At 68.8% G+C, this 110597-nt stretch carries 108 protein-coding genes, 1 tRNA gene and 1 riboswitch; of the genes, 58 read left to right on the forward strand and 51 right to left on the reverse strand.

What is annotated here, in order from left to right:
- Positions 1–152: 152 nt before the first annotated feature.
- Complete coding sequence (locus LV780_RS17265; protein WP_044249310.1) at positions 153–1466, reverse strand: replication initiation protein; 1314 nt, start codon at positions 1464–1466, stop codon at positions 153–155.
- Positions 1467–2038: 572 nt separating this feature from the next.
- Between LV780_RS17265 and LV780_RS17270 the strand changes: the two genes are divergently transcribed.
- From LV780_RS17270 to LV780_RS17280, 3 genes are all read left to right on the forward strand, one after another.
- Entirely contained in the window at positions 2039–3445 is a 1407-nt protein-coding gene (locus LV780_RS17270; RefSeq protein WP_108221291.1) for an AAA family ATPase, read from the forward strand.
- A complete protein-coding gene (locus LV780_RS17275; RefSeq protein WP_108221290.1) occupies positions 3423–4508 on the forward strand; it encodes a ParB/RepB/Spo0J family partition protein in 1086 nt (361 codons plus the stop codon). The genes LV780_RS17270 and LV780_RS17275 overlap by 23 nt, the downstream gene beginning before the upstream one ends.
- A 313-nt stretch (positions 4509–4821) precedes the next feature.
- Positions 4822–5019, forward strand: a complete 198-nt coding sequence (locus LV780_RS17280; RefSeq protein WP_011910602.1) for a YqaE/Pmp3 family membrane protein — start codon at positions 4822–4824, stop codon at positions 5017–5019.
- 39 nt (positions 5020–5058) lie between these two features.
- Here the strand turns inward: LV780_RS17280 and LV780_RS17285 are convergent, their stop codons facing one another.
- Positions 5059–5919: a MurR/RpiR family transcriptional regulator gene (locus LV780_RS17285; RefSeq protein ID WP_108221289.1), complete on the reverse strand. Its 861-nt coding sequence runs from the start codon at positions 5917–5919 to the stop codon at positions 5059–5061.
- Positions 5920–6063: 144 nt separating this feature from the next.
- Between LV780_RS17285 and LV780_RS17290 the strand changes: the two genes are divergently transcribed.
- The 6 genes from LV780_RS17290 (at position 6064) to LV780_RS17315 (ending at position 12691) form a co-directional block, all read left to right on the forward strand.
- Positions 6064–7038: a TAXI family TRAP transporter solute-binding subunit gene (locus LV780_RS17290; RefSeq protein ID WP_108221288.1), complete on the forward strand. Its 975-nt coding sequence runs from the start codon at positions 6064–6066 to the stop codon at positions 7036–7038.
- A gap of 78 nt (positions 7039–7116) precedes the next feature.
- A complete protein-coding gene (locus LV780_RS17295; protein ID WP_117345097.1) occupies positions 7117–9753 on the forward strand; it encodes a TRAP transporter permease in 2637 nt (878 codons plus the stop codon).
- Between the two features lie 21 nt (positions 9754–9774).
- Positions 9775–10200: a universal stress protein gene (locus LV780_RS17300; protein WP_011910599.1), complete on the forward strand. Its 426-nt coding sequence runs from the start codon at positions 9775–9777 to the stop codon at positions 10198–10200.
- 3 nt (positions 10201–10203) lie between these two features.
- Positions 10204–11532: an aspartate aminotransferase family protein gene (locus tag LV780_RS17305; RefSeq protein ID WP_108221286.1), complete on the forward strand. Its 1329-nt coding sequence runs from the start codon at positions 10204–10206 to the stop codon at positions 11530–11532.
- Positions 11529–12329 carry a 3-keto-5-aminohexanoate cleavage protein gene (locus LV780_RS17310; protein ID WP_108221285.1) on the forward strand — a complete coding sequence of 267 codons (801 nt, stop codon included), beginning with the start codon at positions 11529–11531 and terminating at the stop codon, positions 12327–12329. Before LV780_RS17305 ends, LV780_RS17310 begins: the two co-directional genes overlap by 4 nt.
- Positions 12330–12511: 182 nt before the next feature.
- Positions 12512–12691: a hypothetical protein gene (locus LV780_RS17315; RefSeq protein ID WP_108221284.1), complete on the forward strand. Its 180-nt coding sequence runs from the start codon at positions 12512–12514 to the stop codon at positions 12689–12691.
- 140 nt (positions 12692–12831) lie between these two features.
- Here LV780_RS17315 and LV780_RS17320 read toward each other — a convergent pair whose 3' ends face one another.
- The 3 genes from LV780_RS17320 to LV780_RS17330 all read right to left on the reverse strand — a co-directional run bounded on the left by LV780_RS17320 (position 12832) and on the right by LV780_RS17330 (position 16584).
- Positions 12832–14391, reverse strand: coding sequence for a methyl-accepting chemotaxis protein (locus LV780_RS17320; protein ID WP_108221283.1), 1560 nt, complete (start codon positions 14389–14391; stop codon positions 12832–12834).
- A gap of 166 nt (positions 14392–14557) precedes the next feature.
- Entirely contained in the window at positions 14558–15925 is a 1368-nt protein-coding gene (locus LV780_RS17325) for an ATP-binding protein (RefSeq protein ID WP_108221282.1), read from the reverse strand.
- The gene (locus LV780_RS17330; RefSeq protein ID WP_011910593.1) at positions 15922–16584 is read right to left on the reverse strand and encodes a response regulator; all 663 of its coding nucleotides are present in this window, start codon (positions 16582–16584) and stop codon (positions 15922–15924) included. Before LV780_RS17330 ends, LV780_RS17325 begins: the two co-directional genes overlap by 4 nt.
- A 150-nt stretch (positions 16585–16734) precedes the next feature.
- Between LV780_RS17330 and LV780_RS17335 the strand changes: the two genes are divergently transcribed.
- A complete protein-coding gene (locus LV780_RS17335; protein WP_101339885.1) occupies positions 16735–17307 on the forward strand; it encodes a cytochrome c oxidase subunit 3 in 573 nt (190 codons plus the stop codon).
- Between the two features lie 3 nt (positions 17308–17310).
- Positions 17311–17580, forward strand: a complete 270-nt coding sequence (locus LV780_RS17340; protein ID WP_101339884.1) for a hypothetical protein — start codon at positions 17311–17313, stop codon at positions 17578–17580.
- Between the two features lie 3 nt (positions 17581–17583).
- On the opposite strand, the gene LV780_RS17345 is transcribed toward LV780_RS17340, so the two are convergent.
- Entirely contained in the window at positions 17584–18177 is a 594-nt protein-coding gene (locus tag LV780_RS17345; protein WP_108221281.1) for an eCIS core domain-containing protein, read from the reverse strand.
- A 148-nt stretch (positions 18178–18325) separates the two neighbouring features.
- Here LV780_RS17345 and LV780_RS17350 point away from each other — a divergent pair, with 148 nt between their 5' ends.
- Together LV780_RS17350 and LV780_RS17355 are read left to right on the forward strand one after the other, a co-directional pair.
- Positions 18326–18712: a DUF485 domain-containing protein gene (locus LV780_RS17350; protein WP_011910589.1), complete on the forward strand. Its 387-nt coding sequence runs from the start codon at positions 18326–18328 to the stop codon at positions 18710–18712.
- The gene (locus LV780_RS17355; protein WP_011910588.1) at positions 18709–20373 is read left to right on the forward strand and encodes a cation acetate symporter; all 1665 of its coding nucleotides are present in this window, start codon (positions 18709–18711) and stop codon (positions 20371–20373) included. The genes LV780_RS17350 and LV780_RS17355 overlap by 4 nt, the downstream gene beginning before the upstream one ends.
- Positions 20374–20449: 76 nt before the next feature.
- Here LV780_RS17355 and LV780_RS17360 read toward each other — a convergent pair whose 3' ends face one another.
- From LV780_RS17360 to LV780_RS17390, 7 genes are all read right to left on the reverse strand, one after another.
- Entirely contained in the window at positions 20450–20947 is a 498-nt protein-coding gene (locus LV780_RS17360) for a DUF2076 domain-containing protein (protein ID WP_108221280.1), read from the reverse strand.
- Between the two features lie 24 nt (positions 20948–20971).
- A complete protein-coding gene (locus LV780_RS17365; protein WP_011910586.1) occupies positions 20972–21682 on the reverse strand; it encodes a Bax inhibitor-1/YccA family protein in 711 nt (236 codons plus the stop codon).
- Positions 21683–21715: 33 nt separating this feature from the next.
- Positions 21716–22492 (reverse strand): anti-sigma factor family protein, encoded by a 777-nt coding sequence (locus LV780_RS17370; protein WP_101339882.1) that lies wholly within the window; start codon positions 22490–22492, stop codon positions 21716–21718.
- A complete protein-coding gene (locus LV780_RS17375) occupies positions 22476–23009 on the reverse strand; it encodes a sigma-70 family RNA polymerase sigma factor (protein WP_101339881.1) in 534 nt (177 codons plus the stop codon). The genes LV780_RS17370 and LV780_RS17375 overlap by 17 nt, the downstream gene beginning before the upstream one ends.
- A gap of 64 nt (positions 23010–23073) precedes the next feature.
- Entirely contained in the window at positions 23074–23382 is a 309-nt protein-coding gene (locus LV780_RS17380) for a hypothetical protein (protein ID WP_101339880.1), read from the reverse strand.
- On the reverse strand, positions 23379–25856 hold the full coding sequence (gene ctaD, locus LV780_RS17385; RefSeq protein ID WP_108221279.1) for a cytochrome c oxidase subunit I: 2478 nt from the start codon (positions 25854–25856) through the stop codon (positions 23379–23381). Before ctaD ends, LV780_RS17380 begins: the two co-directional genes overlap by 4 nt.
- Entirely contained in the window at positions 25853–26506 is a 654-nt protein-coding gene (locus LV780_RS17390) for a cytochrome c oxidase subunit II (protein ID WP_407647924.1), read from the reverse strand. The genes ctaD and LV780_RS17390 overlap by 4 nt, the downstream gene beginning before the upstream one ends.
- A gap of 18 nt (positions 26507–26524) precedes the next feature.
- Here LV780_RS17390 and LV780_RS17395 point away from each other — a divergent pair, with 18 nt between their 5' ends.
- A complete protein-coding gene (locus LV780_RS17395) occupies positions 26525–27040 on the forward strand; it encodes a DUF2231 domain-containing protein (protein WP_044249294.1) in 516 nt (171 codons plus the stop codon).
- Here LV780_RS17395 and LV780_RS17400 read toward each other — a convergent pair.
- The 4 genes from LV780_RS17400 to LV780_RS17415 form a co-directional block, all read right to left on the reverse strand.
- Positions 27010–27522, reverse strand: coding sequence for a CopD family protein (locus tag LV780_RS17400; RefSeq protein ID WP_108221277.1), 513 nt, complete (start codon positions 27520–27522; stop codon positions 27010–27012). The two genes, LV780_RS17395 and LV780_RS17400, sit on opposite strands and share 31 nt — an antisense overlap.
- Before the next feature lie 204 nt (positions 27523–27726).
- Positions 27727–29928: a bifunctional diguanylate cyclase/phosphodiesterase gene (locus LV780_RS17405; RefSeq protein WP_108221276.1), complete on the reverse strand. Its 2202-nt coding sequence runs from the start codon at positions 29926–29928 to the stop codon at positions 27727–27729.
- A gap of 224 nt (positions 29929–30152) precedes the next feature.
- Positions 30153–30374, reverse strand: coding sequence for a hypothetical protein (locus tag LV780_RS17410; protein ID WP_101339876.1), 222 nt, complete (start codon positions 30372–30374; stop codon positions 30153–30155).
- A gap of 222 nt (positions 30375–30596) precedes the next feature.
- Complete coding sequence (locus LV780_RS17415; protein ID WP_233864006.1) at positions 30597–30914, reverse strand: hypothetical protein; 318 nt, start codon at positions 30912–30914, stop codon at positions 30597–30599.
- Positions 30915–31090: 176 nt separating this feature from the next.
- On the opposite strand from LV780_RS17415, the gene LV780_RS17420 reads away from it, so the two are divergent.
- The 3 genes from LV780_RS17420 to LV780_RS17430 all read left to right on the forward strand — a co-directional run bounded on the left by LV780_RS17420 (position 31091) and on the right by LV780_RS17430 (position 35325).
- The gene (locus tag LV780_RS17420) at positions 31091–31735 is read left to right on the forward strand and encodes an SRPBCC family protein (protein ID WP_108221274.1); all 645 of its coding nucleotides are present in this window, start codon (positions 31091–31093) and stop codon (positions 31733–31735) included.
- 3 nt (positions 31736–31738) lie between these two features.
- On the forward strand, positions 31739–32923 hold the full coding sequence (locus LV780_RS17425; protein ID WP_108221273.1) for a zinc-dependent alcohol dehydrogenase: 1185 nt from the start codon (positions 31739–31741) through the stop codon (positions 32921–32923).
- Positions 32924–33123: 200 nt separating this feature from the next.
- Positions 33124–35325, forward strand: a complete 2202-nt coding sequence (locus LV780_RS17430; protein WP_108221272.1) for a PAS domain-containing protein — start codon at positions 33124–33126, stop codon at positions 35323–35325.
- A gap of 17 nt (positions 35326–35342) precedes the next feature.
- On the opposite strand, the gene LV780_RS17435 is transcribed toward LV780_RS17430, so the two are convergent.
- Together LV780_RS17435 and LV780_RS17440 are read right to left on the reverse strand one after the other, a co-directional pair.
- Positions 35343–36341, reverse strand: coding sequence for a zinc-binding metallopeptidase family protein (locus LV780_RS17435; protein WP_108221271.1), 999 nt, complete (start codon positions 36339–36341; stop codon positions 35343–35345).
- 134 nt (positions 36342–36475) lie between these two features.
- Positions 36476–37951 (reverse strand): sensor domain-containing diguanylate cyclase, encoded by a 1476-nt coding sequence (locus LV780_RS17440; RefSeq protein ID WP_101339871.1) that lies wholly within the window; start codon positions 37949–37951, stop codon positions 36476–36478.
- A gap of 272 nt (positions 37952–38223) precedes the next feature.
- On the opposite strand from LV780_RS17440, the gene LV780_RS17445 reads away from it, so the two are divergent.
- Positions 38224–39363, forward strand: coding sequence for an AI-2E family transporter (locus tag LV780_RS17445; RefSeq protein ID WP_044249288.1), 1140 nt, complete (start codon positions 38224–38226; stop codon positions 39361–39363).
- A gap of 18 nt (positions 39364–39381) precedes the next feature.
- Here LV780_RS17445 and metH read toward each other — a convergent pair whose 3' ends face one another.
- Both metH and LV780_RS17455 read right to left on the reverse strand, forming a co-directional pair.
- Positions 39382–42084, reverse strand: a complete 2703-nt coding sequence (gene metH, locus LV780_RS17450) for a methionine synthase (RefSeq protein WP_108221270.1) — start codon at positions 42082–42084, stop codon at positions 39382–39384.
- Complete coding sequence (locus LV780_RS17455; protein WP_108221269.1) at positions 42081–43109, reverse strand: homocysteine S-methyltransferase family protein; 1029 nt, start codon at positions 43107–43109, stop codon at positions 42081–42083. Before LV780_RS17455 ends, metH begins: the two co-directional genes overlap by 4 nt.
- 204 nt (positions 43110–43313) lie before the next feature.
- On the opposite strand from LV780_RS17455, the gene mnmH reads away from it, so the two are divergent.
- The 13 genes from mnmH to LV780_RS17520 all read left to right on the forward strand — a co-directional run bounded on the left by mnmH (position 43314) and on the right by LV780_RS17520 (position 57109).
- Positions 43314–44366 carry a tRNA 2-selenouridine(34) synthase MnmH gene (gene mnmH, locus LV780_RS17460; RefSeq protein WP_108221268.1) on the forward strand — a complete coding sequence of 351 codons (1053 nt, stop codon included), beginning with the start codon at positions 43314–43316 and terminating at the stop codon, positions 44364–44366.
- Positions 44367–45476, forward strand: coding sequence for an FAD-dependent oxidoreductase (locus LV780_RS17465; protein ID WP_108221267.1), 1110 nt, complete (start codon positions 44367–44369; stop codon positions 45474–45476).
- A gap of 71 nt (positions 45477–45547) precedes the next feature.
- Positions 45548–46843: an RNA polymerase factor sigma-54 gene (gene rpoN / locus LV780_RS17470; protein WP_108221266.1), complete on the forward strand. Its 1296-nt coding sequence runs from the start codon at positions 45548–45550 to the stop codon at positions 46841–46843.
- 391 nt (positions 46844–47234) lie between these two features.
- Positions 47235–47309 (forward strand) — tRNA-Gly (locus LV780_RS17475).
- A gap of 246 nt (positions 47310–47555) precedes the next feature.
- On the forward strand, positions 47556–48617 hold the full coding sequence (locus tag LV780_RS17480) for a LacI family DNA-binding transcriptional regulator (protein ID WP_011910566.1): 1062 nt from the start codon (positions 47556–47558) through the stop codon (positions 48615–48617).
- A gap of 126 nt (positions 48618–48743) precedes the next feature.
- A complete protein-coding gene (locus tag LV780_RS17485; RefSeq protein ID WP_233864009.1) occupies positions 48744–49670 on the forward strand; it encodes a glucosamine-fructose-6-phosphate aminotransferase in 927 nt (308 codons plus the stop codon).
- 40 nt (positions 49671–49710) lie between these two features.
- Positions 49711–51024 carry an ABC transporter substrate-binding protein gene (locus tag LV780_RS17490; RefSeq protein ID WP_108221265.1) on the forward strand — a complete coding sequence of 438 codons (1314 nt, stop codon included), beginning with the start codon at positions 49711–49713 and terminating at the stop codon, positions 51022–51024.
- Positions 51024–51989: a carbohydrate ABC transporter permease gene (locus LV780_RS17495; RefSeq protein ID WP_101339864.1), complete on the forward strand. Its 966-nt coding sequence runs from the start codon at positions 51024–51026 to the stop codon at positions 51987–51989. The genes LV780_RS17490 and LV780_RS17495 overlap by 1 nt, the downstream gene beginning before the upstream one ends.
- Positions 51986–52831 (forward strand): carbohydrate ABC transporter permease, encoded by an 846-nt coding sequence (locus LV780_RS17500; protein ID WP_108221264.1) that lies wholly within the window; start codon positions 51986–51988, stop codon positions 52829–52831. The genes LV780_RS17495 and LV780_RS17500 overlap by 4 nt, the downstream gene beginning before the upstream one ends.
- On the forward strand, positions 52828–53688 hold the full coding sequence (locus LV780_RS17505) for a sugar phosphate isomerase/epimerase family protein (RefSeq protein ID WP_108221263.1): 861 nt from the start codon (positions 52828–52830) through the stop codon (positions 53686–53688). The genes LV780_RS17500 and LV780_RS17505 overlap by 4 nt, the downstream gene beginning before the upstream one ends.
- A 2-nt stretch (positions 53689–53690) precedes the next feature.
- Positions 53691–54563, forward strand: coding sequence for a PfkB family carbohydrate kinase (locus tag LV780_RS17510; protein WP_233864199.1), 873 nt, complete (start codon positions 53691–53693; stop codon positions 54561–54563).
- Positions 54544–55953: an NAD(P)/FAD-dependent oxidoreductase gene (locus LV780_RS17515; protein WP_108221261.1), complete on the forward strand. Its 1410-nt coding sequence runs from the start codon at positions 54544–54546 to the stop codon at positions 55951–55953. Before LV780_RS17510 ends, LV780_RS17515 begins: the two co-directional genes overlap by 20 nt.
- A gap of 31 nt (positions 55954–55984) precedes the next feature.
- Positions 55985–57109 (forward strand): ABC transporter ATP-binding protein, encoded by a 1125-nt coding sequence (locus LV780_RS17520; protein WP_101339860.1) that lies wholly within the window; start codon positions 55985–55987, stop codon positions 57107–57109.
- On the opposite strand, the gene LV780_RS17525 is transcribed toward LV780_RS17520, so the two are convergent.
- Together LV780_RS17525 and LV780_RS17530 are read right to left on the reverse strand one after the other, a co-directional pair.
- Positions 57090–57812, reverse strand: a complete 723-nt coding sequence (locus tag LV780_RS17525; RefSeq protein WP_108221260.1) for a GntR family transcriptional regulator — start codon at positions 57810–57812, stop codon at positions 57090–57092. The genes LV780_RS17520 and LV780_RS17525 overlap by 20 nt on opposite strands.
- A 21-nt stretch (positions 57813–57833) precedes the next feature.
- Positions 57834–58829 carry an asparaginase gene (locus LV780_RS17530; protein WP_108221259.1) on the reverse strand — a complete coding sequence of 332 codons (996 nt, stop codon included), beginning with the start codon at positions 58827–58829 and terminating at the stop codon, positions 57834–57836.
- Positions 58830–59055: 226 nt separating this feature from the next.
- Here LV780_RS17530 and argH point away from each other — a divergent pair, with 226 nt between their 5' ends.
- From argH to LV780_RS17545, 3 genes are all read left to right on the forward strand, one after another.
- A complete protein-coding gene (argH, locus tag LV780_RS17535) occupies positions 59056–60618 on the forward strand; it encodes an argininosuccinate lyase (protein WP_181318506.1) in 1563 nt (520 codons plus the stop codon).
- 67 nt (positions 60619–60685) lie between these two features.
- On the forward strand, positions 60686–61699 hold the full coding sequence (locus tag LV780_RS17540; RefSeq protein ID WP_108221258.1) for an SIS domain-containing protein: 1014 nt from the start codon (positions 60686–60688) through the stop codon (positions 61697–61699).
- Positions 61700–61855: 156 nt separating this feature from the next.
- On the forward strand, positions 61856–63301 hold the full coding sequence (locus LV780_RS17545) for a tryptophanase (RefSeq protein ID WP_108221257.1): 1446 nt from the start codon (positions 61856–61858) through the stop codon (positions 63299–63301).
- Between the two features lies 1 nt (position 63302).
- On the opposite strand, the gene LV780_RS17550 is transcribed toward LV780_RS17545, so the two are convergent.
- Together LV780_RS17550 and LV780_RS17555 are read right to left on the reverse strand one after the other, a co-directional pair.
- Entirely contained in the window at positions 63303–64097 is a 795-nt protein-coding gene (locus LV780_RS17550) for a GNAT family N-acetyltransferase (RefSeq protein ID WP_108221256.1), read from the reverse strand.
- Positions 64094–64786, reverse strand: a complete 693-nt coding sequence (locus LV780_RS17555) for a GntR family transcriptional regulator (RefSeq protein WP_011910551.1) — start codon at positions 64784–64786, stop codon at positions 64094–64096. Before LV780_RS17555 ends, LV780_RS17550 begins: the two co-directional genes overlap by 4 nt.
- Before the next feature lie 227 nt (positions 64787–65013).
- Between LV780_RS17555 and LV780_RS17560 the strand changes: the two genes are divergently transcribed.
- The 5 genes from LV780_RS17560 to LV780_RS17580 all read left to right on the forward strand — a co-directional run bounded on the left by LV780_RS17560 (position 65014) and on the right by LV780_RS17580 (position 69727).
- Complete coding sequence (locus LV780_RS17560; protein WP_108221255.1) at positions 65014–65991, forward strand: ABC transporter ATP-binding protein; 978 nt, start codon at positions 65014–65016, stop codon at positions 65989–65991.
- A gap of 25 nt (positions 65992–66016) precedes the next feature.
- On the forward strand, positions 66017–67282 hold the full coding sequence (locus LV780_RS17565; RefSeq protein WP_011910549.1) for an ABC transporter substrate-binding protein: 1266 nt from the start codon (positions 66017–66019) through the stop codon (positions 67280–67282).
- A 79-nt stretch (positions 67283–67361) separates the two neighbouring features.
- Complete coding sequence (locus LV780_RS17570; RefSeq protein WP_108221254.1) at positions 67362–68225, forward strand: ABC transporter permease; 864 nt, start codon at positions 67362–67364, stop codon at positions 68223–68225.
- Between the two features lie 2 nt (positions 68226–68227).
- Complete coding sequence (locus LV780_RS17575) at positions 68228–69064, forward strand: ABC transporter permease (RefSeq protein ID WP_108221253.1); 837 nt, start codon at positions 68228–68230, stop codon at positions 69062–69064.
- Positions 69065–69727 carry an aspartate/glutamate racemase family protein gene (locus tag LV780_RS17580; RefSeq protein ID WP_108221252.1) on the forward strand — a complete coding sequence of 221 codons (663 nt, stop codon included), beginning with the start codon at positions 69065–69067 and terminating at the stop codon, positions 69725–69727.
- Positions 69728–69774: 47 nt separating this feature from the next.
- On the opposite strand, the gene LV780_RS17585 is transcribed toward LV780_RS17580, so the two are convergent.
- The 5 genes from LV780_RS17585 to LV780_RS17605 form a co-directional block, all read right to left on the reverse strand.
- Positions 69775–70014: a hypothetical protein gene (locus tag LV780_RS17585; RefSeq protein ID WP_044249281.1), complete on the reverse strand. Its 240-nt coding sequence runs from the start codon at positions 70012–70014 to the stop codon at positions 69775–69777.
- A gap of 153 nt (positions 70015–70167) precedes the next feature.
- Positions 70168–70608, reverse strand: a complete 441-nt coding sequence (locus LV780_RS17590; RefSeq protein WP_108221251.1) for an SRPBCC family protein — start codon at positions 70606–70608, stop codon at positions 70168–70170.
- 10 nt (positions 70609–70618) lie between these two features.
- On the reverse strand, positions 70619–71332 hold the full coding sequence (locus tag LV780_RS17595) for a DUF1428 domain-containing protein (RefSeq protein ID WP_108221250.1): 714 nt from the start codon (positions 71330–71332) through the stop codon (positions 70619–70621).
- On the reverse strand, positions 71329–71826 hold the full coding sequence (locus LV780_RS17600) for a VOC family protein (RefSeq protein ID WP_108221249.1): 498 nt from the start codon (positions 71824–71826) through the stop codon (positions 71329–71331). The genes LV780_RS17595 and LV780_RS17600 overlap by 4 nt, the downstream gene beginning before the upstream one ends.
- Positions 71823–72224: a VOC family protein gene (locus LV780_RS17605; RefSeq protein ID WP_011910542.1), complete on the reverse strand. Its 402-nt coding sequence runs from the start codon at positions 72222–72224 to the stop codon at positions 71823–71825. The genes LV780_RS17600 and LV780_RS17605 overlap by 4 nt, the downstream gene beginning before the upstream one ends.
- Positions 72225–72280: 56 nt before the next feature.
- Here LV780_RS17605 and LV780_RS17610 point away from each other — a divergent pair, with 56 nt between their 5' ends.
- From LV780_RS17610 to LV780_RS17670, 13 genes are all read left to right on the forward strand, one after another.
- Positions 72281–72730, forward strand: coding sequence for a MarR family winged helix-turn-helix transcriptional regulator (locus LV780_RS17610; protein ID WP_108221248.1), 450 nt, complete (start codon positions 72281–72283; stop codon positions 72728–72730).
- Positions 72731–72851: 121 nt separating this feature from the next.
- A complete protein-coding gene (locus tag LV780_RS17615; RefSeq protein ID WP_108221247.1) occupies positions 72852–73484 on the forward strand; it encodes a PRC-barrel domain-containing protein in 633 nt (210 codons plus the stop codon).
- A 385-nt stretch (positions 73485–73869) separates the two neighbouring features.
- The gene (locus LV780_RS17620) at positions 73870–75525 is read left to right on the forward strand and encodes an alpha/beta hydrolase (protein ID WP_108221246.1); all 1656 of its coding nucleotides are present in this window, start codon (positions 73870–73872) and stop codon (positions 75523–75525) included.
- A gap of 306 nt (positions 75526–75831) precedes the next feature.
- Positions 75832–78720: a monovalent cation/H+ antiporter subunit A gene (locus LV780_RS17625; RefSeq protein WP_233864011.1), complete on the forward strand. Its 2889-nt coding sequence runs from the start codon at positions 75832–75834 to the stop codon at positions 78718–78720.
- On the forward strand, positions 78720–79064 hold the full coding sequence (locus LV780_RS17630) for a Na+/H+ antiporter subunit C (protein WP_011910538.1): 345 nt from the start codon (positions 78720–78722) through the stop codon (positions 79062–79064). Before LV780_RS17625 ends, LV780_RS17630 begins: the two co-directional genes overlap by 1 nt.
- The gene (locus LV780_RS17635) at positions 79061–80680 is read left to right on the forward strand and encodes a monovalent cation/H+ antiporter subunit D (RefSeq protein ID WP_011910537.1); all 1620 of its coding nucleotides are present in this window, start codon (positions 79061–79063) and stop codon (positions 80678–80680) included. Before LV780_RS17630 ends, LV780_RS17635 begins: the two co-directional genes overlap by 4 nt.
- Positions 80681–80685: 5 nt before the next feature.
- Positions 80686–81174: a Na+/H+ antiporter subunit E gene (locus LV780_RS17640; protein WP_044249543.1), complete on the forward strand. Its 489-nt coding sequence runs from the start codon at positions 80686–80688 to the stop codon at positions 81172–81174.
- Positions 81171–81452, forward strand: coding sequence for a K+/H+ antiporter subunit F (locus tag LV780_RS17645; RefSeq protein WP_011910535.1), 282 nt, complete (start codon positions 81171–81173; stop codon positions 81450–81452). Before LV780_RS17640 ends, LV780_RS17645 begins: the two co-directional genes overlap by 4 nt.
- On the forward strand, positions 81449–81829 hold the full coding sequence (gene mnhG / locus LV780_RS17650) for a monovalent cation/H(+) antiporter subunit G (protein ID WP_108221244.1): 381 nt from the start codon (positions 81449–81451) through the stop codon (positions 81827–81829). Before LV780_RS17645 ends, mnhG begins: the two co-directional genes overlap by 4 nt.
- Before the next feature lie 202 nt (positions 81830–82031).
- The gene (locus LV780_RS17655) at positions 82032–82601 is read left to right on the forward strand and encodes a DedA family protein (protein WP_108221243.1); all 570 of its coding nucleotides are present in this window, start codon (positions 82032–82034) and stop codon (positions 82599–82601) included.
- Entirely contained in the window at positions 82598–83320 is a 723-nt protein-coding gene (locus tag LV780_RS17660; protein WP_108221242.1) for a glycosyltransferase, read from the forward strand. The genes LV780_RS17655 and LV780_RS17660 overlap by 4 nt, the downstream gene beginning before the upstream one ends.
- Before the next feature lie 28 nt (positions 83321–83348).
- On the forward strand, positions 83349–84599 hold the full coding sequence (locus tag LV780_RS17665) for a DUF3419 family protein (protein ID WP_108221241.1): 1251 nt from the start codon (positions 83349–83351) through the stop codon (positions 84597–84599).
- Entirely contained in the window at positions 84596–85246 is a 651-nt protein-coding gene (locus LV780_RS17670) for a class I SAM-dependent methyltransferase (protein ID WP_108221240.1), read from the forward strand. Before LV780_RS17665 ends, LV780_RS17670 begins: the two co-directional genes overlap by 4 nt.
- A 63-nt stretch (positions 85247–85309) precedes the next feature.
- On the opposite strand, the gene LV780_RS17675 is transcribed toward LV780_RS17670, so the two are convergent.
- The 6 genes from LV780_RS17675 to LV780_RS17700 all read right to left on the reverse strand — a co-directional run bounded on the left by LV780_RS17675 (position 85310) and on the right by LV780_RS17700 (position 88833).
- On the reverse strand, positions 85310–85972 hold the full coding sequence (locus LV780_RS17675) for a phosphoribosyltransferase (protein ID WP_108221239.1): 663 nt from the start codon (positions 85970–85972) through the stop codon (positions 85310–85312).
- A complete protein-coding gene (locus tag LV780_RS17680; RefSeq protein ID WP_233864013.1) occupies positions 85969–86187 on the reverse strand; it encodes a hypothetical protein in 219 nt (72 codons plus the stop codon). The genes LV780_RS17675 and LV780_RS17680 overlap by 4 nt, the downstream gene beginning before the upstream one ends.
- Positions 86188–86273: 86 nt before the next feature.
- The gene (locus LV780_RS17685; protein ID WP_233864015.1) at positions 86274–87035 is read right to left on the reverse strand and encodes a DUF6639 family protein; all 762 of its coding nucleotides are present in this window, start codon (positions 87033–87035) and stop codon (positions 86274–86276) included.
- On the reverse strand, positions 87016–87186 hold the full coding sequence (locus tag LV780_RS17690) for a hypothetical protein (protein WP_181318505.1): 171 nt from the start codon (positions 87184–87186) through the stop codon (positions 87016–87018). The genes LV780_RS17685 and LV780_RS17690 overlap by 20 nt, the downstream gene beginning before the upstream one ends.
- Before the next feature lie 177 nt (positions 87187–87363).
- Positions 87364–87897, reverse strand: coding sequence for an Hsp20/alpha crystallin family protein (locus LV780_RS17695; protein ID WP_108221236.1), 534 nt, complete (start codon positions 87895–87897; stop codon positions 87364–87366).
- Positions 87898–87996: 99 nt separating this feature from the next.
- Entirely contained in the window at positions 87997–88833 is an 837-nt protein-coding gene (locus LV780_RS17700) for a Crp/Fnr family transcriptional regulator (RefSeq protein WP_108221293.1), read from the reverse strand.
- Positions 88834–89029: 196 nt separating this feature from the next.
- Here LV780_RS17700 and LV780_RS17705 point away from each other — a divergent pair, with 196 nt between their 5' ends.
- Positions 89030–89725, forward strand: coding sequence for a Crp/Fnr family transcriptional regulator (locus LV780_RS17705; RefSeq protein ID WP_101339827.1), 696 nt, complete (start codon positions 89030–89032; stop codon positions 89723–89725).
- A gap of 405 nt (positions 89726–90130) precedes the next feature.
- Positions 90131–90592 (forward strand): host attachment protein, encoded by a 462-nt coding sequence (locus LV780_RS17710; protein WP_101339826.1) that lies wholly within the window; start codon positions 90131–90133, stop codon positions 90590–90592.
- 5 nt (positions 90593–90597) lie between these two features.
- Here LV780_RS17710 and LV780_RS17715 read toward each other — a convergent pair whose 3' ends face one another.
- Complete coding sequence (locus LV780_RS17715; RefSeq protein ID WP_146172305.1) at positions 90598–91596, reverse strand: hypothetical protein; 999 nt, start codon at positions 91594–91596, stop codon at positions 90598–90600.
- Positions 91597–91614: 18 nt separating this feature from the next.
- Positions 91615–92040, reverse strand: coding sequence for a DUF2267 domain-containing protein (locus tag LV780_RS17720; protein ID WP_108221234.1), 426 nt, complete (start codon positions 92038–92040; stop codon positions 91615–91617).
- 101 nt (positions 92041–92141) lie between these two features.
- On the opposite strand from LV780_RS17720, the gene LV780_RS17725 reads away from it, so the two are divergent.
- Together LV780_RS17725 and LV780_RS17730 are read left to right on the forward strand one after the other, a co-directional pair.
- On the forward strand, positions 92142–93110 hold the full coding sequence (locus LV780_RS17725) for a ribose-phosphate diphosphokinase (protein ID WP_233864025.1): 969 nt from the start codon (positions 92142–92144) through the stop codon (positions 93108–93110).
- 30 nt (positions 93111–93140) lie between these two features.
- Entirely contained in the window at positions 93141–93560 is a 420-nt protein-coding gene (locus LV780_RS17730) for a CBS domain-containing protein (protein ID WP_011910519.1), read from the forward strand.
- 57 nt (positions 93561–93617) lie between these two features.
- Here LV780_RS17730 and LV780_RS17735 read toward each other — a convergent pair whose 3' ends face one another.
- The 6 genes from LV780_RS17735 to LV780_RS17760 all read right to left on the reverse strand — a co-directional run bounded on the left by LV780_RS17735 (position 93618) and on the right by LV780_RS17760 (position 98052).
- Positions 93618–94265 carry a BON domain-containing protein gene (locus tag LV780_RS17735; protein ID WP_101339822.1) on the reverse strand — a complete coding sequence of 216 codons (648 nt, stop codon included), beginning with the start codon at positions 94263–94265 and terminating at the stop codon, positions 93618–93620.
- A 111-nt stretch (positions 94266–94376) separates the two neighbouring features.
- On the reverse strand, positions 94377–95633 hold the full coding sequence (locus LV780_RS17740; protein WP_108221232.1) for a hypothetical protein: 1257 nt from the start codon (positions 95631–95633) through the stop codon (positions 94377–94379).
- Between the two features lie 12 nt (positions 95634–95645).
- Complete coding sequence (locus tag LV780_RS17745; protein ID WP_108221231.1) at positions 95646–96770, reverse strand: helix-turn-helix transcriptional regulator; 1125 nt, start codon at positions 96768–96770, stop codon at positions 95646–95648.
- 82 nt (positions 96771–96852) lie between these two features.
- Positions 96853–97254, reverse strand: coding sequence for a curli-like amyloid fiber formation chaperone CsgH (gene csgH / locus LV780_RS17750; protein WP_108221230.1), 402 nt, complete (start codon positions 97252–97254; stop codon positions 96853–96855).
- Positions 97251–97625, reverse strand: coding sequence for a curlin repeat-containing protein (locus LV780_RS17755; RefSeq protein ID WP_101339819.1), 375 nt, complete (start codon positions 97623–97625; stop codon positions 97251–97253). Before LV780_RS17755 ends, csgH begins: the two co-directional genes overlap by 4 nt.
- 64 nt (positions 97626–97689) lie before the next feature.
- Entirely contained in the window at positions 97690–98052 is a 363-nt protein-coding gene (locus tag LV780_RS17760; RefSeq protein ID WP_101339818.1) for a hypothetical protein, read from the reverse strand.
- Between the two features lie 350 nt (positions 98053–98402).
- Positions 98403–98580: riboswitch (cobalamin riboswitch) on the forward strand.
- Between the two features lie 45 nt (positions 98581–98625).
- Here LV780_RS17760 and bluB point away from each other — a divergent pair.
- A complete protein-coding gene (bluB, locus tag LV780_RS17765; protein WP_011910512.1) occupies positions 98626–99318 on the forward strand; it encodes a 5,6-dimethylbenzimidazole synthase in 693 nt (230 codons plus the stop codon).
- A gap of 42 nt (positions 99319–99360) precedes the next feature.
- Here bluB and LV780_RS17770 read toward each other — a convergent pair whose 3' ends face one another.
- The 3 genes from LV780_RS17770 to LV780_RS17780 form a co-directional block, all read right to left on the reverse strand.
- The gene (locus LV780_RS17770) at positions 99361–101988 is read right to left on the reverse strand and encodes an HAD-IC family P-type ATPase (protein WP_181318504.1); all 2628 of its coding nucleotides are present in this window, start codon (positions 101986–101988) and stop codon (positions 99361–99363) included.
- A gap of 473 nt (positions 101989–102461) precedes the next feature.
- Positions 102462–102896, reverse strand: coding sequence for a c-type cytochrome (locus tag LV780_RS17775; RefSeq protein WP_108221228.1), 435 nt, complete (start codon positions 102894–102896; stop codon positions 102462–102464).
- 173 nt (positions 102897–103069) lie between these two features.
- Positions 103070–103423 carry a hypothetical protein gene (locus LV780_RS17780; protein WP_180325103.1) on the reverse strand — a complete coding sequence of 118 codons (354 nt, stop codon included), beginning with the start codon at positions 103421–103423 and terminating at the stop codon, positions 103070–103072.
- 412 nt (positions 103424–103835) lie between these two features.
- On the opposite strand from LV780_RS17780, the gene LV780_RS17785 reads away from it, so the two are divergent.
- Positions 103836–105008 (forward strand): acyltransferase family protein, encoded by a 1173-nt coding sequence (locus LV780_RS17785; protein ID WP_108221226.1) that lies wholly within the window; start codon positions 103836–103838, stop codon positions 105006–105008.
- A gap of 49 nt (positions 105009–105057) precedes the next feature.
- Here LV780_RS17785 and LV780_RS17790 read toward each other — a convergent pair whose 3' ends face one another.
- The 4 genes from LV780_RS17790 to LV780_RS17805 all read right to left on the reverse strand — a co-directional run bounded on the left by LV780_RS17790 (position 105058) and on the right by LV780_RS17805 (position 110434).
- Positions 105058–106770, reverse strand: a complete 1713-nt coding sequence (locus tag LV780_RS17790; RefSeq protein WP_108221225.1) for a GMC oxidoreductase — start codon at positions 106768–106770, stop codon at positions 105058–105060.
- A gap of 505 nt (positions 106771–107275) precedes the next feature.
- Positions 107276–107854 carry a DUF1190 domain-containing protein gene (locus LV780_RS17795; RefSeq protein WP_011910506.1) on the reverse strand — a complete coding sequence of 193 codons (579 nt, stop codon included), beginning with the start codon at positions 107852–107854 and terminating at the stop codon, positions 107276–107278.
- Between the two features lie 16 nt (positions 107855–107870).
- Positions 107871–109091, reverse strand: a complete 1221-nt coding sequence (locus tag LV780_RS17800; RefSeq protein WP_108221224.1) for a glutathionylspermidine synthase family protein — start codon at positions 109089–109091, stop codon at positions 107871–107873.
- A gap of 71 nt (positions 109092–109162) precedes the next feature.
- Entirely contained in the window at positions 109163–110434 is a 1272-nt protein-coding gene (locus tag LV780_RS17805) for a PAS domain-containing protein (RefSeq protein WP_108221223.1), read from the reverse strand.
- Between the last annotated feature and the right edge of the window lie 163 nt (positions 110435–110597).

A 110597-nucleotide genomic window follows, 5' to 3' on the forward strand; every position in this document is an offset into this window, starting at 1 on the left:
GGTGAGGCGCTATCTAGGGAACCACAAAAAAACCCGCAAGAGGAAAAGTGCAACGCCCTGCAATTTTCATGTAACATGTTGAGATTAAATAACTTCGGGAACCGTGAAGGCGCTGCCTCCGCCCCCTGCCCCACGGTTCCTCGCGCGCCACCTCAGGCGGCGAGATCGTCGAAGATCCCCGGTTCCAGCTCCTCCCAGAAGGCAAAGATCGCACGCGCGTTGAGGGCGGATCCCCAACCATGCCTGGCAAAATCCTCGCGCTCGAGCTCGCCTTCGAGGCGCCGGAGGAAGAGCCGGCGGTCAGCGTCGCGCTGAGTCGGATTGCGCGACTCGGCCACCGCCCGCACCTTCGCCATCCGCTCGGCCCGTTCCCTCCGTTCGGCAGCGATGGCTGCTTCGCGCAGGGCATCGGCCCGCGCCTGCTCATCCTCGGCCGCCTTCCGGCGCGCGAGTGCCTCGACCGCCTGCGGCGAAGGTTCGGGCGCGGAGGGAACCGCATAGTCATCCCTCAGGGCCGCCGACAGATAGCGGACCGGACTGGCCACCCTGCCCTGCCCCGCCACATAATCGAGCTTTTCAGCCACATGGGCTTCCCCATGTTCCGCGATCCACTGCCTGGCGAGCCGGTCTCCGACGCCCACCTCGATCAGCCGCTGATAGGTGCGCGAGCTGCGCACGGCCTCGCCATCGTCGATCGAGAACATGGCAAGCTGCGGATTCTCCTTGATGAGGAACCGTATGTCGGTGACCGCGCGCGCCATCTTCCGAAACTCGGGCGTGACGATGATGTTCGAGCTCTTGTTCACCTCGGCGACCGCGGGCTTGATGATCTTGGCGTTCAGCTGCTTGAAGTTCTCGTAATAGGCGCTGTCATCCACACCCATCAGCCGGCGGAAGATGTCGATCGGCCACCAGCCCGTCGATCCGGTGCGCACGAAACGGAAGCAGTTCTCATAAAGCGCGAGCGCGTGACCCGAGGTGAACCTGCGCTGGATGTTCAGGTTGATGAGAGCGAACACCTTCGGATCGTGCAGCTTCTCGGCGAGAGCGGGCGAATAGGCATATTCGCAGACGCCTCCGGACAGTTTCGCGTAGGAGAGCAGGGACGAGACACCCCACTCCTGCCGGCCCTTCTGGTCGAGCATGTCCCACTCGGCCACCGTCTCGGCGAGGCTGCGCAGCGACGCCTTCAGCGTCTCCATATCGTTCGAGTTGTAGCCGATCATCAGGCAGAGGGTGCGTGCATCGATCGAATGCTTGGGCCGCGTGATCAGATGATCGTAGGCGTTCAGCAGAAGGACGTTCGACAGCTTGCGCTGGAGAAGCGTGAGCTTTCCCGAAACATGGATCGCCGCCACGTTCTTTTTCACCGACTCGCGGCGCAACGCGCCGGTCAGCGCCTCTCGCGGGATCTCCATGAGGGCGCGATCGGTCGCCCTGCCCCGGCCAGCGGTCTTCTGCGCCATGCCCTGCCTCTTTCTGCTCGGCCTTATCATGCCGGAAAAGGAACCCCGCCTCAAGCCGGTGCGAGGTACCATTGAGCCCTGGCTTCGGCTCCCGCAAACGGGTGCCTTTCGCGAGCCGTAACGCCGGTTAAGGCACCAATTTACGGGATGGGCCGATCTCGATACCTCCGCGCTTGGCTTCCTTTGTGGCCTTCGACCCCCTCAAGCACCGAATCATCGCGAATCTGGACCGCATACGGGTCCGTACGATCCCGGAATCGGAGACCCCGGCGCCCGGGAACGGGTTCCTTTCGTCCTGCATCCGGGTGCCTGACGGCCCGCAAACAGGTACCTCTTGAGCTTCAACCTACTGATAGATAATCTTTTCCCGCCGCCAAAGACTCTCAAGTTCTGAAAGAACAGACAAGCTTTGATGTCCACTTCTGCGTATGGAAAGGAGCCTAAGGCCCGGTTTCGCCCGCGAAACCTCCTCTTCGAGGCCGGCATCCGAAGCAGGTTCCCGCCCCGCCCGTGATGTGCCATAGTTTCGGCAACAGGCAACCAAACATGAGACATCGAGCAGAGAGCCGCACATGAACCGCAAGACGGACCTCCCGTTGCCGCCTTACTTCAACCTCGATCCGGCGAACGCCGCGTCGAAGCTGGGCAAGCCGGTGGACACCACACGATTCGCCAAAGCCGCCGCCTTCTGCGCGCGCGGTCGAGATGATCTCGCACGCAAGGGATACGCGCCTGACGGCAAGAAAAGGCTGCGCAAGTTCTCGACCTGGGAGATCTGCCGATATCTGATTCCCGTCGCATCGTCTCACCTGCGGAGGGTGCTGCGCAACAATCCCGACCTTCCGCAGGGCGAGGGCGAGGGCGGAGCCAAGTGGTTCACGCTGGAAGAGGTCATCGCGCTGCGAAACTTCTTTGCCGAAGAGGGTGCGGCGAAGAAGGAATACCGCCCGTACCGGCCAAAGGGTCTGCCGGCGAAGGTGGTGGCCGTCGCAAACTTCAAGGGAGGGGTCGGCAAGACCTCGACGGCGGCCCATCTCGCCATGTCGGCCGCGCTCGACGGCTACCGGGTGCTCGTGATCGACCTCGACAGCCAAGGCTCGATGACCTCGATCATGGGGGGCAAAGTCGCCGACGAGTGGCAGACGGTCTTCCCGCTTCTGGCCAAGGACTACGCGCTTCATGTTCAGGAGGAGAACGAGGTCCGCGAGGCAAAGGGGGAAGCCCCCCTGCCCCTCGATGAGACGCTGACCGAGGCGCTGAAGATCACCGCCTCCGACGTCGTGCAGAAAACGCACTGGCCCAACATCGACCTGATCGGTGCGCAGCTGAACCTCTACTGGGCCGAGTTCCAGGTGCCTGTCTGGAGGATGATGCTTCGCCGCTGGCCCTTGTGGGACGCACTGACAGGGTTCCTCGATCGCGAGGGTCTGCTGCGGGATTACGATGTCATCCTGCTCGATACGCCTCCTGCACTTGGGTACCTTACGATCAATGCGCTCGCGGCAGCGGACATCCTGCTCGTGCCCCTTGGAGCCTCCTTCCTCGAATTCGATTCCACCGGGCGCTTCTTCGACATGCTCTATTCGACCTTTGCCTCCATCGAGGACGGAGAGAACGCCGCCCGGCGGGCGGCGGGTCTGCCCGAGATGAAGTTCGAGTGGGACGTGGTGCGGGCGCTCATCACCCGGTTCGATGCGAACCAGCAGACCGATCTTGCCAATGTGGTTCAGGCCTACTTCGGCGACTTCATGAACGCCTACCGTCAGGACTTCACCGCGCTGGTGGGCCAGGCGGGCGAGCAGGTAAACGGGATCTACGAGGCGGACTACCGGGATTTCAACCGCGAAACCTATGTGCGGGGCCGCGAGACGTTCGACCGGACCTATGCGGAGTTCAAGGAGATCCTCATCGGATCCTGGTGGCGCGATCAGGCAATGGAGGAGAAGGAGGCGAAGAATGGCGAAGCGCAGACGGCTTGAGGCGCCTTCGGCCGCAGAGCTTCAGGAACTCGAGACAGGTTTCGCCCGCGAAACCCCCGCCAGCACCCGGCCCCCGATCGCGCAGGTCGCCGCCGATGCGGCGGCGCTTGCGGCGCCCCTCCCCGCGGCCGAGCGCGCCGCGGCGGCCAAGGACAGCGCGGACGCCTCCAGGCTGCGCCGCGCCGAGGCCGAGGGACTCCTCCTGCTCGAGATCCCTCTGTCCGAGATTCGTGCGGATGACCTCACACGGGACCGGCTGAAGATCGACGGTGAGGAGATGGACGAGCTTCGGTCGTCCATCCGCACGCATGGCATGCGACTGCCGGTCGAGGTTTTCGAGCGGCCGGAGGGGCAGGGGGAGCGTTACGGCCTTATCTCGGGCTGGCGGCGCCTCTGGGCCATGCGGTCCCTTCATGCCGACACCGGCGACGAGACCTATGGCCGGATTCGCGCCCTCGTCCGCCGGCCAGCCGATGTGTCCGCAGCCTATGTTGCGATGGTCGAAGAGAACGAGATCCGCGCCGATCTCTCACCCTACGAGCGCGGCCGAATTGCGGCGCTGGCGGCCGGGCAGGGCGCGTTCGACTCTGTGGAAGAGGCGGTGGATGTGCTGTTCGGCTCTGCCTCCAAGGCGAAGCGGTCGAAGATCCGCAGTTTCGCACTGGTTCATGAGGAACTCGGCGATCTGCTGGCCTTTGCGCCCACGCTGGGCGAGCGGCCGGGCCTGAGGCTCGCGCATGCGCTGCGCCTGGGCTATGCCGGCGCATTGCGCGAGGCGCTGGCCACGGGGCGCGGGCAGGATCCCGAGACGGAATGGGCGCTCCTTGAGCCGCTGTTGAAGGCCGCCGAGGGCACGGCTCCCGATCCGTCGCGCGGGGGGCGGCCGACCCGTAAACAGGTTCCTTTGGCCGCGGCGGTGCAGGTGGAGCGTCCGGCTGACGGGCGAGGCTTCCTGCTCCGGGTCGAGGGCGAAGAGGTGGACGAAGGCCTTGCGCAGCGCCTTGCGCTGGAACTGAGAAAGATCCTCGCGTCCGGCAAGGTTTCGCCGGCGAAACTTCGGTAGCGTTAACTCACACAGGCCGTTCAGAAGAGCAGTGGACAAGCCAGATGCCAGGTTGCACACTCTGCTGAACGGTCTTCCCGCTCGCGCGACGGCAATCGTGGGACTCCGGAGCGCGACATACAGGGCCACGAAGTCGTTTATGTTCAAGGGGTTGCGATTTTTAACGTCAATTCTCCCGGATTTTGCGCACCACATCGAACGATGAGAAACGGCTATCCGTTTCGCCGCGAAACCGCATGGCCGGCTATGCGTGACAGGCTGGAAACCCGCTTCGGCGTTCCTACATTAGGTGCCCAGACACAAGGACATCAACATGCGCCTCATCCTGGCCATCCTGCTTCCGTGGCTTCAGTTCTTCACGATCGGACGTCCCTTTGCGGGCATCATTTGCCTGATCCTTCAGCTGACCTTGATCGGCTGGCTGCCCGCGGCCATCTGGTCGGTCTATGCGCTCAGCCAGTACAAGACAGATCGCAAGATCGAAGAGGCGACCCGGCAGCGGCGGTCCTGAACCCACGGGCGGGTATCGCCGCGAAACCTGCGCCGCTGATCAGCGGCCGGGAATGTAGCCGCCGAACCTTTCCATCCGTCCCTCGAAGGCAAGCAGGCGGGCCGCGGCATCGGGTGAACGCGCCGCCATTGCCGAGAGAAGCAACTCGACCGCGATGAAGGCAGAGGTCAGCGAGGGCATGATCTGAGGCCCTGACATGGGCAGGCGCACCACCTTCCAGGCGTCCTGTGCCAGCGGCGAGGAATGGCTGTCCGTCAAGGCCAGCACCCGCGCGCCACAGCGGCGCGCCACATGACAGGCGCGCACGACCTCGGCCGAATAATGCTCGTAGCTGATCGCCACCACGATGTCCTCGGAGGTGGCGGCCGAGACCTGATCGAGCAGCGCGCCCGGCGTCACCGGCACCTCGATGAAGTTCGAGAAGGCCCGCGCTCCGACATACGAGAAGTAGTGCGCGATGCCGAAGCAGCTCCGCACGCCGATCGTATGAACGCGCCGCGCGAGCAGGAGGGGATCGACGCAACTCTCAAGCAGCTCCGTCCCCTCGGCCGAGAACAGGGCCTCGACATTGACGAGGTTCGCGGCCAGCGCCTCTTCCCAGATGTCCGCCCCCGAGCGGTGGCGAAGCGCCTGTGCCCGTTCCCCGTAGCGGCTGTTGCGTCGCTGCACCACCTCGCGCACGGCCGCGCGAAAACTGTCGTAGCCGTCGTAGCCCAATTCGCGCGCAAGGCGGGTGACCGTGTTGGGATTGGTGCCCGCCTGCGCCGCAAGGCTGCGGATCGAGTTGAAGGCCACCGCCGCAAGGTTGTCGAGCAGCCAGAGCGCAAAGCCGCGGAGGATGGGCGCGTCGCCCGATGCCACGCGCGCCAGCGCCTGCCGGATCTCGGTCTCCTGCTGCATGCGTCCGCGCCCTGCCTCCCTGTCCGCCCACGGGCGTTGCCAGGCAACCCGCCCGGTAGGACAATTCATTTGCATTGTCCTTCGCCGGGAAATATCACGATTGCATTACCCCATCGAGGCCAAGACCAACAGGAGGAAAACAAGATGAGAACAGGGAAACCTGCTCTGGCCGGTGCCCTTGCGGGGGCGCTCGCCATACTGGCGGCGCCGGCCCTCGCCCAGGAGAATTTCATTTCGATCGGAACGGGCGCGGTGACCGGCGTCTATTATCCGACCGGCGGCGCGATCTGCCGGATGATGTCGCGCACGCGCGCCGAGCACGGGATCCGCTGCGCGGTCGAGAGCACGGGCGGCTCGGTCTATAACGTCAACGCCGTACGCTCGGGCGAGCTCGAGTTCGGCGTGGCGCAGTCCGACGTGCAGTTCAAGGCCCTCGAGGGCGAGGGCACCTTTGCCGAGCAGGGCGCCTATCCCGAACTGCGGTCGGTCTTCTCGCTGCACCCCGAGCCCTTTACCGTGGTGGCCCGCGCCGATGCCGGGATTGCCGACTTCGAGGATCTCAAGGGCAAGCGCGTCAATGTCGGCAACCCCGGTTCGGGGCAGCGCGACACGATGGAAGTGCTGATGGGCGAACTGGGCTGGACGATGGGTGACTTCACCCTGACCTCCGAGCTGCAGGCGGGCGAGCAGAGCCAGGCCCTGTGCGACAACAACATCGACGCGATGGTCTATACCGTGGGTCACCCCTCGGGCTCGATCCAGGAAGCCACGACGGCCTGCGAGGCGGTCCTGGTGAACGTGGCGGGCGAGGCGGTGGACAAGCTCGTGGACGAGCATCCCTACTATCGCAAGGCCACGATCCCCGGCGGGATGTATCGCGGCAATGCCGAGGACGTGCAGACCTTCGGCGTCGGCGCCACGCTCGTCACCTCGGCCAATACGCCGGACGATGTGGTCTATGCGCTGGTCAAGGCGGTCTTCTCGGACATCGAGCAGTTCCGCGGCCTCCATCCGGCCTTTGCCGAGCTTGATCCGGCCGAGATGGTCAGCGACGGTCTCTCTGCCCCCCTCCATCCGGGCGCCGAGAAGTACTTCCGCGAGGCGGGCCTCATCCAATGATCCCGCGGGCCTGAGGGCCCCGGATCACCGGGCCGTCGCATGCCAGGGCTGCGGCGGCCTTTCGCGCAGGAGGGACGCATGACCAACGAGAGCCAGAAGAAGAGTGGCCGCAGCTTCACCGACGAGGAGCTTCAGGATCTCGTCGCGAGCACCGACAGCGGAGGCCGAAATCCCTCGAACCGGATCGTGGCGATCCTCATTGCCACCACCGCATTCCTGTGGTCGCTGTTCCAGCTCTGGATCGCGCAACCGCAACTCTGGTTCGGGCAGTATCTGCCGGTGCTGAACTCGTCCCAGACCCGGCCGGTTCATCTCGCCTTTGCGATGCTGCTGGCCTTCCTCGCCTATCCCGCGCTCAAGTCTTCACCCCGAGACAGGGTGCCCATCCTCGACTGGGTGCTGGCCATCGCGGGGGCGGGCTGCGCCTTCTATGTGTTCCTCTTCTCCCGCGAACTGGCGGCGACGGCGCGGGCGGGTCTGCCCACCCAGACGCAGATCTTCGTGGGCGCCGTCGGGATCGTGCTCTTGCTCGAGGCGTCACGTCGGGCACTCGGGCCCGCCCTGACGATCGTGGGGGCGGTCTTTCTCCTCTACGCCTGGATGGGGCAGGGGTGGCTCATCCCCGACATCATCGCCCACTCCGGCCTGTCCTTCACCTCCATTGTCAATGCGCAATGGCTCGACACGAACGGCGTCTTCGGGATCCCGCTGGGTGTCTCGACGGCCTTCGTCTTCCTCTTCGTGCTCTTCGGCGCGCTGCTCGACAAGGCAGGTGCCGGCAACTACTTCATCCAGCTCGCCTTCGCGGGCCTCGGCGCGCTCCGGGGCGGCCCGGCAAAGGCCGCCGTCGTGGGCTCGGCCATGACCGGCCTCATCTCCGGCTCGTCGATCGCCAATGTGGTGACCACGGGCACCTTCACCATTCCGCTGATGAAGCGCGTGGGCTTCTCGTCCGAGAAGGCGGGCGCGGTCGAGGTCGCCTCGTCGGTCAATGGCCAGATCATGCCGCCGGTCATGGGGGCAGCGGCCTTCCTGATGGTCGAGTTCGTCGGCATCTCCTACGTCGAGGTGATCAAGCACGCCTTCATTCCGGCGGTGATCTCCTACATCGCGCTGGTCTATATCGTGCATCTCGAGGCGCTGAAGCTGGACATGCCGGCCCTCGGTCCGGCGGTCAACCTCGGGCGGATGTTTGCCAAGATCGCCGCCGGCTTCGTGGTGACCGGCCTCGCCTTCACGGGCCTCGTCTGGGCCATCCAGGCCCTGCGCGGCGCAGCGCCCGGCATCTCGGATTGGCTGGTGCTGGCGGTGCTCGGTCTGGCCTATGTGCTCATGGTGCGCACCTCGGCCCGCCGGCCCGATCTGGCTCTCGATGATCCGAACGCGCGCCAGATCCGGCTGCCGAGCGTGGCCGAGGTCTTTCCGACCGGGCTGCACTACCTGCTGCCGATCCTCGTCCTCGTCTGGTTCCTGATGATCGAGATGCAGTCGCCCGGCAAGTCGGCCTTCTACGCCGTGGCCGTCATGCTCTTCATCATCGTGACCCAGCGGCCGCTCAAGGCGCTGTTTCGGGGCGAGGATGCGGGGCAGGCGCTTCGGGCGGGGTTCGGCGACCTGATCGAGGGGATGATCGCCGGGGCGCGCAACATGATCGGCATCGGTGTCGCCACCGCCGCGGCGGGCATCATCGTGGCGACCGTCACCAAGACCCCGATCGGAACCGAGCTGGCCGGCCTCGTCGAGATGCTCTCGGGTGGCCATCTCTTCATCATGCTCCTGCTCGTGGGCCTGTTCTCGCTGGTCCTCGGCATGGGCCTGCCCACGACGGCCAACTACATCGTCGTCTCCTCGCTGATGGCCTCCGTCGTCGTGACGCTGGGCGCGCAGGAGGGGCTCATCGTGCCGCTGATCGCGGCGCACCTGTTCGTGTTCTACTTCGGGATCATGGCCGACGTGACCCCGCCCGTCGGCCTCGCGAGCTTTGCCGCCGCGGCCGTCTCGGGCGGCGATCCGATCAAGACCGGCTTCACCGCCTTCTTCTACTCGATGCGGACGGCGGCGCTGCCGTTCCTCTTCATCTACAATCCCACGCTCATCCTCTACGGGGTCGATCTCGGAACATGGGCCGGACTGCTGCAGGCCGCGGGGATCTTCGTCGTGGCCACGATCGCCATGCTGCTCTTCGCGGCGGCGACGCAGGGCTATTTCCTCGCTCCCTCGCGCCTGTGGGAGAGCGCGGCGCTCCTCCTCGTGGCCTTCACCGTCTTCGTGCCCGGCTTCTGGCTCGACCGGATCATGCCCCGCTTCGAGGAGCGCCCCCCGACCGAACTGGCGCAGGCCTTCGATGCCGCCGAGCCGGGCGAGACGGTGCGTTTCGTGGTCTCCGGCCCCGACTTCACCACCGGCCGACCCACGCGCCTGACGGTGGTCCACACGATCGCGGAAGAGGCACCGGAAACGGGCCGTGCCGAGGCCGCGGGCCTGTTTCTGCTGCCCGAGGACGGCCGGCTCTTCATGGACGAGCCGATGTTCGGCACCGACTACCAGCAGCGGCTGCAGGGCTTCGACTTCTACGGGGCCGAACGGGTCGAGGTGACCACGCTTCAGAGTCCGGCCGACCGGCCGCCGAAGCAGCTCTTCTACATTCCGGCGCTGCTGCTTCTGGGTCTCGTCGTGGCCCTCCAGCGGCGGCGGCAGACCAAGCCCGCGTTCTGAGCGCGCATCGAGGAGAAGATCATGGCACGGACCATCCTGCTGCCCGTCGATCTGGGAAATCCGCCCGCCAACACCGCGGCGCTGGCCGAGGCGCTCAAGCTTCTGGAGCCGGGGGGACGCCTGCATGTCGTCTCGGTTCTGCCCGACTATGGCTACGCGCAGGTGTCGGGCTTCTTCCGGCAGGGCTACGAGCAGGAGGCGCTCAAGGCGCTCGGGAAGGCGCTCGCCGCCTGGGTCGCCGAGGCGGTGCCCGACGAGGTGGATGTCCACCCCCACGTCCTGCACGGAACCGTCTATGACGAGATCCTGCGCGCGGCCGGCAAGCTCGGCGCCGACCTCATCGTGATCGGTGCCCATCGCCCCGAACTCAGCGACTATCTCCTCGGGCCCAATGCCGCGCGCGTGGTGCGGCACGCCCGCCAGTCCGTCTATGTCGTAAGGAACTGACCCATGCCCGGACATGTCTTCGGCCGCTCCACCCGGGGCAGCCTTCCCACGGCCGTGGCCGGCGACGGCTGCTACCTCGTCGATGCCGAGGGGCGGCGCTACCTCGACGGGTCGGGCGGGGCGGCGGTCTCCTGCCTCGGCCATTCCAACGCGCGCGTGCGGGCGGCGCTGCACGACCAGCTTGACCGGATGGCGTTCGCCCATACGGGCTTCTTCACCTCCGAGCCGGCCGAGCGGCTGGCCGACCGTCTTGCCGCCGCCGCGCCCGAGGGGATCGAGCGGGTCTATCTGGTCTCGGGCGGCTCCGAGGCCGTCGAAGCGTCCCTCAAGCTTGCACGGCAGTATTTCACCGAGCTTGGCCAGCCGCAGCGGCACCGGGTCATCGCACGGCGCCAGAGCTACCACGGCAACACGCTGGGCGCACTGGCCGCGGGCGGCAACGAGTGGCGCCGGGCCCAGTTCGCGCCCCTTCTGGTCGAGACCTCGCACATCTCGCCCTGCTACGAATACCGCGGCCGGGCCGAGGGCGAGAGCCCCGAGGCCTACGGTCTGCGCGTGGCCGACGAGCTGGAAGCCGAGATCCGGCGCCTCGGCCCCGAGACCGTCATGGCCTTCGTGGCCGAGCCGGTGGTCGGCGCCACCGCCGGCGCCGTGCCCGCGGTGCCGGGATACCTCCGGCGCATCCGCGAGATCTGCGACCGCCACGGGGTTCTGCTGATCCTCGACGAGGTCATGTGCGGCATGGGCCGCACCGGCCACCTCTTCGCCTGTGCCGAGGACGGCGTTGCGCCCGACATGATCACCATCGCCAAGGGGCTGGGCGCGGGCTACCAGCCGATCGGGGCGCTGCTGGTGCAGGGCCGGATCTATCAGGCCATTGCCGACGGCTCGGGCTTCTTCCAGCACGGCCACACCTACATGGGGCATGCGATGGCGGCGGCGGCGGCCAACGCGGTGCTGGACGAGATTGAGGCGCGCGACCTGCTGTCGGCCGTCCGCCGTCAGGGTGAGCGGCTCGACGCCCTCCTGCACGAGCGGCTCGGCCAGCACCCGCATGTCGGCGACATCCGGGGCCGCGGTCTCTTCCGCGGCGTCGAACTGGTCGCGGACCGCGGCACGAAGGCTCCCTTCGATCCGGCGCTGAAGCTTCATGCCCGGGTCAAGGCCGAGGCCTTCGCCGCAGGCCTCATCTGCTACCCGATGGGAGGCACGATCGACGGGGTGCGGGGCGATCACATTCTCCTCGCACCGCCCTTCATCATTTCGGACGCAGAGATCGAGGAACTGGTCGAGAAGCTCACCTCGGCCATCGACCGGGCGCTTGCGGCATGAGTCTGCCCGAAGGATCGGCCGGGCTGCCGCGCATCATGCTGGCCCCGAACGGGGCGCGGTTGACGAAGGCTGACCATCCGGCGCTGCCCGTCACGATTCCCGAGATCGTGTCCGCCGCCCTCGCCGGTCGGGCTGCAGGGGCGGACGGTCTGCACGCCCATGTGCGCGACGCCGAGGGACGGCATGTTCTGGACGCCGGTCTCTACGCCGAGCTGCTCGCCGAGCTTGACCGGCAGGCCCCCGGCTTTCCGGTGCAGGTGACGACCGAGGCCGTGGGGATCTACAGCCCGGCCGAGCAGCGCGCTCTGGTCGAGCGGCTGCGCCCGCGCCTCGTCTCGATCGCGTTCCGTGAAATCACGGCCGAGCCCGACGCCGATGTGACGCGTCGCTTCTTCGCCTTCTGCGCCGAGGCGAGGTGCCAGGTGCAGCACATCCTCTATGATCTCGAGGACATTGCCCGCCTCGTGGCTGCGGTGGACGAGGGCATCATCCCGCGCGAGGGGCTGGCGGTCCTGCTCGTGTTGGGCCGCTACACTCCGGGACAGGTCTCCGCGCCGGCCGATCTCGATCTGCCGGCCGCGGCCCTGCTTCAGGCCCTCCCGGCGGCCGACTGGGCGGTCTGCGCCTTCGGCCCGCGTGAGACGGAGTGCCTTGTCGCCGCGCACCGGATGGGGGGCAAGATGCGGATCGGCTTCGAGAACAACCTGCTGCAATCGGACGGGCATCCGGCGCCCGACAATGCGGCCCGGGTGGCGGAACTGGTGGCGGCGCTCCGGTCGGACACCGCGCGGAGCTGACGAGCGCGCGGGCCCCGTGCGTGCGCGGCGGCGACGGTCGGCCGCAGGCAACTCTGGTTGCCCCGGCGATGGCGCGGGCCGAAAAGGAAGGGGGAACCGGCTTGAAGCCGGACAATGACAGATCCGCCGCCGGGCAGAATGGTGCATGCAAGGCTGCGGGCAGCGGGAAAGGATAGAACCTCATGCTGATCCTGATGCAACTTCTCATCGCGCTCCTGATCGCGCTGGCGGTCTTCCTCGGGCTGATGGCGGCCACGGCCGCTCCGCCCGTCATCCTCGCGCTGATCGCAGGGTTGGTGGTGGCCATCTACATGGCGCGCCGGGCCGAGACCAAAGCCCTGCGGGTGCGTCGCTCGGAGTGAGTTCTGGATGAACGTGGCCGTTCAGGGCGGGCCGGGCTCCTGAAGGGGTAGAGGTCCCGGCTCCTGCGGCGGTCTTGCGCAGGCGGCCTGCCGTTCCCCGATCCTGATCGGGAGGACGACAGGCCAGCGGTGCTGCCAGTTCAGGCCGCCGCCCTCAGCGGCTGCGGGGCAGGGGCCAGATCGTCCTCCGCGGCCAGAGCCTCGGTGCCGGTGCGGAAATAGTTGACGCTGGTCAACAGGCGGCGCGCCCGTGTGGCGAGTTCGTCGGCATCCTCATCCAGCAGGCGCGACGCGGCCTCGGTCTGCTGCGTCACCCGATCCAGCGCATCGATGGCGAGCGAGACCTGCCGCGCCCCTTCGGACAGTTCGCGCGAGGCCACCGAGATGTCCGTCACGAGATTGGAGGTGCGCTCGATCTCGGGAACCAGTCGGTCGATCATCTCGCCCGCGCCGGCCGCGGCCCGCGCGGTTTCGGCCGAACGCGTCGAGATCTCGGCCGCCGCCTCGGCGCTGCGTTCGGCAAGTCGGCGCACTTCGGCGGCGACGACCGCAAAGCCGCGACCCTGTTCGCCGGCCCGCGCGGCCTCGACGGCGGCGTTGAGGGCAAGAAGATCGGTCTGGCGGGCGATTTCGCCGACGATCCCGATCCGTTCGGCGATCTCCTGCATCGAGCGCACGGCGTCCGCAACCGCCTCGCCGCAGCGGCGGGCGTCGTCGGTGGAACTGCTGGCGATGCGGGCCGTCATGCCCGCATTCTCCTCGGACTGGGTGATGTTGCCCACCATCTGCTCGACCGCGGCCGAGGCTTCGACCGTTGCCGCCGCCTGTTCTTCGGTGCCGGACTTCAGTTGGCCCGAGGCCGAGGCCATCCGGCCGCTTGCGGCGGCCACGTCGCGTGCGGTGCCGCCAACCTCCTCGACCACCTCGCGCAGCTTGAGAAGCATGCTGTTGCTCGCCCCGAGAAGGTCGGCGATCTCGTCGCGGCCCCGGACCTCCTCGCCTTGCGACAGGTCGCCCTGTGCGACCCGCTGTGTCAGGGCCAGCGCCCGGCGGAGCCCGCGGCCGATCGAAAGGGTGATCCAGAGGGCGGCGGCCGAACCCAGAACCCCGGCCAGAGCGGCGATCAGCATCACGAGCGCGAAGGTGCCGCGCACGTCCTTTTCCGATTCGGCCTTCACGCGCTCCAGAACCGCGAGCTTGTGCGCCACCAGTTCCTCCGAGAGAGTCTCGAGCGACCGTTCGAGATCGCTGGCCCCGTTGTCGCGCAGGTAGCTGGCCGCACCCTCGGGGTTTCCGCCGAGCGAGAAGATCATCGCCCGGTTGTTGATGCGCTGGATCTGCTTGCGCAGGTCGTTGTAGCGCACGACGATCTCGCGGCTGGTCTCATCCGCGGCGCTGTCGCGCAATTCGCGCAGGGCGCGGCGCTGGACCATCCGTCCTTCCTGCACGCTCGTCTCGATGCGGAAGGCCGCGTCGGCGTCGCGGTCGAGCAAGTGCGCGCGGATGCTGGCCATGACGCGATACTGGCCGATGCTCAGCCGCTGAGCGAGGACGACCTGATGGACATTCTCGTTGATGACCTGGGTCATCCGGGCGTCGAGTCGCTGGAGATGAAAGAGGGAAATGGCGACCGCCAGGCCGGACATGACGAAGACCACGGCGAAGGCCATGACCAGCTTGCTTCTAATCGTTACCTTCATGCTTCTCGCACCTTCTGCGCAGGGCCGGATCGCGGATGTTTCATCTTGCCGGAATAGACCCTTGTCGCCGTCAGGGGCATCATCCATCAGAGAGATTTACGAGATCTTTCGGACTAGGGCTGATACCCTCGGGTGGGAGGCTGTCTTGCCGGAAGCAAACTGAAGTTCAGGTGCCCGGCGGCCGAGGCGGAAGACTTGCGAAGGTCAGCATGGCCGTCTCACCCTGTGGCCGGCGGGGTTCGAGCGTGAGGGTCGCGCCAAGCCGCGCGGCAGCGGCCTCGACGATCGCAAGGCCGAGGCCGCTGCCCTCGCCCCGCGCCGTCGCCGCCCGAAAGAAACGCTCGGTGATCCGTGCACGGGCTGCGGGGGGGATGCCATGGCCCTCGTCCCGGATCTCGGCCCGCCAGCCCCCGCCGGACAGACGAAACAGGAGATCGACGCGCCCCTCCGCGGCACTGGCCTGAACGGCATTCTCGACGAGGTTGCGCAGCGCCACCACGAGAAGCCCGGGATCGGGTTGCAGCCGCCCTGTCAGCGCCTCCGCGCAGTCGAAGCCGAGCCGCACGCCCCGCGCGACCGCGACAGGCGCCGTCAACTCCAGCACCTCGGCTCCGATGCGGCCGAGGCTTCGCGGGGCGCCCTGCGGGGCCCCCTGATCCACGGCCGTCATGTCGAGGAGTTGCCGCACCAGCCGGTCGGATCGGTCCACCGCGGTGCGGATCTGGGCCAGGGCGTGCGTGCGCGTCGCTTCATCGGGCGCGCGTTGCGCCACTTCGGCCTGCATCTTCAGCCCGGCGAGCGGGGTCTTCAGCTCATGCGCGGCATATGCGGTGAAGTCCTGTTCATGCTGGCGCGCGGTTCTCACGCGCCGGAAGAGCCCGTTGAGCGCCGCGACGATGGGCGCCAGCTCGGGCGGGGCAGGGGCATCGAGCGGTGCGAGATCCTCGGCGGTGCGGCGCGACAGGTCTCCGGCCATCCGCTGAAGCGGGGCCAGACCGCTGCGCAGACTGAGCCAGATGGCGGCGGCCAGCAGGGGCAGCACCACGGCCGCCGGCCACATCAGCCCCAGCAGCATGTCGTTGGCCAAGCGCTCGCGGACCTGCAGGGTGTCGCCCACCATCACGCGGATGCCACGCCCCTCGTCAACATGCGTATAGACGCGCCAGATGATCCCCTCGACCTCCCGCTCGCTGATGCCTTGGGATGCGACGGACAGCGCCTCGCGCGGGGCCTGCGCCGAGGCCGCCACCCGCGTCCCGTCGAGCCCCCAGACCTGGCACGAGAGCTGCCGCGCGTAGCCGTGGCGGTCCTCGCCGGGAAGGGCGGGCGCGGCCATGCCCATCGCCGCATCGAGCGTCGGCCCGTCGCGGACGACCAGACTGCCCACCATCCGGGCGGCCTCGGCCAGCCGGTTGTCGAGCGCCCGGTTCAGTTCGGCACGGGTCGAGACGTGGATCCAGACCGCGGCCGAGAGCCAGACCGCGCCGGTGGCGGTCATGAGGATCAGGAAGAGCCGCCCCCGGAGCGACCTCATCGGGCCTCCGCCAGCCGATAGCCCGCGCCCCGCACCGTCTCGATGAAATCATGGCCGAGCTTCGAGCGCAGCTTGTGGATATGGACCTCGACCGCGTTGCTTTCGATCTCTTCCTGCCAGCCGTAGAGCTGTTCCTCGAGCTGGGCCTTGCTGAGGACCGCGCGCGGTCGGTCCATCAGCGCGCGCAGCACCGAGAATTCCCTCGGCGAAAGGGGGACCGGCCCATCCGCCCGGCTGGCCACGAGGGCCGCGAGATCGAGCGTGACACCGTTCCACGCGGGCCGGGTCTCGGACAGCGCGGCGGGGCGGCGGCCAAGGGCCCGGAGGCGCGCGGCCAGCTCTTCCAGCTCGAACGGCTTTCCGAGGTAGTCGTCGGCCCCGAGGTCGAGCCCGCGCACCCTGTCGTCGAGCCGGTCCCGCGCGGTCAGCACGAGCACCGGAACCGCAAGCCCGGCCGATCGCACCTCGACCAGAAGGTCCAGCCCCGAGCCGTCCGGCAGCATGAGATCCAGCACCATCGCATCGAACCGGCCCGCGAGAAGGGCTGCGCGTGCATCCTCGAGACTGGCGACCGTCTCGGGGCTGAAGCCGGCGATCCTGAGCCCCGCCCGCAGCCCGTCCGAGAGCACCGCGTCATCTTCGACGACGAGTATCCGCATCTGTCTCCGTCCCGTTGGAACGCATCAGGTAGCACGCGGGCGGCGCAGGCAACAGCCGCCCCGTCCGGCCGAGCGCACTTCCTTGCGCCTCCGCAACGAGGATGGCCGCGCGCCATGGCAGGAAGGACGCAGCCGGAACGAGAGGTCGGGATGCAGGATCAGACGCTGGTGGCACCGCCACCCGAGGCCGAGGCGCCGCCCCTTCCGGGCGACCTGATGATGTGGATCCTCATCATCTCCGAGCTGCTCGTCTTCGGCGCGGGGCTTGCGGCCATGATGGCGGTCCGCCTGAGCGATCCGGCAGGCTTCGCCGCGGCGCAGGACCTTCTTCACCGTGGCGCGGCGGGGCTGAACACGCTGGTTCTGGTCACCTCGGGTCTGCTTGCGGCCCTGGCCACGCGGGCGGCGTTCGAGGGCCGTGCCGCGAGGGTCCGCCTGCTGCTGGCCGGCGCGGCCGCTCTGGGGCTGGTGTTCCTGATCGTCAAGGGATCGGAGTTCCGCGATCTGGCCTCTGCCGGCATCTCGACCGAGAGCCATGCCTTCTTCACCTTCTATTATCTTCTGACGGGCTTTCACGCGGCCCATGTGGCGGCCGGGATCCTGCTCTTTGCCGTCGTGGGCTGGCGGTGCTGGCCCGCCGGTGTCGAGATGGCGGCTGCCTTCTGGCACATGGTGGATCTGGTCTGGGTCCTGATCCTGCCCGTCGTCTATCTGCTGAGCTGAGCCATGACCCTGTTTCGCGCCTGGATCCTGCTGCTGGTCCTCTCCGGTCTCTCGGCCGCCTTCGCCGAATATTCGGCCCCCGCTGACACGGGCGCCGCGACGATGGCGGCCGGCGGGGCGGGGATGCTGTGCCTGACATGGCTCAAGGCGCGCACGATCCTTGCCTCCTACCTGCGGCTGGACGAGACGCCCGCGGCGCGGCGGATCTTCGGCCTGATCCTCGGGCTTTACCTGCTGCTGCTGGCCGGGCTCTTCCTCCTGCCGCTGGCCTGAGCCCTACCACGGCGCCCGCGGCGGAGGCCGCGTGGCGCTCTCGGGCAGGATGGGCGCCGGCCGTTTCGCAAGCGCCGCGGCGAAGGCCACGGCATCGGCCTCGACGGCTGCATGATCCCGCAGGTAGCGGCGCGCAAATCCGACCACGCCCCATTCCCGGTACTGGCCCACATGCCGCAGTTCGTGCGCCCACAGCGAGGCATTGGCAAGCGCGTCGCCTTCATCGGCGAAGACCACCACTTCGCCCAGAGTGATGGCCGAGGCGTTGCCATGCAGGACAGCGTTGCGCTGGAGCGAGAACTCGGTCCCGCCGCCCACGCGCCACCGCACCATCTCGAGGTCGATGACCGGAACATGGCCGACAAGCCGGTGCCGGATCGCCTCGGGGATCGGAGCGGTGCCCTCGGCCAGCGCCTGCCGGCGCGACTCCTCGATCGCAGAGGCGAGCATGGCGACCGCTTGCTGCTCGCCGGCCACGGCCAACACGCGAGCAAGGTTCCCCGCACCGGCGAGCGGATCCTGCACGGGACGCTCGGCCTGCGAGGGCAGGGGGAGCAGCGCGAGGATGAGGGCCAGCGAAAGATGGATGGCTCGCAACGGCGGCTCCTCCGAACGGATGTGCGGGACGCGACCCGGCTGCGCCAACTGTCCGGCGCCCCTCCCGCACTGTCAACGCTGCGGCGGCAAGGGCCGGTTCCGCTCGCCGTATTGTGTCTGCCGCATTATGCCGCAGGTGCGGCATCCGATGCTGCAGGAGCAAAAGTTTCGCTTTGAATGTCACTGGCAAACGAATATTGCGCGCCCAGGCACCGAGGAGGAGTTCATGGTTCCGATTCACGAAAAGATCCTGGCCGACCCGCGCTTCACGCAACTGGTCGCCCGCCGCAACCGCTTCGCCATCACCTTGTCGATCATCGTGCTGGCCGTCTATGCATGCTTCGTCGTCGTGGCCGTGTTCCGGCCCGAGCTGTTCGCGATGCCCGTCTTCGGTACCTCGGCCTGGTGCGTCGGGCTGGTCGCCGGCTTCTGCATCCAGGCCTTCGCCTTCGCGATGACCGGCATCTATACCTCCCGCGCCAACGGCCAGTTCGACCGGCTCGCGCGTGAGGCCATCCGCGGGAGCGCCGCATGATCCGTATCTTCTTCCTGTCGGCGGCGGCGCTCGTGGCCATCGCCGGAACCGGCCTCGCCGCGGGCGGTGCCATCGACGGCGACGTGACCAAGAGCTCGGTCAACCTCATCGCCATCTCGATGTTCCTGTTCTTCGTCGCCGCCACCCTCGTCCTCACGGCCTGGGCGGCGCGGCGCACCAAGTCGGCCTCGGACTTCTACACCGCCGGCGGCGGGATCACCGGCTTTCAGAACGGTCTGGCCATCGCGGGCGACTACATGTCGGCCGCGGCCTTCCTCGGCGTATCGGGGATGGTGTTCGGCAAGGGTGTGGACGGCGTCTTCTACACCGTCGGCTGGACGGTCGGCTGGCCGCTGATCCTGTTCATGATCGCCGAGCGGCTGCGCAACCTCGGCCGCTACACCTTCGCCGACGTGGCCTCGTTCCGTCTCGAGCAGACGCGGATCCGCACCCTTTCGGCCTTCGGCGCCCTGACCGTGGTCATCTTCTACCTGATCGCGCAGATGGTGGGGGCGGGCAAGCTGATCCAGCTGCTTTTCGGGCTCGACTATGCCTATGCCGTGATCCTCGTGGGCGTGCTGATGATGCTCTACGTCACCTTCGGGGGCATGCTGGCCACGACCTGGGTGCAGATCATCAAGGCCGTGCTGCTGTTGTCGGGCTGCACGCTGCTGGTGCTCCTGGGCCTCAGCCACTTCGGCTTCGACCCCGAGGTGATGATGCAGGCGGCGGTGGACAACCACGCGGCGCACGAGGCGATCCTCGCGCCCTCCAGCTCGATCTCCGATCCGATCACCGCCATTTCGCTCGCGTTGGCGCTGATGTGCGGCCCGGCCGGTCTGCCCCACATCCTGATGCGGTTCTTCACCGTGCCGGATGCGAAGGAGGCGCGGAAATCGGTCTTCTACGCCACCGGCTTCATCGGCTACTTCTTCATGCTGGCGGTGACGATCGGCTTCCTCGCGATCACGCTGGTCGGGACCAACCCCGACTACCTCGACGCGGCCGGTGCGCTGGTGGGCGGCGGCAACATGGCGGCGATCCATCTGTCGGAAGAGGTGGGGGGCGACGTGTTCCTCGGCTTCATCTCGGCGGTGGCCTTCGCGACGATCCTCGCCGTGGTCTCGGGCCTTGCCCTGTCGGGCGCCTCGGCGGTCAGCCATGACCTCTATGCCCGGGTGATCAAGAAGGGTGCGGCGTCGGACAAGACCGAAATGATGGTCTCGCGGATCGCCACGCTCGTCTTGGGCGTCCTTGCGATCGGCCTCGGCCTCGTGTTCGAGAACCAGAATATCGCCTTCATGGTCAGCCTCGCCTTCGGTCTGGCGGCGTCGGTGAACTTCCCCGTGCTGTTCCTGTCGATCTTCTGGAAGGACATGACCACTCGCGGCGCCTTCATCGGGGGCCTGATGGGTCTGGTTTCGGCCGTGGCCTGCGTGGTGCTGGGGCCGACGGTCTGGGTCAAGGTGCTGGGCTTCGAGACCGCGATCTTCCCGTGGGAGCAATATGCGCTCTTCTCGATGACGGCGGCCTTCTCGGGGATCTGGTTCTTCTCGGTCACCGACCGCTCCGAGCGTGCGCGGATCGACCGCGCGGGCTATCCGGCGCAGTTCGTGCGCTCCGAGACGGGTCTCGGCGCGGCGGGTGCGCTGGCCCACTGATCTCCCCTTGCGAACGCAAGAGGCGCGGCCGGTTTCCCGGCCGCGCCTTTTTCATGCGACGGAAGTGCAGGGGCGATCAGAACTCGCTGTCGTCGAACCCGCCGTCGTCGAACCCCATGTCGTCCTCGGCCGGCGCTTCGGCCGCCTCGGCCTCACCGGCGAACATGCCGCCGATCGCATTGGCCAGCATCATGCCCCCGGCGACGCCCATCGCGGTCTGCGCGGCGCCGGCGAGGAAGCCGCCGCCTCCGGCCTGCGCGGGCGGAGCCACCGGCCGACGCGGTGCGGCGGGCGCCGAAGCCCCGCCGAAGAGCTTGCCGAAGAAGCCGCCCTGCTGGGCACCCCCTCCCTGCCGAACCTGCGACTCGAGTTGCTCGATCCGGGCCTGGGCCTGTTCGAGCGCCTGTTCCTGCACCACGATGGTCTGCGCCATGAAGTAGGGCGCGCCCGGCTGGCGGCCGATCCGCTGCGAGATGAAGGCCTCCGCCTCGGCGTCCCGTGCCGGTGCCGATTGTTCGACGGTGGCGAGCTTGTGGAACAGCCCTTCGATGGCCTGACGGTCGTTATGGTCCATGTGATCCCTCTGTGACTGGCAAGGTTACTCGCGCTCGCCCGTGAGCGAGAGCAGGAGTTGGAAGATGTTGATGAAGTTCAGGTAGAGCGACAGCGCCCCCATGACGGCAAGTTTCTGCGACGTCTCGGAATCGTGGTGCTCGGCGTATTGCAGCTTGATCGACTGGGTGTCCCAGGCGGTCAGGCCGACGAAGACCAGGATGCCGATGATCGAGATCGCGAACTGCAGCGCGGACGAGCCGAGGAAGAGGTTGATGACGCTCGCGATGATGACGCCGATCAGGCCCATCATCAGGAAGCTGCCGAACTGGCTCAGGTCGCGCTTGGTGGTGTAGCCGTAAAGGCTCATGCCGGCGAACATGGCCGCCGCACCGAAGAAGGCGCGCGCGATCGAGGTTCCGGTGAAGACCAGGAAGATCGAGGCGAGCGACAGGCCCATCACGCCGCAGAAGGCCCAGAAGAGCATCTGCGCGGTGCCGGCCGAGATGGCCTCGATGCGGAAGGACAGGAAGAGCACGAAGGCCAGCGGCGCCAGCATCACGACCCATTTCAGCGGGGTCGAGAAGATCGGCACATAGATGGCGGGCGTGGCCGCGACGACCACGGCCACGAGGCCGGTCAGCGCGAGCCCGAGGCCCATGTAGTTGTAGATGCGCAGCATGTGGGCGCGCAGGCCCTCGTCGTAGTAGGCGCTCGGCGCAAAGCCGGCGCTGCGGCCACGGGGGGCAGGATTCATCGGTCGGATCTCCGTCACTGCTGGAAGTTGAGGTCAGTAAAGTGTGCGCGAGAGGCCGTCGGCCGCCTCACGCAGCGCGTCGGGCGGGGCGGCCTCTGCCACGAGGACATGGGCCACCTCGCCGATCTGGAACCAGGCGACATCGCGGCCGCCGGCCTGGGTTGCGTCGGGCAGCGCGACCCGGAAGCTGCCGGGCCGCACCGCAAAGAGCGACAGCCGCCCCAGCCCCGGCGTCTCGAGCGCCATCTCGACGCTCGGGCCCTGAGGCGACGGGAAGATCTGCACGTCCTGCACCTGCCAGTCGGCGGGCAGGCCGGGCAGCAGGATCCCGGTCTTGGCGCGGATCTCGGCCGCGTCGAGGCGCGTCGCCGCGGGCTGCGACAGCATCGACAGACGCAGCCGGCCCGCCTCATGCGCCTCAAGCGCGGTCTGGATGAAGGCGGGCGGCGGCTCGGACGCCACCACATGCGACACGCGCAACGGACCAAGCCCCGCGGCGCCGGCCCCGATCAGGCCGCCCAGCACCAGGACCGCCGCCATCGGCGCCAGCCGCACCAGCAGCCGGTCGAGGCCCAGCCCGCGGGCGAGCTTCCGTGCGGCGGCCCGCGTCTCGGGCGCCTCGTGCGGCAGCGGATCCGCGAAGGCGAGCCGCAGCTCGTCGCGCGCGCGCAGGTCGGCCATCACCCGTGCGGCGGAGCTCGGATCGGCCGCTAGATGAGCCTCCACCGCCACGCGCCGCCAGGGGTCGAGCTGGTCATCGACATAGGCCACCAGGTCGAGCTCGGTCACCGGATCAGGCATCGTCTGCATCGCGTCCTCCCACCACCCGAAGCGGCTGGCGCGCCGCTCCCGTGCCATCCTCGAACTCCCGCAGCGCCGCCCGTGCCCGCGCGATGCGCGACATGAGCGTGCCCTGCGGCACGCCCAGAACGAGCGCTGCCTCGTTGTAGGAAAGCCCCTCGATCGCCACGAGATGCAGGGCGGCGCGTTGTTCTTCCGGCAGCTGCGCAAAGGCCACGCGGATCTGCGCCAGCCGCACCGCGCTTTCCTGCGACGCGGGATGAGACGCGGGTGCCGCCTCCATCACCGCGGCCTCGCGCCGTTCGCGCGCGCGGCGGCTGCGCAGGCCGTCGATGAAGCTGTTGTGCAGGATCGACATGAGCCAGACCCGCAGCCCCTTGCCACGCCGGAAGCTCGCCCGCCGCTCATGCGCGCGCAACAGCGCCTCCTGCACCAGATCCTCGGCTTCCGCCTCGTCGCGCGTGAGCGACCGGGCGTAGCGCCGGAGCGGGGTCAGTTCGGCAAGGATCTCGTCGGTTTCTCGCATCTTGCCCGATATACGGAGCCGGGCCGCTCCTTCATCCCGACATTGCGAGATTTTTTTCGCCCCATCAGCCGGGAGGCAGGCAGGTGGAGGTGACCGCCACCGGCACGAGGCTCCAGAAGGTTGCGAACAGCGCGGCGATGCAGAGGACGAGGCTGGTGTGCCGGACAAAGCCCGGAGGTGCCCCGAAGCGGTGCGAGCGGAGGGCGAGGAAGAGCACCCCCTGCAGTCCCACCGAGACCAGCGCCGCCGCGACCAGCGCCGGCCGCCCCCCGGGCCAGCCGCCCGAGCAGATCAAACCGTGCAGGCCATAGACCGCGCTGAAACAGACGAGCCAGAGCGTGAGGGGCAGGCTGATGCGGAGGATCGCGCTCATGCCAGAACCCCCGGCAGGCAGGCGGCGGCCACACCCACGAGGCCGACGAAGGCCGCCCAGTCGATCCAGAGCCGCAGGATGCGGAGCGGCGCGATCCGCAAGGCCGAGAGACGGCCGCGGCCCTGCATGACCATCACGAACAGCGTCATTCCCAGCGCGAGCAGCGCGTGAAAGCCTGCATAGCCGCCGATTACCCACACCGTTGCATCATAGGCGTGGCGCTGGGGCACGGGCAGCGCGAAGAGAAGCATCAGCGCCGCCGCCGACAGGGCGCCGAGGCCGAGCAACGCTCCCGCCAAGGCGGGTGTCGGAGAGCCTCCGCCCGCGACCGACCGCAGCGCGAGGCGGACCAGAAGCGGCGCGGTCGCCGCTCCGCCAAGCAGAAGTCCGATGAGGAGCATCGAGGGCTGCAGCCACTCGGGCGGCGGCCAGTTCGGCGCCACCGTCCAGAGGAAGGCATAGCCGAACATCAGCGATCCGAAGAGCGTCGCATCGGCCAGAAGCAGGAAGAGCGATCCCCACCATCCCGGCGTGTCCGGCACCTCGCGCGGCAGGCTCTCGCCCCGGCCGACCGGCAGACGGCCCTCGTCGCGGCTGGAGGTGAGGCTCCAGACCCAGCGGCAGCCAAGGGCCGCGACGCCCGCAAGCGCCAGCGGCACCAGCCAGAAGGTCTTCAGCAGCATCCCGAGGAAGAAGAGCCCCGTGGCAAGCGCAAGCTGGAAGGGCAGCGCGCTGTTGCCGGGATAGACGACCAGCGCCGCAGGCGTTCCGCTGGCCACCTCGACCATCAGCGTCTCGCGCCGGCCGCCCCGCGGCTCGCCAAGATAGAACTCGCCTTTCGCGATCCTGACGCCGAGATCGGGATCCTCGTGCAGCGGCTCGCGCGTGGTAACCTGTGGCAGGCTCGCGAAATTGTAGGCCGGTGGCGGCGTGGGCATCGCCCATTCGAGCGTGCCCGCACGCCACGGGTTGCGGCTGCCCCGCACCGCCACAAGCGCGTTCATCGCCACGTCCAGCAGCACGAGGCCAAAGCCGATCGCCATGACGAAGCCGCCGATCGAGGAGATGAGATTGATCACCTCCCACCCCTGACCGGGATCGTAGGTCTCGGTCCGGCGCCGCTGGCCGAGCAGCCCGACCCAGTGGACGGCCAGGAACGTCGCGTGAAAGCCCAGCGTGATCAGCCAGAAGGCGGCGTCACCCACCCGGAAGAACCGCTTCCGCCCCGTCACGTGCGGCATCCAGTAGTAGAGCGCGGCGAGCATCGGGAAGACGAAGCCGCCCACGAGGACGTAGTGCAGGTGGGCCACGATGAAATGCGTGTCATGCACCTGCCAGTCGAACGGCACGACGGCCACCATCACGCCCGTCAGCCCGCCGATGACGAAGGTGGCGAAGAAGGCAAGGATCCACATCATCGGCAGCCGCATCTGAGGCGAGCCCCGCCAGAGCGTCCCTATCCAGGCAAAGATCTGCACCGCCGTCGGCACCGCGACGAGGGTCGAGGCGGCCGAGAACAGCGCGAGCCCCATGTGCGGAATGCCCGTGGTGAACATGTGGTGCACCCAGAGCCCGAAGCTCAGGACGGCGAGCGCGATCGCCGCGGCCACCACCCAGCGGTAGCCCATCAGTTCGGTCCGGGCCATGACGGGCAGGATGGTGGAGATCGCACCGGCCGCGGGCAGGAAGATGATATAGACCTCCGGATGGCCGAAGAGCCAGAAGAGATGCTGCCACAGCAGGCTGTCGCCACCTTCGGCCACCTGGAAGAAGGGCAGGCCGAAGGCGCGCTCAAGCTCGAGCAGGATCGAGCCGAGGATCAGCGGCGGAAAGCCTGTCAGGATCATGGTGGCCGTGACCAGCGCATACCACCCGTAGATCGGCATCCGGTCGAGCGACATGCCCGGCGCGCGGAAGCGCAGCACCGTCACCACGATCTCGACCGCCGCCGCGATGGCCGAGATCTCGACGAAGGTGATCCCCAGCAGCCAGAAGTCCGAGTTGATCCCCGGCGAGCCGAGTGTGGAGGCCAGGGGCGGATACATGAACCAGCCGCTGTCGGGCGCGATCCCGGCCAGCAGCGCGAAGATCAGCATCGAGCCGCCCAGCACATAGCACCAGAAGCCGTAGGCCGACAGGCGCGGATAGGCCAGATCGCGCGAGCCCAGCAGCTTGGGCAAGAGGTAGATCGTCAGCCCCTCGAACAGCGGGATCGCGAACAGGAACATCATGATGGTCCCGTGCATCGTGAAGAGCTGCGCGTAGGTTTCCGCCCCGACAAAGGCCGAGCGGGGGCTGGCAAGCTGCGCCCGGATGAGCATGGCGAGGATGCCGCCGATCAGGAAGAAGACGGCGGAGGCAAACATGAACATCCGCCCCAGATCCGTGTGGTTCACGGTGGTGAACCAGCCGCGCCAGCCGGGCTCCGAGGCCCAGATCCGCGTGAGGATGCGGTGTCGGCGCAGGGCGTTCATGGGGCTCCTTCCTCCAGGAATGTGTCCCAGTCCGCGGCATCGAGCGCGCGGACGGTGAAACGGTGGGTGCGGTAGCCGGGGCCGCTGAACTCGGCGCTGACGCCGGCGTAGTCGCCGGGTCTGCGGGCCTCGATCCGCAGGATGTTCACATGGCCGGGAATGGCGTCCATCTTTCCGGCAAGGCGCGGCACCCAGAAACCGTGGATGACATCGAGGCTCGTGATCTCGACGTCGATCGGCCGGCCGGCGGGGATGTGAAGGATGTCGCGGGTCTCGAGGTCCGGGCGGTCCTCGTAGCCAAAGCGCCACTCCCACTGACGCGCCTCGGCGCGCACCGTCACCCGGTCGGGATGGTCGCGCGGCAGAAGCCGTTCACCGATCACGAGCCCGTAGGCCAGCAGCGCCGCGAGCACCGTCAGCGGGAAGGCAAGGCCCATGCCCTGCAGCCAGACCCGCTCGCTCCCGCCGCCCGGTCGAGGGCGCATGGCCAGGGTCAGCAGCACCACGACCAGCAGGAAGATCGCCGTGGCGCCGGCCAGCATCACCCACCAGAGTGTCGCGATCGCCTCGGCGGCCGGACCTGCCGGATGCACCGCCGAGAGATCCTCGGCGCAACCGGAGAGCAGGAACGGCGTTAGAGTGGGCAACAGCCAGCGCAGGAGGAGCCGATGCCGGAAAAGCAGGTGCAGACGAAGGACGAGACGCTGATCGACCCGATCAGTTCTGCGCCCGCCTTCGAGGAGACCGAAAGCCGGATTGCCATCTGGGGTCATCCGGCCCATGCGATGACCGTTTCGTTCCCGGTCGCGCTCACCTTCTGCGCCTTCGGGGCGGACGTGCTCTACTGGCTCTCGGCCGACATCTTCTGGGCGCGCGCGGCGCTCTGGGCTGCGGGAACCGCCTTCCTCTTCGGCCTCGCGGCCGGTGTCACGGGCACGACCGAGCTTCTGATGGTGCCGGGCATCCGCGCCCGCGCGGCCGCCTGGACGCATTTCGTGATCGCCGTGGCGCTTCTGTCGGTGCTGGGGGCGAACTGGGGCTACCGGCTCCTCGGGTTCGAGGAGGCGGTTCTGCCCTACGGCATCCTGCTCTCGGGCTTCGGCGTGATCATGGTGTCGGCAGCGGGCTGGCATGGCGGCAAGCTCGTGTTCGATTATCGGCTGGGAACGTCGAAGGGAAGCTGAATGCCCAGAGGCTCCTGGAGCCAGTCGGGCAGCGGAATCCCATGGAGGTCGGGCTTGGCGAGCACGAGGGTCAGGATCCCGAGCACGGGCACCAGCAGAAGCAGCAGGGGACCTGTGGCCGGGGGGACGCGGTGCGTTCCCTCGGTCTCGGCCACGATGACGAGCGTGTGGCCGACCCAGGCATGGAACGCCACCAGCAGCGCCACGAAGACGAGCTTGGCGAACATCCACAGATCAAAGACCTCGCGCAGGAAGATCAGCAGGGTGCCGCTGGCGATGGCCAGCACCGCGCCGGGTGTCACCACCAGCGTGTAGCCGTAGTGGGTCGCACGGCGCACGCGCGAATAATCGGCCTGCCCCGTTGCCTTGTCGTGGTGGCTCAGCATCAGCGGCAGGGCGAAGAGCCCTCCGCACCAGATCACGAGCATCGAGATGTGCAGCGCCTTGAGGTGCGGGATGATCGGCCCGAGGAACTCGATCATGTCCGGCAAGCCCGCAGCCTGCACGGCGGCCGCGCCGAACGCGCCTCGATGTTCCGTGCCCTCATCCGTTCCCCTCTCGCGAAGCGTGACCTGCGCGCGGGCGGGGGCACTGGCTCCCGCTTCGCAATCCCGCGTCGCATCACCCGCGCGCGACCTGCGCGCACAGGGGCAACGACGGGAGAGGCCGACGGTTCCTGCTGCGCCTCAGGCGCTTTTCTGCGAAGGGCGGTGGCGGGCGCTCAGGGCCGCGAGTCGCAGGGCATCCATCGGCCGGCCGAGCAGGAAGCCCTGGAACACATGGCACCCCATTCCGAGCAGGGCCTCGCGCTGCGCTGCGTTCTCGACGCCCTCGGCCGTGACCTCGATCCCCATCGCCCGCCCAAGGTCGAGGATCGCGCGCACGATCTGGTCCGTCCCGTCGCCGCTGCCCAGCCGGGCCACGAACGAGCGGTCGATCTTGATCGTGTCGATCTGGTAGTCGCGGACATAGCGCAGGAGCGACTGGCCGGTGGCAAAGTCGTCCAGCGCGATCGACACGCCGGCAGCACGGAGCCGATCGAAGTTCGACAGAGTCTCGCTTCCGGTGTCCAGCGCGCGTTTCTCGGTGACCTCCAGTTCCAGCCGGTGGCCCGGAAGACGGTGGGCCGCAAGCCGCGCCAGCACCTCCTCTGCAAAGCCCGCGCGGCGCAGCTGGATCGGTGAGACATTGACCGAGATCTTCGGCAGGCCGGATGTCGCCGCCAGGACGCAGGCCTGATCGAGCACCCAAAGGCCGATCGGCTCGATCAGGCCGGTGTCTTCGGCAATGCCGATGAAGCTCTCCGGTCCCAGCACGCCGCGGACGGGGTGGGTCCAGCGCACCAGCGCCTCGGCTGCCACCATGCCGCCCTCGGCATCGAAGATGGGCTGGTAGAGCACCTGGAACTGGCCACCTTCGGCAACGGCCCGCCGCAGGTCGCGCTCGATCTCGTGGCGGAGACGGAACATGTCGTTCATTTCGGGCGTGGCGATGCAGAAGCGCCCGCGCCCGTCCGCCTTGGCGCGGTAGAGCGCGGCGTCGGCGCTTTGCATCAGCGCCTCCATTTCGCCGTCGAAGCGCGCCGCACAGGCCGCGCCGATGCTGGCGCTGATCTGAACCTGGCCTGTCTTGAGGTCGCAGGGCGCCGAGAGCAGGTGGATGAGGCCGCTGCAATAGCGCGCGAGCGTTTCCTCGCTGCCCATGCCGATCAGGATCACGCCGAACTCGTCACCTCCGAGCCGCGCCACCGTGTCGGTCTCGCGCACATGCGAGCAGAGCCGTCCCGCCATCTGCCGGATCAGCTCGTCGCCTGCCGGATGGCCCAACGTGTCGTTGATGGCCTTGAATCGGTCAAGGTCGAGGCAAAGCAGCGCGACGGGCGGCCCGCCGCGCTTCTCGGCCTTCAGCGCCTGATCGAGCCGATCCTCGAAGAGCGTGCGGTTCGGTATCCCGGCCAGCGGGTCATGCATCGCCAGATAGCGGGCCTCCTCCTCGCTCTGGTGCAGGCGGCGCGACGCGGACCAGAGGCGCCGCAGGAGCCAGGCCAGAAGCCCGGCTCCGAAGGCGGCGAAGAGCGTGACGACCGGCAGCATCTCGTCCACGAGCCGATGGCCGGGGCGATCGGCGCGCCAGACGAACCAGGCAATGGCGTCACCCGCCGCGTCCCTGACGGGAACGGAGAGCCTGTCCTCGGGGCCGGGGGACACCGAAAAGGCGGCGCCGTCGAACTCGAAGGTCGAGGAAAACCGCTCGGCCATGTCGGCGTCGGCGAACTGGATGGCCAGATGCAAATACTCCGTCCCCGCCCGCTGCGTGAGGTCGGGCTTGTCGGGCACGATGGGCACGATGCCGGCGAGGGCCGGTTTGCCGTTCAGCAGCAGGAAGCGCGACAGCGAAAGATCGGCGATATCCGGGGTGGAGTCCGCTTCATCCCGCGTGGCCCGCTGCATCTCGGAGCGCAGGTCCTGCGCGAGTTCGGCGAGGGGTGGGGGAAGGGCGGCCGCGGGCCCCGGCCGCACCGTCATGCCCTCGCGCGCGAGATGGATCGGATGATTGCCGGTATCGACCACATAACTTTCGTCGTGCCCGTACTGCTGGTGCATCCAGGCGCCGAGATTGTTCTCCATCCAGTCGTGATCGACGGCCTTGACGCGATCGACCGCTTCGTTCCAGACGGTCGATACCTGTTGTTCGGAGACGATCCGCCGGGCCTCCTCCTCGATGGCGCGGTTCGCAAAGCGCAGCTGGCGGGCTTCGGCATCGGCATCGACAGCGCGGACGGCGGTGAAGCTGAGGAACAGGACCGAGATCGTGGCGATCAGGCAGGAGATCAGGATTGCGGCGACGAGTTGCGCCGAGAGCGACACGGACGATCGGGGCCTGTCCATCCTCATCTCCTCACGGCGGCCCGAGCCGCCGCCTGCCCACCGACCCACGGCCCCCGCGGTTCACGCTTCGCGAATGGCATCCTCTGACCGGAGGAGCGTTCCCGTCATGTCCTTTCGGAACACCAGGCCCTGCATCCGTGATTCCCCGCGTGATCTCAAGTTTATCTCGCCGATACATCCGAAAGATTGTCGGGATGTGGCGGCCGGCCGGAGCCGGCCGGCCTTCAGATCAGCGCCCCGAGGCCGAAGATGGCGCCGAGGCCGAGGATGAGCAGGATCCAGTGGAGGAAGACTTCGCTCCGCTCGCTTCGGGAGGTGGCCGTTTCGGCCTTGGCGTCTCGGCGCTCGGCGCGTCGCCGCAGGCTGCGCCTGCCGCCCTGAAGGAGCAGCGCGAGCGCGCCGGCGGCCGGCAGCAGCCCGCCGAGGATTGCAGGGTCTGTGGTCATGGGTTCGTCCTGAAAAGGGCTCGCCGGCACCATGCGGTGCCCGTCGGCCCGTTGAGCGGTGAGGGTGATCGGCGACCGCGCCCCGGCAGCCGTGTCCCCGGTCGGGGCAGGCTGCCGACGGCATGTCCGACGGCGGGGAAGACGACCGTGTCACCCCGCAGGGGCGGACGGCGCGTTCCGAGAGATGCCGGTGTGCCGGCCCGACGAGGGCCGCGGGTCACATCAGTGGGCGAAGGCCGGCACCGGAGGCGCCCGCGCGAGGAAGAAGACCTCGGCCGGGCGGGGCCGCGGTGCCTCATCGCGCGCCACCCGCAGGAGGCGATGCCCGCCAGGAGGCGCGAGATCCTGCCGATCGCCGTGCAACGCCATGGGATTGGCGGCCAGCGGCGGACGCTCGCCGCGGCTGGCGGGCGCCAGTGCGGGCTCGAGACCGCGAGGCGCGAGGATTGCGTCGGGATGATGTGCGAGCAGGCCCCCCGGCAGATGATGCCGCTCCGCCGCGGGCAGCATCACCAGCAGCAGGGTGGCAAGGACGGACATTAGGCGCATCACGAAGGCGCGCCGGATGCCGCTGACGGGGACGGGGGCCGATTGCATCGCGGCACTTTGCCCGTCGAGGCGGCCAAGGCAAGGATTCCTTCGAGGGCGGGCCTCTGGAACCTATCCGCCGCGGCCCGGTTGCGCAGGCCAACCCCTGTCAGCAACCGGAGATCTCCATGCCGCTCTACCGATCCGAACGGACCGGCCCCGAGCCCGGAACGCTCGCGCTCCTCGCCGGGGCGGGAGTTGCCGCCGGCGTGACCGCCTGGGCCATCGCCAGGTCCCGGGAGAACCCTGTCGCCTACCGGCCGAACGACGACGCTCCCGACCGCTCCGCCCGATCCTCGTTCCAGGACGGACCGGCGCCCGCCGGCCGGACCGTGACCATCAACCGGCCGCGCTCCGAACTCTTCGCCTTCTGGCGCGACTTCTCGAACCTTCCCCGGTTCATGGAGTCGATCGAGCATGTGACGGCCGTGGGGGATGTCAGCCGCTGGACCATCGCCATGCCCCTCGGCCGGACCGCGACGCTCGAGACCCGGATCATCGAGGAGGTGCCGGACCGACTGATCGCCTGGCGCTCGACAGAGGCGTCGGACATCCGGGCGGAGGGGGCCGTGACGTTCCGCGACGCCCCCGCAGGGCGTGGTACCGAAGTCGAGGCCGTGGTGGCCTACATTCCAACCGGAGGCGAGGTCGGCCGGATGGTCTCGCGGCTCTTCCGCCTCGCCCCCGCCCTGCAGGGGCGGCGCGAACTCCGCCGCTTCAAGATGCTGATGGAGGCGGGCGAGATCGCCACCTCCCGCAACCGGAAGGACTGACCGATGCGCGCACTCACCTGGCACGGAAAGCACGATGTCCGCGTCGAGACCCACCCCGATCCCGAGATCGTCAATCCGCGGGACGCGATCATCGAGGTGACGGCCACGGCCATCTGCGGCTCGGATCTTCATCTTTATGACGGCGTGATCCCGGGCCTGATGTCCGGCGACATCCTCGGGCACGAGTTCATGGGCCGCGTGGTCGAGACCGGCCCGAAAAGCACCCTGACCAAGGGGCAGCGGGTCGTGGTGCCCTTCACCATCTCCTGCGGCAAGTGCTTCTTCTGCGAACATCAGCTGTTCTCCGCCTGCGACAATTCCAATCCGGCCGAGAAGCAGGACCTGTCGGAGCCGCTCTATGGCCATGCGGTGTCCGGCCTCTTCGGCTACTCGCATCTGACGGGCGGCTATCCGGGGGGGCAGGCCGAATATGTCCGGGTGCCCTATTCCGACGTGGGGCCGATCGTGATCCCGGACGGGCTCGACGATGAGCAGGTGCTGTTCCTGTCCGACATCCTGCCGACCGGCTGGATGGCCGCCGAGAACGCCGAGATCCAGGAGGGGGACACGGTGGCTGTCTGGGGCTGCGGGCCCGTCGGTCTCTTTGCCATCCAGTCCGCCTTCCTGATGGGCGCGGGCAAGGTCATTGCCATCGACGAATATCCCAAGCGGCTGGCGCTGGCCCGCAAGCTCGGCGCCGAGGTGATCGACTTCCGCCGGACCCGCGTGCTCGAGGCGCTGATGGAGATGTCGGGCGGGCTCGGGCCGGATGCGGTCATCGACGCGGTCGGGATGGAAGCGCATGGCTTCATGCCGGACACGCTGATGGACAACATGAAACAGCGGATCGGCATTGGCGCCGACAGCGCCCACGCGCTGCGCGAGGCGATCATGGCGGTGCGCAAGGGTGGGCGCGTGTCGGTGCCCGGCGTCTATGGCGGCTTTCTCGACAAGTTTCCGCTGGGCGCGCTGATGGAGAAGGGGCTCACGCTCAAGACCGGGCAGACCCATGTGCAGCGTTACACCGAGGAGCTTCTCCGGCGGATCGGCGACGGCGAGATCGACACGACCTTCCTGATCTCGCACCGGCTTCCGCTCGAGGAGGCCGCACGCGGTTACGAGAATTTCCGCTACAACCAGAACGAATGGACGAAGGTTGTGCTGAAGCCGGGAATGGCGGTCGCCTGATCCGCCGGTGCGGCAACGGCCGGTGCGCTCCGGCCCGATGACCGCGCCTGAGCCGCTGGATGACGAAGGGTCCGGGATCCCCTCTTTGGGGGTCCCGGACCAACTTCATGTTGCGGAACCCGGAAGATGGGGATCATATTGAGCGTTACCGCTATCGCAGCGCCGTCCGGGCCGAGGCTCCCGGAGGAGGGATTGGGACGATGGACGAAGGCCGCGTTCAGGAGCGTCTCCGGGATCTTGGCGAAGCCGAGCTTGGGCTCGGCCGCTGGCGCTGGGATTTGCGCCGTCAGTCGCTGACCTGGTCGGCCGAGCAGCGAGAGATCTACGGCCTTGCCCCCGACGCACCCGAGCCCGGCGTCCTTCAGTTCTTTCAGATGATCCACCCGGAGGACAGGGACAGGCTCTTCGCCGCCGTGGGCGAGTTTCTGACGCACCGCAAGACGCGCCAGAGCCACAGCTTCCGCATCATCCGGGCCGACGGCAGCATCGGTCGCGTCCTCAGCCACGGCCGGCTGATCCTTGGCGCGGATGGCGCCGCCATCGGCATTACGGGAGTCGACGTGGAATTGCCCGGGTCGGAGGGCGACGAGGCCGCGTGCAATCTCGAGCCGGCCCACGTTCATGTCTCCACCCGGCTGGCCGGCCTTACCACGCGCGACGAGCAGGATGCGCTCTTGCGGGTCGCTCTGGGTGCGGGGCGGATGACCGTCTGGCAGCTCGATCTGGCGCGGCGCGTGGTGCAGTTGGGCGGAGATGCGGCGCGGCTCCTCGGCGTGCAGAACCTGCCGCGCGAGATCCCGGCCGCGCTTTTCGAGGCGCGCGTCGATGCCGCGGACCTGCCCGCGTTGCGGAATGCCGAGGCTGCGGCCCTGCGCGGCGAGCCGATGCAGGTCGAGCTTCGGCTGACGCTTGCGGGCGGTGGCGATCGCTGGCTGCGCCTCGTGGGAGAGACGCAGCGGGATCGCGACGGCCAGCCCGAGCGGATCGTGGGGGTGGCCTACGACATCTCGGCCCGCAAGCGCGCCGAGGCCCAGCTTCGCGAGAGCGAGGAGCATTACCGCGATGTCTTCTCGGCCATAGATGAAGGCTTCTGCATCTGCGAGATGGTCACCGATGCGGCGGGCGAGCCGATCGACTACCGCTTTCTCGAGGCAAACCCCCTGTTCGAGAGCATGACGGGCCTCTCGAACCCGATGGGCCGGACGGCCCTTGAACTGGTGCCGGATCTCGAGCGGCACTGGATCGAGACCTACGCCCGGGTGGGGCTGGGGCGCGAGACGTTGCGCTTCGAGCTGCCGTCGGATGCGATGGGCCGCTGGTTCAATGTCTTTGCCACCCCGCTTTCGGCGCACGGCCGGTTCGCGATGGTGTTCAAGGATGTGACCGAACGGCGCCGCAGCGAGGAGGCGCTGCGCGAAAGCGAGGCCATGTTCCGCACCGTCACTTCGACCATGCCGCAGATCGTCTGGTCCGCGCAGCCGGGCGGGCAGGTGGATTTCCTGAACCAGCGCTGGACGGATGTCACTGGCGCGCCCGCGCGCCCGGCCGACGGCGAGGGGTGGCACGCGTTCTTCCACCCCGGGGATCGGGCCGAGATGGACCTGAGGTGGAAGCAGGCGCTTGCCACCGGGGAACCCTACGAGATCGAACACCGGCTTCGCCATCGCGACGGCTGTTATCGCTGGATGCTGGGGCGCGCCCTGCCGGTGCGCGACGCCGAGGGGCGGATCCTGCGCTGGATGGGCTCGTGCACCGATATCCACGACATGAAGCTTGCCCAGCAGCGGCGACAGCTTCTGCTCGAGGAGATGGATCACCGGGTCAAGAACATCCTCGCGCTGGTGCAGGCCGTGGCGCGCCAGTCCTTCGGTGGCATCCCCGAGGCGGCGAAGGCGCGCGACGCCTTCTACGGCAGGCTTCAGGCCCTGGCGGGGGCCTACAGTCACCTCCGGCACGAGAGCTGGGCGCAGGCCTCGCTCCGCCAGATCATCGGCACCTCGGTCGCCGGATGCGGCGCCAACGCCGAGGCGGTCACGCTGGACGGGCCGGACGTGATGCTGCCGCCCCGCTCGGCCGTGCCGCTTTCCATGGCGGTTCATGAGCTGTGCACCAACGCCATGAAATACGGGGCGCTCTCTGCTCGCGAAGGCCGCGTGACGATCCGCTGGACCCAACTTCCCGACGCGCGGCTGCATCTGGTCTGGGCGGAGGCGGACGGGCCCCATGTCGTGCCGCCCTCGCGGGCCGGCTTCGGGGTGCGGATGATCGAGACGGTCCTGGCGGCCGAGGTGGCGGGCACGGTGAAGCTCGATTTCCGGCCCGAAGGTGTGCGCTGCGACATCGAGATCGCGATGCCCGCGCCCGAGGTGCCCTCGGCCGGCGCTCCGCCGCTGTCCGCCTGACGCGGGGCCGCCGCGGTTCAGCCGCCGCTGCGGCCCGCCTCGCGGATCAGGGCGCGGATCGCCTCCTGCTTGCGGACGACGGCGGGCGCCAGAACGAACGGATAGAAGGTCTCGTGTCCCAGCGCCTGATTGACCGCGTTGAGGGCGATCACCAGCTCGACCCAGACCCCGGTGAGCCGTGACATCGGTTCTTCGATCAGCGCGTCGAGGCCCTGGGGCAGTGTGGCCGAAGTCAGCAGCCCGAAGGCCTGCGCCGTCTCGATCCCGTCGAGCAGGTGGAAGACATGCGCCCAGCTTTCGGCGAAGTCCTCCCAGGGATGGGCCGTGGCGTAGGCCGAGATGAAACGGTCCGGCCAATCCGGCGGCGGTCCCTCGGCATAATGGGTCTGGAGAGCTACGGCATAATCCTGCCGTTCGTCCCCGAAGACCTCGCGCAGTTGCCCCAGGCGGTCGGCCCGGCCCTCGGTGAGAACGTCCCAGTAGTGATGCGCAACCTCATGGCGCAGGTGGCCGGTGAGGGTGCGGTAAGGCTCGTTCATCTCCGAGCGGATCCGCTCGCGCTCGGCGTCGTCCGCCTCGGCGATGTTGAGGGTGATGGTGCCATTGGCGTGGCCGGTCAGGATCCGGGGCGCGCTGCCGTCGAGCGGATCGCCCTTCAGCTCGAACCGGGGCACGGCGGCGCCCCGCCCGTCGAAGAGAGGCAGGTGCAGCCGGTGCAGCATGAGGATCAGCGGCCGCTTGGCTGTCTCGATCCGTTCCCATCGCTCGCGGTTGTCGTGGATGGACAGGTCCGGCACGACGGTCGTGTGCAGACACGAGAGGCAGAGAGGTACGCCCTCGTGCGCGGTCCAGTTGCAGTTGATCACCTCGCGGTTGGCGCAGGGCGTGCCCGAACCCTCCTGCAGGTCGGCAAAGCCTGTGTCCGGGTCGAACCGAAGCTGCGCCCCGCAGGCGAGGCAGGCGGTGTTGCGAAAGAAGATCTCCTGCCGGCAGGAGGGACAGCTGAAGCGTTGCAAGGTGGGACCGTGACTGAAGAGCGACCGCGCCCAACGGCGGCCGACGGGCTTCGGTTCCGGTTCTTCTGCGGGCTGGGGGATGGCTCCGCCCCGATGACGGCGCAGCTGCGGCCCTGGCCCGGGCCTTTCCGCCCCTATCCGTGTGCGGATTGCGCCGCCGGAGGTGCCCGGCGATCCATCTCGGAGTAGAACTTCCGCTTGTCCTCGTACATGCGCTGGTCCGCCCGTTTCACGAGGGACTCCATCGACTCGCCCGCCTGGCTGCTGGCGGCACCCATCGAGACGACCAGCGGCGCGGCAAAATGGAAGCGGTTGTTCACCGCGAGCAGCCGCTTGATCGTGTCGAGCATGGCCTGCGCCTCGGGCTCGCCCGCGCGCGGCATGACGACGGCAAACTCGTCGCCTCCGATCCGGGCCGCATGGTTCGTGTCGCCCGCCGCTTCCTTCAGCACCTCGCCCAGCCGGCGCAACAGCTGGTCGCCCGCGTCATGGCCAAGCGCGTCATTGACCCCCTTGAGGCCGTTCAGGTCGAGCATCGCCACCGAGACCGGCCGCACCCCCTGCCGTTCGAGCCGGTTCAACTCGTCGATGTAGAAGGCCCGGTTGTGGACGCCCGTCAGCACGTCATGCTTGCCCAGATAGGCCAGATAGGCCTCGGCCTTCTTGCGCGCCGTAATGTCGGTCAGGGCGACCTGCACCAGCGACCAGTCATGCTCATGTCCCGGAAGCACGGCGAAATGCATGATCACCGCCCGTTCCGTGCCGTCGAGCGCGTAATTCACCACTTCCCGGCTGTGATAATAGTGATGGTTCCACAACTCGATCAGTTGCTCGCGGAAATGCTGCTCCATGTTGTCGCGGAACACGTCGCGCAGCCGGCTGAGAAGCGTGCGCTTGTCAGGGGCGCAGAACATCTCGAGCGTCGCGCGGTTCACGTCGATCACCCGGATCTCGCCCATGCATTGGCGAACGAACTCGGGGTGGACGTCGGTGAAGACCCGCAGATCCACGATCCCGCGCGAGCGGAGATTCTCGAGCAGGTGGCGGATCTGGCTGAAATCCTCGACCCAGAGCGAGACGGGCGAATGTTCGAAGATGCCCTCGGCATAGCGGCGGCTCACGAGTTCGCGCCGCCGCGCCTCCTCGCGGGCGGTCACGTCCTCGCACGTGAGCAGGATGCGCTCGAGGCTGTCTTCGGAGCCGGGCAGCACCGTGCCGCGCAACTGGATATCCATCCGGCGTCCGGTCAGCGAATAGTTCACCGCCGTGCTGGCAAAGCTCGTCTCACCCGCCCAGAGTTGCGACAGCTCGTTCACATGGCTCTGCAACATCTCGTCGCGAAAGACCGACCCGAGATTTTCCACCAGATGCGCCATGTCCTGCGCCTCGTAGAGGTCGAGGGTGCGGGCATTGACCTTGATGACCCTGATCCGGCGCGAGCAGGCCGCAACGCGCGACAGGTCGGCTTCGAGAAAGGCGCGGATATCCTCGACCCCCTCGGCCCGCCACTCGTCCATCAGGGCGCGGACACCGCTGAAATCCTCGATCCACATCGAGACGGGGGCGAGGTCGAAGGCGGACTCCTCGATTGGCCTCGGCTCGATGGTCATGAGTCACGCCTCTTCGGAAATTATGGATCGGACAAACCACATGATGCACTCGTGACCGCTGCCGATGTGCTAATGCAACTGCAGTCAATTCGTAAAGCTCAAGTTGCGGCAATCCTGCACGAATTTCCGCCGCTTCAAGAAGATCATGACGATCGGAACGGCAGGCCGCGGCATTGTGCGGAACGTCCGGGGCATCCTGCGGACCCTTCGACGGTTGCCGCGCAGGCGCGGGATCGCCATTGTGGCAGCAACGCCTCTTTCACGGACCATCCATGCCCGACACAGACCCCGCGCCCCGCCCGCCCAAGGACCGCACGCTCGTTGCCCGCGTGCAGACCGGGGCGCTGGTCATCATCGCCTTTGCGGTGGTGCTCTTCCTGCTGGTTCAGGCCCAGTTCATCCTCATCTCGCTGGCCGTCTCGGTCATTCTCTTCAGCCTGACGAGCGATGCGATCGCGCTGGTCGGGCGCGTTCGCTTCGGACCGGTCAAGATCCCCAACTGGCTGGCCACCAGCCTTGCGCTGCTGCTGCTGGCCACGGTGCTCCTGTCGGTGGCGGCGGTCATCGTCTCGCAGGTCAACACGGTGCTGCTGACCGCCCTCAGCTACAGCGAACAGGCCCCTGCGGCCGTGGCGGCAATCTTTTCGTGGCTTGGACAGGATGCGGAAGAGGCGGTGCTCTCCTCGATCCGCGCCGTCGAGATCTCGGGCTACCTGCGGACACTGGCTGCGCAGGCGGGGGCGCTGATGCAGGCCACGGTTCTGGTGATCCTGTTCGTGGGGTTCCTCTTTGCGGAGCGGGTCTGGTTCCCGGTCAAGCTGCTCAACCTGATCGGAGACCCCGACCGCGCGCGGCGCGTCGAGGAGATCGTGGGCTCGATCATGCGGCGGGTGAACCGCTACCTGCTGGTCAAGACCCTGGTCAGCGCCATCACCGGCCTGCTGGTCTGGGGCGTGGCCCTGGCCTTCGGGCTCGACCTGGCGGCGCCGCTCGGGATGCTGACCTTCATCCTGAATTTCATACCGAGCATCGGCTCGATCGTCTCGACGCTGCTGATCGTGCTGGTCGCATTCGTGCAGACCGTCGATGTCGCCACCGCCCTGTCGCTGCTGGCCTTCGTGGGCGCGATCCAGTTCATTTGCGGCAACGTTCTCGATCCGATGCTGATGGGGAGGGCCCTGCAGCTCTCGTCCTTCGGCATCATCATCAGCCTGGCCTTCTGGGGTGCGGTCTGGGGGATCCCGGGGATGTTCCTGTCGGTGCCGATCATGGTGGCGCTGATGATCGTCAGCGCCGAGATCGACCCGCTGCGGCCGATCGCGGTGCTGCTTTCGCGGCAGGGGCTTGCCGTGCCGATGAGGCGCCAGCGAGCCGAGCCGGTGCCGCCCACCCGTCTGGAGCGGCGGGGCTGACGGGCCGGGCCCGGGCCGCTACTCCGCCGCCAGAGAGGTCGCCTCGCGGCGGCTGCCCAGCACCGGGGCGAGCCACCGCTCGACCTCGGCCAGCGGCATGCCCTTGCGGCGGGCGTAATCCTCGGCCTGGTCGCGCTCGATCCGTGCGAGGCCGAAGTAGTAGGACTCGGGGTGGGCGATGTAGAGGCCCGAGACCGACGAGCCCGGCCACATCGCCATGCTCTCGGTCAGCTCCACCCCCGTTGCCGCTGTCGCATCGAGCAGGCGGAACAGCGTGACCTTCTCGGTGTGGTCCGGCTGGGCGGGATAGCCGGGGGCGGGCCGGATGCCGCGGTAGGGCTCGGCGTGGAGGTCCTGGGGCGCGAAGGCCTCATTGGGCGCGTAGCCCCAGTAGTCTCGGCGGACACGTTCGTGCAGCATCTCGGCCATCGCCTCGGCGAAGCGATCGGCGAGCGCCTTGACCATGATCGAGGAATAGTTGTCGTTCGCGCGGTCAAATCCGTCGGCAATCGCGGCCTCCTCCGGCCCGGCGGTCACGACAAAGCCGCCAACCCAGTCGGGCGCCGTCCCCTCGGGCGCCACGAAGTCCGCGAGCGCCACGTTCGGCCGGCCCTCGCGCTTGGGCACCTGCTGGCGCAGCGTGTGGAGGGTGGCGAGCGTCTCGCGCCGGCTCTCGTCGGCATAGAGGCGGATGTCGTCGCCCACCGCATTGGCCGGCCAGAAGCCCACCACTGCGCGGGGCGTGAACCAGCGGTCCGCCACCAGCCGCTCGAGCATCGCCTGCGCGTCGGCAAAGAGCGCGCGCGCCGCCTCGCCCTGCGTCTCATCCTCGAGGATGCGCGGCCAGACCCCCTTCATCTCCCATGCATGGAAGAACATCGTCCAGTCGATGTAGCGCGCAATCTCGGCCAGATCCCAGTCCTCGATCACCCGGACCCCGGTGAAGGTGGGCGGGGTGGCGGAATAGGACGGCCAGTCGAGCCGGAGGGCATTGGCCCGCGCGGCGGCGAGCGAGAGGCGCTGCTTGGCGCGCTCGGACCGCGCATGGCGCTCGGCCACCTGCGCATAGTCGGCGCGCAGCCCCTCGACATAGGCCTGCCTTTGCGTCGGGCTGAGCAACTGGCTCACCACGCCCACCGCCCGGCTGGCATCGGCAACATGCACCGCCGGGCCGCGGTGATAGGCGGGCGCGATCCGGACGGCGGTGTGCACCCGCGAGGTCGTGGCCCCCCCGATCAGCAGCGGAACCCCAAAGCCCTCGCGCTCCATCTCTGCGGCGAGCGTCACCATCTCGTCCAGCGACGGGGTGATGAGGCCCGACAGGCCGATCACATCCACCTTCTCGGCCCGCGCCACCTCGAGGATCCTCGCCGGCGGCACCATCACGCCCAGGTCGATGATCTCGTAGTTGTTGCAGGCCAGCACGACGCCGACGATGTTCTTGCCGATGTCGTGCACGTCGCCCTTGACGGTTGCCAGCAGCACCTTGCCGGCCGCCTCGCGGGCACCGCCCTTGTCGGCCTCCATGTGGGGCAGAAGCACCGCGACCGCCTGCTTCATCACGCGCGCCGACTTCACCACCTGCGGCAGGAACATCTTGCCCGCGCCGAAGAGATCGCCCACCACGTTCATCCCCGCCATCAGCGGGCCCTCGATCACATGCAGCGGCCGCTCGGCCGCAAGCCGGGCCTCCTCGGTGTCGGCCCCGATGAATTCGGTGATGCCGTTCACCAGCGCATGTTCCAGCCGTTTTTCCACCGGCCAGTCCCGCCACGCCAGATCGCGCACCTTCTCCTCGCGGGCGCCGCCGCGGAAGCGGTCCGCAACGGCCAGAAGCCGCTCGGTCGCGTCGCGACGACGGTTCAGGACCACATCCTCGCAGGCCTCGCGCAGCTCTGGGTCGATCTGGTCATACACAGCCAGCTGGCCCGCGTTGACGATCCCCATGTCCATCCCTGCCCGGATGGCATGGTAGAGGAAGACGGCATGCATCGCCTCGCGCACGGGCTCGTTGCCGCGGAAGCTGAAGGACAGGTTCGAGACGCCGCCCGAAACATGGGCATGGGGCAGGTTCGCCCGGATCCAGCGGGTGGCCTCGATGAAATCGACGCCGTAGTTGTCGTGCTCCTCGATGCCGGTGGCCACGGCGAAGATGTTCGGGTCGAAGATGATGTCCTCGGGCGGGAAGCCGATCTCCTCGACGAGGATGCGGTAGGCGCGGGCGCAGATCCCGGTCTTGCGGGCGAAGCTGTCGGCCTGTCCCTCTTCGTCGAAGGCCATGACGACCACCGCCGCGCCATAGGCGAGGCAGAGCCCGGCCTGCTGGCGGAAGATCTCCTCGCCCTCCTTCAGGCTGATCGAATTGACGACGGGCTTGCCCTGCACGCATTTCAGCCCCGCCTCGATCACCTCCCACTTCGAGCTGTCGATCATCAGCGGCACGCGGGCGATGTCGGGCTCGGCCGCGATCAGGTTGAGGAACTCGACCATGGCGGCCCTCGAGTCGATCAGCCCCTCGTCCATGTTCACGTCGAGGATCTGCGCACCGTTCTGCACCTGATCGCGCGCGACCTCGAGGGCGGCCGCATAGTCGCGGTTGGTGATCAGCTTGCGGAAGCGCGCCGAGCCCGTGACGTTCGTCCGCTCGCCGATGTTGACGAAGGGAATGTCGGGGGTCAGCACGAAGGGCTCGAGGCCCGAGAGGCGGAGGTGGCGGCTCATTTCACGGCCCTCGGAGCAAGGCCCGCCACCGCGTCCGCGATGGCGCGGATGTGGTCGGGCGTGGTGCCGCAGCAGCCGCCGACGATATTGACCAGCCCCTCGCGGGCAAACCGCGCCACCTGTGCGGCCGTATCCTCGGGACCCTCGTCATACTGGCCGAAGGCGTTGGGCAGGCCCGCGTTCGGATAGGCGCAGGTGAAGCTGTCGGAGACGCCGGCGAGTTCGGCCAGATGCGGGCGCATGGCCGCCGCGCCAAGCGCGCAGTTCAGCCCGACAGTGAAGGGCCGGGCATGGCGCACCGAGTGCCAGAAGGCGGTGGGCGTCTGGCCCGAGAGCGTGCGCCCCGAGGCATCGGTGATCGTGCCCGAGATCATCAGCGGCAGCCGGCGCCCGGCTTCGGCGAAGGCCTCGAAACAGGCGAAGATCGCGGCCTTGGCGTTCAGCGTGTCGAAGATCGTCTCGATCAGGATGAGATCGGCGCCCCCTTCGATCAGACCGCGGACTTGCTGGCTGTAAGCGGTGCGCAGATCGTCGAAGGTGACGGCCCGGAAGCCGGGATCGTTCACATCCGGGCTGATCGAGGCGGTGCGGTTGGTGGGCCCGACCGCTCCCGCGACGAAGCGCGGCTTGCCGTCGATGGCGGTGGCGCGGTCAAGCGCCCGCCGCACGATCCGCGCCCCCTCGACGTTCAGGTCACGCACCGCGGATTCCATGCCATAGTCGGCCTGCGCGATGGTGGTGGCCGAGAAGGTGTTCGTCTCGACGATGTCGGCGCCCGCCATGGCGTAGCGGAAATGGATCTCCTCGATCGCCTGAGGCTGCGTCAGGATCAGCAGGTCGTTGTTGCCCTTCTGCGGATGGTCCGAGTGGTGACGGCAGGCGCAATCCCCGGCGTAATCCTCTTCTCCCAGTCCGAGTTGCTGGATCTGCGTTCCCATCGCCCCGTCGAGGATCAGGATGCGCTCGCGCGCGAGGGCATCGAGCACGGGAAAGACGGGGGAGGGTGGCAGTGAGAAGGGCAACATCGGGCAGGTCCGTCAGGGCAAGGTAAGGTGTGACCATACCTTGTCGGACGGAAACCACCATCTTCATAATAATCAGGATGTTTATGCAATTCGTTCATGTCGGGGCGGATGAGGACGCGCAGCGGGCCGGGCGGTGCCGGGATGCGCAGGCGATGCGCGCGTGCGTCCGCTGGTCAAGCCCCGAAGGGCAGGATAGGACGGGCCATGGCCCTCCGCGCGACCGATCTCGACCAGCTCATCCGTCACGGCTTCGACGACGTGATCGACGTCCGCTCGCCCGCCGAGTGGGTGGAGGACCGCGTTCCCGGCGCGATCAACCTGCCGGTGCTCGACAATGAAGAGCGGGCCCGCGTGGGCACGATCTACAAGCAGGTCAGCCCCTTCTCGGCCCGCAAGATCGGCGCGGCCCTCGTTGCGCGCAACGCGGCCCGCCACATCGAGGAGGTTCTGGCCGACCGGCCCGGCGGCTGGCGGCCGCTCGTCTATTGCTGGCGCGGCGGCCAGCGGTCGAACTCCTTCGCCATGATCCTTGGCCAGATCGGCTGGCGCGTCGAGGTGCTCGAGGGCGGCTACAAGAGCTGGCGCGGCCTCGTGGTCCGCGAACTTTACGAACGGGCGGTGCGTGCGCCGGTCGTGGTGATCGACGGCAACACCGGCTCGGCCAAGACCGAGCTTCTTGCCCAGCTCGGGGCGCTGGGCGTGCAGGTTCTCGATCTCGAGGGGCTGGCCAACCACCGCGGCTCGCTCTTTGGCGCGTTCGCGGGCGGGCAGCCTGCGCAGCGCGGGTTCGAGAGCCGTCTGGCGGTGGCGCTCTCGCGGCTGGATCCGGTGCGGCCCGTGGTGGTCGAGGCGGAGTCGAGCAAGGTGGGCGAGATCCGCCTGCCGCCCGGCCTCTGGAAGGCGATGCAGGCGGCCCCCCGGATCGAGGTCTCGGCCCCCGTGGGCGCGCGGGCGGCCTATCTGGTCCGCGCCTATCGCGATCTGGTCGAGGACGGGCCGCGGCTGGGACAGGTGATCGACCTGCTCCGTCCTCTGCATCCGGCGAAGGCCATCGAGGAGTGGCATGGGCTGGCCGCGCAGGGCCGTTTCGAAGACCTGGCCGCGGAGCTGATGGAGCGCCACTACGATCCCCGCTACGCGAAACATCGTGCCCGCGCGGGCAGGGCGGCCGATCTGGTCGAGACGGATACGCTCGACGACCTTCCCGCCCTCGCGGCGCGAGTGGCCGCGAGGGTCGCGCGGCTGGCGGGGCGCTGAATGGAGGGAGGTCCGCGCGATCTGGTTTTGATCGGCGGCGGGCACGCCCACGCGCTCGTGCTGCATGGGTGGGTCCCGACGCCCGAGGTGCGGGTGACGCTGGTCAACCCGAACCCGACCGCGCCCTACACCGGAATGCTGCCCGGCCATGTGGCGGGCCACTACAGCCGCGACGAGATGATGATCGATCTGGCGGCGCTGGCCGGGCGACGGGGGGCGCGGCTCGTCCTCGACCGGGCCACGGGCCTCGACCGCGCGGCGCGCAGGGTGCTGCTCGCCGGCGGCGAGGCGCTGCCCTACGACGTGGCCTCGATCGACGTGGGCATCTCGTCGGACCTGCCGAGCGTGCCGGGTGCCGCCGAACATGCGGTGGCCGCCAAGCCGCTCGGCTCCTATGCCGACCGATGGGACAGGTTCCTCGCGTCCCGCCCCGCAGATCCGAGGCTGGTGGTGATCGGGGGCGGCACCGGTGGGGTGGAACTGGCGATGGCCTCGGCCTTCCGGTTGCGGTCGGCGGGTGCGCGGCCCCGCGTCACGGTGATCGAGCGGGCGGACACGGCCCTTCCCGGCCTGGGTGACGGCGCGAGGAGGGCGCTGCTCGCCCGGATGGCGCGGCTGGACATTCGCCTCCTCACCGGGGCCGAGGTGGAGCGTATAGAATCCGGCGGGGTGATCCTTGCGGACGGCGCGCGGATCGCGTCGGATTTCACCCTGACGGTCGCCGGGGCGCGGCCGCAGAAGTGGCTGGAAGACACCGGCCTCGCGCTCGAGCGTGGCTTCGTGCGCGTCGGGCCGAGCCTCCAGACGTCGGACCCTGCGATCTTCGCAGCCGGCGACTGTGCGCATCTTACGCACGCGCCGCGCCCCAAGGCCGGTGTCTTTGCCGTCCGCGAGGCCCCGGTGTTGCGCCGAAACCTGCAGGCCGCCCTGTCCGGGGGACCAATGCGGGCCTATAGGCCGCAGCGCGACTACCTGAAGCTCATCTCCTGCGGCGGGCGCGTGGCGGTTGCCGACAAGTTCGGACTGCGGCTCGAAGGGGCGCTGCTCTGGCGGTGGAAGGATCGCATCGACCGCCGTTTCATGGCGCAGTTCCGCCCTGACGCGCCCTGAGGCGGTCCCATCGCGCAGAAGTTCCCGCAATGGTTGCAAGGCGGTCTTCCGGTTGCTAGCCTCGCCGGATCATGAAGTCGAGACAGCGCATCAGTATCGCCCAGACGCAGCGGTTGCAGCTGAACCTCGGTTTGACCGCCTCGATCCGCATCCTCAGCTCGGACGCCGAGGGCCTGACCCGGTATCTGGAGGAGCAGGCGGGCGAGAACCCCCACATCCAGCTGGAACGGGTCCAGTCCGCCGAGTGGCTGCCGCGCTGGACCAGCGTCCTGCCGCGCATGGCGCACGGGGATGGGCCGCCCGTGGAGGCGGCGGGGGCGGCCGGGCCGAGCCTCATGGCGCATGTGATGGGCCAGATCGACCGGCTGTTCCCGAAGGGGCCCGAGCGGCGGATCGCCATGCTGCTCGCCGAGGGGTTGGAGCCGACCGGGTGGCTCGGCACCGATCCCGTTCAGGTTGCAGGTCAGGCCCGTGTTGCGGTGGCCGAGGTCGAGGCGGTGCTCGCCCGCCTCCAGCGGATCGAGCCCGCGGGCCTCTTCGCCCGCAATCTTGCGGAATGCCTGCGGCTGCAGGCTGTCGAGGCCGGGCGCCTCGATCCCGCCCTCGCCACCATGTTCGACCATCTCGACCTGGTGGCGCAGGGCGCGCATGCGCGGCTCGCACGCATGTGCGGCACCGACGAGGCGGCCATCCTCGCGCGCCTGCGCCTGATCCGCAGCTTCGATCCCAAACCCGGCGCCCAGTTCGACCCTGGCGCCGCGCCGGTCCGCGAGCCCGACCTGATCGCCACCCTGACCGATGCCGGCTGGGAAGTGGCGCTCAATCGCTCGGCCCTGCCATCCGTGCGGATCCGCAAGCCGGACAAGCGCCCCGCGACGGCCGCCGCCCGCGCCGCCTGGACACAGGCGCAGGCGGTGGGGCGCATGATCGAGACCCGGAACGCGACGCTCCTGCGCGTCGCGCGCGAGATCCTCGCTCGGCAGGAGGCGGCACTCGACGAGGGCCCGGCGGCGTTGGTCCCCCTCACCATGGCCGATGTGGCCGGGGCGCTCGAGATCCACGAGAGCACGGTGAGCCGGGTCGTTTCGGGCACCTGCGTGGACACGCCCCGAGGGACCTGGTGGCTACGGCGCATGTTCAGCGGCCGGGTGGCCGAGGGGGGGGCTTCGGCCGCAGCGGTCCGCGCGGCGATCTCGGAGCTTGTGGCGCAAGAGGATGCGGCGGCTCCGCTGTCGGATGCGGCACTGGCCGAGGCGCTGGCGGCCCGGGGCATGCCGCTTGCCCGCAGGACGGTCGCGAAATACCGCGAGATCCTGAACATTCCGCCGGCCCACCGCCGGCGCCGCCGGCCCGTCCGCGTCGCCTGACAGGCCCGCCCCGGCCTGCCCGCGTCGCTCCGCTGTGAAGCGGATATGGGTGCTGATGCGCGTTGTCGCCGTGCGGCTCCCCTGGGCGTCGCCACTCCCGCCGACCTGATGGTGATGGAGCCGGGGGTCAGCAAGTTCGGCGACTGCTCGACCTGCCGCTGATGGTCAGGTTTCGTCGTTGCAGTGGGCCTCGTCCCAATCATCCGGCCCGGCAGGTCATGTCCGTGGCAAGAGCCGCGCAGGAGGGCGCGCGCTCTTGTCTTATGGTCCGCAAGGAGCCGCCGCAGGCTGTCTCGGGCGAAAGTTGCCATGCCGCATGTGCGGACGAAAAAACTTGCGAAAGATCCCTTGCAGCCGCCGGACGGCTGCGCTAATAGCCCTCTCACGGAGTGCGGGCGTAGCTCAGGGGTAGAGCATTACCTTGCCAAGGTAAGGGTCGTGAGTTCGAATCTCATCGCCCGCTCCAGTAAATCAGGCTGTTGGCCGAAAGGCAGGAAGCAGCCAACTTTCACCGACATTGACGACTACCGTTTCCGCCTGTTCTGGTCGGAAAGCGTCTTTGACCGTGGCGGCGAGGCCGGGCCGACATCTCCGGCACAGGTCTGAACGCTGCGACGGGGGTCGGCCGCGGATTCGGTGCCAGCCTTGAAGAGGGCGCGTCTCGTCTGGTAAGCCCGGACCGTCCGACCGCGCCTGCCGAGGGGAGAGTCCAGTGTCAGGAGACCGGCCGCCCCGAGCGGTCAAGCGCGCCGTCACCGTGAAGGATGTCGCCGCCGCCGCCAATGTCTCGCGCGCGACGGCGGCGCGGGCATTGAACGGATACGGCTATGTCGGCGACGAGGCTTCGCGCCGGGTTCAGGAGGCGGCGGAGCGGCTGGGCTACCGCGGCAACCGCATCGCGCAGGCGCTGCGGCAGGGGCAGATGCCGATCGTGGGCTTCGTGCCGGGTGACATCCAGAACCCGTTCTTCGCCCGCGTGGCGCATGACATCGACGCGGCGCTGCGGCGGAGCCGACACAGCCTGCTCATCGCGAGCAGCGAGGAGAGCCTCGCGCAGGAGCAGAGCCTGCTCGACAACCTGCGAGCGCTGAACGTGCGCGGGATGATCGTGGCGCCGGCCTCTGAAGGGGACAATCCGCATCTTCAGCGTCTTGTGCGCGAGCGGGTGCCGCTGGTGCTGATCGACCGCGAATTGCCGGAGATCGACTGCGACAGCGTCACGGTGGACAACGAGGGTGGCGCGCGCGAGGCGATCGCCCTGCTGATCGCGAATGGCCATCGGCGGATCGCGCTGATCCATGACGAGTCGCGCATCGCCACGGCCCGGCAGCGGCGCGAGGGCTATCTGCGCGCGCTGGCCGAGGCGGGTCTCCCGGTCGAGGAGGGGCTGATCGCGGTGTCGCAATCGACGGTGGAGCATGCCATCGACGCCACGATCCGCCTCTTCAGCCGGCCCGAGCGGCCGACCGCGCTCTTCACCGTGGACAGCCTGATGACGACGGGGGCGCTGCTGGCGCTGCGCTCGATGGGTCTCGCCGTGCCGCGCGACGTGTCGCTGATCGGGTTCGACGATTTCGACCTCGCGACCTTCACCGATCCGCAGATCACGGTGGTGGCGCAGCCGGTGGGGCAGATCGGGCCGCTGGCCGTCGAGATGCTGCTCGAGCGAATCCGCGGCAGCGACGTGCCGGCGCGCCATGTGCGGTTTCCGACGCGGCTGATCGCGCGCGGTTCGGTCGCGCGGGCAGATTTCGGGCGGCGCGCCTGCACTTAACCTGCATCCTGAAATAATCTCTTGCCTGGTGGGCAGAGCCGTGCAGTAGTGGCGTGTGAGATCGGTCTCTTAGCCCATGCGCGCCCGGACCGGTCTCTTCTTTTGCAGCGTTATGAGATCGGTCTCATGTCAACCACCGCCGAGCAGCCGGACATTCTCGCCCCTCGCCTTGCGCCCGACGCCGGGATCTTCCTGTGCGAGGCGCGTCCGATGCTGCGGGCCTGTCTGGACAGCGGCGTGCGCAGGATCTTCTTCGTGGCGCCGACTGGTCCGCGGCTTCTGACGCTGCCGGCAGTTCAGCTGATCTGCCGGGGGTCGCGCATTCCCGCAGCCGCCTTGTCGGCGGACGAGCTGATGCTGGCGCCGCCGTGCGGCCTTGGGTCGGGGGCACTGGCGGTGCTTGTGGAGCCGAAACCCGAACTTGGGGCTTTCCTCGCGCGAAGCGGCGTTGCGACATGCACCCTGACGGCCACCGCGCCCGAAGCCGTCGCCCTTCAGGCGCTGGCCATGGCGCTTGCGCTTTTGGCCGAGGTCGGCGCGATGCCCGAGGCCGAGGCGCTGCTGGCCGATCTGGCGCGTCTGCCGGCGATGCTGCCGGCGGCCGTGCGGGCCTTTGATCCCGAGGCGGCGGCGCTGGCCGCGCGTCTGCGGGGCGAGAGATACCTGATCGTCACGGCACCGGGCTCGGCCTGGCCGGTGGCGCATCAATTCGCGCTCGACACGCTCGAGAAGCGGCTGAGGATCCGCGCGCGCCCGGTTCACGCCAGTGACTTCTTCCACGGCACGCTGGAGCTGGTCGAGCCGGGCGTGAGCCTTCTGCTCGTGAAGGGCGAGGATGCGCTGCGTCCGCTGGCCGAGCGGGTCGAGAGGTTCGTTCCGCGCTACACCGACCGGCTCTGGACGGTCGATGCCGCCGCGGCCGAACTGCCCGGCCTTGCGCCGCAGGTGCGGGCGCTTGCCTCGCCGGTGGTGCTGGCCGCGCTCCTTGGGCGGGTCGGCGCGCATCTGGCGCCGAGCGGCGAGCCGGTCCCGTCACCCTGCGTCGAAGCCTGACGCCAATCCCCAACAAGAAGCCCACCAACAGGAGAGAGAAATGAAACGGTCCCTGCAGTCCATGACAGCCATCGTCGCCGCCATCTCGGCCATCGGGTGGGCGGGCGCAGCCACGGCGCAGACCGCCGTCGCCGATCCCTCGGCCCCGGTCGAGCACGAGGGCACGCTGAGGGTGATGACCAAGTTCGGGATGCAGCGCCTTGCGCCCTATTTCGTCGAGCTGGCGAAGGCGTATGAGGCGCAGCATCCGGGCGTGAAGATCGAGCTGATCCAGGAGGATGACGACAGCGTCAAGGGCAAGACCAAGACGCTCGTCGCCTCGAACTCGATCCCCGACGTCTTCTTCTCGTGGACGGGCACCTGGGGCGGCAATTTCGTGCGCGGCAAGCGGGCGGTGGATCTGACGCCGGTGATCGGGCCGGATACCGAGTGGGGTAAGACGTTTGCCCCCGCCGCAGTCGGCGCCTTTGTCTATGAGGGCAAGAATTACGGCATCCCGCTTTATCTCGATGCGAAGTTCATGGGCTACAACAAGACCATCTTCGCCGATCTGGGGATTTCGGAGCCCGCCACGCTCGAGGAGATGCTCGAGGCCTGCGACACGATCCGGGCGGCGGGGATCACGCCGATCTCGATCGGCAACAAGGAGCCGTGGGTGGCGGTCCACTATCTCGGCCAGCTTCTGGCCTACAACGTGCCGAAGGAGGTGCTCGAGCGCGACTTCGACCCGGCGACGGCCGACTATTCCGATCCCGGCTATGTCGCCTCGCTCGAGCAGTTCAAGGCGATCGCCGACCGCTGCACCATCGGCGCGGGCATGAACGGCATTTCCTACCAGACCGCCATTCAGGAACTGAGCGACGGCAAGGCCGCGATGTATTACCAGGAGATCATCGAGTTCGACAACGCCGCCTCGGCGACGACCAAGCTCACGCCCGAGGAGTTCGGCTTCTTCCCGCTGCCCGCGCCGAAGGAGGCCAAGGGCGATCCGAGGGCGCTCGAGGGCGCGCCCGAGGGCTACATGATCTCCTCCGCATCCGAAAACGTGCCGCTGGCGCTCGATTTCATGAAGTTCGTGACGACGCAGGCCAATGCCAAGGTGCTGTCGGCCCCGCCCTATGGCCAGCCGAGCGCGGTGATCGGCGGCGCCGATCCGGCCGATATGAGCCCGGCTGTGGTGGGCGGCCTCGAGGATATCGCCGAGGCCTCGTATCTCATGCAGTGGCTGGACACGGTGAACCATCCGCGGGTGGCGGCGGCGTGGCTGTCGAACCTGCAGGCCTTTGCCGGCGGCACGGTCTCGGCCGAAGAGGTCGTGGCCGAGGTCCGCAAGGCCGCCGCCTCGGCCAAGTGATGAGTTTGTCCGCGGACATGGGAAAGAGCGGGGTCGCCCTCAGCGGCACCGCCCTCGGGGCAGCGAGGGGGCCGCGGCTGCGCCCCTTCCTCGCCCGGCTGCTGGCGCTGCGCTGGATCGCCGTGGCGCTCATCATCGTGGGCTGGTTCGTCTATTACCCGATCGTCAACAACTTCTTCGTCAGCACCACGAACCACGACATCTTCACCGGAGAGGTGACGCAGGTCGGGCTCGAGAACTACCGAAGGCTTGCCGAGGATCCGGTGATCGGCCGCGCGCTCTGGAACAACGGCGCCTATGCGGTGCTGTCGATCGTCTTCCAGGTCTTTGCGGCCTTCTGCCTGGCCGCCATCGTCGAAGGCCTTGCGTCGGAACGCTGGCGCAACTTCTGGCGGGCGCTTTATTTCGTGCCCTCTGCGATCTCGACCACGGTCACGGGGCTTCTGTTCTACTTCATCTACCAGCCCAACATCGGCATCCTCGACGGGCTGCTGAAGCTGGCGGGGCGTGAGGAGTGGTCGCATGTCTGGCTCGGCGACGAGCGCACGGCGATCTATGCCATCATCGCCATGAGCCAGTGGCAGGGCTTCGGCTATTCGACGCTGCTCTTCACCATCGCGATCCAGAAGATCCCGCAGGAACTCTATGACGCGGCGCGGATGGACGGAGCGGGGCCGCTCCGGCGGCTGTGGAGCATCACCTTCCCGCTCACGCGCGAGATGACCGGCATGATGATCATCGTGACCGTGACCGGCGCCTTCCAGGTCTTCAACGAGGTGATGGTGATGACCGGCGGCGGGCCGAACAATTCGAGCCAGGTGCTGGGCACCTGGCTCTACGAACAGGGCTTCAACCAGAACGACATGGGCTATGCCGCGGCCATCGGCTCGGTCGTCTTCGCGATCACCCTGCTGACGGGGATCCTGCAGCTCTGGTACACGCGGCGGCGGAGGGTGATGGCATGAGCGCAGCCCTTTCGCAGGACCGGGGCTTCTGGCCGGGGATCGGGCGGGCCTTCCTCTGGGCCTTCCTGCTGGCCGTAGGGGTGATCGTCCTGTACCCGCTGCTCTGGATGGCGCTTGGCGGCTTCAAGTCGAACAGCCAGATCTTCGACCAGCCCTTCGCGCTGCCGCAAAGCTGGTCGCTCGACAACTACTTCGCCGCCTGGCGGAGCGTGCAGGGCTACATGATCTCGAGCCTTCTGGTCACCTTCGCCTCGACCGTGGCCACGGTGCTGATCTCGGCCCGCGCGGCCTATGGGCTGACGCGGACGGCGATGCCCGCAAAGCCCCTGATCACCGCCTTCGTGCTGGGCGGCATGATGCTGAGCCCGACAGTCGCGCTGGTGCCGCTGGTGCGGATGCTCCAGTCGCTGGGGCTTTACGACACGCAATGGGCGCTGATCATCCTCTACACCGCCTTCCGCGTGCCCTTCACCACCTTCCTGATCCGCGCCTACATGCTCGACCTGCCGCGCGACCTCGACGAGGCCGCGATGATGGACGGGGCAAGTCCCGGCCAGATCTACCGCAGGATCATCCTGCCGCTCTGCCGGCCGATCATCGTCTCCTGCGTCGTCCTCCACATCCTCTTTGCTTGGAACGAATATCTCTTCGCCATGATCTTCACCAACAGCCCCAGCGTGCAGACGCTGCCCGTCGGCCTGACCTCGATGATGTCGAAACACGGCACCGACTTTTCGCAGGTCTTCGCCGCCATGACGCTCTCGGCGCTGCCGATCGTCATCATCTTCTTCCTGACCCAGCGGTATTTCATCCGCGGCCTGACCGAGGGAATGGCGAAATGAGCAGCCCCCGCCTTGCCGCCCGCCAGCTGATCGGGTCGAACTTCGCCTTCCAGCACTATCCGTTCCCCGAGGTCGCGCGCCTCATGCGCGGCTTCGGCCTCAGCCGGATCGAGCTTTGGGGCGTGGCGCCGCATCTCGACCTGTTCCATGCCGATGCCGCCCGCGTGGCCGAGGTGAAGCGCGTGCTGGCGGGCGAGGGCCTCTCGGTGCGCTGCCTCACGCCCGAGCAGGTGGTCTATCCGATCAACATCGCCTCGGGCGACGACGCCTTTCGCCGGGCCAGCATCGACCGCTTTCGCCGCGCGGCCGATATCGCGGCCGAGCTGGGTGCCTCGCACCTGTTCCTGACCCCCGGCCGGGGCTTCGAGACCGAGCCGGCCGAGCGCGCATGGCAGCGGTCGGCCGAGGCGCTGGCCGAGATCGCCGAGCACGCGGCGGGGCAGGGGCTGCGCTGCCTGCTCGAGCCGCTGCAGCGGGTCGAGAGCAACATTGCCCAGAGCGCCGCCGACATTGCCCGGCTGATGGGGATGGTGGGCGCGGCGAACATGGACGTGGTGCTCGATCTGGTGGCGATGGCCTGCGCGGGCGACAGCGTGGGCGACTACATGCGGCTCTTCGGCGAGCGGCTGGTGCATGTGCATGTGGTGGACGGGCGCCCGGCGGGGCATCTGGTCTGGGGTGACGGCGAGCTGCCGCTCGCGGACTGGCTGGGCGAGCTGGCGGCCGCGGGCTATGGCGGCACGCTGACCTTCGAGCCCTTCGGCGACGGCTCCTACGCGCTCGATCCGGTGACGGCCTGGACCCGCAACCTGCGGGCCATCGCACCGCATCTGGAACCCGGGGAGGCCGCCGCGTGAGCATGTCGCCCGAGCTGATCGCCGTCGGCGACAACTGCCTTGACGTCTATCTGTCCAAGGACCGCATGGCGGTGGGGGGCAATGCGCTGAACGTCGCGGTGCAATGGGCGTGCGCGGGTCTGCCCGCCCGCTACTTCGGCCTGATCGGGCACGACCCCGAGGGCGACGCGATCCACGAAGCCGTGGCGCGCACCGGGCTGAACCCCGACGACATGGAGCGGCGCGAGGGCAGCACCGCCGTCACGCTGCTGCTGGAACGCAGTGGCGACCGGCGCTTCCTGCTCGAGGATCTGGGCGTGGGCCTTGGCTATGTCCCCGAGGGTCAGCGGCTGGCCGACATGCTGGCCGCGCGCTGGGTGCATCTGGGCACCCACAGCGCGCCCGATCTGGTCCGCCGACTGGTGGCCGAGGGCGCGCGCTTCTCGGTCGATGTCTCGACGCATCACGACCTGCTGGATCTGGCCGGGGTGCCGCTGGTCTTCGCCTCGGGCCCCGAGGATCCGGCCGAGCCGGTCGAGCCGCTGCTGGCGCGGTTCCGCGACCGCGGCGCGATCAGCACTGTCGTCACCTGCGGCAGCCGTGGCGCCTTTCTCGACAACCGGGGCAGCGTCACGCAGGTCCGGGCGCGGCGGATCGAGGTCGTGGACACCTGCGGCGCTGGCGACAGCTTCATCGCGCGTTTCATCGCGCTCTGGGCGCTCGAGGGACGCGCGGATGCCGACGCGCTGCGGGGTGCCTCGGACGCGGCCGCCAACACCTGCCTGCACGAGGGCGGGTTCCCCCAGCCGCTGCGCTCGATCCCGTCGTGGCTGCTGGAAAAGTATTCCGATGTGATCGCGGCGGGAGAGGTCCGAGATGGCAACGCACAGGCTTGAACAACCCACCATCGCGCCCGAGGGCGACCGCTCGTTCTGGCTGCGGGATCTGGGCGCCGGTCCGGCGACGCAGCCCTTCGTGGGCGAGGCCGAGTGTGACGTGGCCATCGTCGGTGGCGGCTATACCGGCCTCTGGACCGCGCTGCGGCTGAAGGAGCAGGCGCCGGAGCTGCGCGTGACGATCCTCGAGGCCGATTTTTGCGGCGCTGGCGCCTCGGGCCGGAACGGTGGGCAGGTCCACAGCTGGTTCGCCGAGATCGACCTGCTGACCCGGCTGGTGGGACCGGACGAGGCCCTGATGCTCTGCCACGCCACCGCCGAGGCGATCGAGGAGCTGGCGGGGCTGCAGGCCTCGGGCACGATCGACATGGAGCTGAGGCTGGACGGCTGGCTCTGGACCGCCAGTTCGCGGGCGCAGGAATGTGCGTGGGAGCCCGCGGCCGCGATCTGCCGCGCGCGGGGCGAGACCTGTCTGCGCGAGATCGGCCGCGAGGAGATCCTGGCCCGGACCGGCTCGGGCGCCTCCTACATGGGCGTGCTCGAGGCGCGGGCGGGCACGGTGCAGCCGGCGAAGCTTGCGCTGGGGCTGCGGGCGCTGGCGCTGGCGCGCGGGGTCGTGATCCACGAGAAAAGCCCGGTGGCCGAGATCACGTCGGGCCAGCCCTGCACGCTGCGCATGGGGCGGGGCGTGCTGCGCGCGGGCAAGGTGGTGATCGCCTCGAACGCCTGGGCGGCGGCGCTGCCCGCGCTGCGGCGCCACCTTTATGTGGTGGACAGTCAGGTGATCGCGACCGAGCCGGTGGGCGACACGCTCGACCGGATCGGCTGGACGGGGGGCGAGTCGATCTGCGACGCGCAGGCCCATGTGCTTTACTACCAGCGCACGACGGGCGGGCGGGTGATCTTCGGCCGGGGCAGTGGGAACGTGGCCTATGGCAACCGCTTCGGCGCCGCGTTCAACCGCCGGCCGGGGGGCGGCGAGGACAATCTGCGCGAGATGCACCGCGTTTATCCCGAGTTGCGGGGCGCCCGCATCGCGGCCGACTGGTCCGGCCCGATCGACTGCTCGGCCGAGCATCTGCCGGTCTTCGGCCATCTGCCGGGTGAGCCGGACATCCTGTTCGGTGTGGGCTTCAACGGCACGGGCATCGCCCAGACGCCGGTGGCGGGGCGCATCCTTGCCAGCCTCGCGCTAGGGCGGGACGACCGCTGGAGCCGCTGCGGCCTCGTGGGTCTCGACCGGCGTATGGTCCTGCCGCCCGAGCCGATCCGCACGCTGGGCGCGCGGGTGGTGCGGCGGGCGATCCGCATCCGCAACGACCTCGAGATCGGGAACCGGACGGCGGGGCCGCTGGTGCGCTGGCTCTCGTCGCTCACGCCGGGCCGCTGATGGGCCGGCAGGACAAGGAAAGGGCAGAGAGATGGCCGAACTGACGCTGCGCGACGTGCGCAAGGCCTATGGCGGCATGGAGGTGCTTCACGGCATCGACCTCGACATCCCCTCGGGGTCCTTCGTGGTCTTCGTCGGCCCGTCGGGCTGCGGCAAGTCCACGCTTCTGCGCACCATCGCCGGGCTCGAGGACATCACCTCGGGCGAGTTCCGCATCGATGGCGCGCTGATGAACGACGTGGCCCCCTCGCGCCGGGGGATCGCGATGGTCTTCCAGTCCTACGCGCTTTACCCGCACATGACGGTGTTCGAGAACATGGCCTTCGGCATGCGGATCGCCGGCATGAAGAAGGACGAGATCACGCGCCGGGTGACGCGCGCGGCCGAGGTGTTGCAGCTGGCGCCCTATCTCGACCGCTATCCGCGCGCGCTCTCGGGTGGACAGCGGCAGCGGGTGGCGATCGGGCGGGCCATCGTGCGCGACCCCAAGGTGTTCCTCTTCGACGAGCCGCTGTCGAACCTCGACGCGGCGCTGCGGGTCGCCACGCGGATCGAGATTGCCAAGCTCAAGCAGTCGATGCCGGGCGCGACGATGATCTACGTGACCCATGATCAGGTCGAGGCGATGACGCTTGCCGACCGGATCGTGGTGCTGCGGGCCGGGCGGATCGAGCAGGTGGGCTCGCCGCTCGCGCTCTATCGACGACCGGAAAACCTATTCGTCGCGCGGTTCATCGGCTCGCCCGCGATGAACGTGATCCCGGCCGAGGTCGCGGGCGCGGGGCTCGGCCTTGCCACCGGCGGCACGGTGGCTGCGCCCTTTCCGCTTTCGGCGGCGCTTCAGGGCGCGACGGTGCAGGTCGGCATCCGCCCCGAGGATCTGCGTCTGGCCGAAGGCGCACCGCTTCTTGCCGGGCGGATCTCCTATCTCGAGCAGCTGGGTGAGGTGCAGCTTGCCCATGTCGAGGTCGCGGGTCTGGCCGAGCCGCTGATCGCCAAGCTTCCGGGCATCCTTGACCTGCATCCGGGCGCGCCCATCGCGCTTTCGGCCGATCCGGCGAATCTCCACCTCTTCGGCGCGGACGGGCAGAGCCTGCGGCCCCGCGAGCAGCCGCCCGAGCGGCAGCTGGACGCGGCTACTTCCGCACGAAGCTGAACGAGAAGGCCGAGCCCCGGTGATGGTCCATCGCGTAGATCACCCGGGTGCCGTCGGCGGCGTAGCAGACCTCCTCGATCAAGAGCGCGGGACCGAACTCCTCGAGCCCGTGGAGCCGGGCGGCTTCGGGCGGCAGGGTCACGGCGCGGACCATCGCCGTCGAGGCGACCGGCCCGCGCCCCGCGCCCGCCAGAAGCGCGACAAGCGACCCGCTCCAGTCCGGGGTCGCCTCGGTTCCCTCGACAAGGGCCTTGGGCAGCCAGTCGATCGAATAGACCAGCGGCTGGCCGCCGCTGCTGCGCAGCCGCTCGATGCGGATGAGGGGCGTGCCCTCCGGGACGGCAAGGCGGGGCGCGGTCTCGGCATCGGCGGGGACGGTCGTGAAGCCCAGCAGCCGCGTCTCGGCGGTGTAGCCGTGGCTCGCCACCATCTGCGAGACGCTCTCGAATCTGGTGATCGGGCGGGCGATGGTCAGCAGCGCCCCGGCGGCAAGGAAGCGGCCCTTGCCCTGATGCACGTCGATGATCGCGTCCTGCTCCAGAAGCTTCAGCGCCTCGCGCAGGGTCGGGCGCGAGACCTGGAAGCGTTCGACCATCTCCTTCTCGGTCGGCAGGCGGTCGCCGAACGACAGGCCCAGCTCGCGGATCATCTCGAGGATGCCGCTGCGCAATCGCTCGATGCCGCTTTCCCTTGGCCTGTCCATGAGCTTGTCCCTTTCGCCGGTTCAGGATGCCAGTTGCCGCGCAATCTCTGCCGGCGCAAGTCCGGCGGCCAGCGCGAGCTGCAGAAGCAGCCGCGCCTTGACCGGCGAATGGCGCCCGGCGGGCAGGAAGCCGTGCCCGTCGTTGCGGCTGGTCGCGACCACCGACCCCGCTGCGCGCGAGGCCATGACGACAAGGCCGCCCGCATCGCGGATCCATACCTCGAGCCTCGCGGCCTGGGCGCTGGTCGCATAGCCGGGCGCGAAGCCCGCGGCCACGATGGCGCGCGCGCCGGCGGCGATGAAGGCCTCGATCGCGCAGGCATCGCCGCCGCTGTGGCAGTGCAGGATGTCCACGCGCGGCAGCGGCCCCATCCCGCGCCAGTCGAGCAGCGGCGCGCGGAGCGCGGGAGCGCGCCCGAGGCGCACCTCGCCGCCGATCACGAGACCGACGGGGCCGAGGTCGGGCGAGCGGAAGCTGTCGAGGCCGAAATTGTGGGTCTTGGTCACCTCGGCCGGCCGATGGATCTCGCCATGCAGCACCACGAGGACGCGCTGCGGCCGGGCCTCGGGGCAGGCGGCAACGCGGGCCGCCTGAAAGAAGTTCATGTAGCCGTCGCTGCCGAGCGCCGAGGCGGGGCGCTGCGCGCCGGTCACCACCAGCGGCACCGGCAGATCCCAGACAAGCGAGAGGAAGAAGGCGGCCTCTTCCAGCGATCCGGTGCCGTGGGTGAGGACGAAGCCGGCGAGGTCCGGCTCTGCCCGCAGCGCCTCCTCGCAGAGCCGGCAGAGCGCGAGCCACTGCGCAGGCCCCATGTCGAAGCTCGGCAGCGGGGTGAAGTCGAGCGGCACCAGCGCCACGCGGTCCGAGATCGCGCCGCAGCGTGCGATCAGTTCGGCCGCGGTCAGGCTGCCCGCCTGTCCGTAGTCGCGGATCTCGAACGGGTCGTGGGCAAGCGCCGTCAGCGTGCCGCCGCCCACGATCACCGCCACCTTCGGAATGTGCGCCTGTTCGGTCATCCGGTTCTCCCTCGGGTCTGCTCTGCCTGACTCGGCCGGGCATGGTTTTCTGTCTAGCCTTGGTGCATGTTGTCTTACAAGAAGCACGCAGGAAACTTGGAAAATATTATTATTAATCAAGTTTATGTATGAAAATGGGACGTGCTTCAGAAACCGGATTGACAGAAGGCGGTCAAGGAAGCCAAAACTTGTAAGACAAGTTAGCGACAGCGGCGACGGGGGGCGGATGGGCCAAACGGGAGCGACAGAGCAGGGCATCGCCTTCGACCGTGTCAACAAGTGGTACGGCCAGATGCATGTGCTGCAGGACGTGACCTTCTCCGTCGCGACGGGCGAGCGGATCGTGGTCTGCGGCCCCTCGGGCTCTGGCAAGTCCACCATGATCCGCTGCATCAACCGCCTCGAAGAGCACCAGTCTGGCACGATCCGCGTCGGCGGCGTTGAGGTGATCCCGGCCGACTGCGCCCGCGACCTGCTGCGCGGTGTCGCCACGATCCGGGCCGAGGGGCCGGACGCCATCGACCTCGATCCGCAGTTCGAGGACAGCTACTTCGCCTTCGAGAACCGTCTGGGCCAGATCGCGGGCCGGGGGGTGGCGGGCTGGCTGCATGTCGGGCGCAGCCGCAACGACATCGGTGCGACGCTGGACCGGATGGCGGTGCGCGAGACCTGCCTTGCGCTGCTTGCCGAGATGGAGGCGACGCGCCGGGCCTGTCTTGAGGCGGCGGGGCGGCATGTGCTGACGGTGATGCCGGGCTACACGCATCTGCAACCCGCGCAGCCGATCACCTTCGGCTATTACCTGGCCAACGTGGCCCAAGGGATGGAGCGCGAGCACGAGCGTCTGGCGGCGGTGCTCGACCGCGCCGACGCCTGCCCGCTGGGCTCGGCCGCGCTGGCCGGCACCTCGTTTCCCATCGACCGCGACGAGACGGCGGCGCTTCTGGGCTTTGCCCGCCCGGCCGTGCCAGGGCTCGATGCGGTCGCCTCGCGCGATTTCGTGACCGAGCTTCTCTGGGCCGTCACCAGCGCGCAGGTGCTGTTCTCGCGGGTGGCGCAGGATCTTTACACCTTCACGACCTGGGAATTCGGTGCGCTGAGCTTTCCCGACCGGGTGGCGGGCACCTCGTCGATCATGCCGCAGAAGAAGAACATGCTGCCGCTGGAATATTTCCGGGCCGAGGCCGGGCGCAGCATCGGCGCGCTGGCCGGGGCGCTCTCGGCGGTGAAGGGGTCGAACTACTCGATCGGTCTCGACAGCGTGCGCGAGGGGCTGGCAGACGCCTGGCCCGCCTTCGCCCGGTTCCGGGCCGCGCTGCCGCTGTTGCGGCTGATCCTCGAGACGGCCACGCCGGATGCCGAAAAACTTCTTCAGCGCTGCAAGGCCAATTTCTCGACCGCGACGGATCTGGCCGACGGGCTGGTGCGCGACTTCGGCATCTCGTTCCGCGACGCGCATCACGTCGTGGGCCGCGCGGTGCAGAGGGTGCTCGCCACCGGCGGCGGGGCGGAGGATCTGACGGTCGAGGTGCTGAATGCCGCGGCCGAGGACGAGATCGGCCGCCGCTTCGACCTGCCGGAAGAGCGCCTGCGCCGCTGGATGGACCCGGTCGAGGCCGTGCGCGCCCGCACCGTGCCGGGCGGCACCGCGCCCGAGGTCGTGACCGCGATGCTCGCCCGGATGGAGGCGCGCCTTTCGGCCGATGCCAGTGCGCGCGAGGCGCGGACGGCCGCGCTGGCCGAGGCCGCGAGCCGCCTTGCCGGTCGCGTCGCGGCCCTTCGCGACTGACTCATTCCCCGCCTGTGGGCGGGGCTGCCGACACCTGCCCCGCGGGGCGAAACCAAGAGGACCAGACATGCTGAACTTCGACGAGGACCGTTTCCTCCGCATCCAGTCGGGCGCCGTCGCGCTTGCGCCGCGGATCGACGACGAGATCGGCGCCGCCATCGCCGCGGGTGCCGAGAACCTGCATTTCCTCGGCACCGGGGGCGTGGCCTATCTGATGGAGCCGGCGGTGCAACTCCTTCATCGCCGCTCGGGCTTTCCGACCTTCAAGGACTATCCGGCCGAACTGGTCCTCACCGGATCGGCGAACCTGACCGACAAGTCGATCGTGGTCATGCCCTCGCTGTCCGGCACGACCAAGGAGAGCGTCGCGATGCTCAACCGCCTGAAGGAGATCGGCGCGAAGATCATCACGCTGGTGGGCCACGCCGACACGCCGCTGGGGCTGGGCGGGAACCCGGCGCTGGTGAACTTCGCCGAGGATGACACATCGTCCGAGAGCTTCTACCTCCAGTCGCTGCTGGTGGCCCTGTCGGTGCTGAAGGCCCGCGGCGAGATCGACAATTACGACGCGCTGGTGGCCGAACTGGAGACCGTGCCCGCGGCGCTGGTCGAGGCCAAGAAGGCCTTCGAGCCGAAGGCCGAGGATCATGCGCGCATCATCGCGGGCGCCGACTATCACATGTTTGCCGGCGCCGGGAACATGTGGCCCGAGGCGCTCTATTACGCGACCTGCATCCTCGAGGAGATGCAGTGGATCCGCACGCGGCCGGTCCATGCCTCGGACTTCTTCCACGGCCCGCTGGAGCTGATCGAGAAGGGGGTGAGCCTGGTCCTCTTCCGCGGCGAGGATGAGTGCGACCCGCTGGCCGAGCGCGTGGCGCAGTTCGCCCCGCACTACACCGACCGCTTCACCGTGATCTCGACGGCCGACTACCTGCCGCGGAGCCTGTCGCCCGAGATCCGCGCGCTGATCTCGCCCGCCGTGATGGCCACGCTGATGGAGCGGCTGAGCGCCCATCTCGAGGTGATGCGCGATCACCCGCTGGTGACGCGCCGCTACTACAAGCGCGTGGCCTACTGATCCGGGCCAGCCGGTGCGCGGGGCTGCTCCCGCCCGCGCACCTCAACCGGCCGGTGCGGCGTGATCTTGTGACGCATCCCGCTGCGGTTGATCCGCGGGCGGCCGCGCTCGATCCTTCCGGCGGTATCGGTAAGGGCTCGGGCCCGGGGGGAGAGTATGACGGTGAAGTTCTTCGGCGGTGACACGGTCCCGCTCGAGATGCACAAGGTGCGCGTGGTGCAGAAGCTGACGCTCGCACCGATCGAGGAGCGGCTCAGGGCCATTGCCGAGGCGGGCAACAACACCTTCCTGCTGCAGAACCGCGACGTGTTCATGGACATGCTGACCGACAGCGGCGTGAACGCGATGAGCGACCGGCAGATGGCCGCGATGATGGTGGCCGACGACAGCTACGCGGGCTCGTCCACCTACGAGCGGTTCGAGGCCCGGCTGCGCGATCTGTTCGGGATGGAGTGGATCCTGCCGACCCACCAGGGCCGCGCCTGCGAGAACATCCTGAGCCAGGTTCTCGTGAAGCCGGGCACCATCGTGCCGATGAACTACCACTTCACCACGACCAAGGCCCATATCGTGCTCAACGGCGGCTCGATCGAAGAGATCTGCCATGACCGCGGGCTCGAGGTCACCAGCACCCATCCGTTCAAGGGCGACATGGATGTGGGCAAGCTCGAAGGGCTCGTGGCCACCCACGGAGCCGACCGCATTGCCTTCGTGCGGATGGAGGCCGGCACGAACCTGATCGGCGGCCAGCCGATCTCGATGGCGAACCTGCGCGAGATCCGCACGGTCTGCGACGCGCACGGGCTCATCTTCGTGCTGGATGCGAGCCTTCTGGCCGACAACCTCTGGTTCATGAAGACCCGCGAGGAGAGCTGCCGCGACCTCTCGATCCCCGAGATCACCCGGCAGGTCGCCGATCTGTGCGACGTGATCTACTTCTCGGCGCGCAAGCTGGGCTGCGCGCGCGGCGGCGCGATCTGCATCCGCAGCGAGGATCTCTATCGCAAGATGCGCGTGCTGGTGCCGCTCTACGAGGGCTTCCTCACCTACGGCGGCATGTCGGTGCGCGAGATCGAGGCGCTGACCGTGGGGCTCGAAGAGACCATGGACACCGACATGATCAGCCAGGGGCCGCTGTTCATCGAATACATGGTCAATGAACTCGTAAAGCGCGGGGTGCCGGTGATCACCCCCGCAGGGGGCCTTGGCTGCCACATCGACGTGATGCGTTTCCTGCCGCATGTCCCGCAGTCGCAGTATCCGGCGGGGGCGCTGGCCTCGGCGCTTTACATCGCCTCGGGCATCCGAGGGATGGAGCGCGGCTCGCTTTCCGAGCAGCGCAACCCGGACGGGACCGAGGTCTATTCCAACATGGAACTGCTGCGTCTGGCCATGCCGCGCCGGGTCTTCACGCTGAGCCAGGTGAAATACGCCATCGACCGGCTCGACTGGCTGTACCGGAACCGCGACCTCGTGGGCGGTCTGGTCTTCGTGGAAGAGCCCGAGATCCTGCGCTTCTTCTACGGTCGCCTGGATCCCGTGGGCGACTGGCAGCAGAAGCTGGCGGCGCGGTTCCGCGCGGACTTCGGCGACAGCCTGTAACTCACCCGAGTTCCAGCGTCCCGGTTGCCTGAAGCGTCGGCCCCGCCACGGGCGCGGGGCCGCGATACATCCGCGCGGTGCGGAAGGTCTCACGGAACCCCAGCGCCTCCAGCGCGGCGATCAGCGCCGGATTGGTGTCCGGGACATCCACGATCACCTCCTCGCATTCGACCGCGGCGGCGGCGCCGCGGATCAGATCGAGGGCCGTCGCGGGATCGGAGGCGACCACGGGCCCGATCTTGCATCCTCTCTGGCAGAGCCGGCCGGTGGCGAACCCGTTGCCGTGGACCACGGTCCGGCGGGTGGCCGTCGGCGCGAGCCAGGCGGCGAGAAACGCCGTCCGGTCATATCCGTTCGCCGCACGGTCCAGCGCGATCAGCGGGCGCGGGTCGATCGCCTCGGGCAGGGGCTCGCCCGCAAGCCGTCCCTCCAGCCGCAGCGTCGCCCCCGCCCGCACGAACCCCGACCGGGCGTAATTGGCCTGCTGCGCCGCCACCCCGTCGAGACCTACGGTGCGCGCCTCGGCATGGGCCAGCGCATGAGCCCAGAGCGCCAGCCCGATCCCGCGCCCGCGCCACTCGGGACGGCAGATATAGAGGCCCAGAAAGGCCGTCCGCTCGTCATGGTTCACCACCGAGATGGCGGCGACGGGCTCTCCGGCCTCTTCATGCAGGAAGAAGCCGTCCGGGTCCGCCGCGAGGAAGGCCGCGGCATCGTCGTTCCCCGGGTTCCATCCCTCGTCGGCGGCCCAGCCGAGCACGCGGGTCAGGTCGGGCAGCGTCATCCTGCGGATCATGGGCGGTCCAGAGCCTCCTTGAGCGAATGGGCGGGCGGGGCCGGGCGGCGCAGGTCCAGCGATGAGACGAGGTCGAGCAGGTGGCCCTTCATCAGCTCTTCCGCATGGGCGCCGTCCCGGACCTCGAGCGCCCTGAGCAGCGCGTGGTGGGCATGGCTTTCGCACAGCGCGGCCCGGCGCTGCCAGTAGAGCGCGATGATCAGCGACGATCGCGCAACGAGTTGGGTGATGAAGTCGCGGATCGTGTCCTGATCGGCGATGCGCGCGATCTCGATATGGAACAGGCCCGACAGACGCAGCGCGCGGCCGGGATCGCCAGCGTCGAGCGCCGTATGCTCGGCGTCGATGTGGCGTTGCAGGCGGGCGATGTCCTCGGCCGTGGTCCGTTCGGCCGCCGAGCGGGCCGTGCGCGGCTCGAGCAGCGAGCGGGCCTCGAACACCTCGCGCGCCTCGCGGACCGAGGGCTGCGCCACATAGGCGCCGCGGTTGCGCCGCAGCGTCACGAGCCGTTCGTGCGAAAGCTGCTGGAGGGCCGCACGGACGACCGTGCGGCTCACTCCGAAGATCTCGCCCACCTCGTCCTCCGAGAGCTTGGTACCCGGTTGCAGCCGGTGCTCGTGGATGGCGAGTGCCAGCCGCTCGGCCACCGTGTCGCTGCTGCCGGACTGGATCTGTCTGGTGTCGCTCATGGCGTTCATGCTCCTCGCCCGATTCCTCGCGCCATGTCGCACGGGCGGCAAGCCCGGGGCGGCTGCGAACAAGATTGTATACAACTTCGCACCGGATCCGACCGTGTTGCGCATGTGATCGCCGAAAGTTTGTGCAGGCGCAGTTTCCGCCCCGTCCGTGACACCGTGGCGTTTGGCCCGACGTTCCACGCTGGTTCAGGCTTGCGGAAGGCATCGGCGAGGGTGGCATGCGCGGCGGACACGATCTTGAACTGGTTCATGTGACGAAGCGGTATGGGACGTCTGCGGTCGCGGTGGAGGATGTGAGCCACCTGTTCCGCGGCGGAAGCTACGTCTGCCTGCTGGGGCCGTCGGGCTGCGGCAAGTCCTCGACGCTGCGGATGATCGCGGGGCACGAGACGGTGAGCGAAGGCTCGATCCTGCTCTCGGGCAAGGATGTGACGGGGTTGCCCCCGGCGCGGCGCGGCACGGCGATGATGTTCCAGAACTATGCTCTGTTCCCGCATCTGTCCGTGACGGACAATGTGGCCTTCAGCCTGAAGATGAAGGGCATCGCCGCGGCCGAGCGGCGGGCCAAGGCGGCCGGGATGCTCGAACTGGTGGACATGGCCCGCTATGGCGACCGCCTGCCGGCCCAGCTTTCGGGCGGTCAGCAGCAGCGCGTGGCGCTGGCGCGGGCGCTGATCACCGGGCCGCAGGTGCTGCTTCTGGACGAGCCGCTCTCGGCGCTCGATCCGTTCCTGCGCATCCGCATGCGGGCCGAGCTGAAGCGGCTGCAGCGCGAGCTGGGGATCTCGTTCATCCATGTCACCCACGGCCAGGACGAGGCGCTGGCCCTGGCCGACGAGGTCGTGGTGATGAACGACGCGAGGATCGAGCAGGCCGGCCCCGCGCGCGAGGTGTTCAACGCGCCGCGAACCGAGTTCGTCGCCCGCTTCATGGGCGGCCACAATGTCATCGGCCTGCCTCACGGTCGCTTCGCCATCCGCTGCGACGAGATCCGTCTTGATCCTGCCGGGCAGGAGGGCGTGGTGCAGGCCGTCGAATATCAGGGCGCCCACGTCGCGCTGACGGTGCGGGCGGTGGGCGATCAGGAGATCGTGGCGCTGATCCCCGAAGCCGCCTTCTTCGAGCAACCGAAAAACCCCGGCGAGGCTGTCCGCCTGTCGTGGGACGAGGGGCGGCTGCACCGCCTTCACGCATGACCCAGGTCCAACAGAGGGAACATCCATGAAGAAGAACCACTACAGCCGGCGGACGCTCCTGAAGGGCGCCGCCGCGACCGCCGTCGCCTCGGCCTTTCCGGCGCCGATGATCTGGGCGCAGGAGATCCGGAACGTGACCTTGCGCCAGTTCGGCACCGGCGTGTCGAACCTCAACGAGGTGGCGCAGAAGGTGAAGGAGGACCTCGGCTTCACCCTGACGATGACCGCGCTGGATTCGGATGCGGTGACCCAGCGCGCGGCGACCCAGCCCGACAGCTTCGACATCGCCGACATCGAATACTGGATCTGCAAGAAGGTCTGGCCGACCGGCAACCTTCAGGCGATGGATACCTCGAAGATCAAGAACTACGACAAGATCGTGGGCATCTTCCGCTCGGGCAAGCTGACGCCCGAGTCGACCATCGCCCAGGGCACCGCGCCGCATACCGTGGGCTTCACCTCGGGTCCGGGCGGCACCGACTTCGTGGCCGAAGAGTCGGGCTGGATGACGCTGATCCCCACGATCTACAACGCCGACACGCTGGGCATCCGCCCCGACCTGATCGGCCGCCCGATCGAAAGCTGGACCGAGCTTCTGAACCCCGAGTTCAAGGGCAAGGCCTCGATCCTCGACATCTCGTCCATCGGCATCATGGATGCCGCGATGGTCTGCGAGGCGATGGGCGAGATCCAGTATGGCGACAAAGGCAACATGACCCGCGACGAGATCGACCGCACCATGGCGATCTTCACCGAGGCCAAGCGCAACGGCCAGTTCCGCGCCTTCTGGAAGACCTTCGACGAGAGCGTGAACCTGATGGCCTCCGGCGAGGTCGTCATCCAGTCGATGTGGTCGCCCGCCATCACCGCCGTCAAGTCGCGTGGCATACCTTGCGTCTACCAGCCCCTGAAGGAGGGCTACCGCTCGTGGGGCGGCGGCATCGGCCTGTCGAAGTCGCTTTCGGGCCTCGAGCTGGATGCGGCCTATGAATACATCAACTGGTATCTCTCGGGCTGGGTCGGCGGCTTCCTGATGCGGCAGGGCTACTACTCCGCGGTGCCCGAAACCTCGAAGGAGTTCATGTCGCCCGACGAATGGGGCTACTGGTTCGAGGGCAAGCCGGCCGAGGGCGACATCACCAACCCCTTCGGCGAGAAGCTCGCCGGGGCGGGCGACGTCCGCGACGGCGGCTCCTTCTACGACCGCATGGGCGCGGTGGCCTGCTGGAACGCGGTCATGGACGAGAACCAGTACATGGTCCGCAAGTGGAACGAGTTCATCGCCGCCTGATCCGGCGCGGACCCCGAGGGGGTCCGCATCCCCCCTTCCGCCCATCCGGCGGAGGGGCCATCCAGCCAGCGGAGACAAGATGCAGCGGCTCCTGACATCGCCGAACGTGACGGGGTGGCTTCTCGCCTCGCCGCTGGCCTTCGTGCTGGCGGCCTTCCTCGTGCTGCCGATCCTGATGATCATTGTCGTCAGCTTCTGGACAGCCACGGAATTTTCCATCGTCCCGGCCTTCTCCTTCGAGAATTACGAGTTCCTGTTCGGCTCGCCCGTGACCTACCGGGTGTTCCTGAACACCTTCAAATATGCCGCCATCACCTGGGCCGTGACGCTGGTTCTGGGCTTCACGGTGGCCTATTTCCTCGCCTTCCACGTCCGCAGCCGGACGTGGCAGACAACGCTGTTCCTGCTCTGCACCATCCCGTTCTGGACCTCGAACATCATCCGCATGATCTCGTGGATCCCCTTCCTCGGGAGGAACGGGATCGCGAACTCGACCCTCATCTCGTGGGGGGTGATCGACGAGCCGCTGGAGTGGCTGCTCTTCTCGGATTTCTCGGTGATCCTTGCCTTCGTCCACCTCTACACGCTGTTCATGGTGGTGCCGATCTTCAACACGATGATGCGGATCGACCGGAACCTGATCGAGGCCGCGACCGACGCCGGCGCCACGGGCGTCCAGACGCTGTGGAACGTGATCCTGCCGCTGACCAAGCCCGGCATCATGATCGGCTCGATCTTCGTCATCACGCTGGTGATGGGCGACTTCATCACCGTGCGCTTCATGTCCGGTTCACAGGCGGCGAACGTGGGGCGGCTGATCTCGAACGACATCGCGCTGCTGCAATATCCCTCGGCCTCGGCCACCGCGGTCGTGCTGCTGGTCACGGTGCTCCTGACCATCTCGGCGCTCCTGCGCCTCGTCGATATCCGGAAGGAGCTTTGACCATGGAGCCCCGCCCGCGGTCCTTCTACATCCTCGCCGCCATCTTCGGCCTGTTCCTGCTGTTCCTCTACGGCCCGACGATCACCATCGCGATCCTGAGCTTTCAGGGGCCGGAGGGGGGTCTGACCTTCCCGATGCGTGGCGCCTCGCTGCACTGGTTCCGCGACCTGTTCCAGCAACAGGCGGTGGGCGACATCTGGGGCGCCTTCGGGCGGTCGCTTCTCCTGGGCCTCATGGTCATGGTGACGACCGTCGTGGTGTCGGTCATGGGCGGGCTGGCCTTCCGAAAGAGGTTCGCCGGCTCGGCCCTTCTGTTCCAGCTGGTGGTGGCGAGCCTCGTGATCCCCTCGATCCTCGTGTCGCTGGGGGTGGGGCTGATCTTCTCGCAGGCGGGGCTGCCGGTGCACTGGGCGGGTTCGGGCTTTGGCGCGCAGCTGACCTGGACCCTGCCCTTCGGCCTTCTGATCATGTTTGCGGTCTTCAACCGCTTCGATCCCGCCTACGAGGAAGCCGCGCGCGACCAGGGCGCCAACGCCTGGCAGACCGTCCGGCATGTCGTGCTGCCCATCATCGCGCCTTCGCTGATCGGGGTCGCCCTCTTCGGCTTCACGCTGAGCTACGACGAGTTCGCGCGCACGCTGCTGACCTCGGGAAGCCGGAACACCCTGCCGCTCGAGATCTACGGGATGACCACCAACGTCACGACGCCGGTGATCTTCGCGCTGGGCACGCTGACCACCGTCTTTTCCTTCGGGGTGATCGCGGTCTTCCTCGTCATCGTCTCGGTTCTGGGGCGGCGGCGGGCGCGCGCCGGCTCGGACGCGGGCAAGGGGGTCTGAGTGCGACTGCTCTACATCAACCCGAACTCGACGGCCTCGATGACCGATGGCGTGGTCGAGGTCGCCCGCATCGCGGCACCGGATCTTGATATCATCGGCTGGACCAACCTGGACGGCCCGCCCGCGATCCAGGGCCCCGAGGACGGTGCGGCGGCGGTGGCCGGTCTGCTTGCCCTGCTGCCGCGCGCCGCCGAGGCGGGCGCGGACTGCATCGTGCTGGCCTGCTTCGACGATACGGGGCTGGCCGAGGTGCGTGCGGCGGCCCATTGCCCGGTGATCGGGATCGGGCAGGCCGCCTTCCACATGGCGGCGCTTCTCGGCCATCGCTTCTCGGTGGTGACGACCCTGCCGGTTTCGGTGCCGGTGATCGAGGAGAACCTCGCGGGCTACGGGTTCGCGGCAGGATGCGCGCGTGTCCGTGCCTCAGGGCTCGCCGTGCTCGAGGTCGAGGCGGCGGCCCCCGCCACGCTGGCCCGGCTGGCCGCCGAGCTGGCCGCCGCCGAGGCGGAAGACGGCGTCAGTGCGGCCGTGCTGGGATGTGCGGGCATGGCGCCCCTTGCGCGCAGGCTCGCGCCGCTGTCCGGTCTCGCGCTGATCGACGGGGTGGCGGCGGCGGCGCATCTGGCCCCGGCCCTCGTGGCCGCCCGCGCAGGGATGGCCTGAGCCCGGAGCGGCGCGCAGAGGCCACGTCCGCCGGTTCGGCCGGAGCGTCAGCGGGGGCCCGCCTCGCTCTCCTTCCGACGCCGTACCTCGGCGAGCCTGCGAGTCTTGAGGGCCCGCTCCTCCCGCTCACTCTCCACGCGGAGCCGCGCGGCTTCGGTGGTGCGCTCGGCTTGAAGTTCCTTCGATGTCCGCTTCTGTTGCGGCGCAAGCCGGGGCTCGTCGGGGCGGTGGTCCGTACCCTGCAGAAAGCCCTCGAAGACTGCACGCGCTGTCGGAATCCGATTCATACGGTTCTCCTCAAAGACAGATAACTTGGGGCGCGATCGCGTCAGGTCGAGGGGGCGGCTGCAATTCCCTCGGCCGCGCTTCGGAAAAAGATGGGCTTCCGCTCTGGCGGGCCCTTGTCTGCCGAAGGCAGTTCCGGGCCCGCCGTCGGGGCTTCATTCCGTGCGGGCCTCGACCAGGCGGGCCAGAAGCTCGAGGCTCTGCTGCCATCCGATGCGGCAGGCCTCGGGCGGGATTGCGTCGGGCAGGCCGGTCTGTTCCACGGTCAGTTCGGTGCCGGCCGAGACCTGCCGCAGGCGGTAGCCGGTCTGGATTTCGCCCGGCAGGCTCGGTTCATCGAACAGATCGCTCGCCACGAGACGTTCCTCGGGCACCACCTCGCGGTAGGAGCCGCTGAAGCCGTGGGCCTCGCCCGTGGCAAGGTTGCGGAAGGACATGCGGAACCGGCCGCCCTCGCGCAGATCGAGCGTCTCGATCTCGCAGACATAGCCGTCCGGTGGGTTCCACTTGACGATGGCGGCCGCGTCGGTCAGCGCGCGCCAGACGCGCACCGGGGGTGCGCGCAGCACACGGATCAGGGTGAGGTCATGGGGCATGTCGGCCGCCTCAGGTCTGGATCACGGGGGAAAAGCCGCCCCAGATCACCCGCTTCATGTCGAACGGACAGTCGAGTGCCGCCATGCGCGGGTCGTCCATGACCCGCGCATTGGCCGCCCCGCGCACCGTGGCGTCGGGCCACTGGACCCACGAGAAGACGATGGCCTCGTCGGGGGTGGCCGCCACGGCGCGGCGGAAGTCGGTCAGCTTGCCGTCGGGCACCTCGAGTTCCCATGCCTCGACGATCCAGACCGCGCCATGTTCGACAAAGATCGGATCGCAGGCCGAGGCGAAGGCGCGGAAGGCCTCGCGCTTGTCCCTGGGAACCGGGATCACGAAGCCATCGAAATAGCCGCCGGCCTGCGGAGCGCCCACCTCGAACAGCGGCTCGAAGCTGCCCCAGATCACCCGTTGGCCATCGAAGGGCATCGGGTTCGTCTCGGCGTTCAGGCGCGGATCCTCCATCGCGCGCCGCATCCCCTCGTCCTGCGCGGCCTTCGAGGGCCAGCGATACCACGAGAAGATCACCGTCTCGTCCGGGCGGGCCTGAACCGCCAGCGGGAACGACGTCACCTTGCCGTCGGGCACGTCCTCGCCCCAGCATTCGACGGCATCCGACAGGCCGTGGTCGCGGAAGCCCTCGGCGGCGAGACGGGCGTGCTCGATGAAGGCCTGGCGGTTTCCGGTGGGCACGGCGCCGACAAATCCGGTGATGCAGGTCATGGATGCTCCTCCTGTGATGCGCCGCGTCGGGCGGCTTCGATGGCGGCGACGTCGATCTTTCTCATGGTCATCATGGCCTCGAAGGCGCGGCGCCCCTCCTCGCCGCCCGCCACCAGGGCCTCGGTCAGCACGCGCGGGGTGATCTGCCAGTTCATCCCCCAGCGGTCCTTGCACCAGCCGCAGTCACTCTCGCGGCCGCCGTTGGCGATGATGGCGTTCCAGAGCCGGTCGGTCTCGGCCTGATCCTCGGTCATGATCTGGAACGAGAAGGCCTCGGTCTGGGGAAAGGCCGGCCCGCCGTTCAGCCCGAGGCAGGGCAGGCCGCAGACGGTGAACTGCACCGTCAGCACGTCGCCCTTCCGCCCGGACGGGTAGTCGGCGGGCGCGCGGTGCACCGACCCGAGATGGCTGTCGGGAAAGGTCTCGGCGTAGAAGCGGGCGGCCTCTTCGGCATCGCGGTCGAACCAGAGGCAGAGCGTGGCCTTGGGGATCATGGCGCGTTCGCCTCGCCCGGCTGCAGGACCGCCCACTTGAAGCCGAACGGATCCTCGAGCAGCCCCCAGTCGTCGCCCCAGAACTGACGCTCGTAGGGGGCGACGATGCGGCAACCGGCCTCAACGGCCCGATCCCACCAGCCGCGGCCGTCCTCCACGACCAGTTGCAGATGCCCGAAGCCCGCCGCGGGGCCGCTGCCGCCGTGGTCGGTCAGCATCAGCGCGCCGCCATTGATCGCGACCTGCGCATGCATCAGCCCCGGCTGTCCGTCGGGCATGGGCATCCGGCCGAGATCCTCTGCGCCGAAGGCACGGGACCAGAAGTCGCAGGCCTCGGCCCCGCGACCGCCCATCGAAAGGTAGGGGATCACTCCCCGCATCAGGCTGGCATCTGTCATCATTCCTCCCGCAGGCACGCATTGCCCGTGCCTCATTACTTTGGTATCAAACATTCATGTCGGATTCAACCTTTGAGCTTCTCCCCCGCGAGACCGTCCTGCACATCCGGGACACCTGCCTGTGCCTGGCCGCGCAGCGGGCGGCGCGCCGGCTTGCGCGGCGCTTCGACAAGGTGCTGCGGCCCTTCGGCCTGACCAACGGCCAGTTCTCGCTGATGGTGGCGCTGAACCAGCCCGATCCGCCGCCGCTGGGCCGCCTGGCCGCCTTCCTCGGGATGGAGCCCTCGACCCTGACCGCGGCGGTCAAGCCGCTGGCCCGGCGCGGCCTGCTGCTGGTGGAGCCGGACCCGGCGGACCGGCGGTCGCGCCGGCTGCGGATCACGGCGGACGGGGTGGTGCTGATGCGTGACGCGGCCGAGGTCTGGCACGAGGCCCATGCCGCGCTCGAGGCCGAACTGCCCGCCGGCACGGCCATGGCCCTGCGGCGGGATCTGGCTGCCCTCTGACGGATCAGGCCGAAGGAAAGGTGCGCTTCACGCGTCCGTGAGGCGCCGGAACGATGCCCCGGCCCCACTGTTTCCTGCGCCGTGACCAGACGGTCACAATCCAAACCAGAAGGAGACGACCATGCCGAAAGCACTTTTGACAACGGTCGCCATGGGTCTGATCGCTGCCGCGCCGGCGTTCGCCCAGTTGGACACGCAGACCGACACGCAGGGCACGCCCCCGGTGTCGGACCTGAGTGGCCAGACGCCCGGCCAGACCGGCCAGGGCATGACGGATACGGCCCCGATGGGTCAGGACCAGATTGGCCAGGATCAGACGGATCCGATGATGCCGGGCCAGACCGATCAGGACTACGCACAGGATGACGCGACGATGGACGCGACCTCCGGCGCGATGCAGGCGTATGACTCCTACAGCGAGACCGACGACTTCAACGGCCAGGTGGCCGGTGACCGTTCGGCCGATGAGCTGATGCAGGCCAGCATCGTCAACAGCGACGGTGAGACGCTGGGCCGGATCGTGGATCTTGCGATCGGCGAGGATGGCAACATCGACCAGGCCGTCGTCGAACTGAGCGATGCCGGCGCCGCCGACGAAGAGCGGCATGTGATGATCTCGCTCGACGAGCTGTCTTCGGCCGAAGGTGACGCCACGGGTGAGTTCGTGCTCGACAGAAGCGGCGACGACCTGAGCCAGATGCAGCGTTTCGAGAAGTCGGACGACCGCTGGGAGCCTGCCGAGCAGGACATCTGATCCAAGTCCCCCGTCCGGTCTGACCGGACGTGGATCCTCGCACGGGTCCGGCACCAGCGCGCCGGCCCGTGCGCTCCCTTGCCGGACGGGCGGAGCTGCGGCTCCGCCCTTTTCCTTTCCTGATCCTGTGAATCACCGTCACGGGATCCGGCTGTGGCAGCGACATCAGCCCGGTCCGACTTCCATGCCGCCGGGAGGAACGGGTGGAGTTCTGGACATCCGAACCATGTGCCGCCTGCGCGACAAGATGACGATGCGCTCGACATCGGGGCAGCCGCACGCCATCATGATGGTTGTGCTGTGACGCCACAAACCATCCTGGCGGTCCGGGAGCCTGGGCCGCGACGCCACGACGGGCAGGGCCGCCCGCCAGACGGAGTTGGGTATGCGATTCCTGCTGTCGCGGTTCTCGACGATCGGCCTGCTGCTGGGGGTGCTGTTCCTCGCAGCCTCCCTGACCCCATCGCTGATCCCGCGCGACCCCGTGCTGCAGGGCATCCTGGGCGGAGTGGTCCTGGCACTCGGCCATCTCGTGGGTCGGATCATCGAGGCCCTGTGGCGGCTTGCCGACATGCCGGTGCTGCGGGGCCGGCTCTGGCGGGTGGTGCGGGGTGTTCTCTGGGCCACCGTGCTGGGGACGCTCGGCCTCGCCTTGCGCTACAGCCATGTCTGGCAGAACGACCTGCGCCTGCGGATGGGAATCGAGCCCGCCACCGGGGCGCACTTCCTTCAGGTTCTGTTTCTTGCAGGGGCGGTGTTCGCGGTCCTGTTTGCGGCCGGACAGATCGTGGCGGCCTTTGCGCGCCTGGTGCGGTCGCGGCTCTATCGGGTGATGCCCCGGCGCCGCGCCGATGTTCTGGGCTTCCTGCTCGTGGGGATCGCCCTCTTCATCCTCACCCGCGATGGCCTGCTCGACACGACCATCCGCGCGATGGACAGCTCCTTCGAGGCGGCGCAGAATCTCTTCGACACGGCGCCACCACCGCCGACCGAGGCGCGCATACCCGGCAGCCCCGCCTCGGTGATCGACTGGGAGGCGATGGGCGAGCCCGGACGCGACTTCGTGACGTCCGGCCCCGATGCGGCCGTGATCTCGGCCTTCACCGGCAGGCCCGCCCTCGATCCGATCCGCGTCTATGTCGGGCGCGCGAACGCACAGACCCCCCAGGCGCGCGCCGATCTCGCGTTGGCAGAGCTTCAACGGCTCGGCGCCTTCGACCGCAGGATCCTTGTCGTCACGAGTCCCACTGGCACGGGCTGGATGGACCCGGGCTCTCACGACCCGCTTGAATACATGCACGGGGGCGACATCGCCACCGTCGCGGTCCAGTATTCCTACCTCCAGTCCCCGTACGCGCTGCTCTTCGAGACCAGCACCGGGCTCGATCAGGCGACCGCGACCGTCTCCACCATCCACGATTACTGGCGACGGCTGCCCGAGGAGACACGGCCGCGGCTCTATATCCATGGGCTGAGCCTCGGGGCCTGGTCGTCGATGTATGCGACCACCCTGTTTCATCTCGTGAACGATCCGATCGCGGGCGCCTTCTGGGCGGGCCCGCCCTTTCCGTCGGATTTCTGGAACCGGGTCCAGCGCGCCCGGACCGAGGGCAGCCCCTGGGTCCTGCCGCGGATCGGAGACGGCTCGCTGATCCGCTACGCGGCGCGCGGAGAGGGCGGCGACGCCGGCACGGCGGACTGGGGCGCGATGCGGATCATGTTCCTGCAATATCCCAGCGACCCGATCGTGTTCTTCGATCCGTTCTCGACCTTCCGCCCCCCGGTCTGGATGGGCGAGCCGCCCGGCGACGGCGTTTCGCCCCATCTGCGGTTCATGCCGATCGTCACGCAGCTTCAGCTCGGGCTCGACATGGCGCTCTCCACGACCGCGCCGGCCGGGTACGGGCACTCCTACCATGCGCAGGACTATATCGAGCCCTGGGTGCAGGTCACCGCGCCCGAAGGCTGGACCGACGCCGATACGGAGCGCCTCAAGGCTCATTGCGACAACGGGTTCCAGGTCGGCTGCTCGAACCGATAGGCGGCCGGCGGCAGGCCCGCCACCGGCGCCACCCTCGGCGGCCACCGCACCGTCTGCCACCGGTGCGCGGGGCCCGGGGCTGATGCCGAAACCCCCTCGCCGGTCCCCCAGGCCGGATGATGCGGCCAGAGGTGCCGCAGCTTGTTCAATCTGTGCCTCTCGCCTTGATTTCCGCGCCGACTGCCTTTCATTGAGGCCATCGGTCCCCGAGATGAATCGCCCACGCGCCGGTCGTTCCGGCTGCGATGCGCCGCGTCATCTCCGGTGGTTCCGGCAGAAAAAACCTCAGGGGGGACCAGGCACCGCATGATCGAACAGAACCTTCTCCTGATCCTCGTGTCCCTGCCGTTCATGGGCGCGCTGGCGGCGGCGACGCTGCCGGTGAATGCCCACAATGCGGCGGCCTGGATCTCGGGTCTGGTTCTGGGGGGATCGCTGCTGGTGCTGGCGAGCCTTCATGGTGTCGTGGCCCGGGGAGAGGTGCTGCGGGTCGGCATCGACTGGGTGCCGCTGATCGGACTCACGCTCGACTTCAGGCTGGATGGCTTCGCCTGGATGTTCGTGACGCTGGTGATGGCGATCGGCGGGCTCGTGGTGCTTTACGCCCGCTACTATCTGTCGAAAACCGATCCTGTGCCGCGGTTCTATTCCTTCCTCATGGCCTTCACCGGGGCGATGATCGGCATCCTGCTGTCAGGCAACATCCTGATGCTGGTGGTCTTCTGGGAACTGACCTCGATCCTGTCCTTCCTGTTGATCGGCTATTGGCATCAGGCCCAGACGGCGCGCGACGGGGCACGGACGGCGCTGGTGGTGACGGCGACCGGGGGGCTCTGCCTCCTGGCGGCGATGCTGCTTCTGGGCCAGATCGTGGGCAGCTACGATCTCGACGCCGTGCTGGCCTCGGGCGAGGCGATCCGGGCGCATCAGGCCTACCCGCTGGTGCTGGCGCTGTTCCTGATCGGGGCCTTCACCAAGTCGGCGCAGTTCCCGTTCCATTTCTGGCTGCCGGGCGCGATGGCGGCGCCGACGCCGGTTTCGGCCTATCTCCATTCCGCGACGATGGTGAAGGCGGGTGTGTTCCTGCTCGTCCGCTTCAGCCCGGCGCTCGGAGGGACAGAGCTGTGGTTCTACGCCGTTACCGGCACCGGCATGGCGACGCTGATCCTCGGCTCGGTGATCGCGCTCTTCCGACACGACCTCAAGGGGCTGCTGGCCTACTCCACCATCGGCCACCTCGGTCTGATCACGGCGCTGGCGGGCATCGGCACGCCGCTTGCGATCCTCGCGGCGATCTTCCACATCGCCAATCACGCGCTCTTCAAGGCCTCGCTCTTCATGGCGGCGGGCATCATCGACCACGAGAGCGGGACGCGCGACATGCGCCGCCTGTCGGGCCTGATCCGGTTGATGCCGGTGACCGGGACCCTCGCCATCGTGGCGGCGGCGGCCATGGCCGGGGTGCCGCTGCTGAACGGGTTCCTGTCCAAGGAGATGTTCTTCGCGCAGGCGGTGGATTGGCACAACGGCACCTGGCTCGACGTCTCGTTGCCGTGGCTTGCGACCTTCGCCGGCATCTTCTCGGTCGCCTATTCGCTGCGCTTCATCGCCACCGTCTTCTTCGGGCCGCCACCCCTCGGTCTGCCACGCACCCCGCACGAGCCCAAGCCCTGGATGCGCCGGCCGGTCGAACTGCTGGTGGCGCTCTGCCTGCTGGTGGGCATCCTGCCGGGCCTGACACTGGGGCCGACGCTGAACCTCGCTGCCCGTGCGGTGGTGGGCGAAGCCCTGCCCGATACCTCGATCGCGATCTGGCACGGGGTCAATGCGCCCCTCGTCATGAGCCTCGTGGCGCTGCTGCTGGGGGTGGGGCTGCATGTGCTGCTCGGCTCCCGCATCGGCGCGGGCCCCGAGGGGCCGCCGCTCCTGCACCGGCTGCGGGCGCAGAAGATCTACGAGTGGCTCCTGCTGCGCCTGAGCTGGATCTGGCCGCGGATGATCCTGGAACTGGCGGGGACCGAGCGGCTGCAGCCGCAGCTGCGCCTTCTGGTGCTGCTGGCGCTCGCGGTCGGGGTCACGACGCTCTGGGGCAGCCTCTGGCCCATCGAGGCCGCGCGCCAGACGCCGCTGAGCGCCGGTTTCGTGCTGATGTGGGTGGTGGGCGTGGCCTGCGCCCTCGGAGCCGCATGGCAGGCCAAGTATCATCGCTTTGCGGCGCTGGTGCTGCTGGGAGGCGCGGGGCTGGTCACCTGCCTGACCTTCGTCTGGTTCTCGGCCCCCGATCTGGCGGTGACGCAGCTTCTGGTCGAGATCGTGACCACGGCGCTGCTGCTGCTGGGGCTGCGCTGGCTGCCCAAGCGGCGCGAGGAGATCGCCGAGGACAAGCTGCTGCCCGCCCGCCTCCGCCGCGGCCGGGACCTTGTCATTGCGGGCCTGTCGGGCTCGGGTCTGGCGGTCCTCGCCTATGTGGTGATGACCCGGCCGCTGATCCCCAACATCGGCGACTGGTTCCTGCGCAACGCCTATCATGAAGGCGGCGGCACCAACGTCGTGAATGTCATCCTCGTCGATTTCCGCGCCTTCGACACGTTCGGCGAGATCACCGTGCTCGCCATCGTGGGACTGACGGTCTATGCGCTGCTGCGCCGCTTCCGCCCCGCCCCGGAAAGCGTGGCGCTGCCCGACGAGCAGCGCGGCGAGGAGGAGAGGGCGCTGCGCACCTACCTGACCGTGCCGGCTGTCATCATGCAATGGATGTTCCCGGCGCTGATCGTGCTGTCGGCCTACCTGTTCCTGCGCGGCCACGACCTGCCGGGCGGAGGCTTCTCGGCCGGCGTCACGCTGGCAATCGCCTTCCTGCTGCAATACCTGGCCACCAACGTCCGCTGGATCGAAACGCGGCTGACGGTGCTGCCGATCCGCTGGATGGGCGCGGGGCTGCTGATCGCGGGCACCACGGGCATGGGGGCGTTCCTCTTCGGCTATCCCTTCCTGACCGCCCATTCCCGCTATGTCGAGCTGCCGCTGGTCGGGCCCGTGCCGGCGGCGACGGCGCTGCTGTTCGATCTGGGTGTCTATGCGCTGGTGGTGGGGGCGACCGTGATCATGCTCATCGCCATCGCGCACCAGTCGCTGCGCTCGGTCCGCCTGCGCGAGCAGGAGGCCGAGGATGCCGCCCGCAAGGAGGCCGCCTGATGGAGATCGTCCTCTCGCTCGCCATCGGCATCCTGGCCGGCTCGGGCATCTGGCTGCTGCTGCGGCCGCGCACCTTTCAGGTGATCGTCGGGCTCTGCCTTTTGTCCTATGCCGTCAATATCTTCATCTTCTCGATGGGGCGGCTGACGCTGGCGCAGCCGCCGATCATGCCCAAGGGCGGCTTCATCGACCCCACGCGCTACGCCGATCCGTTGCCGCAGGCGCTGGTGCTGACCGCGATCGTCATCAGCTTCGCCACCACGGCGCTGTTTCTGGTGGTGATGATGGCGTCACGCGGGGTGACGGGCACCGACCATGTGGACGGAAAGGAACGTGACCAGTGACCGCCGGCCATCTCGTCATTGCGCCTGTCCTGATCCCCTTCGTGGCGGGCGCCCTCATGCTGCTCTACGACGACCGGCAGCGGCGGGCGAAGTTCGCTCTGTCGATCGGCTCGGCGCTGGCGCTCCTTCTGGTGTCGGTCGAGCTTCTGAACCGCTCGAAGGGGGGCGGGGCAGGGGGGAACGAGATCTCCTTCTACCTGCTCGGCGACTGGGCGGTGCCCTTCGGGATCGTGCTGGTCAGCGACCGGCTGTCGGCCATGATGCTGTGCCTGACCGCGCTGCTGGCGATCCCGACGCTGCTTTATGCGGGGGCGGGCTGGCAGCGTCAGGGCCAGCATTTCCACTCGCTGTTCCAGTTCCTGCTGATGGGGCTGAACGGCGCCTTCCTGACCGGCGACCTCTTCAACCTCTTCGTCTTCTTCGAGGTGCTGCTGGCGGCCTCCTACGGCCTTCTGCTGCACGGCTCGGGGCAGCTGAGGATCCGGGCGGGCCTGCATTATATCGCCATCAACCTTGCGGCGTCGCTGCTGTTCCTGATCGGGGTCAGCCTGATCTACGGCGTGACGGGCACGCTCAACATGGCGCATCTGGCCCGGATCGTGCCGACGGTCACCGACGCCGACCTTCCGCTCCTCAAGGCCGGGGCGGCGCTGCTGGGGCTTGCCTTCTTCGTGAAGGCGGGGATCTGGCCGCTCTCGTTCTGGTTGCCCACCGCCTACATGGCGGGGGCCGCGCCGGTGGCGGCGATGTTCACCATCATGACCAAGGTCGGGATCTACATCATCCTGCGCCTCTCGATGCTGCTGTTCGGGCCGGCCGCCGCCGCATCGGCCGGCTTCGGCTCGGGTCTGCTGATCGCGGGCGGGATGGCGACCGTGGGGTTCGGCCTTCTGGGTGTGCTGGCCTCGCAGGGACTGGGGCGCATGGCCGCGCACATGGTGCTGATCTCGTCCGGGACGGTCCTTGGAACGGTGGGCTTCACGCTGGCGGGCGGCGGGCCGGACATGCTGGGCGGCGCGCTCTACTATCTTGTCAGTTCCACGCTTGCCACCGGCGCGCTCTTCCTGCTGATCGAGCCCATGAGCCGCGAGGAGGGCGGCATTGCCGGCATGCTCGCGCTGACGGCCGACGCCTACGGGCTGGACGAGCTGGAGGAGGAGGATCCCGAGGTGGGCCTCGCCATTCCCGGAACGCTCACGGTGCTGGGGCTCAGCTTCGGGGCCTGCCTTCTGGTGCTGGCCGGGCTGCCGCCGCTGTCGGGCTTCATCGGCAAGGTGGCGATGCTGGCGCCGCTGCTGGCCGCGCCGACGGTGGATCCGGTTCTCGGTTGGTCGTTCCTGTCGCTTCTGTTGCTGGCGGGGCTGGCCACGCTCATCGGTCTGGTGCGGATCGGCATCCAGACCTTCTGGGCAACGGACGGGTCGGTGCCGAAGGTTCTCGCGCTCGAGATCGCGCCGGTCCTGGGGCTGATCGCGCTGCTTCTGACCCTGACGATCCGGGCCGAGGATACGCTGCGCTACATGCAGGCCACGGCCCGCGCCCTGCATGAGCCGACGATCTACGCCGACGGCGTCTTCGCCGCACCCCGCGTCACTGAAGGGACCGCCGCCCCATGACAAGCCTGAGCCGCCTCGTGCCCTATCCGCTGCTCTCGCTGTCACTCGTGCTGATGTGGCTGCTGCTCACGCGCTTCTCGCTGGGGCATCTGCTGCTTGGATCCGGCATCGCGCTGGTGGCGGGGCGGGCGATGGTGGCGCTTCAGCCCGAGAAACCCCGCATCCGCCGCTGGGCGCCTGTCTTCCGGCTGGTGGGCATCGTCAGCCTCGACATCATCCGCTCGAACGCGGCCGTGGCGCTTCTGATCCTGAACGGCGGCCGCCACGGCGGCCGGCGCTCGGCCTTCCTGAGGATACCGCTGCGGCTGCGGTCGCAGCCGGCGCTGGCGCTGCTGGCCATCATCCTGACCGCCACCCCCGGCACCGCCTGGCTGGAACATGACGCCGAGGCGGGCGTGCTGCTTCTGCATGTGTTCGACATGAAGGACGAGGCGGAATGGATCGCCCTGATCCGCGACCGCTACGAGGCCCTGTTGCTGGAGATCTTCGAATGAGCGCCACGATCCTCGCCGCGGCCCTGACCTATGCCCAGGCCATGCTGGGCATCGCCGCCTGCCTGGCCTGCTGGCGCACCCTGCGCGGGCCGCGCGCGCAGGACCGGGTGCTGGGGCTCGATACGCTCTATGTCACGGCGATGCTGTTCTTCGTGGTGACGGGGATGCGGATGGGCACGACCTTCTTCTTCGAGGCCTCGCTGGTGATCGGGGTCCTGGGTTTCGTGGCCACCGTTTCGCTGGCGAAGTTCCTGATCCGCGGAGAGATCATCGAATGAACCATCTCGAGGCCATCCCGCTCTGGCTTGCCGTTCCGGTGGCCCTGCTGCTGGTTCTGGGCAGCACGCTCACGATGCTGGGCACCATTGGCCTCGTGCAGCTGCGCAGCTTCTACGACCGCCTGCACGCGCCCACGCTGGGCACAAGCTGGGGGACGGCCGGGATCATCCTCGCCTCGATGCTGCTCTTCAGCCTGACGCAGGGCCGGCCCATCGTGCACGAGCTGGTGATCGGTGGCTTTGTGATGATCACGACGCCGGTCACGCTCCTGATGCTGGGGCGGGCGGCGCTCCACCGGGATCGGGCCGAGGGCACGAAGGGCGTTCCGGGCGCCGAGCCGCCCCCCGACCCCCAGACCGACGCGCCGGAGGTCTGAGCCCCGGCCCGCCGCAAGACGGCCTGGGTGGCGCTGCCACGGCCGGGCCGGGACCTTGACCGGCGGAGCCGTCACAAAATCGTGGCCGAGAGCGGTCATAGGGTAGGGCCATGATCAGTGCCCGCCCGTCCGCGCCCCGACATCGTCTCTCTCAGCTTCCCCGCGCCGCCGCCGCGGGGGCGGGCACCCGGGCCGTCGTTTCATGGGGGGTCGCAAGGTGATCGCGCAAGAGACCGTCGCGACGCTTCTGGCCGTCCACGGGCTGGCTCTGATCGCGCCGCTGGCGCTGGTCGAGGGGCCCATCGTCACCGTGATCGCGGCCTGGCTCGCGCAGCGCGGAGTGCTGGACCTGACGGCCGTCACCCTCACGGTGATCCTGGCCGATCTCGTGGGCGACGCGCTTCTCTACGCCGTGGGTCGCCGCGGAGGCCGGCCTGCGCTGTCGCTGCTGCGGGTGCGCGAGGCGCAGATCGAGGATCTTGCAGGGGGCTTGCGCGCCCGCGCGCCCGCGGTGCTGATCGGCGCAAAGCTCACCCATGCCGCCGGGGCCGCCGTCCTGTTGGCGGCCGGGGTCGCGCGCGTGCCCTTTGGCCTCTTCATGGCCTGCAATGCGGCGGCCACCCTCCCCAAGAGCCTGTTCTTCGTGAGCCTCGGCTGGTGGTTCGGCGCGACCCACGCGCGGATGGGAAGCTGGATTGCGGCCGGCGCACTGACGCTCACGACCCTGCTTGTCCTCCTCGTCCTCCTCTATCGCCGGAGATCCTGTTCATGAGCCTTGCCACCGTGACCTGCCTCATCCCCGCCTTCAACGAGGGCCGCCGCATCGGCGCGGTGCTGGCCGCGGCCTGCGCCAACCGGCTGGTGGACGAGGTGATCGTCATCGACGATGGCTCGACCGACGATACCGCCGAGGTGGCCGAGCGCGCGGGCGTGCGCGTGCTGCGCCAGCCCGCCAACCGCGGCAAGAGCGCGGCCTTGGCACGAGGGATCGCGGCGGCGCAGGGCGACCTGATCCTGCTGCTCGACGCCGATCTTCGGGGTTTGACGGCGAACCATGTCACGGATCTGCTCGCGCCGGTCCTGCTCGACGAGGCCGAGGGCAGCCTGAGCCTGCGCGGCAACGCCCCGCTGCCCTGGCGGCTTCTGGGGCTCGACTACATCTCGGGTGAGCGCGTCCTGCCGCGAGCCCTGCTGGCGGATCGGCTCGATGCGATCGCGCGCCTGCCGCGCTTTGGCTTCGAGGCCTATCTGAACGCCCTCTGGATCGCTTCGGCCGCCCGGCTGGCCGTGGTGCGCTGGCCCGATGTGGCCAGCCCCGCCAAGGCAGGAAAGCGCGGGCTGGCGGCGGGCCTCTTGGCGGACGCGCTCATGCTGGGCGACATCTTCCGCACCATCCCGCCGCACCGCGCGCTGGGCCAGATCGTCGCCCTGCAGCGCCAGCGCCTCTCCGGGCATCGGCGCCTGCCGCTTGTGCCGATCCTTGGCCGCTGACTTCCTTACCCGAACGAAAGGTCTCCTCATGCTCGACATGGCGCCGCAACCCGTTCCCGCGCCGACCGTGGCCCGCCAGATCGGCGCGGCCGTCCACCGCCGCTCGCCCCTCAGCGCCGAGGGGATGATGGAGCGGATGTTCTCGCGGCTGTTCCACGGACTCGTCTATCCGCAGATCTGGGAGGACCCGGTGGTGGACATGCGGGCGCTGGCCATCGCGCCGGGGCAGCGGCTGGCCTGCATCGCCTCGGGCGGATGCAACATGATGTCCTACCTGACCGCCGGTCCCGGAAGCCTGCTCGCCGTGGACCTCTCGCCCGCCCATGTCGCGCTGGGGCGGCTGAAGCTGGCCGCGGCCCGGCACCTGCCCGACCACGAGGCCTTCTTCGACCTCTTCGGCCGCGCGGACCGTGCCGCCAACATCCGCGCCTACGACCGGTATCTCGCGCCGCGGCTCGACCCGGCGACGCGGGCCTGGTGGGAGGCGCGGACGCCCTTCGGCCGGCGGATCGGCCTCTTCGCCCGTGGCTTCTACCGCCACGGGGCGCTTGGCCGCTTCATCGGCGCAGCGCATCTGGTCGCGCGGCTTGGCGGCACGGATCTGGGCGGCCTGCTGGCCTGCCGGACGGTTGACGAGCAGCGCACATGGTTCAACGGCCACATCGATCCGCTGTTCGCGACGCCGCTCGTGCAGTCGCTGGCCCGCCATCCGGCGGCGCTGTTCGGGCTCGGCATCCCGCCCGCGCAATATGAGCTGCTGGCCTGCGACGGGGACGGCGACGTGCTGCCGGTGCTGCGCGAGCGGTTGCGGCGGCTGTTCTGCGACCATCCGCTGCGCGAGAACTACTTTGCCTGGCAGGCTGTGGCCCGCCGCTATCCCGAGCCCGGCGAGGGCGCGCTGCCGCCCTATCTGGAGCCCGCGGCCTTCGATGCCCTGCGCGCCCATGCCGCGCGTGCCGAAGTGGTCAACCAGCCGCTCACGAAGGCGCTGGCGGGTGAGGCCTCGGGAACGATCCACGGCTTCTCGCTTCTGGATGCGCAGGACTGGATGACGCGGGCCCAGCTGGCCGATCTGTGGCGCGAGATCACCCGCACGGCCGCCGCCGGGGCCACGGTCATCTTCCGCACCGGGGGCGCGGCGGACATCCTGCCGCAGCAACTGCCGCCCGAGCTTCTGTCTGCGTGGCAGAGCGACCGTGCCTTCGCCCGCGCCTGCCACGAGGCCGACCGCTCGGCGATCTATGGCGGCTTTCACATCTACCGCCGCCGCAACGCATGACGGCGGAGCCTCATGCGGCGCTGATGGACGCCACCTACCGTCACCAGCGGCGGATCTACGACATCACGCGCCGTCACTTCCTGCTCGGACGTGACGAACTGATCGCGGCCCTCGCCCCGCCGCCCGGCGCGCGCGTGCTCGAGATCGCCTGCGGCACCGGGCGCAACCTTGACCTGATCGACCGTCGCTGGCCGGGGTTGCGCCTTTACGGGCTCGACATCTCGGAGGAGATGCTGCGGACAGCGCGCGCCCGCCTTGGCACCCGCGCGCGTCTCGCGCAGGGCGACGCCACCGACTTCGACGCTCGGGCACTGTTCGGCGCCGGGCGGTTCGAGCGCATCGTGATCTCCTACGCGCTGTCGATGATCCCCGACTGGCGTCCGGCGCTGGCCCATGCCGCATCCCTGCTGTCGAAGGAGGGCGAGCTTCATGTGGTCGATTTCGGGGATCAGGCGGGCCTGCCGCGCTGGTTCCGCACCGGCCTGCGCGGCTGGATCGGCCGCTTTCACGTCGAGCCGCGCGACGACCTCGGGGCGGCGCTGGCCGAAGTGGCCGCAGGGGTGGGCGGCATCAGCCGCTCGGGCAGCCGGTTCCGGGGATACGCCTGCCTTGGCGTAGTCCGCAGGACCGCCCCGGCGCCGGGCTGACGCAGGCGAGGGAATGTGAGGCTCTCGGAGGAGTTTCGGGCGGACGTCTGCCGGCGACGCAGCCTATCCCGGCTCTCCCCCGGGCGGCGCGGCGGCTGACAGCAGGCGCACCACCTCCTGATCGCTGACCTGCGTGAAATCTCCGTAATGGAGACCGACGGCGCCGAGGGCATCAACGGGCAGGGGGCACAGGATCTCGTCCACCTCGGGCCGCAGACTCTCGAGCGTGTCCCGCGCCGCGACCGGCACGGCCAGGACCAGCCGGGCCGGGTTCCTCCGCCGCGTGGCGCCAAGGGCGGCGCGGATCGTGGCGCCGGTGGCGATGCCGTCATCGACAAGGATGGCGGTCCGCCCCGCGACCGCAACCGGCGTGCGGCCCGCAAGATAAAGGCTCCGGCGGCGGGCGATCTCGTCGAGCTGGACCGCTGCCAGCTCTTCCATGTCCGCCCGGTCGAGCCCCGCCATGGCCGCGACCGTTTCGTTGATCACCATCTCGGGGTCATCGCCGTCCGCCACCGCTCCCGCGGCAAGTTCGGGCTGCCAGGGCACGCCCAGCTTGCGCACCATGACCAGATCGAGCGGGGCCTGCAGCGCACGGGCGATCTCGAACGCGACCGGAACGCCGCCGCGGGGCAGGGCGAGGACAACGGGATCCCTGTCGTCCCGCCCCGCAAACAGCGCGGCGAGCTGGCGGCCCGCATCCGTCCGGTCGCGGAAGGCTGTCATGATCCGTCCCCGTCCAGATGATCGGGGAACCAACCCGCCTCCAGACCGACGACCTGAACGCGGGGGGCCGGCTCTTCAATGGTGCGCGCGCTGCGGCGACTGCCCGCGCGATGGGCGAAGATGACCAGCGGGCGGCTGCCGTCCGGGATGGGCCCGATGGCGTCGAGCCGCTCTGGCCTGATCAACACGCTACGCCTTTCGCCCATCTTCCGCATGGCCCCGTCTTCTCCGGTTGCCCCTCCATCGGACGCCGCCCCGGTCGGTCGCGCATTGATCGCTGTCACGGAGGCGCACGATCCTCTCATTCGGTCCAGAGCAACTGGAACTCGTCGGTGGAAAAGGGGGCGCTGCCGGTCAGCAACTGGCGGATGAAGGCGCCGCCGCCCTGTTCCTCGGCGAAGAGAAAGGCGCTGATCGCGAAGGCGTCGGGGTCCAACGCGTAGGACATCGGGTTGACGCGCTCCGGGGCGGCGAAGGCGGTGGCCTCGGGATGGCGGGCCAGCACCTCGGCCCGGAGCGCCGGGGGCATGAGGTGGAACTGCACCGCATAGGCGATGAACTCGTGCCAGACCATGCCGAGGTCGGGCGTCTGCGGCCCGAGGATGTCGCTCACGGCGGCATGAACCAGTTCATGCGTCAGGATCGAGCGCGCGACGGGCGGGCTCCAGTCGAGGCCCCAGGGCTGGCGGTCATGGGGCAGGTCGCGGTGGCCGGACACCACGCAGACCCTGTCCTGCCGGAAATCGTAGCAGCCGGAGATCCGGGCGCGCACCGCGTCGGAGGGTCCCGTCCCGGACGGCTCGGCGGGCAACTCGATCTCGATCCGGTCTGCGAAGACCACGGTGACCTCCGGCTCCAGGCTGAAGCCGAGCGCCCGGAAGTAGCCCGTGACCTCCGCCAGCACGTCGCATGCCTCGGCGACCTCCTCGGCCGATCCCGAGACCGAGACACCGGCGAGACCGCAAGCGGCGGCCACAGGCCGGGCCGTCGTCAGGGCGAGGAGCAGGACGATGAGGCCCGCGCACCAGCCGCGGCTCGCACCGCTACGGGCAGGGCGACGCATAGTCCGAGGCATGCATCGACTGCACCGGATCACCCGGAGTGCAGGGCGAGCCCGACAGCGGATAGGTCTTCTGCTCGGTGCAACCGCCCAGCCCGGCACAAAGCGCCACGGCGAGGGCGGCAAGAGGGTAACGCGGGATGTGGCCGTCCATTCTCTTTCTCCTTGGTCGGACAGGTTCAGCGCCGGGCGGACTTCCGGGCGTGGCGTGTCGGATCCGGGCGATGGGACGGCTGGCAGGGCGCGTGCTGGGCGCCGTCCACGGCAACAGGGGCCGCGCCAGCTCTGCGCGGCCCCTGCCGGTTCGACCGCCCTCGGGACGCGGCGGGGGTCAGGCGGCCTTCACGTCGATCCTGCGTTCCTTCTCCATCGCCTCGGCCGTCTTCGGCAGCGTGACCGTCAGAATGCCCTTCTCGTAGCGGGCTGCCACCTTGTCGGCGTCGATGCCCGCCGGCAGGCGGAACATGCGCTGGAACATGCCGCTGCTGCGTTCGCGCAGGTGATAGTCGCCCTTGTCCTCGTCGCGCTGCGAGCTGCGCTCGGCCCGGATCGTCATGCTTCCGTCCGCAAGGCGCACGTCGATCCCTGCAGGGTCAAAGCCCGGCAACTCGGCCTGCACCTCATAGCCGTCGGGGCGCTCGATCAGATCGACGGCCGGAAGCGTCAGGCCCGGATGCGGCCAGGCGGGGCCCGCCTCGACGCCGCCCGTGCGACGGTTGAAGGGAAACCGGAAATCGGGCCAGTCGATGTCGTGCATCAGCCGGTCGAGCTGCTGGCGCATATAGGCCAGCGGCTCCCATTCGCGCAGCTGCGCCGGTGGCGTCGGAGCCTCGCGCCGGACGTCCACATTGGTCTCGTCGGTCATTGCAATCCTCCCCAAATCGAAGGTCTGCCGGATCAGGACCGGCGCCCGCGCCTTGCCCGCGGCGTATGCCGCGCCACGGCGGGCCGGAGATCGCGGGCTTCAGGAAACCTGCGCCTTGGCCGGACGGGCTTCATTGACTGCGGTCATCGGCGGCTGTGCTCCGCCGATCCATTCGCCAAGGTCCGGCGCGGCGAGCGCAAGCGCGGAAAGATCCTGCGTCACGCCGCCCTTTCCCAGAAGCCGCGCGAGATTGCGGATGCGGAACCGGGTGGGGCTCAGGATCTCGATCACGCCCTGGTCATCCAGCCGGTGAATGATCCGGCTGATCGATTCGACCGTCATGCCGAGGAGGTCCGACAGATCCTGCCGCGACAGCGGGTTGGTGACGATCCGGCTGCCGTCGGGCTGCTGCTCGGGCGAGAGCGGGCGCCCGGCCAGCGCAAGGAAGGCGCAGATCCGCTCTTCCGGCTTCAGCGCACCCAGCATCCAGGTCAGCCATCGCATCCGTTCGAGATGGACGAGATTGGCCTCGTGCACGGCGCGGCGCAGCTCGGGGCTGTGCCGGACCGTCTGGACCAGATCGGCCATCGGCACTTCCAGAAGCCGCGCCTTGGTGCAGGCCTCGACCGACAGGCCCTGCCGTCCCTGAAGATCCGCGCCCAGCAGATCCCCCGGCAAGAGCAGGTTCAGGATCTGCCTGCGCCCCTCCAACCCGATCCGCTGGACCCGCAGGATGCCGCTCTCGAGAAGCCAGACGCTGCGAATGTGGTTGCCCTCTGCGACCAGCACCTCGTCGGGCGACAGGCGGACCTTCCGGCCATGAAGCGCCGGGCGCGACAGGAACCGCCGTCCCGAGGCCGCGCATGGTGGACCGGCCGACATTCTCGCGCTGATGCTGCCCTGTCGGTCGTTCGTGCTGTCAGAACTGGAATGCATCGCCGCTTCCCCCCGGTCAAACTGGCGGTTGATAAAATTCTCGAACAATCGCTTTCGGGCTGCAGAGTCGCACGGAGCCGATCCTGTGCATTGTCGCGCGTCAACACGCGCCGCGCGCCGCGGGGCTAGATTGGAGGCGTTGGGATCACGAAGGGGTGAACGGGTGGTTGAGGATGTGCACCGCGGGGGGCCGCGCATGACGAGCATTGCCGCCGGGGATCTGGCCCATTTCCGTTCGATGCTGGATCATGTGAGCACGCAGACGCGCGAGGCACTGCTGTCGATGGTGCGCGAACATGAGGTGGCTCAGGGACAGGTCATTGCCGCCGAGGGCAGCACCGTGGCCGAGATCGGATATGTCCTCGAGGGGGCTCTCGGAATGATCAAGATGCTGCCGGACGATCGGCAGCATATCATCGGCCTGCTGATCCCGACCGATCTGTTCGGCCGCGTCTATGACGGGCCGCTCACCTACCGGATCACGGCCCTGTCGCACAGCCGGCTCGTCACCTTCCCCCTCGCCGAATTTCAGGCGCTGCTGGATCAGGACCCCGAGCTGGAGCGGATCTTTCTCGTCCATCTGCTCGACGAGATGGATGCCGCGCGCGAGTGGCTGATGATGATGAACGGTCTGAAGGTGGTCGAACGCGTGGCCTCCTTCCTGATCATTCTGGCCCGTCGTGCGGGCAACGGAGGCGAGGTGGCGCTGCCTCTGGGCCGCAAGGACCTCGCGCACTACCTCGGCGCCCGGCCCGAGTCGCTCAGCCGGGCCTTCCGCACGCTCGAGCGGATGCAGGTGATCGAGAGCCTGGACGCAGCGGCGCGGCGCTACCGGATCTGCAACCCGAAGCGGCTGGCGCAGGCCTCGGGGCAGGATCTCGTGCTGGACTGAGGGCGCATCCGGTCCCCGGATCGAGGGTCAGGACGCAGTCCGGCGAACGGCCGAACGCAGCGCCCGATCTCGGCGACGTTCAGTCCGAGATCACGAAAGACCGCATACACGCCCCGAGGGTCCGGCCCCATCCGCTCGACGGCGCGCGGACAGGGGGAGCGGCAGGTTCCGAGGCGCCCCGACAATTCCTGTTCGCGCCTTGGCAAAGCCGGTTGCGCATGTCCGCCGGATCGCTTCCACGGGTGGCGATCGTTCCGGCTCCCCCCTGCCTGCCCGGTCTGTGCCGCATCCTTGGACAGGTGCCGCTCATGGCAATGAGGAGGGTCAAGAGCGCGGGCTCGTGACGGCGGTCAATGCCGGCGAACCGGATCCGGCCAATTCTGTCCCAAGGATGGAGATACCAAGATGATGGTACGTGAGGAGGATACCTGGGCACTGGTTCTGGACAGCACGCGCGCGCGCATCCTGAGAGGGTTGCCGCGCCGTGGGCCGCCGTCGACGGCGGAGCTTGTGCTGAAATGCGAATCGCACAAGCTGCGTGATCTGATGTCGGACAAGCCGGGGCGCAGCTTCGCGTCCTTTGGCGGAGGCCGGCGTTCGGCGATGGAATATGGTTCCGATCCGCTGATGGAGGATGAACGCACCTTCCTGCGCGAGGTCGTGGCCGTGCTCGAGACACACCGGCGGGCGGGCGAGGTTCACCAGCTCGTCATCTTTGCCGAGCCGCATTCGCTCGGGCTCATGCGGACGATGCTGCCGCCTGCGCTGCGGCGGCTGGTGCGGTGCGAGATGCCGCTGAACCTCATCCATGTGTCGGCACATGAGCTGCCACAGGTGATCCTCGGCTATCTCGGACGCAAGATGTAGCCCCGTCAGCCCAGCAGCCGGGCGGCCAGCTCCAGTCGCACGCGCGCCCGCTCGCGGAACTTCGCCGGGTCGCTGCAGGCCGGGTCGAGCAGGTGATCGAGGGCCAGCCTGGCCCGCGTCAGGCAGTGGTGCAGGCGGAAGGTCTTCAGCAGCCCGCGCGAGGGCGGCGGAAAGCCCGCACCCTCCAGATGACGAACGAGACGGGGCGCGATGTCGGGCCGGCCGAGCAGCGCACATTCCTGTCCGAGGAAAGCCACCTCGTCGTGCGCATCCGCCAGGCGGAAGTCGCGGGCAAACTCCACCCGGTCGAAGAGGACGGGCGGCAGCGTCAGGCACACGTGCTCGGGGCGCAGATCGCCATGACCCTCGCGCACGAAGCCCAGGGCTTCGCGCCGCGCGATCTCGCGCCGACCGCCCTTCAGGCGGTGCACCAGCGCGGCCGAGAGCCCCGCGATGTCGGCACCGGGCACATGCCCGGCCAGCGCGGCGAGGTGACCTCCGTCGATGGCGGCCTCGTGCAGAAGGTGGCGGAAATAGGCGCCCTTGGGGGCGCCCCGCGTCGTGCGCCAGAACCCGGCGAGACGGCGCCCCAGCGCCTCGATCTCGGCCGTGCCGGGCCCGCGACCCTCCAGGATCAGCCTGTCGAGCATCCGGTCCGACGGCAGCCGCCGCATGTGGACGAGCCATTCCACCACCTCGCCGCGCCCGTCGAGGCGCAGGCCCGAGGCGGTCCGCACCACCGGCAGCAGACCGCGATAGACTTCCGGCCCGGCCAGTTCCCGGTTGAGCCGCACCTCGGCCGCGCAGGCGCGGTGCCGGGCGGGCAGCAGGCGCAGATCCTGCGTGGCGGTCTGCAGCGGCCGCTTCATCTTCAGCACGCGGTCGGGGAACAGGAAGACACGCGCGAGGTGGGTCTCGATCACCCGCTCCAGTCCCGGCAGCCGCGCAAGACAGGCCGCGGCGTCCTCGGCTGGGGGTCCCGGCCTCGGGGGAAGCGGGCGCACCGGCCGGCGCCCGGCCCATTACATCCAGAGATCGCGCAGCGGCCGCCGCATGGCCCAGGCGACCTGCTGGAACTCGCCCATCGAGACATGCCGCCGCAGCAGGTCGAAGACGGCCGCCACCGCGACATCCGGCTCGACCAGAGGCTCGGTGGGGAAGTGGCGCGTGACGCGTTCGAGGAAGTCATCGACCGATCGCGGATGAACCGGGGTCCGCGACGGCACCCATCCTTCGAAGAAGATGCCTCGGATCAGCAGCGGCAGTTGCGCCGCGAGATCGGCCGCCTCGTCCACCGTCAGGAAGTCGCGCACCGTCTGAAGCGTCGTGCGGAAGAGCAGGTAGGCGCGGGCGCGATCCGACCAGCCGAGATCCTCCTGCAGCTCGTTCAGCCATTCGGCCACCACCTGAGGCGCGTGATCGAGGCTGGCAATCCCCGAGATCTTCATGGCGCCCTCCTTCCCGGAATGATCGGATGATGGGCCGCGCAGCCGCGCCCTCAATGACTGTCGTCAATGCCGCACCCGGCCCTGCGGGCGGATCGTGGGCCATGCTGTATTTCGACCTCACCCCGTCCCATCCGCTCGGCCATGCGGTCGCCCGCAGGGCGGGCCTTTCGGTGGCCATGCACGAGGCCCGCGCCTTTTCCGGCGGCGAGCACAAGCTCAGGCCGCTCGTCAGCGTCCGGGGACACGAGGTCTGCCTCTTTTCGGTCCTGCATGCGGGCGAGGTGGGATCGGTGAACGACGCGCTGGTGCGGCTGCTGCTGTTCGCGGCCTGCTGCCGGACCAACGGGGCAGCGCGCGTGCTGATCGTCAGCCCCTGGCTGCCCTACATGCGCAAGGACCGCCAGACGAAGGCGCGCGATCCGGTGAACACGGCCGGCGTCGCGCGGCTGATCGAGGCGGTGGGAGTTGACGCGCTGATCACGCTCGAGGTCCACAATCTCGCGGCCTTCCAGAATGCCTTCCGCTGCGCGACGGTGCATCTCGACACCTGCCGCCTCTTCGCGACCGAGATCCTCAGTCGCAGCGCGGGCCGCCCGCTGTGCCTCGTGTCGCCGGACGGGGGCGGGGTGAAGCGCGCCGCTCTCCTGCGCGATGCGGTGGAGCAGGTGAGCACCCGGCCCGTCGGCTTCGGCTTCATGGAGAAGCACAGGTCCGAGGGTGTCGTGTCGGGCGATCTCTTCGCGGGCGAGGTGGAGGGCCGGACGGTCTGGATCGTGGACGACATGATCGAGAGCGGCGGCACGCTTCTGCGCGCGGCCCGTGCCTGCGCCGCGCGCGGCGCGGCCGAGGTGCATCTGGTGGCGACCCATCTCGTGGACGCGGCCGCCGTCGCCCGGCTGGCCGATCCGTCGGTGGGCAGCCTCACCGTCACCGACAGCGCGGTGCCGGCCGAGCCCACGCCGCACCTTCACTGCCTCTCGGTCGCGCCGCTGATCGGCGCCGCGCTGGCCCAGATCCACCGCGGTGGCCCCGTGGGCCCCCTTCTCGATCCCACGGGACCGCCGGACTGACCCTGCAACCCGGACAAACAGGAGGAGACGATGGAAGTTCGTGAAGCCATGCACAAGCCGGCCGCCTGGGTCGAGGCGGACACTCCGGTTTCCGAAGTCGCCCGGCAGATGAAGGCCGACGACATCGGCGCGCTGCCCGTGGGCCGCGACGACCGGCTGATCGGGATGATCACGGATCGCGATCTCGTGCTTCGGGTGCTCGCCGAAGGGCGCGACCCGAAGACGACCAAGGCCAGCGACGTGATGACCGAGGGCATCGTCTGGTGCCGGACGAGCCAGCCGATCTCGGACGCGATCCACCAGATGGAGGAGCGCCGGATCCGCAGGCTTCCGGTGATCGACGACAACAAGCGGCTCGTGGGAATGCTGGCGCTTGGCGACATTGCCCATTCCGCGACACGCGATCTGACGGCCGAGGTGGTCCACGCGGTTGCGGATCATCACGCCTGACATTCCGGCCGCGATCCGCAGGGGCCGCCCGATGCGGCGGCCCCTCGCCCTCGGCGATCAGACGACCGACAGGCGGTCCCGCACATCCACCACGCCCGGCGCGGCCCACACGGCCTGCTCGGCCGCGCGCCGCTCGCCGATGCTGTGCACCTTGCCGTCGAGCGTGACGGTGCCGCCCGAGACCTCGACCCGGATGTCGGACATTTCCAGCTCGGCCCGCCGCTTGAGCGCCTGTTCGATGCGCAGACGCAGATTGGCCGGGCTGAGTTTCGTCGCGATCTCGATGGCGTTCGAGATCCCCACGACGCCGGCGATGCCACGGATTGAATGTTCCGCCGCCTCGCGCTGAAAGTTCCACTCCACCGCACCGCTCAGCGTGACCCAGCCCTTCGCGACCTTCACCTTGACCGCGTCGGCGGGAACCGAGGCGTTCCACTTCAGCACGTCGAGCACCCGGCGGGCGATCTCGTCGTCGGCGGTCACGTTGGCGCCCACCGGCCGCACCTCGATGTCCTGAGCGATCCCGCGCACCCCCTTGATCGAGGTGACGATCTGCTCGGCCTTCAAGCGTTCGTCATGGGTGCGGACATGGCCGGTCAGAAGCACGATGCCGTTCTCGACCGACACGCCGATATGGGCCGCATTGAGGCTCGGCTCGAACTCAAGTCCGTCGAGCACGTCCTGGCGGATGTCCGGATCTCCCATCGTCTCTCCTCCTCTGCTCTGGCGCCGCAAGGCGCGTGGCTGTGCCTCCGTCTGTGCGGCAGCCTGCGGGCCGCGTCATTGATTGTTCTCATCGTGAGAGACTTGGCCGCCTCAGAAGAGCCAGGCGAAGGACAGCCCGATGCGGAGGTCGTGCAGGCTCTCGTCAGCGATGCGGCGGCGGCGGTGAGGTTCGCCTGCGCCTTCGTAGTTCAGCGCGCCATCCGTTGTCTGCCCCAGCAGGATGCCGGGTGGCCCTGTATCGCGCAGCGCGGGAAGGCCGGCCTCCAGTTCGCCCGACAGGAAGAGGCTGAAGCTGCGCCCTCCCCCCAGGTCGCGGTCGAGCACCGCCGAGACCTGCCCGAAGCGCGTGACGCCCCGCCACGACTGGTGCTCGACCGCAAGCGGGATCTGCCGAAGGCCCGCAATCCCGCTTGAGCCCGCGCCGGTATAGTCGGCCCAGGACAGGCCCAGCCCCGCCAGCAGCTCGAGCCCGAGCCCCCAGCCCTGCCCGAGCGAGCGACGCAGGGAAAGGCCCGTCCCGAGCCCCACGCCGGACGCCGCGAGCCGGTCGTCCGTGCGGAATCCCGGCCCGGGGATGCGGGCACCGGAGACCGACTCGGCGATGTCGAGGCCAAAGCCCGTGCGCGCCTGATGACGGCGCTCGGTCAGCGCGAGGCTGGCGAGTGGCAGCAGGGTCCAGCGGCCGTGGCTCTGCTCGGGGCCCGCGACGGTGAAGCGGTAATGCCGCCCCGTCACGTCCTCCGACGCGAAGCGCCGGATCGCGGCCCCCTGCGCCGCGCCCTCCGACAGGACGAGAAGTCCGCCCGGATCGATCAGCGCGGCGAAAGCGGCGGTCCTGTCCGGCGGGCCGGTGACGAGCGCCACGAAGAGACCACCCGCCTCGGTCGGGCTGTAGGCGTGCTGCGTGATGGCGGCTTGCCCGGCCGGCGAGAAGGCCTCGCTCTCGATGGTGGTGCCGTCGGGTGCCTCGATGCGGGCCCGGGCCCAGCTTCCCAGCGCATCGCGGCCCGACCCCACGGACAGGCGGCCCTGAAGGGGCAGCCCCCCCGCCAGCGCCATCGGCCGGCCGGCTTCGGGATGCCCTGTGGCGGTCGAGAGGCTCCGTCCGCTGAAGCCGCCCCCCGCAAGCCCCAGCCGGAACTCCGACAATGGCCTCGGAGGGGGCAGCTCCCGTGCGGGCCCGGCCGTCACCGGCAGGAGGGGCGCCCCGTCGGACAGGACGTTGCGCAGACGCTCCGCCAGGTTCGCGCCCCGGCCCTCCGGCTCTTCCGCGATGGCGGCCACCGGCAGCAGCGCGAGTGCCATGCACCAACCGGCGGCGCCCGCCGCCCCGGTCCTGCGGACCATGGTCCTTCCCCCTCAAGCCGGTACCGAAATCGCCAGTCGCGTCAGCAGTGCGACGAGTTGGGACTGGCGCGAAGTCTCCGTCTTGCGCAGGACCGAGACCATCTGGTTGCGCAGCGTCTGCTTCGACATCTTGCGGCGCTGCGCCTGATCCGGGATGGTCTCGCCCGTGATCAGCGACATGGCCAGCTCGGACTCGCGCGCGGAGAGGCCGAAGGTCCTCCAGAGGATGTCGTGGGTGAGCAGGAGCGGCTCTCCGGCATCGTGAACGGTGATGCCGATCCAGGCACGGCCGGGGCGGTAGGGGGCGGCCTTGCGCCCGAGGGGCGCGTTCTGCAGCCGCGTCAGCGTCACGAACTTGCGGGGCAGCCCCTCGCCGGAAAAGGACAGGAAGCCCGTCCGCTGGCGGCTGGCGCCGCCCAGCCGCCGGACCAGCGACGCCAGTTCCGCATCCGTCGCCGGGCTGCAGGCCGTCAGCCGATCGCCGGGCCCCACGAACAGCCCGTCCGGCCGCAGCGACAGCCCGCCCGCCCGCGTGTTCAGGTTGACCACCCGCCGGTCCGCATCCACCACGAAGGCGGGAAAGGGCACCAGTTCAAGAAGCCCCGCCATGAAGGGATCGCAGATCGGGTCTTGCGTGGCGAGATCCTCGATCCGCGCCGCACGCACGAGATGGGGGACTTGAGCGCTCAGGAGCCGGCGGCTCGAGTTGCGCATGGCGGCATCGGACCGGCGCGGATAGCGGATCTCGACAAGGATCTGCGCCTTGCCCGAGCGGTTGAGGACCACGCCCGTGCCGCAGTCCAGCTCAGGAGGCGGTGTCGCGTCGGGGGGGCGGTTCCGCGTCAGGTCCGACGCTTCATCCTGGTAGATCCGCCCGACCGGCTGCTGCCAGCGCCCTTCCAGCCAGGGCTCCGGCGGTCTGCGGCGCAGCCGCTCGAGGGTCCCGGGACTCAGATCGCCCCCGCGGTGCTGGATGAAATTGCCCGCGGGGGCGTCGTCATTCTGGCCGATGACGAGGACCGTGGCCTTCGTCGTCGCTTCCGCAAGGAGGTCAAGGATCCCGGCGATCAGATCGCCGTCGAGAGCCCGATCGTAAAGGTCACCGACATGCCCCGGAAGCAGTGGCAGGAGTTCCATGAAACCCTCCGTACTCGCCATTGCTTCGATCGTGGGCGCAGCCAGGGCCCGCGGCATTGACTGCGGTCACCGCGCGGCGCCATCAGGAGGTGAACTGGCACAGTTCCCGGCCATTCGAATGTATGGAAAGGCGCGCCTGGACCGTGCCTGTCCGTCCGGCCATGACCTGAACCCTGCTCAGGACGCTTTGCCTGTGGGGCTCGAGGACGAACCGTCCCCGCTGAACCGTGTTCGAGACGCCGCCCGGCCCGCGCGACGACACGGTGAGATCATATTCGCCCTCGACCCGTCGCGCCGCCCAGGCCAGCCCCGCATATTCCGTCAGGCCGCCGTTCGACGTGATGCGGATCTCGCACCGGATCCAGCCGCCCGCCGCCCCGCCCGACGGTTGCTCCTCGCCCTGCACGGCTGCGCACAGGGACAGGATCGCCGCGCCCGAGGCCAGCATCCGCCGCCCCGCCGCAGGAGGGAACCGAAGGGTCATTTCGGCACCGTGTCGAACTCGACCGTGACGCTCGATCGCGCGTTGCCACCCGTGCGGGACTCGGTCCCGGCCGCCCGCTCGAAGCGGCTTGAGACCTGAAGGCCGGCGAAACCCTGGAAATTGCCCTGCTGGGTGATCGAGCGGACGTGGCCGTCTCCGCTCTGAACGCTGATGGCGACATTGCCCTTGCCGCTTTGCGAGATGGTGGAGCTGTTGTTCGACCCGATCTGCGTGGTCGAGGCGCGGTTGCCCCAGGACCTGTCGCCCCAGGACCTGTCGCCCCAGGATCTGTCGCCCGACGGCATCTCCTGCGCGGCAAGGAGCGCAGGTGTCAGGATCAGGGCCGACGTCATCATCATGAATCTGAGCATGGCATTTCCCCGTTCAGGACTGAGGTTCGCGGCGGCCCCTTCCGGGGCCGCCGGCTGCTCATGTTCAGTCATGCTGATCCGTGATCGACACGTTGCCCACGCCCGACTGATAGGTTTCGGACATATGGCCCCTGACGCCGGACTGGTTCGTCATCGACCCGTTGCCGAAGCCCTTCTGGCCGGTGAACGAATTGTTGCCGATGCCGCGCTGCATCGTCTCGGACAGGTTGTTGAAGCCGCGCTGCATCGTCGTGCTGGAGTTCCCTCCCCCAAGCTGCCCCGAGTACGAGCGGTTCCAGTCCCCACCTTGCGAGGTCATCGAGCCATTGAAGCCCCCCCTCTGCTCGGTGACCGACAGGTTTCCGGCACCGGCGGCGCCGACGGCGAGAAGGCTCAGGGCAACAGCCGAAAGGAAGAGCGTTTTCATGTCCAATCCCCTTGTGAGAAATTCCGATCCTTCTGATCGGCAAGGGGATGGTCCCACCCTGGCCGAGTCGGCGGGGATGGGAAACCGTCATCGGATCAGGCGCGTCGACCGGATCTGCGGTGCAAGTGTCGCTGGCCGGATGCGATTGTGCGTCTCCGCGGTACAGATGCACCGGAAGATGCGCCTGGCTGCGCGATCCGGGCCCCCGAAGGTGGCAGGCCGGAGTGCGGGCGAGACGGGAGCGGCCCTCGCGGTCCATCTGGTGCGGCCCTCGGGCGGGTGCGACTTCGTCCGTCGTTCGGCATGCCTCCGGTCTGTTCGGGGCAGGTTGCACTTCCGCGCCCGATCTGGTCTCAGCTACTGCGTCAGGTGCCGCCCGCGGGCGGAGAATCGGGAAGCCGGTGCGACTCCGGCGCGGGCCCGCCGCTGTGACGGGGATGCCTTGGGCAGGATGCCACCGGTTCGCCGGGAAGGCGCCCGGGGCAGGTGAACCGGAGTCAGAAGACCGGCCTGACAAAGAGGTTCCTGCCGCGTGGACGGCGGCGGGATCGTCATGACCAGAGGATCCGATCCATGTCGGCTTCACCCCTTCCGCAACCCCTTCCTGCCCGCCGCTTCACCGAGGCGGAACGCCAGGCCCTCCACGACATCATCGCCGAGCGCCGCGACGTCCGGGACGAGTTCCTGCCCGATCCGGTCGATCCGGCGGCGCTCCGGCGCGTGCTCGAGGCGGCGCATCTCGCGCCCTCGGTCGGCTTCATGCAGCCCTGGAACTTCATCCTGATCCGCGACGCCGCCCGTCGCGCCGAGGTGCACGCCGCCTTCCGCCGCGCCAATGACGAGGCCGCCGAGCTGTTCCCGGAGGAGAAGCGCGACACCTACCGCTCGCTCAAGCTCGAGGGGATCCTCAAGGCGCCGCTGAACATCTGCGTGACCTGCGACCGCAACCGCTGCGGAGAGGTGGTGCTCGGGCGCACCCACAATCCCGAGATGGACCTCTATTCCACGGTCTGCGCCGTCCAGAACCTTTGGCTGGCGGCGCGGGCCGAGGGGCTGGGGGTCGGCTGGGTCAGCATCTACCGCGAGGAAGAGCTTCGCTCCATCCTCGGCATCCCCGAGGCGGTGAAGATCGTGGCCTATCTCTGCGTGGGTCATGTGGATCGCTTCTATGCCGCGCCCGAGCTTGCGCTGAAGGGCTGGCGCCAGCGGCTGCCGCTGGACGATCTGCTGATGGAGGAAGGCTGGCAGGCCGACCGCGCGCTCTGAGGGACACCGCCGGCCGATCCCTCGGCCGGCGGCCGTGAGGCGTCACGCGGTCCTGCGGCTGTCGCTCCGGGTGAGGCCGAGCCGGATCTGCTTCTCGATCTCGATCAGGGCGAAGAACACCGCGCCCATGGCGATGATCAGAAGCCCATCGGCGATCGGAACCGCCTCGGTGCCCAGAATGCGCTGCAGGAACGGCAGGTAGGTGACGGCAAGCTGCGCCGCCGTCACCGCCACGACGACGATCCAGACCACGCGGGTCCCCCGCACCGCCGCCCATGTCAGCGAGGTGCCGTGGATGTTGCGGATGAAGAAGAGATGGAAGATCTCGAGCACCACGAGCGTGTTCATCGCCATCGTCTGCGCCAGGGCGAGCGGATAGCCGCGGTCGATGGCATAGCTGAAGATGCCGAACACCGCCGCGAGGAACAGGAAAGCCACCAGCACCACATGCCAGACCAGACCGCTCGTCAGGATCGGCATGTCGCGCCGCCGGGGCGGGCGGGACATCGTCCCGGCCTCGGTGGGCTCGAAGGCCAGCGCAAGCCCCAGAGTGACCGCGGTGATCAGGTTGATCCAGAGGATCTGGACCGCCGTCACCGGCAGGGAGAGGCCGGCCAGAACCGCCAGGACCACCACGAGCGACTCGCCGGCGTTGGTGGGAAGGGTCCAGCTGATCACCTTCCTGAGATTGTCATAGACCGTGCGGCCTTCCCGCACGGCCGCGGCGATCGAGGCGAAGTTGTCGTCGGCCAGCACGAGATCGGCGGCTTCCTTGGCCGCCTCCGAGCCCTTCCGGCCCATCGCGATGCCCGCGTCGGCGCGCTTGAGGGCGGGCGCGTCGTTGACCCCGTCGCCCGTCATGGCGACCGACAGGCCCGAGGCCTGCAGCGCGGTCACGAGGCGCAGCTTGTGCTCGGGGCTGGTGCGGGCAAAGACATCCACGCTCACCACCTCGAGCGCCAGTTGCGCCTCGTCGAGCCGGTCGAGATCGGCGCCCGTCAGCACCCGCGAGGGGTTGGCCAGCCCGATCCGGGCTGCGATGGCCGCGGCGGTGCCGGCGTGGTCCCCCGTGATCATCTTGACCCGGATCCCGGCCGCAAGACAGTCGGACACGGCGGCGATCGCCTCGGGGCGCGGCGGGTCGATCAGCCCCACGAGGCCCAGGAACTCCAGCCCGCCCTCGAGGTCGCGGGGGTCGATCGCATCCCCCGTCGCCGGCCGCTCGGCGAGGGCCAGGACCCGCAGACCCTGATGCGCCATCGCCTCGGCGCGCGCGTGCCAATGGTCGAGCGCGATGCCCTTGCACATGCGCAGAACACGCTCGGGCGCGCCCTTCACATGGATCAGGCGGGCGCCGTCCTCTTCGGTCAGCACGGCCATGAAGCGGTGCCGCGAGTCGAAGGGGATGACGTCGTGCCGCACGGCGCCCGGCGCGGCGTCCGCGGCCTTGCGGGCAAAGGCGAGGAGGGCGCCTTCCATCGGATCGCCCTCGACAAGCCACATCCCGTCGCGGAGCGCGAGGGCCGCGTCATTGCACAGCCGCGCCGCGCGGGCGAGGCGGGCGAGGTCCCCCTCGGGCGTGATGCGGCCCTCGGGCGCATATCCCTCGCCGGAAATGGCAAAGGCGCCTTCGGGTGTTTCGGCGGCGGCGACCACCATCTCGTTTCGGGTGAGCGTTCCTGTCTTGTCGGTGCAGATCACCGAGACCGACCCGATGGCCTCGATCGCGGGCAGGCGGCGGACGATGGCGTTGCGCCGCGCCATCGCCTGCACGCCCACGGCCAGCGTGATCGTCATGACCGCCGGCAGGCCTTCGGGAATCGCGGCGACCGCCACGCCGACCACGACCATGAACATCTCGCCGAAGTCGCGGTGCCCGACGAAATACCCGTAAAACAGCAGCAAGGCCGCCGCGATCAGGATCAGGAACGACAGCCAGCGCGCGAAATGGTCCATCTGCGCCACGAGCGGGGTGGTCAGCGTCTCGACCCCCGCGAGCAGCTTGCCGATCCGGCCGATCTCGGTCGCGCGGCCGGTGGCGACCACCAGCCCGGTCGCGGTGCCACTGGTGACCAGCGTTCCCGACCAGAGCATCGAGCGCCTGTCGCCCAGTGCGGCCTCCGGTGCAACGGGCCCTGTCTCCTTGGCGACGGGGACGGATTCTCCCGTCAGGATCGCTTCCTGCGCGGCCAGCCCGTGCGCCCCGAGAAGCCTCAGGTCGGCGGGAACCTTGTCGCCCGCCTCGAGCAGCACGATGTCGCCCGGCACGAGCGCCGCGCCATCGACCGTCTGCCGCACCCCGTCCCGCAGGACGGTCGCATGAGGAGCGAGCATGCCGCGGATCGCGGCCATCGCCGCCTCGGCGCGTCCCTCCTGGATGAAGCCGATCACCGCGTTGGCCAGAACCACGGCAAGGATGACTCCCATGTCCACCCAATGCTCCAGCACTCCCGTAACCACGGCGGCGACGATCAGCACATAGATCAGCACATTGTGGAACTGCGCGAGGAAACGCATGACCGGGCCCCGCGGCCGCGCCTCGGGCAGGCGGTTCGGCCCGTGCAGATCAAGCCGGCGCGCCGCCTCCTGCGAGGTGAGGCCGCGGGGGCAGGCATCGAGGCTGGCGAGGCAGTCTTCGGCGGGGCGGCTGTGCGGGTTCTCGAGAGACACGGCGGATCTCACAGCGCGCGCCCACCTGCGATGCGCATGGGGTGCATGCCCGTCACGAGGGGGCGAAAGCCCGTTCCTCTCAGCTCATCCATGATCCTGCTCCTTTGTCCGGAATGCGGGTCTCTCCGTGCAGGCGCGACCGTCGCGACGCGACGGCTCGGGCGGACACGGCCGCGTTCGAAGGCCCGCCATCGGATGTTGCATGCGCAGTATGGACAGGTTTGGCGCCCATCCCTCTGAGATGGATCAAGTCCGGCCCGCCGGTTCGCGGCCCGTGCGGGGGCTTCGTCCACCTCTGCGCTGCGAAGCGTTGCGGCGGCATGGTCTGGAGCTGGAGGGGCGGCCGCTGGTGCTGCGCCGGCCGACGCAGGGCGCGGCCGAGCGGCTGCAACTGGCCGCCGATCTGCCGGAGGGGCTGCTTGAGTGCCGGATGGGGCGGGAGCCGGTCGCCCGGCTCTCCGCTTCGGATGCGCTCAGCTGCCCGAGATCTGCCGCTGGTAGTCGGCCTCGCGCTGGGGCCAGGTGCTCTTGATGTAGTCGAGCACGGCGCGGATCTCGACCTCGGTGAGGCTGTCGCCAAAGCCCGGCATGTCGCTTTCATAGCCGTTGCCGACGATGGCTGCCGTGCCCTCGCGGATGATCGCCAGAAGCTGTTCATCCGGGTGATGCCAGGTGTGGCCCGAGGCATCGTGCGGCGGAGCGGGCAGGCGCCCGTTCGGCAGCCGCTCGCGCCAGTCCGGCTGGCCTTCGAGATTGGCCCCGTGGCAGGCGGCGCATTCGTTGGCATAGACCTGTCGGCCGAGGGCGAGGGTGTCCGGGTCGGCCGCGGTCGGGGTCCGGTCCGGCAGGAGATGCCAGAGGGCGGCGGCGATGGCCACGAGGCCCGCGGCCAGAACGAGCCATTTCATTGCGGCACCTCCGATGCGGGCGGGGTGCGGGCCGCACCCTCAGCCAGCCTGATGGAGAGCGGGGGCAGGAAGCTTGCCGCAGGAAGGCGGCGCAAGAGGAGGAAGGTCATGTCTCATCCCTGAGGTTCCGCGCGAGGCGGATGTCGGACAGGGCCGGCGCGGGGCCGGCCGGCTCAGGCGGCGGGATGACGTCTCGGCGGGCGATCCTCGGGCGGCGGGTGGCGGCTCGCCGGAAGTGGGCTCCAGTCCGGCAGCTGCCGCACGGCGAGCCCGAGCCGCAGGGGCATGAGCACCGGATCGGGCAGCACCGAAGGCGCGACGGCGCAGGAGACCGCACAGACGCGCCCATCCTTCCCATCGTGATGTCCGGCGACCGGGCAGCAGGGTGCGGGATCCGTCTTCGCATGGTCCATCGCCGCATTCGCCGTCATGCGCCCTGCGCCGGCATCGTGCGCGACCGGACCCGCCACAAGGGCGACCGCGACAAGCGCGAGGCACAAGAGCCGCAGGATCAGAACCCGGATCATTTCGCCAGCCTATAGTGCCCGCTCGTCCGGCGGAAGGGCGTCCGCGCGGCGGCGGTGCCGCCGGGGGGGAAAACGGCCGGCGCCCTCACTGGCCCTTGACGGGCTTGAGGAGTCTCACCTTTCGCGGGCCTGCAGGGGCTTTCAGAGGGCCTTCTGCGTCGGCGCCACAGCGACGGCGGGGCGCGAGAGTTCCTCACAATCCGTCGAGCGGCGCGTGTTGGGCGGACAGTTGCCCGCACCTTGCGGCCGCATGGGCGCAGAATGGTCGTTACCCGGCGTCAGCATCTCGCACGGGCCGGAGGAGGGGTGGACAGTCCCCCCGCGACCCATACCCTAGAGCGAGTTTCCGTTCCAGGCGCGTGGCTGCCTGATGAGCTCGTGATCCACCCTCAGACCGACTGGAGCGTTTTCCATGGCTTCCATGGCCGTAACGCCATTGCCGACGACCCGGATCGAGGCGTTCGACGGCCTTCGCGGCGTCGCCGCCGCCATCGTGGTGCTCTATCACTATCTCTGCCTCATGCATCCGCACCTGGCCCCATCCATGGGCTCGAGCCTCACGGGGCTGGCCGACACGCCGCTTCACATGCTCTGGAACGGGCGCTTCGCGGTGGCGGTGTTCTTTGTCCTCTCGGGCTTCGTCATGGCGGCCGCGGCGGATCGGCGCCGCGGCGCGCTGATTTCGAATGTGGTGACGCGCTACCTGCGCCTTGCCCTGCCGGTGACGGCCAGCTGCCTGCTCGCCTGGGTGTGGCTCTCGGCCTTTCCCGACAGCGCGCGCGCCTTGCAGCAGACGCTCGCCGAGCCGTCGCGCTGGCTGAACTTCACCTATCAGGAGCCGATCAGGCACGCCTGGTATGCCGCGGCCGACGGGCTGGCCGCGACCTTCGTCCGTGGCTATTCACGGTTCAACAACGTGCTCTGGACGATGCAGATCGAGCTTCTCGGCTCGCTCGGGATCTTCCTGCTCTATTTCGTGGCGCAAGGCAGGATCCGGCTCTTTGCGCTGGCGGCCTCGGGGCTCGCGATCGTTGCCTGGCTGCCGGATTCCTACCTGGCCTTCGTCCTCGGCGCCGCCTTTTACGAGGCGCACCGGCGCGGGGCCCTGCTGCCGGTACCGCCCGTGGTGCCGATCGTGGCGCTGGTCGCCGCGGTGCTGCTCGGATCGCCCGGTGAGGGGGCTCACCTGCGGCTCGATCTGCCCGAGGTGCCCGAACAGTGGCATGTCGGCCGCCCGAGGGGCCTTGTCCCGGTGCTGGCGGCGGGTCTTCTGCTTTACGGGGTGCTGACGCTGCCGGCGCTGGCCCGGATCTTCGCGGCCCGCGTGCCGGTCCTCTTCGGGCGCATTTCCTTTGGCCTTTACCTCCTGCATGTGCCGCCGCTCTATACGGTGGTGGCATGGGCGCATCTCAATGGCATATCCGAGGCGCTGATCGCCCCCGCCTACTTCGGCGGCGTCCTGCTCCTCGCCCTGCTGTTCACCCTCGCCGTGGATGAGCCGCTGCTGCGTCGCCTCACCGACCTTCGCAGGTCGCTTGCCTCCGGGGATGCGCCTCAGGCCCTGTTCTGGCGCCGGCAGCAATGATGGACACGGGGCCCCGCCGTGCCTCGGTCTGGCGGTCGGCCTCCTCCCCTCAGGGTATGGCCTGCACAGCGGCCGCGACCGGGGGCAGCTCGGCGAGCGGACGCGGCGGGGCGGGTTCGGAGGTGGCAAGCGCAAGGACGGGTGCGGGCGCAAGTCGGGCAAGCAGATGATCGGCGAGGCGGAAGGCCAGGCAGGTCAGCAGCAGCGTCGGGTTCACCGCCCCCGAAGTCGGGAAGACCGATGCCCCCGCAACATGGAGGTTCGGCACGCCGAAGACGGTGCAATCGCTGTCCACCACGCCCCTCTCCGGGGACTTGCCCATCCGCGTTGTGCCGATGTGGTGACCGCCCTGCGAGACCAGCCCCTCGGCGACCTGGTCGGGCTGCATGAGAAGGCGGCCAACCCCGTGTTTCGGCATCAGCCCGGCGAGGTGGGCGAGGCTCTGTTGCACGCCTTCGAGGGTTGCACCGTTCACCTGCCAGTCGAGGCGGATCCGCGGCATGCCCCAGCGGTCTCGGCTGTCGCCCAGCGTGATGCGCGAGGACGGATCCGGGAGCTGCTCGGCATTGATCTCCAGACGGTAGTGACGGTCCGGGCGAAGCAGGAACACCGAGGGCAGCTTGCGCCGGGCGAGAATGCGCTTTGCCATGATCACCGGCACATAGGCGGCCAGAGTGCCCGGATGGCGCAGGATGTTGGCGACATGGGCGGCCGGGTCGCGCCAGCCGTTCCGCTGCGCGAGCGCCTCGGCGGGATGGCCGTGGTACTCCTTGGGAAGGATCGCCTTGGCCAGATGAACCGCCGACAGGATCGGATCGTGGTGGGACGGGTTCCAGAAGGGCGGCGACACCGGGCGCCAGACCGCATTCGGCAGGCGCTCCCTCAGGCGGAGGGCCGGCGAGAGCCGGATCAGGCTGCGGGCATAGATCCCGTCCCGGGTCCGACGGTAATCGATGCGCGCCTGATCGAAGGCGGGCGAAAGGTCCAGCTCTCCCACATCGCCGATGAGATGCGTCATGTAGTGGCGGCCAAGCTGATCGCTGTGGTTGCCGATCCCGCGCGGCTGGACGTTCCTCGAGGCCAGGAGCAGCCGGGTGGTCTCGATCCCTCCGCAGGCAAGAACCACATGACGTGCGCGCAGAAGGTCGCCGGATCCCGAGCGGCGGTCGATCGTCCGCAGCCCCTCGACGCGCGTGCCATCGGACGAGAGGTCCACCCGCACCACGACATGATCCGCGAGGAGCCTGAGGTCGCTCCGCGCGCGCAGGCTGTCGCGCATCTTGCGCCAGAGGTTTGTCGGGCGCGAGAACCGTTCGATCAGGTCAAGGTCGAGGTCGATCCGCGGAGAGCGGCTCCGCCATGCGGGCGTCTCGAAGGCCGCCTCGTCGAACTGCGGCTCGCCGCAGTCGAGGAACTCTGCCGCCACCCGCTGGTGGCGCTCGATCTCGGCGGGGTCGATGGGCCAGCCGGTCCCGCCGCCGCCGATGAGATAGTCGGCCTGATCGAACGGAATGCAGCGCCCGCCCCAGACGGTCGAGGATCCCCCCAGCATCCGCCGGCGGTAGAGATGCGCAGCCGGATGTTTCGGCCCCACCTCATTCTCGGCGGAGAGGCTGTCCTGTTCGTCCTGCCGGTCGCGATCGGCGTTGCCAGCCTCGATCAGAACGAGAGAGAGGCCGCGTCCGACAAGGCGGCTGGCAACGGCCAGACCGGCGGGACCGCTGCCCACGATGGCGACGTCGAAAGTCGGATCCGCTTCCATACAAACTCCGCACCACTGAAAGGCTGCGAGAGGCGTCCACCCGCCTCTTGTCAGGGTACGGTCTCTGTTGTCCCTGTCCACGATGCAGGAGGTTGAGCCGCCGCTTTCCTTCGGCGGATCAGACGGATAGCGGCTTTTTTCGGCAGGTTGGCCGTGGCGCTTCATCTTTTGGCGGAAGGTTGCGCGGTGGCATCCGGGATCGAAAATGGTAGGGTCCGGCTTTCGGATGCGGAGGACGCGCCGTCGGGATGAAGGTGTGGCCGAACTGCGGGATTCGCGGCGGCGCGGCGCCTGCCACGGCGTCGCAGGATCAGACCTGCCCGGCGCGAACATGGCCCGATCGGGAAATGGACCGGCCGAGCCGCGAAGACCCTCGGGCACGCCGCAAGGGCCTTGCCGGGCTGATGCCGGTCCTCGGCGAGGATCGCCGCGACGGCCTGCGCGATGCGCGGGTGCCCGCGCGGGGTCGGTCGGGCGCGGGCTGGTCAGCGGGCTGCCGCGGGCCTCAGGTGCCGATGCTTCGGCCCGTCGCGCTGTTGCCAAAGCCGCCGCGCGAGGTGACGGTGGTCTTTGTCATCGGGGGCTTGCCGACCGTGGTCGGGGGACGGTTGAACTGGCTCGGCGACAGCTGGGTGCGGCCGGTGTTGCCGGAATAGGCCGTGGTGCCGGTGGCGTTGGTGAAGCGGCCGTCGGACCCGCGATAAAGCGGCTGGGCGGCCGGCATCCCGCGGCCGAGCATGTTGCCGATCAGGTAGCCCGCCAGGAGCGGCATGAAGATGCTGCCCATCCCGCCGCCGCCCGCGACCTGCTGTTCGCTGCCGCAGGCGCCCTCGCCGTGCTGCTCCTCGCAGACCTCGAGACTGTCGTAGCGGGGTGCGGACTCCAGATGGATCTGCTGCGCCTCGGCGAAGGCCGCGTCGCAGTCGGCCGTGGAAAAGTCGGTGCCGCCGGTCTGGGCTGCGGCGCGGCAGCTGTCGAGATCGGGGAAGGCCTGAGCGTCCACCTGCTCTTCGCGGCAGCCCGCCAGAGTGAAGGCGGCCGCGCCCACGATGCAGAGGGCGACCCGGTGCGAGCGTTTGCGCATGGCTTTTATCCTTCGGTCAGTCGCGTATGTAATGCGGTTTGAAGCGCGAGAGATCCTGCGTGATGCGGCCGCGATCCTCGCGGACGCCGATCCCGCAGCAGGCCTCTCCCACCACCCAGGCGCCGATCACCGGGCGGAATCCCCCAAGGACCGGCAGCGGATGGTAGGCCTGCACGATCCTGGGGTGGGCCGCGTAGGTGGTGTCGGGGGACGCCTCGGTGACCTCTCCGCCCTCAACGATCGAAATGGAGGCCCCCTCGCGCGAGAACAAGGGCTTGACGACATGTTCCGTTGCGAGACCGGGCACGCGGTCCAGCGCCTCGGCCGTGCCGGGCGCGACGCGCCGGCCGGCGGCGGCCGCCTCGACATCGTCGAGGAAGAAGGCCGGCAGCAGGTTCGGGTGGCCCTCGAACATCTGCCAGAGCACCGGCAGCAGCCCCTTGTTCGAGACCACGGCCTTCCAGGCGGGCTCGAGCATCAGGCAATCCGCGCTTTTCAGATGCGCCGCGAAGGGGTCGCGGAACAGATCCTCCCACGGATAGAGCTTGAAGAGGGTGCCGATCACGCGGTCTTCGGCATCGGTGAACTGGCCCTCGGCCGAGAGGCCGATCCGTTGCAGATCGCTGTAATGGGCGCCCATGCCGGCTTCGCGGGCGGCCCAGGCCATCGCCTCGACCGTGGCATAATCCTCGGGATTTCCGGCCATGGCCGCGAAATGGAGGTCGGTGTCCGGGGCAAAGAGCGTGCGGAACCGTTCGACCAGCGCCTCGTGGATGCCGTTGAACTGATCGTCGGTCTCGCGCAGGACCCCCGCGGCCATCTGCTCTTCCAGCCAGATCCACTGGAACGAGGCGCTCTCATAAAGCGAGGTGGGCGTGTCGGCGTTGTATTCCAGGAGCTTCGCGGGCCCCGTGCCGTCATAGGCGAGATCGAAGCGACCGTAGATCTCGGGCTCGTGCCTCCGCCAGCTTTCGGCCACGACATCCCGGTGCTCTTCGGGAATCGCAAGGCGCGCCATCAGTTCGTCGCTCTCCACGATCCGGGCCACCGCCTCGCGGCAGAGGCCATGCAGCTCGGTCGCGGGTTCCTCGATGTCGTCCTCGATTTCGCGCAGGCTGAACTGGTAGGCCGAGCTTTCGTCCCAGTAGGGCTCGCCGTGCATGTCGGCGAAGGTGAAACCCAGCTCGGCAGCCCTGTCCCGCCAGCCCGGCCGTTCCGGTAGATCGACTTTCAGCATCCTGGCCTCCTCGGTGACGGTGGACGTAGCGCACCCTTGCCCAAACATCCACCCGCGCCGGTCCGGCGCGATCAGATCCTCAGGGCATGGGCGACCGGCCGCGGCACGAGGCGCACATCGGTTGCGGCGGCGGCCTCCTGGATGTCGCGCCCGTGGGACATGATCTCTGTCAGACGCCCCCCCATCTCATCCTGGAAACGATCGAGCTGCGCCACGATGTGATCCAGCTCACCCCCTGCGCCGGCGGTGGCCGCACCTTCGACGCGGCACTGCATGCGGATCGCGTCGAGCGCGTTGATGCGGTGGCGCATCTGGGCCAGTTGCGCCTCCAGGTCGAGGGCCATGCGGGCGGCGCGCTCGTTGCACTCCTGCGCACGACCCCGGTAGATGGCGGCCGCAGCCGAGAGCCGCTCGCGTTCGGCGGCGGGATCGCCGAGCCCCGCCTCGGCATCCCGGGCAAAGGTTTCCGCCATCTCGTCGAGCAGCCCGGTGGCGGCCTTGAGGAACAGGTTCTCGCCGGCCGCGCCCGCGATGCCTGCGAAGGCCCCCGCGGCCGACTGGTGCTCGATCCAGCCGGACAGGTCCCGCGAGAGCGAGGCATAATTGTCCGCGATCGCGCCGAGCGCGCGGCCGTTGCTGCCGAGGTGTCCTGCCACGATACGCAGGTTGATTGCGATATGCAGCGCCTTTCGCAGCATGTCGCGGACTGGCGCGATGCTGGCCGCGATGCGGTCGGCCGCCCGTGCGGAGTTGACGGCGGGGGCCAGCGCGGGCGCCGGGAAGCCGGCCCTTTCGGCGCGATGCGCCAGCTCGGCCGCAAGCGCCTGCGCCTGAAACGAGTCATAGCCGGGAAAGCCCGCGGCCTTCAGCCTCCGCATCAGGTCGGCCGCCCCTTCGGCGGGCGTGGCGCCCTGCGCCTCGGCGGCGAGAAGCTCGGCATAGACGGCCCGCACCCGGTCGAACATTGCGGTTCCGGGCTTGATCCGCACCGACAGGAAACCTTCGCCCACGGGCACCACCACGGCAAAGACCCAGTAGGCCCGTCCGTCCAGCGCGCGGTTGCAGACATAGACCCCGGTGGCGCGGCCGGCCTTCAGTCTCTCCCACAAGAGATGAAAGGCCGCCTTGGGCATGAGCGGATGGCGGACGATGCGATGGGGCGCGCCGATGAGGCGCGATCCCTCGTAGCCCGAGACCCGGCGAAAAACCGCGTTGCCGGCCTGAATCACGCCCCGGTCATCGGTGCGCGAAAAGAAGATCTCGCCGAAGTCGAAGGGAACCTCGCCATCCCGGACGTCTGAAGGATGGGCAGCGACCACATCTGCGGTCCCGTGAAATGTCATGTTCTACCCTCTGGAGCGTCCGGCCGACCCGGTCCGTCCCTCCGCCGCCACCGATACTGCACAGGCAACGCTGTCTGGAGCCTTGTCACACGGAAGTAAAGAAAGGCTTCCGGGTGGCTCGGTCGCCCGGTCGGGAGGCGGGTCGTGTCCTTTAACCATGAAA

Source organism: Cereibacter azotoformans (assembly GCF_021391315.1).
In the GTDB taxonomy this organism is placed as follows: Bacteria; Pseudomonadota; Alphaproteobacteria; order Rhodobacterales; family Rhodobacteraceae; genus Cereibacter_A; species Cereibacter_A azotoformans.

What these genes read in the sequence shown, in the direction of transcription:
- ctaD (WP_108221279.1), bottom strand. Translation starts at nt 25,856, where the DNA reads ATGAACGCCCTGCGCCGACACCGCATCCTCACGCGGATCTGGGCCTCG.
- LV780_RS17700 (WP_108221293.1), bottom strand. Translation starts at nt 88,833, where the DNA reads ATGCATTCCAGTTCTGACAGCACGAACGACCGACAGGGCAGCATCAGC.
- csgH (WP_108221230.1), bottom strand. Translation starts at nt 97,254, where the DNA reads ATGACCCTTCGGTTCCCTCCTGCGGCGGGGCGGCGGATGCTGGCCTCG.
- metH (WP_108221270.1), bottom strand. Translation starts at nt 42,084, where the DNA reads ATGAGCCGCCACCTCCGCCTCTCGGGCCTCGAGCCCTTCGTGCTGACC.
- LV780_RS17780 (WP_180325103.1), bottom strand. Translation starts at nt 103,423, where the DNA reads ATGATCCGGGTTCTGATCCTGCGGCTCTTGTGCCTCGCGCTTGTCGCG.
- LV780_RS17565 (WP_011910549.1), top strand. Translation starts at nt 66,017, where the DNA reads ATGAAGAAGAACCACTACAGCCGGCGGACGCTCCTGAAGGGCGCCGCC.
- LV780_RS17315 (WP_108221284.1), top strand. Translation starts at nt 12,512, where the DNA reads ATGCTGATCCTGATGCAACTTCTCATCGCGCTCCTGATCGCGCTGGCG.
- LV780_RS17620 (WP_108221246.1), top strand. Translation starts at nt 73,870, where the DNA reads ATGCGATTCCTGCTGTCGCGGTTCTCGACGATCGGCCTGCTGCTGGGG.
- LV780_RS17295 (WP_117345097.1), top strand. Translation starts at nt 7,117, where the DNA reads ATGACCAACGAGAGCCAGAAGAAGAGTGGCCGCAGCTTCACCGACGAG.
- LV780_RS17740 (WP_108221232.1), bottom strand. Translation starts at nt 95,633, where the DNA reads ATGGTCCGCAGGACCGGGGCGGCGGGCGCCGCCGGTTGGTGCATGGCA.
- LV780_RS17280 (WP_011910602.1), top strand. Translation starts at nt 4,822, where the DNA reads ATGCGCCTCATCCTGGCCATCCTGCTTCCGTGGCTTCAGTTCTTCACG.
- LV780_RS17585 (WP_044249281.1), bottom strand. Translation starts at nt 70,014, where the DNA reads ATGAATCGGATTCCGACAGCGCGTGCAGTCTTCGAGGGCTTTCTGCAG.
- LV780_RS17745 (WP_108221231.1), bottom strand. Translation starts at nt 96,770, where the DNA reads ATGGAACTCCTGCCACTGCTTCCGGGGCATGTCGGTGACCTTTACGAT.
- LV780_RS17445 (WP_044249288.1), top strand. Translation starts at nt 38,224, where the DNA reads ATGCCCGACACAGACCCCGCGCCCCGCCCGCCCAAGGACCGCACGCTC.
- LV780_RS17425 (WP_108221273.1), top strand. Translation starts at nt 31,739, where the DNA reads ATGCGCGCACTCACCTGGCACGGAAAGCACGATGTCCGCGTCGAGACC.
- mnmH (WP_108221268.1), top strand. Translation starts at nt 43,314, where the DNA reads ATGGCCCTCCGCGCGACCGATCTCGACCAGCTCATCCGTCACGGCTTC.
- LV780_RS17555 (WP_011910551.1), bottom strand. Translation starts at nt 64,786, where the DNA reads ATGAGCGACACCAGACAGATCCAGTCCGGCAGCAGCGACACGGTGGCC.
- LV780_RS17660 (WP_108221242.1), top strand. Translation starts at nt 82,598, where the DNA reads ATGAGCCTTGCCACCGTGACCTGCCTCATCCCCGCCTTCAACGAGGGC.
- LV780_RS17605 (WP_011910542.1), bottom strand. Translation starts at nt 72,224, where the DNA reads ATGACAGATGCCAGCCTGATGCGGGGAGTGATCCCCTACCTTTCGATG.
- LV780_RS17285 (WP_108221289.1), bottom strand. Translation starts at nt 5,919, where the DNA reads ATGCAGCAGGAGACCGAGATCCGGCAGGCGCTGGCGCGCGTGGCATCG.
- LV780_RS17590 (WP_108221251.1), bottom strand. Translation starts at nt 70,608, where the DNA reads ATGCCCCATGACCTCACCCTGATCCGTGTGCTGCGCGCACCCCCGGTG.
- LV780_RS17625 (WP_233864011.1), top strand. Translation starts at nt 75,832, where the DNA reads ATGATCGAACAGAACCTTCTCCTGATCCTCGTGTCCCTGCCGTTCATG.
- LV780_RS17720 (WP_108221234.1), bottom strand. Translation starts at nt 92,040, where the DNA reads ATGAAGATCTCGGGGATTGCCAGCCTCGATCACGCGCCTCAGGTGGTG.
- LV780_RS17380 (WP_101339880.1), bottom strand. Translation starts at nt 23,382, where the DNA reads ATGAGCGCGATCCTCCGCATCAGCCTGCCCCTCACGCTCTGGCTCGTC.
- LV780_RS17630 (WP_011910538.1), top strand. Translation starts at nt 78,720, where the DNA reads ATGGAGATCGTCCTCTCGCTCGCCATCGGCATCCTGGCCGGCTCGGGC.
- LV780_RS17500 (WP_108221264.1), top strand. Translation starts at nt 51,986, where the DNA reads ATGAGCGCAGCCCTTTCGCAGGACCGGGGCTTCTGGCCGGGGATCGGG.
- LV780_RS17665 (WP_108221241.1), top strand. Translation starts at nt 83,349, where the DNA reads ATGCTCGACATGGCGCCGCAACCCGTTCCCGCGCCGACCGTGGCCCGC.
- LV780_RS17595 (WP_108221250.1), bottom strand. Translation starts at nt 71,332, where the DNA reads ATGACCTGCATCACCGGATTTGTCGGCGCCGTGCCCACCGGAAACCGC.
- LV780_RS17795 (WP_011910506.1), bottom strand. Translation starts at nt 107,854, where the DNA reads ATGCGCAAACGCTCGCACCGGGTCGCCCTCTGCATCGTGGGCGCGGCC.
- LV780_RS17545 (WP_108221257.1), top strand. Translation starts at nt 61,856, where the DNA reads ATGACGGTGAAGTTCTTCGGCGGTGACACGGTCCCGCTCGAGATGCAC.
- LV780_RS17510 (WP_233864199.1), top strand. Translation starts at nt 53,691, where the DNA reads ATGTCGCCCGAGCTGATCGCCGTCGGCGACAACTGCCTTGACGTCTAT.
- LV780_RS17645 (WP_011910535.1), top strand. Translation starts at nt 81,171, where the DNA reads ATGAGCGCCACGATCCTCGCCGCGGCCCTGACCTATGCCCAGGCCATG.
- LV780_RS17615 (WP_108221247.1), top strand. Translation starts at nt 72,852, where the DNA reads ATGCCGAAAGCACTTTTGACAACGGTCGCCATGGGTCTGATCGCTGCC.
- LV780_RS17405 (WP_108221276.1), bottom strand. Translation starts at nt 29,928, where the DNA reads ATGGACAGGCCCCGATCGTCCGTGTCGCTCTCGGCGCAACTCGTCGCC.
- LV780_RS17730 (WP_011910519.1), top strand. Translation starts at nt 93,141, where the DNA reads ATGGAAGTTCGTGAAGCCATGCACAAGCCGGCCGCCTGGGTCGAGGCG.
- mnhG (WP_108221244.1), top strand. Translation starts at nt 81,449, where the DNA reads ATGAACCATCTCGAGGCCATCCCGCTCTGGCTTGCCGTTCCGGTGGCC.
- LV780_RS17410 (WP_101339876.1), bottom strand. Translation starts at nt 30,374, where the DNA reads ATGACCACAGACCCTGCAATCCTCGGCGGGCTGCTGCCGGCCGCCGGC.
- LV780_RS17675 (WP_108221239.1), bottom strand. Translation starts at nt 85,972, where the DNA reads ATGACAGCCTTCCGCGACCGGACGGATGCGGGCCGCCAGCTCGCCGCG.
- LV780_RS17265 (WP_044249310.1), bottom strand. Translation starts at nt 1,466, where the DNA reads ATGGCGCAGAAGACCGCTGGCCGGGGCAGGGCGACCGATCGCGCCCTC.
- LV780_RS17540 (WP_108221258.1), top strand. Translation starts at nt 60,686, where the DNA reads ATGCTGAACTTCGACGAGGACCGTTTCCTCCGCATCCAGTCGGGCGCC.
- bluB (WP_011910512.1), top strand. Translation starts at nt 98,626, where the DNA reads ATGTCGGCTTCACCCCTTCCGCAACCCCTTCCTGCCCGCCGCTTCACC.
- LV780_RS17340 (WP_101339884.1), top strand. Translation starts at nt 17,311, where the DNA reads ATGACCCTGTTTCGCGCCTGGATCCTGCTGCTGGTCCTCTCCGGTCTC.
- LV780_RS17420 (WP_108221274.1), top strand. Translation starts at nt 31,091, where the DNA reads ATGCCGCTCTACCGATCCGAACGGACCGGCCCCGAGCCCGGAACGCTC.
- LV780_RS17305 (WP_108221286.1), top strand. Translation starts at nt 10,204, where the DNA reads ATGCCCGGACATGTCTTCGGCCGCTCCACCCGGGGCAGCCTTCCCACG.
- LV780_RS17275 (WP_108221290.1), top strand. Translation starts at nt 3,423, where the DNA reads ATGGCGAAGCGCAGACGGCTTGAGGCGCCTTCGGCCGCAGAGCTTCAG.
- LV780_RS17515 (WP_108221261.1), top strand. Translation starts at nt 54,544, where the DNA reads ATGGCAACGCACAGGCTTGAACAACCCACCATCGCGCCCGAGGGCGAC.
- LV780_RS17370 (WP_101339882.1), bottom strand. Translation starts at nt 22,492, where the DNA reads ATGCAGACGATGCCTGATCCGGTGACCGAGCTCGACCTGGTGGCCTAT.
- LV780_RS17360 (WP_108221280.1), bottom strand. Translation starts at nt 20,947, where the DNA reads ATGGACCATAACGACCGTCAGGCCATCGAAGGGCTGTTCCACAAGCTC.
- LV780_RS17375 (WP_101339881.1), bottom strand. Translation starts at nt 23,009, where the DNA reads ATGCGAGAAACCGACGAGATCCTTGCCGAACTGACCCCGCTCCGGCGC.
- LV780_RS17800 (WP_108221224.1), bottom strand. Translation starts at nt 109,091, where the DNA reads ATGCTGAAAGTCGATCTACCGGAACGGCCGGGCTGGCGGGACAGGGCT.
- LV780_RS17290 (WP_108221288.1), top strand. Translation starts at nt 6,064, where the DNA reads ATGAGAACAGGGAAACCTGCTCTGGCCGGTGCCCTTGCGGGGGCGCTC.
- LV780_RS17785 (WP_108221226.1), top strand. Translation starts at nt 103,836, where the DNA reads ATGGCTTCCATGGCCGTAACGCCATTGCCGACGACCCGGATCGAGGCG.
- LV780_RS17355 (WP_011910588.1), top strand. Translation starts at nt 18,709, where the DNA reads ATGATCCGTATCTTCTTCCTGTCGGCGGCGGCGCTCGTGGCCATCGCC.
- LV780_RS17550 (WP_108221256.1), bottom strand. Translation starts at nt 64,097, where the DNA reads ATGATCCGCAGGATGACGCTGCCCGACCTGACCCGCGTGCTCGGCTGG.
- LV780_RS17395 (WP_044249294.1), top strand. Translation starts at nt 26,525, where the DNA reads ATGCCGGAAAAGCAGGTGCAGACGAAGGACGAGACGCTGATCGACCCG.
- LV780_RS17505 (WP_108221263.1), top strand. Translation starts at nt 52,828, where the DNA reads ATGAGCAGCCCCCGCCTTGCCGCCCGCCAGCTGATCGGGTCGAACTTC.
- LV780_RS17485 (WP_233864009.1), top strand. Translation starts at nt 48,744, where the DNA reads ATGTCAACCACCGCCGAGCAGCCGGACATTCTCGCCCCTCGCCTTGCG.
- rpoN (WP_108221266.1), top strand. Translation starts at nt 45,548, where the DNA reads ATGAAGTCGAGACAGCGCATCAGTATCGCCCAGACGCAGCGGTTGCAG.
- LV780_RS17300 (WP_011910599.1), top strand. Translation starts at nt 9,775, where the DNA reads ATGGCACGGACCATCCTGCTGCCCGTCGATCTGGGAAATCCGCCCGCC.
- LV780_RS17430 (WP_108221272.1), top strand. Translation starts at nt 33,124, where the DNA reads ATGGACGAAGGCCGCGTTCAGGAGCGTCTCCGGGATCTTGGCGAAGCC.
- LV780_RS17575 (WP_108221253.1), top strand. Translation starts at nt 68,228, where the DNA reads ATGGAGCCCCGCCCGCGGTCCTTCTACATCCTCGCCGCCATCTTCGGC.
- LV780_RS17570 (WP_108221254.1), top strand. Translation starts at nt 67,362, where the DNA reads ATGCAGCGGCTCCTGACATCGCCGAACGTGACGGGGTGGCTTCTCGCC.
- LV780_RS17525 (WP_108221260.1), bottom strand. Translation starts at nt 57,812, where the DNA reads ATGGACAGGCCAAGGGAAAGCGGCATCGAGCGATTGCGCAGCGGCATC.
- LV780_RS17310 (WP_108221285.1), top strand. Translation starts at nt 11,529, where the DNA reads ATGAGTCTGCCCGAAGGATCGGCCGGGCTGCCGCGCATCATGCTGGCC.
- LV780_RS17325 (WP_108221282.1), bottom strand. Translation starts at nt 15,925, where the DNA reads ATGAGGTCGCTCCGGGGGCGGCTCTTCCTGATCCTCATGACCGCCACC.
- LV780_RS17415 (WP_233864006.1), bottom strand. Translation starts at nt 30,914, where the DNA reads ATGTCCGTCCTTGCCACCCTGCTGCTGGTGATGCTGCCCGCGGCGGAG.
- LV780_RS17680 (WP_233864013.1), bottom strand. Translation starts at nt 86,187, where the DNA reads ATGCGGAAGATGGGCGAAAGGCGTAGCGTGTTGATCAGGCCAGAGCGG.
- LV780_RS17695 (WP_108221236.1), bottom strand. Translation starts at nt 87,897, where the DNA reads ATGACCGACGAGACCAATGTGGACGTCCGGCGCGAGGCTCCGACGCCA.
- LV780_RS17710 (WP_101339826.1), top strand. Translation starts at nt 90,131, where the DNA reads ATGATGGTACGTGAGGAGGATACCTGGGCACTGGTTCTGGACAGCACG.
- LV780_RS17400 (WP_108221277.1), bottom strand. Translation starts at nt 27,522, where the DNA reads ATGATCGAGTTCCTCGGGCCGATCATCCCGCACCTCAAGGCGCTGCAC.
- LV780_RS17755 (WP_101339819.1), bottom strand. Translation starts at nt 97,625, where the DNA reads ATGCTCAGATTCATGATGATGACGTCGGCCCTGATCCTGACACCTGCG.
- LV780_RS17670 (WP_108221240.1), top strand. Translation starts at nt 84,596, where the DNA reads ATGACGGCGGAGCCTCATGCGGCGCTGATGGACGCCACCTACCGTCAC.
- LV780_RS17440 (WP_101339871.1), bottom strand. Translation starts at nt 37,951, where the DNA reads ATGACCATCGAGCCGAGGCCAATCGAGGAGTCCGCCTTCGACCTCGCC.
- LV780_RS17520 (WP_101339860.1), top strand. Translation starts at nt 55,985, where the DNA reads ATGGCCGAACTGACGCTGCGCGACGTGCGCAAGGCCTATGGCGGCATG.
- LV780_RS17690 (WP_181318505.1), bottom strand. Translation starts at nt 87,186, where the DNA reads ATGGACGGCCACATCCCGCGTTACCCTCTTGCCGCCCTCGCCGTGGCG.
- LV780_RS17490 (WP_108221265.1), top strand. Translation starts at nt 49,711, where the DNA reads ATGAAACGGTCCCTGCAGTCCATGACAGCCATCGTCGCCGCCATCTCG.
- LV780_RS17495 (WP_101339864.1), top strand. Translation starts at nt 51,024, where the DNA reads ATGAGTTTGTCCGCGGACATGGGAAAGAGCGGGGTCGCCCTCAGCGGC.
- LV780_RS17735 (WP_101339822.1), bottom strand. Translation starts at nt 94,265, where the DNA reads ATGGGAGATCCGGACATCCGCCAGGACGTGCTCGACGGACTTGAGTTC.
- LV780_RS17655 (WP_108221243.1), top strand. Translation starts at nt 82,032, where the DNA reads ATGGGGGGTCGCAAGGTGATCGCGCAAGAGACCGTCGCGACGCTTCTG.
- LV780_RS17330 (WP_011910593.1), bottom strand. Translation starts at nt 16,584, where the DNA reads ATGCGGATACTCGTCGTCGAAGATGACGCGGTGCTCTCGGACGGGCTG.
- LV780_RS17610 (WP_108221248.1), top strand. Translation starts at nt 72,281, where the DNA reads ATGTCGGATTCAACCTTTGAGCTTCTCCCCCGCGAGACCGTCCTGCAC.
- LV780_RS17805 (WP_108221223.1), bottom strand. Translation starts at nt 110,434, where the DNA reads ATGACATTTCACGGGACCGCAGATGTGGTCGCTGCCCATCCTTCAGAC.
- LV780_RS17465 (WP_108221267.1), top strand. Translation starts at nt 44,367, where the DNA reads ATGGAGGGAGGTCCGCGCGATCTGGTTTTGATCGGCGGCGGGCACGCC.
- argH (WP_181318506.1), top strand. Translation starts at nt 59,056, where the DNA reads ATGGGCCAAACGGGAGCGACAGAGCAGGGCATCGCCTTCGACCGTGTC.
- LV780_RS17320 (WP_108221283.1), bottom strand. Translation starts at nt 14,391, where the DNA reads ATGAAGGTAACGATTAGAAGCAAGCTGGTCATGGCCTTCGCCGTGGTC.
- LV780_RS17725 (WP_233864025.1), top strand. Translation starts at nt 92,142, where the DNA reads ATGCTGTATTTCGACCTCACCCCGTCCCATCCGCTCGGCCATGCGGTC.
- LV780_RS17705 (WP_101339827.1), top strand. Translation starts at nt 89,030, where the DNA reads ATGACGAGCATTGCCGCCGGGGATCTGGCCCATTTCCGTTCGATGCTG.
- LV780_RS17600 (WP_108221249.1), bottom strand. Translation starts at nt 71,826, where the DNA reads ATGATCCCCAAGGCCACGCTCTGCCTCTGGTTCGACCGCGATGCCGAA.
- LV780_RS17335 (WP_101339885.1), top strand. Translation starts at nt 16,735, where the DNA reads ATGCAGGATCAGACGCTGGTGGCACCGCCACCCGAGGCCGAGGCGCCG.
- LV780_RS17530 (WP_108221259.1), bottom strand. Translation starts at nt 58,829, where the DNA reads ATGACCGAACAGGCGCACATTCCGAAGGTGGCGGTGATCGTGGGCGGC.
- LV780_RS17560 (WP_108221255.1), top strand. Translation starts at nt 65,014, where the DNA reads ATGCGCGGCGGACACGATCTTGAACTGGTTCATGTGACGAAGCGGTAT.
- LV780_RS17775 (WP_108221228.1), bottom strand. Translation starts at nt 102,896, where the DNA reads ATGAAATGGCTCGTTCTGGCCGCGGGCCTCGTGGCCATCGCCGCCGCC.
- LV780_RS17350 (WP_011910589.1), top strand. Translation starts at nt 18,326, where the DNA reads ATGCTGCAGGAGCAAAAGTTTCGCTTTGAATGTCACTGGCAAACGAAT.
- LV780_RS17685 (WP_233864015.1), bottom strand. Translation starts at nt 87,035, where the DNA reads ATGCGTCGCCCTGCCCGTAGCGGTGCGAGCCGCGGCTGGTGCGCGGGC.
- LV780_RS17455 (WP_108221269.1), bottom strand. Translation starts at nt 43,109, where the DNA reads ATGTTGCCCTTCTCACTGCCACCCTCCCCCGTCTTTCCCGTGCTCGAT.
- LV780_RS17790 (WP_108221225.1), bottom strand. Translation starts at nt 106,770, where the DNA reads ATGGAAGCGGATCCGACTTTCGACGTCGCCATCGTGGGCAGCGGTCCC.
- LV780_RS17270 (WP_108221291.1), top strand. Translation starts at nt 2,039, where the DNA reads ATGAACCGCAAGACGGACCTCCCGTTGCCGCCTTACTTCAACCTCGAT.
- LV780_RS17365 (WP_011910586.1), bottom strand. Translation starts at nt 21,682, where the DNA reads ATGAATCCTGCCCCCCGTGGCCGCAGCGCCGGCTTTGCGCCGAGCGCC.
- LV780_RS17760 (WP_101339818.1), bottom strand. Translation starts at nt 98,052, where the DNA reads ATGAAAACGCTCTTCCTTTCGGCTGTTGCCCTGAGCCTTCTCGCCGTC.